Raw genomic sequence first — 100445 nt, 5'->3', positions numbered from 1 at the left:
TGAATGTTATAACCACATTATACAAGGAGGTATATTTATAGTAGCACATGCATGGATGCCATTGGTTATATTATTTGTACTTCATATCGTTGGGATAATTATAGCAGGAAGAGAATACAAAAACAGGACAGGCCATATACTTGGTGTTATAGGTAATGCATTGGGATGGATACCTGTATTGGGATGGATATTTCATTTAGCTATAGGGATAATACTATTAGTTGAGGGATTGAGTAACAGATAATTAGGTTGTTGTGATGAATATAAACCAAAATATGTTGTGAAAATCATACAATAAATTCTATTTCAAAATGCAGTATATTATGACAATCTTTCTTTATAATAAGAAAGTATGAATTGTGTACTGCATTGAATTGTTATAGAGATTTTAAAGCAGATAAAATCGTAGAAAGGGCAAAATATAAATAAAAGGATTATTATGAAAATATGGAGAATATTCTGGATACATTTCGGACTAGTATACCTATAATAGCAATTTTAGCAAGTGCGTGGATGTTTACTCAAACTAACTTCCATAATATCATGTTTGGACTTGGGGGAATAATACTTTTTAACATCTCAACTTATTTTTGCATAGTTTAATATTAGTGAAAGTTAGTTCAGTGAAACTTATTAAACTTTATAAATATTATTAAATTAAGTTGAGAGGGGATAATTTATGAAAAAGCTTAGTGATGTGGAAACAGGTAAATTTGTAAGAGTGGATAGTATAAGATCTAAAGGACTGCTGAGAGAAAGAATGCTTGCAATAGGACTTACAAATGGTTCTGAAGTAGAAGTGGTACGCAGAGGTCCATCTGGGGACCCTACTGTATATAACATTAGAGGAGCAATGATTGCACTAAGGGAAGATGAGGCCTGTCTAATAAATGTATCAATGTTTTCAGGGGGAAGATAATGGGGCTTACTTATCGATCAACTGGATTTGATGCTTTAACTGAAATGTATTCAGTAGATAAAAAGGACAAGCAACATGTTTTTGCACTGGCTGGGAATCCCAATACTGGCAAGAGTACTGTTTTTAATGCTTTAACTGGATTAAAACAACATACTGGAAATTGGCCAGGAAAGACAGTAACTAATGCAAGGGGAGAGTTTAGTATAGATGGTACACATCATATACTGGTAGATTTGCCTGGTACCTATTCTCTCTTTTCTTCATCTGTAGAAGAAGAAATAGCTCGGGATTTTATTTGTTTTGGAAACTCCGATGCAGTTATTGTTGTTACTGATGCTACATGTCTTGAGAGAAATTTGAATTTAGTATATCAAGTTATGGAACTGACTGACAAGGTTATTTTATGTGTAAATCTTATAGATGAAGCAAATAGAAAGAAAATTACAATATATAGAGATAAACTTGAAAAGGAACTTGGCATTCCTGTAGTGTTTACAGCAGCTAGAAATGGAATAGGAATAGATAAATTAAAAAATACGATAAGTAGAGTAATATCTGGAGAAATTAAGCCATGTCCACAAAAAGTTGTTTACCAGGATTATATAGAAAAAATGGTCAATGAACTTCAGCCTATAGTAAGTGAAAAAATAGAAAAGCTGGATCCAAGGTGGATTTCACTTAGATTACTGGATGGGGACAGTGGCATTACAGATACAATACTTAATAAGATTGAGAAACAAGGTCTACAAATACTTATAAATTCAGCAGACATGATTAAATCCAATTATACAAAAAAACAGATAAGAGAGGATATTACCTTCAAAATATATGAAAAAGCGGAACAAGTTAAGGATAAATGTATATATATTGGTAAAAGTAAAGTTAATAGAGATAGAGTAATTGACGACTATATAACATCACGGGTTTTTGGAATTCCAATTATGATAGGTATACTTGCAGTTGTATTATGGATAACTATTTCAGGTGCAAATGTGCCTTCTGACATGTTGTCAAATGTACTATTTAAATTTCAGGATGTGCTCACGGCTTGGTGCACGCAATTAGGTGTCCCAAAATGGTTCTACGGACTTTTTGTACTTGGACTTTACAGAACCATGGCATGGGTGATTTCTGTAATGCTGCCTCCTATGGCTATATTTTTTCCATTATTTACATTACTTGAAGATCTGGGGTATTTACCAAGAGTTGCATTAAACCTTGACCATTTGTTCAAAAAAGCTTGTGCTCATGGAAAGCAGTGCCTCAGTATGTGCATGGGTCTTGGATGTAATTCCGCAGGTGTTATTGGATGTAGAATTATTGAATCACCGAGGGAAAGACTAATAGCTATATTGACAAACAATTTTATGCCATGTAATGGAAGATTTCCTACACTGATTGCCATTTCTTCAGTATTTTTAATTGCAGGATCAAAATCAGGTGCTGCAAATCTTCTGCCTGCACTTTCTGTAACGGGAATAGTAGTTCTTGGGGTTGTCATAACGTTATTAGTTTCCCATTTATTATCCAAGACAATTCTAAAAGGGTATCCATCAAGTTTTACTCTTGAGCTTCCACCATATAGAAGACCTCAGATAGCTAGAGTAATATATACATCCATTATTGACAGGACAATATTTGTACTTGCAAGGGCAGTTGTTGTTGCAGCCCCTGCAGGTGTAATTACATGGATACTTGCCAATACTTATATTGGTAACTTAAGTATTATAGGACACGCTGCAGCTTTTCTTCAACCTTTTGCAAATCTACTTGGACTTGATGGATATATACTTATGGCATTTATACTTGGAATACCGGCAAATGAAATAGTGCTGCCGATTCTCATTATGTCGTATCTTTCCATAGGTTCTATGACTGATTTTCAAAGTATAGATTCTCTTAGACGGATACTTGTTTCCCATGGCTGGACATATCTCACTGCATTGAATGTACTATTGTTTTGTCTACTGCACTGGCCTTGTGCTACAACACTTTTGACAATAAAAAAGGAAACTGGAAGTATCAAATGGATGGCACTATCTGCTGCACTTCCTACGTGTATAGCAATTATAGTATGCTTTATAACTACGTCATTTGCCAAGCTTACGGGACTGTATTAAAATTAAAAATAACTTCAGGTAATAATTAATTTATCTGAGGTTATTTTTTATTTACTATTTAAAAAATATAGATTAGCTTGTAAATAAAAATCAATGTATTGATATATTGTCAGTTTGCATTTATAATAATATTGTAAACTAAAATTCAACAAATAGTTGACAAATATATTTAATGTAGGGAGATAAAGTTATGAATGAATTATGGAATGATATATTAAAAATAGGACAGAGTATTCTTCAGGGTGGAAATATTACATATGAGGATGCCTTGATGCTTGGGGATGCAAATGACAGCGATACAATTTTACTGTGCAGCTTTGCAAACAAGATAAGAGAAAAATACAATGGAAACAATGTGGATTTATGTTCAGTTATAAATGCAAAGTCAGGAAATTGTTCTGAAGACTGTGCATTTTGTGCACAATCATCACGTCATCATACGACGGCAAAATGTTATCCTATGATAGATGAAGATGAAATTGTAGAAACTGCAATCAGACGTGAAAAGGCAGGGGCAAAGCACTGTGATATATGTACAAGTGGTCTGGGATATACGGGGCAGGAAAAGAATTTTAAAATCATAATAAATGCATTCAAGAGAATGAAAAAAGAAACAAACCTTAAATTATGTGCATGCCTTGGTACTCTTACCATGGATGCAGCTGAGCAGCTTAAATATGCAGGAGTTGAAAGATATAATCACAACCTTGAAACTGCAAGAAGTTTTTTCACAAATATTGTATCCACCCATGGTTATGACGAAAGAATTCAAACTATAAGATATGCAAAAAAAGTAGGTATGGAAGTATGCTCGGGTATGATAATAGGCATGGGAGAAAGTATGGACCAGCGTATTGAACATGGATTCTTATTAAAAGAGTTTGATGTAGATGCAGTTCCAATAAATATACTGAACCCTGTAAAGGGAACAAGGCTTGAAGGTTTAAAGCCCCTTAGCCCTATGGAGATAATTAAGACATTTGCAATAATGAGATTTATTATGCCGGATAAAAATTTGAGGTTTGCGGGAGGAAGAGAGAAAAATCTAAAGAGTTTACAGTCCCTTGGCTTTATATCAGGTATAAATGGAATGTTGATAGGTGATTATCTCACTACAGATGGGCAGGGAGTAAATAAAGATTTTGACATGCTTAAAGATCTTAATCTGCAGTATTGATATAAATGAATTAATCAAACTATTTGAAAATTTGTATTGACATAATTAAAAGAATATGATAATTTATATTTACAATAGATTTGATAATAAATGAGTCGTATAACCGGCGGAAGTGGATATAACCACAGGGAGTACGATTTTTAAAAGCCGACCGCCTGGGCAAACAAAAAGTCCAGACAGTCGGTCTTTTTGTTTAAAATATTATAAATTGTAGTTGAATTGTGTTACTTGTACAAATAAAACTACACAATTTTAGTATAACTTTCATAATGCTATGCAAAATAGTAAAAATATTTTTAAAAGGAGAAATATTATGAAAAACCAATGGAATAATTTTAGTGATGGTGCATGGACAGAAAATATTGATGTGAGAAATTTTATACAGAAAAACTACAAGCCTTATGGTGGTGATGAAAGCTTTTTAACATCTCCTACTCTTAAAACTAAAAACATATGGGAAAAATCGGAAAAACTGATTTTACAAGAAATTAAAAAAGGCGGAGTTTTAGATGTAGATACTAAAACAGTATCTGGTGTTGACAACTTTAAACCTGGATATATAGATAAAGAAAATGAGGTAGTATTCGGGCTTCAAACTGATGCTCCACTTAAGAGAATGGTCAATCCTTTCGGGGGAATAAGAATGGCTCAAGAGGCACTTGAAGACTATGGATATAAAGTAGATGATGAAATGCATGATATATTTACAAAATATAGAAAGACACATAATGAAGCTGTATTTGATGCATACACGGAAGAAATGAAAGCGGCAAGACATGTTGGATTATTAACTGGACTTCCTGATGCCTATGGCAGGGGAAGAATAATAGGTGATTTTAGAAGAATAGCTCTATACGGTATAGATTATTTAATAGAAATGAAGAAAAGTGATTTAAAGGCCTTAAAAGGTGATATGGATGAAACTTTAATAAGAAGGAGAGAAGAAGTAGCAGAGCAGGTCAAGGCACTTAAAAAGATAAAGAACATGGCATCACGTTATGGAATAGATATATCAGATCCTGCGGCGAATGCAAAAGAAGCTGTACAGTTTACTTATTTTGGATATCTTGCAGGAATAAAGGAGAATAATGGTGCAGCAATGTCACTTGGAAGAGTTTCAACGTTTTTGGATATCTATATAGACAGGGATTTAAAAGCGGGAATAATAAGTGAGCAGGGTGCACAGGAGCTAATAGACCAGTTTGTAATTAAACTAAGGCTTGAAAGACATCTTAGAACACCTGAATACAATGAACTATTTGCAGGAGATCCTAATTGGGTTACTGAATCCATAGGTGGTATGGGAATCGACGGCAGGACATTGGTTACTAAAAATTCTTATAGATTTTTAAATACACTTATAAATCTGGGGCCTGCTCCAGAACCAAATATGACTGTATTATGGTCTGAAAATCTTCCAGAACCATTTAAAAAGTACTGCAGCAGAATATCTATAGAAACAGATGCAGTTCAGTATGAAAATGATGATGTGATGAGACCTATATATGGAGATGACTATGCTATAGCATGCTGTGTATCAGCTATGGCAGTAGGAAAACAGATGCAGTTTTTCGGAGCCAGGTGCAATCTTGCTAAGTCTCTTCTCTATGCTATAAATGGAGGAGTTGACGAGAAAAAATTCCAAAAAATAGTACCGCATATAGATAAAATGGATGATGAAATACTTGACTATGACAAAGTTAAAAAGAGTTATTTTAAAGTTATGGAATATGTAGCAAAACTTTATGTTAATACCCTTAACTTGATTCACTATATGCATGACAAATATGCTTATGAAGCTGCACTTATGGCACTCCATGACACAGAAGTTCATAGATTTCTTGCTTGCGGTATAGCAGGACTTTCTGTTGCAGCAGATTCATTAAGTGCAATAAAATATGCCAGTGTAAAACCAATAAGAAATGAACAGGGTATTGCTGTAGACTTTGAAGTTGAAGGAGATTTTCCTAAATACGGTAATGATGATGACAGGGTAGATGACATAGCAGTTGAAATTGTAAATAAATTTATAAGTGAACTTAGAAAGACAGAAGCATACAGAAATGCGGAACATACTTTGTCGGCTCTTACTATAACTTCCAATGTAATGTATGGTAAAAAGACTGGAACTACACCGGATGGAAGAAAATCTGGAGAACCACTTGCTCCAGGAGCCAACCCAATGCATGGAAGAGATAAAGAAGGGGCACTTGCATCTTTGAATTCTGTAGCCAAAATACCATATAGATCCGTATGTCAGGATGGTGTTTCAAATACATTCTCAATTGTTCCTGATGCTCTTGGAAAAGATGAGAACAACAGGGTTGACAATCTTGTTTCAATCCTAGATGGATATTTTTCAAAAGGTGCACATCATCTGAATGTAAATGTAATGAACAGGAAAACACTTTTAGATGCAGTAGACAATCCAGAGAAGTACCCTACACTGACTATAAGAGTTTCAGGATATGCGGTTCACTTTGTAAAGCTGAATAGGGAACAACAGATGGAAGTAATACACAGAACTTTCCATGAGAGGGTTTAGTTTATGGGCAGGATTCATTCTATAGAAACCATGGGACTGGTTGATGGACCTGGAATAAGGGTAGTTGTATTTTTCCAGGGCTGCAGACTTAGGTGTGCTTTTTGTCATAATCCTGATACATGGAAACTGGATGCCGGAGAGGACATTAGTGCAGAGCAGCTTCTTGAAAAAGTTGAAAGATACAGAGTCTATTTTGAAAAGTCAGGAGGGGGAGTTACCTGTTCTGGAGGTGACCCTCTAATGCAGCCTGAATTCTTAATTGAATTTTTAAAACTATGCAGGGAAAATGGAATAAATACCATAGTTGATACATCTGGGTTTGGAAAAGGAAATTATAAGGAAATTTTAAAATATACGGATCTTGTAATGCTTGATATAAAACATATTGATGATGCTGGATATAAAGAACTTACAGGTGGAAATATTCAGGAGTTTTATGATTTCCTAAAGGAAGTTAATAATTCAAATGCAAAATTGTGGATAAGGCACGTAATGGTTCCAGGTGTAACTGACAATTATGAATGCATGGATAAAATAGTCCATATAATAGAAAACTCTGTTAAATCAAATAAACTGGAGAAATTTGAAATTTTACCATATCATACTATGGGAGTAAACAAATATGAAAAATTAGGTGTGGAATACAGGTTTAAAGGTGTCAAGCCAATGGATAAGAAAAGAGCCCTGGAATTTCAAAAATATGTTGTAGAAAAAATCAATAAAAATAAAAGTATCACAATTTAAACAACTTTAATAGTATGTTAGAGGACAGATATTTTTAATCTGTCGATTAATCCTTTGTTTTTATATTACATAAAAACAAAGGAGGTGATAATTTGAAAGTATCAATTCCAGTTGACTTGAAACAATGTGTATATTTAGGACATGGTCATAGTGGAAAAGTTTATTTAATGCCGGATGGCAAAATTATAAAAATATTTAAAAGCTCACACAGCTGTAAAGCTGAATTTGATATATTAAAATCAGTAGAAGGAAGCCCATATTTCCCAAGAGTATACAAGCTTGGAACACATTATATAATCAGGGAATATGTAGGTGGAACCAATGTTTATGATTATATAAAAAAACATGGGATAAAAAGATCTTTTGTTATAAATATAGCAGATTTATTTGACCATATGAAAATGCTTGGATTTAAAAAATTGGAAATTAGATTTCCACATCTATTTGTACAAAAAGATGGTACATTGATGTTGATAGATCCAAGGAAAAGTTATGAAGAAGATATTCCATACCCAAAAGCATTTCTAAGAAAGCTGAAAAGTATGGGTCTTCTTGAAAAATTCATGAAAATACTAAAAAAAGAAAGACCAGATTTACACTGGGATTATAAATAAAAATAAACCTGCATAATCCAATAATTATGCAGGTTTTGCTTAATTGGAACCATATCTTTTAACAGTATCAATTCCTATGGAAGCCTGATAGGAACTTCTAACATAAGGACCGGATGCTGCAAATTTGAATCCTTTTTTTAATGCTATAGTCTTATATTTCTTAAAAATTTCCGGAGTTATATATTCTTTGACAGGCAGATGCCGTTTGGACGGCCTTAGGTATTGACCTATAGTGAGAATATCACAATTCACTTTTATAAGATCATCCATAACTTCAACAACCTGTTCTTCACTTTCCCCCAGTCCCACCATTATACCGCATTTAGTGTATATGCTGTTATCCATGGATTTTACTTGATGTAGAAGTTCAATTGATCTCTTGTATACTGCCATTGGCCTTACTTTGCTGTAAAGACACGAAACAGTTTCAATATTGTGGTTTATTATATCAGGTTTGCATTCAACTATTTTTTTTAGTGCACTCCAGTTTCCCTTTAAATCCGGTATTAAGAGTTCTACAGTTGAATTTGGATTGTATTTTCGAAGCTGTTTTACAGTTTTAACAAAATGCTCTGCACCTCCATCTTCCAAATCATCTCTTGTAACTGAGGTTACAACTATGTGCCTAAGACCTAATTTTTTACTTGCCAGTGCTACATTTTCAGGTTCATTTTCATCCAGGGCAGAGGGTATTCCTTTGGTAACAGCACAAAATCTGCAATTTCTTGTACATGTTCCTCCCATAATCATGAAAGTTGCAGTTCCACTCTTGAAGCATTTACCTATATTAGGGCATATGGCACTTTCGCAGACAGTATGAAGAGAAAGATTTTGAAATATTTTTTCCATTTTATCAAGTACATCAGAGTCAGGAGCTTTCATTTTCAACCACTCAGGCCTTGTATTCAATGTACTCACTTCCCTTCCAATCTTTTATTGTGCTTTTATCAATCAGCTCTGTACTGAAAACATCTTTAAAACTTTCTTTAATATTTGATACAATTCCATTATAGTCTGGATTACGTATGAAATCCTCCAGAGAACATATACCGAATTCACTTATACCGCAGGGAGTTATCAATTTGAAATGATCTTTATTTACACATATATTGAGGGCAAAGCCGTGCTTTGTTATCCACTTTCTTATTCCTACACCTATTGCTGCAATTTTTTGATTCCCTACCCATACTCCAGTATATTTTGGCTTTATTCCAGCTTTTACTCCATAATATCTTACTGTATTCATAACTACTGTTTCCAGCTGCCTCAAATACCAGTGAGCATCTTTCTGAAACTTGCCAAGATTCAATATGGGGTAGGCAACAAGTTGCCCTGGACCGTGATAGGTAATATTCCCACCTCTTGAAGATTTATATAGTTCAATTCCAAATCTATTTAAAGCTTTCCTAGAAACAAGTAAATTATCAATTCCACCACTTTTACCAATTGTAATTACTGGTTTGTGCTGAAGCAGTAATAAAATTCCATCCATATTATTTTGTACTACGAATTTAAAGGCTCTATTCTGTAATTCCAAACCATCTTTGTAGCCTATTAAATTTTTAAATTCTGTTACATAACATGTCCTCATATAAACACCTTCTTTACTTATTTAAAACAAGCATAAATCACGCCAATATCAAAACATTTACATAAAGAGGATTATACATATGCAAGATTAAATCAAAGTGCAATTATGGGAAAAAATAATACCAAAATGGGAAATTTTATTATTAATTCCCATTTTGATATTATTTCTAAAATCTATTTAAGACAATTTTGAGGCATGATATTTTCCATGTATTTAATAAGTTTATTTCTTAATTTATCTTTTTTTAATGCATAGTGTATATTTGCCTGTAAAAATCCGAATTTATCTCCTGCATCAAATCTCTGACCTTCAAAGGAATATGCATGTATTTCCTCATGCTTTGACAATTCCCTCAGTGCATCTGTCAATTGTATTTCACCACTTTTGTCAGGTTTGGTGTTTTCTATTATATTAAATATCTCCGGTGTAATTATATATCGTCCAAGAATAGCTATATTAGAAGGAGCTTTTTCAATACTTGGTTTTTCTATAAGGTCTTCAATTTTGTATACCCTGTCTTCAATTTTACTGCCGCTTATGATCCCATACTTGGATACAGCATCTTTTTCTACGTGCTGTACTCCAAGTATAGAAGAATTGTACTTGTCATGGCATTTCATAAGTTGTTTTAAGCAGGGAGTTGTGGAGTCTACTATGTCATCTCCAAGCATAACAGCAAAGGGACTCTTATCTATAAAACTTTTGGCAAGACCTATGGCATGTCCTAGACCTTTAGGCTCTTTTTGTCTTATATAGTATATATCAGCCATGTTTGAAATATCTCTGACAATTTTTAAAAGATCATTTTTGCCCTTGTTTTTTAATTCATTTTCCAATTCCATGGATTTGTCGAAATGATCCTCAATAGATCTTTTATTTCTACCGGTTATTATCAATATTTCTTCAATTCCAGAAGCAACAGCTTCCTCAACTATATACTGAATGGTTGGTTTATCCACAATCGGAAGCATTTCCTTAGGTTGCGATTTTGTAGCAGGTAAAAATCTCGTTCCCAGTCCTGCAGCCGGAATTATAGCTTTTTTTATACTCATAATTATTCAATCCTTTCTAGGTTTAATAATTTATTTTTTTTGGTTATATCAATCAATATTTTTATCAGATATATAAACAATATTATATTCAAAAGTGAAATACCATCAGACAGCATACTATGGGAATTTGAGTTCATAATACCTGATTTTCCAAACAGAATATAATAGATATTCCCATAGATTGTAATACTGTATCCTAGAAACAATACAAAGAATCGTTTATCTTTTAAATATACATAGCTTAAAATTGCCAGTACCAAAGCAGGAAATAAATATCTTTCATGCATGCCTGTTGAAAATGTGAAGACTCCTGAAATTTGAACTAGAGCTGCAGCAAATGCAAATTCTCTATTTTTATTTTTAATGTATATATACAGTGATAACAAAGTTATAGCTGTGATTGCAATAATTCCCCATGTGCCATAACTGAAAATGAAGAATGTATTTGAACTTTGTTCATAATTTGCCCCTATAAGACTATAGAAATTAAAACCATTCACAGATGCATATGGATACTCAGATATGGTTTTTGAATACAGTTTGAAGATCCATAGTATGCTTTGTCCGCTGGAAAATGGTAATATGACAACTACAGCAGCTGCAATAGCGGAAATTAAGCACTTTATAAATAATCCTATGTTCCGTCTTCTTATGATCTCGAAAAGTAAAACAGGTAAAAATATTATCCCTTGAGGTTTCATAAGTACTGATAGGGTGAATATCACAGACGAAAAAACAGCTTTTCCTTCACATATTAAAAATACTGAAATTACTATTAGTAGTGCAAAGAAAGAATCTACCTGTCCCCATAGAGTTGAATCTATAAAAACTGCCGGATTGAATATATAAAATACACTTAATAATAAGCCTGATTCCACGGAAATGTATTTTTTGGCCAATCTATATATTAAATAAGCTGTTCCTATATCGGCTATTATGGATGGAAGTTTTAAAAGTATGGAGTAATATAAACTCAATCCACTTATACTTGTAAGTTTGCCTATTAAAAACAATATATATATGTATAGAGGAGGATAGTCACTTGAATTGGCACTTGAATAAAAATTTGCAAAATTCTTAGCTGCACTTGATGCCCAGTTATTGAACAGCATCATGTCTCCACTGTAACCTTCCATTACTGTTGAAAGAGATATTCTTATCAATGCTCCTATGCATAGCAGTAGAGCAATTGATAATTTCTTATTTGTAAGACTGAAGTTCAATTTCTTATTGATAAATAATCGATACATTATTATAAAGAGTATTAAAAATAATACAAAATACAGAGTAAGGACCGGTGCATATTTATTATTTGTATTTCCAAAACCTCTATTCATGTTTCTTTGTGTACCATTATGCAGCTGTGTATTATTATGTTGTTGAGGACTCTTAGTTGGAAAGCTGGTATTTTTATTTGAAAAATTTGATCTATGCCCCTTTGCTCTCATATTATTTTTATCCTGGTTGGCAGGCATATTTTGATTAACTGCCATTTTGTTTGTATTTGTACTGGATTTGTAATTGGATATACTGTATATGCAAGTGAATAAAGATATCAGTAGTATTAAAATTAATCCTATTTGAACAATATGTTCTTTGAAAAATGCCTTTCGCATATTTTGTGCTCCTTCCATTAATTGAGTATAGATATATTTTCACTAAAGAAACTTAAAATATCCTTAAAAAGTTCTGTAAATTTTGTTAATATAATTTTAACTACACTGATGATGCATTATGGTATATTAAATATAAATACAGCATTATATTTAAATAGATTTATTATCTATGGTATATAATATATATTGGAGAGAAGTGATAATATAAATGAATATAGATGGCAAAAACATAATATTAACTGGTGCATCTTCTGGAATAGGGAGGGAACTGCTTGAAAAACTTCAACGATATGATGTCAGGATAATAGCAGTAGCTAGAAATGTGGATACAATAGATAGCTATGGAGAAAAGGTAATCCCATTTTCCTGTGATATATCAAAAAGTGAAAAAGTAGATGAGTTATTTGAATTTGCACTTCACAAACTTGGAAAAGTTGATATTTTTATAGCCAATGCAGGCTTTGCATATTGTGAAGAAATAATAGAGCCGGACTGGGAGCATAACAAGAGAATATACGACACGGATGTATTGTCCCCAATATATTCTGCACAGAAGATGAAAGCAATTAATGGCAAGAAAGAATATTTTATGGTAATAACCTGTTCAGCCGTACATAATGTGGCGTTGCCTGGTTATACACTGTATTGTTCAGCTAAATCAGCTATTCATCAATTTGCAAGGACCTACAGGTATGAGATGAAAAATAGAGGAAAACTTGCACTGGCTTATCCTGTAGCTACCAACACTAAATTTTTTAGAAAGGCTGGAGGGAAAAACGCACCAATGCCATGGCCTGTACAGTCTCCTTCAAAAGTTGCAGATAAGATAATAAAAGGCATAGAAAAGGATAAGGATTCCATATATCCATCTGTTTTTTATAGTATTTCTGAAGTGCTAAATAGAATATTTCCTCTTGTTTATTGCATATACGAAAATATACAGGCAGATAAATTTGAAAAGTGGCTGAAAAACAGTAGATGAGATTAACATAATTTTGCATAAAAACTATAACAACTGACATAATATCAGTTGTTATAGGGAAATCAGCAGCTACTTTATAAATTCAATTAGACCTTTTCCAAGCTTGGAAATACGAGCAAGTGAGTATACATCATAGCCTTTGTCATCTAATAATTTACGTCCTGGCTGGAATGATTTTTCTATAACTATACCTATTCCAGCTACTTTTGCTCCAATTTCTTCTACAAGTCTGCAAGCTCCAGATGCAGCTTCGCCATTTGCAAGGAAATCATCTACAATTAATATGTTGTCTTTAGATGTTATGTATTTTTTTGATAAAGTCAGAGTATAATCTATCTCTTTTGTAAATGAATGTATAGTTGTTTGATAAAAGTCATCATTTAAAATCTTTGATGTATTTTTCTTCAATGTAACCATAGGTATGTTCATCTGAAGTGCAGTCATAACTGCAGGAGCTATTCCAGAACTTTCAATAGTAAATACCTTTGTAATATTTTTATCTTTAAAATAATTTTTAAAATTAGTTCCTATATCATACATCAAATTTGGATCTACCTGATGATTTAAAAATGAGTCCACTTTTAAAATATTTTCATCTATTGCATGTCCATATTTTAAAATTTTATTACGTAATGTTTCCAAGACTAAAAGCACCTACCTCAATTTTTATAATAATTTAATAGTTAATCGACAAAATACGAGTTATTATATATCAAAAGTATAACATTTTTTATTATAAAGGTATAGAATAAATTTTGCACAAAAACAAAACCGGATGAATACACCCGGTTTTGTTTTTAAAACTGTTAATAACATAAAAAGCTATCTATCTGTTTTAGATCCATTCCAAAATATGCCCATCTGCCTCTATACCACCTGTAACCTGATATGGAGTTTCTCCCTATATTAATCAACCATGCCCAGAATCCAGGGCCTCTTTTTGGCCAAATATACACATATTTGAATCTACATGGTTTTAGAGAAGAACCATCTATTGATTTAGCTTGTTGACCAGGCCCCCCCTGCTTGGGTGGACGCTTTGCGGGTGCTTTGGATGGAGGAGGCCCAGGAGGCATGCCGGAACCTGATATTCCACCTTGAGGTGGCCGCCCTGTGGGCCTGCCATAAATTCCACCGGGCTGTCTTGGCATAAATACGGGCACTGGAATAAACTGAATATAAGGTACAGTATATTCCGGTTCATATTTGTCATATCTAAAATCGTACATTTCATAACTCCTATTCCTTGCTTCTATTTATTAATATGTAAGTTTTATATGTATAGTTACAATAAAATTTAAGTTTCCCATAAAACAATATTTAAAATATTTAAGTATTAGTATACAATATTAGTATATAAATTAGTTTGTTTTTGAATACAATTTGGAGGTGTAGAATTATGAGTAAAAGTTTTCATGAAGCATTGGAAAGCAGACGTAGTATATATGCTATAGGAAAGGAAAAAGTAGTTTCTCATGATAAAATACTGAAATTGGTCAACAGGGCGGTAAAAAATTCTCCTTCAGCATTTAATTCTCAAAGCTCCAGGGTGGTTGTACTTTTGGATGAATATCACGATAAATTATGGGATATTACAAAAGCTGAGCTTAAAAAGATAGTTCCTGCAGAAAGTTTTTCTGGAACAGAAGAAAAGATAAATTCTTTTAAAAATGGATATGGAACTATCTTATATTTTGAAGATCAGGATGTTGTAAAAAATCTTCAGAAGCAATTTGCAACATACAAGAACAATTTCCCTATCTGGTCCCAGCAGGCTTCAGGAATTCTTCAATATATAATATGGACTTCCCTTGAAGTTGAAGGGCTTGGAGCTTCAGTACAGCATTATAATCCTCTAATAGACAATGAAGTAAGAAAAACATATGACATACCTGAAGATTGGCAACTTATTGCACAGATGCCTTTTGGAAATATAATTTCTCCAGCGGACAAAAAGGATTTTTTACCACTGGAAGATAGGATAAAAGTGTTCAAATAAAATATGAGTGTATTACAAGGTGCTTTCTAGCATTAGAGAGTGCCTTTTTTAATTTAGTGTGTTAAAATATATTTAAATATATTTATAATACTTTAGGAGGCATTTTATGCATAACGTAAACTTTCGGACCAGTTTTGAAGTAGAAAATGCAAAATTGGCACTAAATTCAATTTCTATTTATAGAAATTTGCTTAAGGACAAGGTAATAGGCAGTTTGTATGTACTTCTTGACTATGTAACTGGAGAAAAGGTGGATTTGGATAATACAGCTGATTTGTACAATGATTTCTTTTTTAAGCTGGCACAGAGCGGATCAAATTCCCTGGAAAATTATATAGTAAATAAAATTGTATTTGATGAAAATCCTTTTTCAATCAAACAACAGTTCAACAAACCATATGAAGGACAAAAGGACATAGAAAATGCTGTAAAAAATGATCTTAAGAACCTTCAAATAGTAGCTAGATTTAAAGGCAGGATTATAAAAGATGGACTTTCAAAATCTCTTGAAGACAGCAATTATAAATTTGTCGTCAATGCATTTCCAGAATGGGATACAGAGAAAACTCTAAAGTCTGATGAGGTTGTTGAATACATAAAGGCAATAAAGGAAAAATTTTACAACAGCGATAACTGGGACAAATGTGTTGATGACCTTAAGAATTTCCACGGAAACTATGGATGTGGAGAATTTGCCAAATATAGAGCTTTTGCTTGGGATCATATTGATGGAAAGGGACAGTTTAAGGGCATAAGCAATCCGGATCCAATCCAACTTTCACAATTGATAGGTTACAAAGATGAAAGATCCGTAGTTATAGAAAATACCCTTCAGTTTTTAAAGGGATTTAGTTCCAACAATGTACTGCTTCATGGGGACAGGGGTACAGGTAAATCATCAACAGTAAAAGCCATACTTAACAAGTACTATGCAGAGGGACTTAGAATGATAGAACTTCCTAAAGCTTATATTGTAGATTTCCCAGAGATAATAAGGAATCTTAAAAATAGATCTCAAAAATTTATAGTATTTATAGACGATCTTGTATTTGGAGATAATGAAGAGAGTTATACTACGCTTAAGTCAGTACTTGAAGGTGGTCTTGAAAGCAGATCAAGTAATATCCTGATATATGCTACCTCAAATAGAAGACATCTTGTAAAAGAATACTTTAGTGACAGGGAACAAGATAGTGATGAATTGCATGTATCAGATAGTAAACAGGAGAAACTTTCTCTTGCAGACAGATTTGGTATAAATGTACTATTTTCATCTCCTGACAAAAAGGAGTATCTTGAAATTGTAGATGGACTTGCAAATAGAAGAAAAATAGATATAGATAAAGAGATACTACATAGAGAGGCCAATAAATGGGAAATGTGGTATAATGGAAGATCTGCAAGGACTGCAGTACAGTTTATTGACTGGCTTGAGGGACACAAGCTTGTTGGCGATGAACTCACATTAGATAAAGAATAGAAAAGGGGAGTATTTTATGATATCTGATATTATGAAAGATTATGTATCCAAAAGTTCTATAATAAGAGCCATGTTTGAAGAGGGAAAGAAAATGGCTTCCATATATGGAGAAGAAAACGTATTTGATTATAGTCTTGGAAATCCAAATGTAGAACCGCCTGAAAATATAAAAAATTCAATAGTGGAAATATTAAACAGTGAATCTCCTAATTTAGTTCATGGATATATGAGTAATTCCGGTTATGATGACGTAAGGACTAAAATTGCACAGAATATAAATCAAAAGTACAGTCTTAAATTGACAGAACATAATCTTATAATGGCCTGTGGAGCTGCAGGAGGACTAAATATTATTTTAAAGACACTTTTGAATCCAGGTGATGAGGTTGTTACATTTGCACCATTTTTTGGGGAATATGAAAACTATGCACACAATTTCAATGGGAAACTTGTAGTTGTACCTTCAAATACAGATACTTTTGAACCTGATTTAAATCAGTTGGAAGCCAAGATAAACAGCAAGACAAAGGCAGTAATAATAAATTCTCCTAATAATCCTACAGGAATTGTATATTCAGAAAAACTTATTAAAAATTTATCTGAGCTTCTTGATAAAAAACAGCATGAATTTAATACCAGCATATATTTGATTTCAGATGAACCTTACAGAGAGATAGTATATGATGGAGTAAAAGTTCCATATATTCTAAATTACTATAGAAATTCAATTGTTGGATATTCCTATAGTAAATCACTTTCACTTCCAGGCGAGAGAATAGGATATGTAGTATGCAGCAGTGAAGCAGATGATTTTGACAATATAATGCAGGCTCTTAATGTGGCAAATAGAATATTGGGATTTGTAAATGCACCTTCATTGTTTCAAAGGGTAATTGCAAAATGTCTTGATGCAGAAGTAGATGTGAATATATATAAGAAAAACAGGGATCTTTTATATGGACATCTTACTAAAATAGGTTTTTCATGTGTTAAGCCACAGGGAGCTTTTTACTTGTTTCCAAAATCTTTAATTCAAGACGATGTGGAATTTGCAAAAGAAGCCAAGAAATTTAATCTCCTCATAGTTCCAGGATCTGCATTTAAATGCCCAGGTCATTTTAGATTGTCCTATTGTATTTCCTATGATAAAATAGAGAAATCATTGGAAAGCTTTGACAAATTGGCAAGGAAGTTTATTTAACAAAATAACTGCAATTAGAAATAGTACTCATTTTAAGGGTACTATTTTTTTATATTTAAATGAAGTATTTTTAATACCTCAATCGTTATATTATATGTAGAGACAAAAAGGTGGTGGTGGTTATTCAACAACAGCAGTTTACAAATTACATAAAACAATATGAACGATTAATCATTACTATTTGTATGTCATTTACCAAAAATTATTTTGAATCTGAAGATTTGGCACAACAGACATTCTTAGCTGCATATAAAAATTATAAAAAATTTGATGGGAAAAATTTCAAAGCATGGATTACCACAATTGCAGTTAACAAATGCAAAGACTATATAAAAAGTCATGCAAGAAAAACAGAAAGATTGTCACATGAAGAATGTCAATTGTTGGAGAGCAGGGATAGTTCTACAGAGGACATAGTTTTACAAAAGCATGACAAAGAGAGAATATATAATTTATTTCAAAAATTAAAAGAGCCCTATAAAACTGTAGCTATAAACTATTTTTATAAAGATATTAAACTGTCCGATATGGCTAAAAGTACAGGACGAAAATTAAAGACACTGCAAACACAGTTGTATAGATCCAAAAAATTGCTCAAAGCTTTATGGGAGGAGGAATTTAAGTGAGAATTGTATTGTTTGATGAAAATGGTCACTTGACTAAAAATGCACTGGAAGAATTTAAAAAAGGAAATTTGCAGGATACTGAACTGATAAAAATATCAGAACATGTTTCCCAATGTGAAAAATGTGCAGATGCAATGGCCGATAGTTTTACCGATACCGAACTTGCGGAAGCTCCTCTTGGTTTTGAAGAGGAAGTAAAAAACAGGATATCAGACAAGAAAAAAGTCAACATTCAGTTTGTCTTATACTCAATCAGAGTTTCAATTGCTGCATGTATAGCTCTTGTCTTTGTGTTCTCCAATACACTGAATGTTATTGCAAATACAAAAGTAAAAACAGTTGATATAGTTTCACCTAATTTAAGTATTGTAAACTCAATAAATAAAAGTCTAGATGATTTTTCACAAAAAATAATTAGTATGGAGGTTTTTAATAGTGAAAACAAAGAAAAGTAAATTTGCAACGATCATATTTTCATTTTTACCTGGAGCAGGTCATATGTTTATGGGATTTATGAAGATGGGAATATCATTTATGTCAGCATTCTTTTTTATAATATTTCTATCAACATGGCTTAAAATAGGTCCGCTTCTATTTGTTTTGCCCCTTATATGGTTTTATTCTTTCTTTGATTGTATAAACAAGAGATATATGCCAGATGAGGAATTTCAAAAATTGGAGGACAAATACCTTTTCTCAATTGACAACTTTACAAAATTTGATAAAGACATGTTTAAAAAGAGAAGATTGGTTATAGGAATATTGGTTATACTTCTTGGAATATATTTAATATGGAATAATGTTAGCAATATGCTATATGGATATATTGACAGTAAAATATATAATATTATAAATAATTTGGCACAAATTGCTCCTCAGATAATTATAGGTGTCATAATAATAATTGTAGGTATTAAGCTTATTGCAGGTAAGAAAAGGGAGGATAAGATGAATGATTAAAGGACGTACAGTTGGTACTCTTACTGCAGGAATAGTACTTGTCATTTATGGAATATTGTTTTTGTCCCATTTGGTATTTCCAGGCATTAAATATTCTATAATAATGTCACTTTGGCCAATTATATTTATACTTCTTGGAATAGAGATTATCGTCTCATATGTGGTAAATAGTAAAGAAAAAATGAAATATGATATAGCAGCAATAATTCTTATAATTATTCTTTTATTTTTTGCAATGGGAATGGGTGCTGCAGAAGTTATAATCAATAATTATCATCAGTTTGTAAATACATTTTAATAAAAAACTATATTCCATAATGAATTATTCACTATGGAACACAGCTTTCTTCATTGTATTAGTATGTAAATACCATTTTCCCAGATTTCAAAGCTATTTTTCTTGACCACAGCCATTTGTTTGTAGTACTGTCATCAAAATAATATATGGCACCTTTTGTTGGATCCGAACCATGAAGTGCTTCATAGGCAGCTTTTTTGGAATCTTCTGAAGCTGCTTTATTTATCCATCCATTTTCTACAGGAGTGAATTGATAGTATTTATCAGATTTTTGATATATTATATCCTTTATTGTGGATGGAAAATTCGAATTATGTATTCTGTTTATAACAACTGCTGCCACACCTACTTTGGCTGTGTATGGTTCACTCTGAGCCTCTGCATTAACCAGTCTTGCCAGTAGGTCAAGATCACTTGAACTATATGGAACTACAGGTTGGGATGAATTTAAATAGCTTGTACTATTAAAGATATGTCCTGACGGTATATTTAACACCTGACCGGGATAAATATAATTGCCTACACTGCTATTTGCTGCTTTTAATGTATCTACAGATACGTTGTATTTTTTAGATATTAGATAGAGACTGTCAGAAGCTTGTACAGTATAAATTTTGGAATCCACCTTTAATACTTGATTTGGATATATTTCAGTAGATTTAAGATTATTGCTTTTAACTAGGGAGTCTACACTATTTTTAAATAGTGTACCTATTTTAAATAGAGAATCACCTGATTTTACTTTATAACTAGCGGCATGTACTTGGGTAACACACATTGTAGAAAGGGTTGCTGCAAATAATATAGTTCTAACTTTTTTGAAATTCATTATAATATCCCCCGTATTCTATCTTTGGTAATTTAGGCTTGTCTATAGTTCACATTTTAACAATACGAGGAATTCATATCCATATTAAATGGCTGGGGGTAGTACTATAATAATCCAATAAAGTAATATTATATTTATATGAAATAAAATAATACCCGGCAGATAGTATATCCACCGAGTATCATTCCAATTGTGAATTGTGCATTGTCAATTGTGCATTGATTTAAGTACTGCATTCATGCTTCCTGTTTTATAACCTAGAATATCCAAAGTTACATAAGTAAAACCTAATTCCCTAAATTTGTTTCCTACCTTGTCCATAAGACTTAAATCAAAGAATTTAGATCTTTCCTCTGGAGCCACTTCAATTCTTGCAATTGTATCATGACATCTTACCCTAACCTGCCTAAAACCTAAATCCAGTAGAAATTGTTCTGCATCTTCTACCATTTTAAGTTTTTTGCTTGTTATTTTGTTTCCGTAGGGAAATCTTGAAGATAAGCAGGCAAATGATGGCTTGTTCCATGTTGGAAGATTCATTTCCCTGGAAAATGTTCTAATATCATCTTTGGTAAGCTTTGCTTCTTTTAAAGGACTTACAATGCCAAGTTCTTTTGCAGCTTCCATTCCAGGTCTGTAATCTCCTGTATCGTCAAGATTTGAACCATCAAGTACATAATTAATATCGTTTTCTTTTGCTATATTCCTAAGTTTAGAAAATAATTCCTTTTTACAATAATAGCATCTGTTAACTGGATTTTTAGCATATCCCTCAATATCCAGTTCTTCTGATTCTATGATTATATGTTTCACTCCCATGGACTTGGCGTATTTCCTTGCTTCATCAAGTTCTCGTTTTGGATAGGTGGAAGAAGTTGCAGTTATTGCAATTACATTGTCACCTAAAACATCATGTGCAACTTTCAAAAGAAAAGTACTGTCAACACCACCTGAAAATGCAATGGCAACACTCTGTAATTTCTTGATATTTTCCTTTAGTGTATCTAATTTTTTGTGCATGTTTTCACCTCAAAATATTATCTTTAATTATATATTGTTTATTAATTATATCATATTTTGACTATTTATTTTTTGATATTTGATTTTTAAATTTTAAATATATATCGGGATTGTCATCTACAAAATTTATAAAATTGTTGAAACATTGTATAGTCTGTTCATCTATAGTATGTTCCATCTTTTCAGTTTCTTCCAGTATATTATTTTCATTCACACCTAGTATTTTTAAAATTTTTGCTATAGTATTATGTCTATCTATTAATTTCCTTGCTATTTTTATTCCTCTGTCTTCAAGTATTATAACTCCATATTTTTCATATTTTAAAAGTTTTAATTTGGATAGCTTCTGTATCATTTTAGTAACTGAAGGAGGCTGAACATTTAGAGCCTCTGATAATTCATTTACCCTTGTAAAGTGGGATTCCATTGATAATCTGTATATCATCTCCATATAGTCCTCCATAGAGGCGGTTAAAACATTATCATCTTTTTTCATATACTCACTAAAAGTGAAGAATTTATTTTCATTCATAAAAACACCTACTCTAACTATAAATGGTAGTAAAGTATATGTTTCCATTTATTTTTATATGTTAAATACATTGACAACAACTATAGTCTAGTGTACTATATTAATAGTTCACTAGACTATTATAAAAATATGGAGGTAAAGAGATGATAGAAGTAAAAGGCGTTTCAAAAATCTATACAATGGGTAAAGAACAAGTTACGGCACTTGACAATGTAAATCTTACAATAAAAGATGGTGAATTTGTGGCAATAGTAGGACCCTCTGGATCAGGAAAATCTACTCTCATGCACCTTGTTGGTGGATTGGATACACCGACTTCAGGAAGTATTGTGGTTAACGGAAAAGATATAAGTAAATTAAAGGACAAGGATATGTCTAAATATAGAAATCAGACTATAGGATTTGTTTTTCAATCTTTTAATCTGGAAAACACCCAAACTGCTCTTGAAAATGTAATGATGCCTTTGATATTTGCAGGAACAGGAAACAGGGAAAGAAAATTAAAAGCAAACAGAGCTCTGGAAATAGTAGGGCTTCAGGATAAAATAAAGCATAAACCAAATGAAATGTCAGGTGGGCAGAGGCAGAGAGTGAGCATTGCCAGGGCACTTGTAAATGAGCCCAGTATAATTTTTGCAGATGAGCCTACGGGAAATCTGGATTCTAAAAATGGCGAACTCATAATGAATCTTTTAAGTGATCTTAACGAAAAAGGATATACCATAATTATGGTAACGCATAATATGGAAGAAGCTAAAAAGGCCAAGAGAATGATAAAAATAAGAGATGGCCAGGTACAGGAGGTATCCAGGGATGAAATTTAAAGACGGATTGAAAATTGCCTCAAGGGATCTTGGAAAGAGAAAGGGAAGAACATTTTTAACAGCTCTTGCAGTGGCAGTAGGTACTATGCTGATAGTTACTCTGGTAAGCCTGGGTACTTCCGGTGAAAAACTGATTCTGGGGGAAGTTGAAAAAAGTTCTTCATTGAAACAGGTACAGGTAGCAAATATGAAGTATTTTGATATTTACAGCGACACTGGAGGTGATACTGATGAAAGTGAGATGTTCAAAAAGATAGATGACAGGGCAATAGATAAATTTGGGAGTATATCTGGAGCGGAAATTGTCCAGGGCTTTGTAGGAGTTAATGTAGATAATGTGGAAATAGAAAATAAACATAATAAAGGTGAAACTTATATAACAGCATTGAATAATAATACAAGCTATTTTAGCAATGTAGATATTGAGTCGGTGAGAAAAAACAATAATAATGAAAATCTTGTTCCAATTATTGCAGGAAGGAACTTAAAGAGTTCAGATAAAAATGCAGTACTTGTAGGGAAAAAGTATCTTGTAAATATGGGGATAAAAGATTATAAAAGTGCCCTTGGAAAAGATATAAATATTACTGAAAGCAAGACTGAAAATCAGAATATAGTATTAAAACCACTTCGGGTTAAAGGAAAGATAGTTGGGATAATAGGCGATAAATTTGAAAAGGAAAATAAAATAGTAGCATCTTTGGACATGACATCACAAATTTTAAGTTATTATTCAATGCAGAAAGATTATTTAAAAAATGAGGGATATGATTTTGTTGTCATAAATAGTAGTAATACGGACAACATTTCACATATAGGAAATGAAGTAAGGAAAACCGGATATCTTTATGTAAGCTATCAGGATATAATTCAAAAAATAGAAAGCTCATTTAGGATAATAAAGATAATACTTGCCGTTCTCGGGTTGATAGTTCTTTTTGTAGCAGCTGTTGGTATTGTAAATACCATGATTATGGTTATATACGAGAGAACCAGATCTATAGGAATCATGAAATCCATAGGTGCAACCAGAAAAGACATACACAGTATATATATTATTCAGTCGTCCATAATTGGTTTCTTTGGAGGAATACTTGGGCTTGTATTTAGTATTGTTAATTTAAATATAATCCAGTTTGGACTTAAGATATTTCTCGAAAGCAAGAAAATAACTGAGACTATAAACTTTACAATGCCACTTTGGCTTGCGTTTGGTACACTGGTATTTTCTATTGTTATTTCTATAATTGCAGGGATATATCCATCAAGAAAAGCATCCAAGATGGATCCTATACAAGCTTTAAATTCATAAGAAGGGAATGATTTATATGAAGTTGGCAGATTGTTTAAAAATGGCATTTAGTGATCTTAATAAAAGAAAACTTCGTACGGCTCTTACGTCATTCGGCATAGCAGTAGGAGCAATGCTTGTAATATTAATGGCTGGGCTTGGACAGGGAATTCAACAAATAGGGTCTGATCAGATAAAACAGATGGATACTATGAGAATAATTAAAGTAATCCCAAAGACTACAAAAGGGAAAGATAAAATAATAGCTGAAGATATACTTGATAAGTTTAAAAAGGTAAGTGGAGTAGCAGGTGTTAGTGCTTCTATTGATACTGAAGTGGGAGAAGTAAAATTGGGAAGCAGAACAGGCAAAAAGGTAAATGTCCAGGGAAATAATCTGAAATTCAATGTTTTTATGGACGCAAAGCAAAATGAGATTAAATCTGATAAAAAAAAGGTTAAGAAATATGGATATAGACCAATAATAGCCGGAGATACAATGACACGGAAGAATATGGACTCTGTACTTGTTGGGCAGACTTATCTAAACAGGATAGGAATAAAAGATTACAAAAGTGTTGTTGGAAAAGAAATAGATGTAGTTGTTTCATTTCCTGAGATTCCAGGTGCCCCAAAGAAACAACCACTTTTAATAAAGGCTAAAATAGCTGGAGTAGTTAATAAATTATATGATAATGGAAGTAATGTAATTACTACATCAGATTCAATAGCTGCAAGAATTCAAGAATACTATATGTCCGAAACAGATTATATAAACAAAAAGGGATATACTACTGTAAATGTTGAGGCCAAAAACATGTCAGATGTAACTAAAGTGGAAAGTGCAATTAAAAAAATGGGATATGAAACACAGTCTCAGGCAGGTTATGCGGATAGAATGAATACGATGTTCACTATAATAAAGGCAATTTTAATTGCCGCAGGAGCAATAGTGCTTATTGTAGCATCCATAGGAGTTGTAAATACAATGACCATGTCAGTATATGAGAAGACAAAATCAATAGGTATAATGAAGGCACAGGGAGCTTCTAAAAAGAGTATACGTACAATGTTCACCGTGCAGTCGGGAAGCCTTGGATTTATTGGAAGCATTGCAGGTATTGCAATAGCTTTAATATTGGGTGGTATTGTAAACAAGGTAGTTGCAGCATATAAAATAGGTGGTATGGAAGCAGGAATGAAAATAGTTGACATAAGAGCTTCAGTTCTTGCATTTACAATTATATTTACAATATTGATATGTGTAATAGCAGGAATAGTTCCAGCAAGAAGGGCGGCAAAATTAAACCCGGTAGATGCATTGAGATGCGACTAGGTAGTTAACGATTTACAGTTAACAATTCATGATTCACAATTAGTTCATAAATAAATTGTGAATTGGATTTTGTGAATTGATTAAAAATTGGGTATAATAATAACTAGAGTATAATTTATATTTCGAGTTTAATGGAATCTCTCTAAATTGTAAACTGTGAATTGTACATTGTAAATGATAAAAGGGGAGTGAATTTATAATGAGTTTTTTGGAACTTGCAAAGAAACGTTGTTCGGTACGTAAATATCAAAATAAAAAGGTAGAAGATGAAAAACTTCTGAAAATTCTGGAAGCAGCTAGAATTTCACCTACAGCTGCTAATAAACAGCCTGAAAAGCTTATTGTTGTACAGGAACAAAAAAATCTTGACAAAATAAAAAAATCAGGAAATGTTTACAGTGCTCCATTGGTTATAATAGTAACTTCTGATTGTACACAATCATGGAAAAGACCATATGATAATAAAGATATGTCGAATATAGATGGAAGTATAGTGTCAACGCATATAATACTTCAGGCTGTAGAACTAGGACTTGGAACTATATGGGTTGAGCATTTTGACCCTGAAATATTGAGAAAAGAGTTCAATATACCAGAGAATATAGTTCCGGTAAGCATTATAGGTATAGGTTATGCCGATTGCAAACTTGCTTCCCCAAACAGACATGATACTGAACGCAAGTCTCTGGACGAGATTGTAGTAAAAGAAACTTTTTAATATCATATTTTTTAAAAACCCGAAACTTTGGAAGCTTCGGGTTTTTAACTCAAATTTCTCATATATTAATCAATGAGTACTATTTGAGTTGAATACTACTTTAAAATTCCCTTTTCATTATGTATAATTAAATAAAGAGCAGGGTTAAAAGAGCAAATATCAACTAAATTTGAGCCTTAATATTTGAACTTTGATATTTGAACTTTGAACTTTAATAAAGGTGGGATTACATGTCAAATAAAAATGCAATTATAGGATTTATTGGAACAGGTGTAATGGGTAATAGCATGGCATCAAATCTATTAGCTGGTGGATATAATCTGCTTGTATATAATAGAACCAGGTCAAAGGCTGATAACCTTGTGAAAAATGGTGCCAGGTGGAAGAATAGTGTTGAGGAACTTGCCAGGGAATCAGATATAGTAATTTCCATAGTTGGATATCCTAAAGATGTGGAAGAAACTTATCTTGGTGAAAATGGAGTAGTCAATAATGCAAAACGTGGAAGTACAATAATAGATATGACAACATCCAAGCCATCATTGGCAAAGAAAATATATGAGGAAGCTAAGAAGAAAGGTTTATATTCACTTGATGCTCCAGTATCAGGTGGTGATGTAGGGGCTAAAAATGGCACTCTGTCAATTATGGTAGGCGGTGACAGGAATGTATTTGAAAAAGTTAAGCCGATTTTTGAACTAATGGGAAAAAATATAGTGCTTCAGGGGCCGGCAGGTTCAGGACAGCATACCAAGATGTGTAATCAGATAGCTATAGCAGCTAATATGATGGGAGTATGTGAAGCCATGGCATATGCTAAAAAATCAGGTCTTGATCCTGAAACAGTACTCAAAAGCATAGAAGTTGGTGGAGCAAGCAGCTGGTCTTTAAGTAACCTGGCACCAAGGATGATAAAAGGGGATTTTAAACCCGGATTTTATGTCAAGCACTTTATAAAAGATATGAATATAGCTTTAGATGAGGCTAAAAATATGAATTTGGAGACTCCGGCACTTAAACTTTCCAAATCACTGTATGATGAACTTCTATCTGAAAATAAAGGTGACTGTGGAACCCAGGTGCTCTATAAATTACTGGATAAATAGTATCTGAAATTTATTGTCTGCAAGAAGGTAGTAAAGGAGGTACTAAGGTGTTAAAAAAAATTCGCAATATAAATTTGATATTTTTTACTGCTCTATTTATTTTCATAGGACAAACTGTTTACGCAGAGGGTAACTCTAGTTTATGGAATAACGGGGCTATTTCTAAAGTTAGCGATGATAAAGTATGGACTATAACTTTTAATAGACCGGTTGATATAAATGATGCAAGCAATTATATTAAAGTATATGAAACCAAAGATGATAAAAATGTAGATATTAATATTTCTGAGAAAGACAAGAATACTATTATCGTTTCTGCAAAAGATCAATATAAGAATGGACAAAATTATGTATTGGATGTGTCTGATGATCTAAAAGATATCTATGGAAATAAATTAAATAAATCTGTAAAATATAATTTTTCAATAGATAATGATAATTGTATAAACATAAATAGTTATAATGACTATTATAATATATTGAAAAATGCACTGGAGGATTATAGAAGCCAGCTTGTATTAAATATACAAGATTATGACAGTAAAAGTTATGATTTAAATGTTATAAATAATATTATGAATGATTATCCTGAATTGAGATTGGGATATGAAAGTGCTACCGGTACTATTGAATACAGTAATCCAGTTAAAATGACTATAAATTTTAAATACAGTGATACAAAGCAGAATCTCATACAGAAGAATAATGTACTCAATAAAAAAGTACAGGATATAGTAAATGGTGTTACCAATTCCAGTATGAAGGATTATCAAAAGGAACTGGCACTTCATGATTATGTTGTAAACAATGCTAAATATGACCAGAGAGATGAAAATGGAGGAATTCCTGATGATTCATATAATGCCTATGGTATTTTGATAGATGGAGTTGGAGTATGTCAGGGATATGCAGATGCAATGTACAGGCTTCTTAAAGCAGCAGGCATAGAAAACATTATGGTTATAGGGCAGGCAAATAATGGAAGCGGCTTAATTGGACATGCATGGAATATAGTAAAAATACAGGGAAAATACTACAATTTGGATTCAACATGGGATGATCCTGTTACTGACAATGGTACAAATGTACTTTCCCACTTATATTTTAATATAACAGACAAACAACTTTCAGTAGATCATAAGTGGAATGAATCAAATTATCCTAGCTGCAACAGTACCGATTATAGTTATTCTAAAATAGTAAGTTTGCAGAAAAATATAAAATCCACAATAAAATAAATAAGCATGGGATTTAATCCCATGCTTATTTATTTACTAATTGTTTTTTGACATTTGCTTTGATTTTTCAGTACAAGTATTTATTGCATCAATTACTGCATATCTGAAATTATCCTTTTCCAGTATACGTACTGCATCAATTGTAGTTCCTCCAGGGGAACATACATTGTCTTTTAATTCTCCTGGATGCAGTCCTGTCTCAAGTACCATTTTTGCAGATCCAAGCACTGCCTGTGCTGCAAATTTATATGCACTTTTTCTTGGCATGCCTTGAAGTACTGCAGCATCCGCCATTGCTTCAATAAACATGTACACATAGGCTGGAGATGAACCACTTACACCTGTTACAGCATCTATTAGTTTTTCATCAACTATTTCAGATTTACCACAACTGTTGAATATATCAACAATTTTATTTATATCATCATCATTTATAGTTTTGTTAAAACAAAGTGCTGTCATTGCTTCTTTAACTAATGCAGGAGTATTTGGCATTGCTCTTGCTATTTTTACCTCTTTTTCAAACAGAGCTTCTGTTCTCCCTATAGATATTCCTGCAGCAATTGTTGCTATTATTGTATTTTTGCGTATGTAATCTTTTATTTCAGAAATTACCTCTGGATATTTGTTTGGCTTTACAGCAAGTATGATTGTATCTGAAACTTTTGCAACTTCTATATTGTCTGTAGTTGTTTCAATTTTGTATTTGTCATGTGCTTCTTTTAGCTTGGACTCCGAAGGATTGCTTACAATGATATCTTCAGGTAGAAGAGTTTTTGAACTTACAACTCCACCTATAATAGCCTGTGACATATTTCCGCATCCGATTAAACCAAGTTTTTTGTCCATTAATCAACACTCCTTGAAAACTTATGAATTTTTATGATATAATTTTTAAAACAGGTGTATAACTCATAGACTTAATTATACATCAAAAATTAAAAAATAGGTGAAATATATATATGAATAATAGACAGCACTACTTAAAAAATGTCAAAAGAGTTGTAATAAAAGTTGGAAGTTCAACCCTCACTTACGAGAGTGGACTTTTAAATTTATATATGATAGAACATCTTGTAAGACAGATTTCCGATTTACATAACAGAGGATTGGAAGTTGTACTTGTTACATCAGCAGCGATAGGTGCAGGCATAGGAAAACTTGGACTTAAAAAGAAACCCACAAATGTTGTGGTAAGTCAGGCGGCAGCTGCAGTTGGACAGGGAATTTTAATGAATACATATGAAAAATTTTTTTCTGAATATGGAAAGACTGTGGCACAGATACTTATTACAAAAGATGATATAACTCAGGAAGAAAGAGTTACAAATGCAAAAAATACCTTTTGTGAACTTCTTGAAAGAGGTGTTATACCCATAGTCAATGAAAATGATGCAATTATAGTAGATGAGATTAAATTTGGAGACAATGATACACTGTCCGCAATGGTGTCATCCCTTATAGACGCTGATCTTTTAATTCTTCTTTCAGATATAGATGGATTGTACAATGATAATCCTAAGGATAATCCCAATGCTGTCTTGATAAACTGTGTAAGTCAAATAACAGATGAGATAGAAAGTTGTGCAGGAGGAGCTGGAAGTCAGCTTGGTACAGGAGGAATGGTAACTAAAATAAGGGCTGCTAAAATTGCCACCTCAGGTGGAGTGCCCATGGTAATTGCAAAAGGTGAAACTCCCGATATAATCAGGGATATAATATGCTTTAAAAATGTAGGAACATTATTTCTGCCAAAAACACAATAAAATGGAGGGGTATATTTGAACATAAAAGAATATGTTGTAGGAAAATCCAGGCTTGCTAAAAAAGCTTCCAAAAAGTTGTCCTATGAAAGTACTTTAGTTAAAAACAAGGCTCTTCTAAATATGAGTGAAGCTATCTTGAAAAATAGAAACTATATAATAGAGGAAAATAAAAAGGACGTGGAAAATGCCAGAAAAAAGGGTATATCACCATCATTAATCGACAGACTCATGTTAAATGATGAAAGAATAGAAGGTATGGCCAAAACTTTGAAAGATACTGCTGCACTTCCAGATCCAATAGGTGAAGTTACAAAAATGTGGAAGAGGCCAAATGGTCTTAGGATAGGAAGGACTAGGGTCCCACTTGGAGTTATAGGAATAATTTATGAGGCAAGACCTAATGTTACAGTAGATGCATCAGCTCTGTGTATAAAGTCCGGAAATGCAGTTATATTAAAAGGTGGAAGTGAAGCAATAAATTCAAATATGGCCATATACAACGTAATATCAAAAGCTGCTTCTGAGGCGGGACTTGAAGATGGATCAATACAGCTTATAGATATTACAGACAGGGAAGCTGTCAATGTAATGATGAAATTAAATGAATATATAGATGTGCTAATACCAAGAGGAGGAGCCGGACTTATAAAGAATGTAGTCAAAAACTCTACAGTACCGGTTATAGAAACGGGGCTTGGAAATTGCCATGTATATGTAGATGAAGATGCGGATTTTAAAATGGCCGAGGATATAATTATAAATGCTAAAACTCAAAGGCCTGGAGTGTGCAATGCAATGGAGACCCTTCTCGTTCACAAGGGCATAGCAGCACAATTTCTGCCGCATCTCTGTGACAAACTGAAGCATATTGGTGTTGAAATAAGAGGATGCAGCATTACACAGAAGATTGTTGATGGAATAGTTCCAGCAGTTGAAGATGATTGGGCAACTGAATATCTGGATCTAATTCTTGCAGTAAAAGTAGTATCCTCTATAGATGAAGCTATGGATCATATATATAAATATGGTACAAGACATTCTGAAGTTATTGTAACAAATAGTTATGCTAACTCTGAGAGATTCTTAAAAGAAGTGGATGCTGCAGCTGTTTATGTAAATGCATCTTCAAGATTTACCGATGGTGGACAGTTCGGTTTTGGCGGCGAAATAGGCATAAGCACCCAGAAACTTCATGCCAGGGGGCCTATGGGATTAAATGAATTGACTACGGGAAAATATATAATCTATGGCAGTGGCCAGATAAGACAATAGAATTTACATTAATTGAAAATTTACCTTGTGCAAATATATTTGTGCAGGGTTTTTTTATATAAATCTTTGTTATGGTATTGACAAAAATGTGAAATAATTATATTATTTATTTGATAGTGATATTCATTATCAAATAAATCAATGAGGTGATTAATATATGTCAAAAGTAAATATAATTTATTGGACAGGCACAGGAAATACAGAATCCATGGCTAACTTAATTGCAGAGGGCGCTAAAGAAAAAGGAGCCGATGTAAATCTTATAAATGTTTCAAGTGCAAGTGAAGCTGATGTAAAAGATGCAGATGTTGTAGCTCTTGGATCGCCAGCCATGGGTGCAGAAGTTATTGAAGAGTCTGAAATGGAACCTTTTGTTGAAAGTATATCCGGGGCTGTTTCAGGTAAAAAAATTGCCTTATTTGGTTCCTATGGATGGGGTGATGGTGAATGGATGAGAAGCTGGGTTGAACGAATGGAAGGGTATGGTGCTAATTTGGTGAATGATGGGCTTATAGTAAATGAAGCACCAGAAGGTGAATCAGAAGAAGAATGCAAAAATTTAGGTAAGGAATTGGCTTCCTGCTAAAAACATATATTGTGATATTGTTTAAGATATTATATAAAAAGCATTTACGCAGATGTAAATGCTTTTTTAAAATAAATATTTAAATTGTTAAAATAGACTTGAAACTTTATTCTGCACGAGTTATAACTATACCTCAAAATATTATTTGGAGGTATAGTTATGGATAAGGATTTTGAAGACACTGTTAAATATTTTATGGAAAGGAGAATAAGTAAAATTTTATTGAATTTGAAAAACAATGCAGAATACAATGAATTAAAAATCAGATCAAGAAATATTGAAAATAAAATTATGAATAAGTTAAATTCAGAAGAACAAAATCTATTTATAAAATATGAAGATATTTTAGATGAACAATTAGATATTGCAATGGGAAAAATATACAAAACCGGTTTTGAAGATTCTATTAAAATTATAAATGGAATTAAAAATATCAAACATATGAAGCTATAATTAGTTTGGAAGAGCTCCTTAGAGCTCTTTTAGTTTTCTCCTAGAAGAAGCCAGTTCAAACTTATATTAAGGGCTCTTGATATTCCTACTATTTCATAATCTGCAACGAATCTATTTCCAGATTCTATCCTTGATATGGAAATTCTATCAAGTTTAATATTCATAAGTTCCAGTTTTGCGGATAGATTGTCTTGAGTTAAGGGAGGATTATGGGATAATCTAGCTTGTTTGACTCTTAAACCAACTATGTTTTTATTTCCATCATACCAATATATTTTCAATATTCTTCACTCCTAAGTTTAAAATGCAATTATAATAATTGATTCTACATTGTTAAAATGCTATAATGTTGCTAAAGATGAACATAAAGGGTATATTTAGCATTTTTATGTAATAATTTGTAAAACAACTCAATATAATATACACTGATATTAAAAATACTTAATTAAATTAATTATTGTATCAGCAATAATAGCATGTGTTGTTTAAATGGTTTTCAAACTATTTTATAAATGATTTTTCAAATTGAACTTTGAATAATTGCATTAAAAGTTTGTTAGGTGAAGAGGTGAGAAATATAGAGTTATAAACTAAATATGGGGGGATATAATGAATCTTTTGAAAAATGTCAAGGTTGGAATAAGAATTGTTTTATCTTTTATAATAATGTCACTGCTAATTATCTTAGTCAGTGTTATGAGTATTTATGCGCTTACGGCAGTAAATACTAATTCAAAAAGTATGTACAATACTAATTTTAAAGGCATATACATATTATCAAATATCAAGGAAAATCTAATGCAAAGCAATACGGATTTATTAAAACTATCATATCAGAAAGACACTTCACAAGTAATCGACATCAAAAAGGATCTGGATAATACTAGAGTTAATGATGAAAAATACAGTGCACAATTTGACAAGATATCCAAGAGCCAGGCAGAAAAGAATCTATGGATAAATTATAATAAACAACTTGATGTTTATAGAAATGCTAGACAAAGTGTAATAAATTTATCACAAAGTGGCAAATATGCTGAGGCACAATCAATATTTGTTAATAGAATAAATCCTATAATAGAAGGTATGGATAAAAATATTAATAAACTCATTAATATCAGTGATAATGCTGCCAATAACTCCTATTTAAATAATTATTCGGTATATTATAAAAATAGTGTAAATATGCTCATCATCATGGCAATAGGAATATTATTGGCAATAGGAATAGGAATTTTAACCTCAAAAGACATAAATAAGTCATTAATGCAAATTGTGGAGATATCAAAAAATTTATCAGAATATGATTTTTCACACGAATATAAAATAGATAGGGAAGATGAATTTGGAAAGGCGAAAAAAGAACTTGTTAAAGCCCAGGAAAACATAAAGCAACTTGTAAAAAACATTTTAAATGATTCACAGAATATGAGTTCTGCCAGTGAGGAACTTTATTCTACAGTAGAAGAACTTACTTCAAAATTTGAGGAGATAAACAGTTCAACAGTTTCAATATCAGAGGATGTTCAGGAAAGTGGTGCTTCTTCTGAAGAAATTAGTGCCTCTATTCAGGAAGTAGATTCCAGCGTTAATGAACTTTCCCACAAGGCTGATGATGGAAATAATAAATCCCAAGCAACCAAACTTAGTGCTATTGAGATAAAAGAAAAAGTTAAAGATTCTATAGAAAAAATTAAAAATTTAAGCAATAAGAATAATGAAACAATATTGAAGGCAATAGAAGAAGGTAAAGTAGTTGAAGAAATAAAAGTCATGGCCAATACCATTGCGTCAATTGCAGAACAGACTAATCTTTTAGCATTGAATGCCGCTATAGAGGCCTCAAGAGCAGGTGAAAGTGGAAAGGGATTTCAGGTAGTGGCAGGAGAAGTTAGGAAACTTGCAGAGCAGTCACAGCAAGCAGTAAGTGGAATACAAGGTACTATTTCAAAAGTTCAGGATGCATTTGGCAATCTTTCAAGGAGCAGTAAAAATGTATTGAATTTTATCAATGATGATGTGAGTTCACAACTTCAATCTTTCAAAAATATTGGAGATAAATATTATGATGATGCTGATTTTATAAGCAGTATGTCTGAAAATATTTCTTCTATGTCACAACAGATTACAAACACCATAAGTCAGGTTAGCAAAGCAGTACAGAGTACAGCTGGAGTAGCACAGAATGCTTCACAGAATGTAGAAGTTATAAAATCCAGTATTAATGAGGCTTCCCAGGGAATGACACAGATATCAGAAACTGCACAAGGTCAGGCAGAAATGGCAGAGAATCTTAGTATAATGATTCAAAAGTTTAAAATTTGAATAGTTCGGTTAATGTTTGGGAAGATCATTTGAGTCTTCCCTTTGCAGTTACATGATCAATAGATATTTTTATTATATTTGTCTTTGAAACAGCCCTATCTATGTAAATATTGCCTTCCTTTTCAAATTTGGGAGAATACTTTTGAATAAATTCATATAAAACCTTTTTCTTTTCATCTTCATCTGATATAGAAGATGCCTGTCCAAAAGCTACAGCACTTTTATACTTGGTAGTAAATTTATTTGGAATAATCTCTGCCTTTCCAACTACACAAAAGCAAACTTTATTGTTGATTTTTATATTATCAATTTTATTTCCTTCAAACGCACAGTGAAAATATATGCTGTTATTCCAATATACATAGTTTAGGGGAATAGCATATGAGTAATTATTTTCTCCTGTAGTTGCCAAAATTCCATATTCACCACTATTCAATATATCCTTGATTTCATCATTGCCCAATTGTCTTTCCGATTTTCTCATGTTTTTAAACATATTGTAATTATCACTTCCTATATTAATCATTTTAGTATTAGAATATATTTTATCATATTTTATCTATTTTAACATTATAAAAAATTTTATATATTGTTTATAAATTGATACTTTTATTGCTGATAGATGTAGTATATTATATTATTGGAAATGCTGATATAATTATATTAAAATTAGAAAAGGAGTTTTGAATATGAAGTTAAAGATGGGTATAAGTAAACTGTTGACAGTATTTATGATATTGACTGTAGTAATATCCATAGCTGGAAATAGAGTATATGCTGATTCCTATAAAGTTGTTACATTGGGAGGAAATCTTACAAACAGTCAAAAAGAGGACATGCTTAAGTATTTTGGAGTAAGCAGGCAGGATGCAGATGTTATAGAAGTAAATATTGATGAAGAGAAAAAATATTTAAGTGATGTAGCCAGCAGCGATCAAATTGGTACAAAATCAATATCCTGTGCTTATGTAGAGCCAACTACAGGTGGAGGATTAAATGTATCTACACACAATATATCATGGGTAAGCAGCAGTATGATAAAAAATGCATTGATTACTGCAGGAGTCAAGAATGCCAATGTAAAGGCGGCAGCTCCGTTTACCGTATCAGGTACTGCAGCTCTTACAGGAATTTTAAAAGGATATGAAACCAGCAGTTCAGGCAGTAAAATTGATGAAAACAAGAAAAAAGTTGCAAATGATGAATTGATGACTACAGGAGACATTGGTGACAAAATAGGAAAAGACAAGGCGGCGGGGCTTATGAATGACATTAAGAAACAGGTTGTTCAAGATAAGCCAAAAACTGAAGCAGGAGTAAAAAAGATAGTCGAAAATGTGACAAATAACTATAATATAAATTTAAGTGACGGGGATATCAATAAGATAACTTCAGTTATGAACAAAATAAATGGTTTGAATTTGAACTTTGGAGAAATACAGGGTCAATTGAATGGTGTTACCAACCAACTAAAGGATAAGCTGTCAACTCCAGAAGCACAGGGTTTCTTTTCTAAAATAGGAAATGCTATAAAAAGCTTTTTTGCAAATATTTTTGGGTAACCGTTACTTATAAAATTTTTCCAGGTAGTTGTTACCTGGAAAAATTTTAAATTCAACTAACTACATTTATAGGATTGCCATCTATAAATGACTTTATATTTTTTCCAAGAAGTTCGATTAATCTTTGTCTTGATTCAATACATTTACAACCTATGTGAGGAGTCAATATAACGTTTTCCATGGAGAAAAGTGGACTCTTTGTGTCAAGTGGTTCTTTTTCCTGAACATCTAAAGCTGCACCTGCAATTATATTTTTGCTTAAAGCTTCTATCAAATCCGATTCTTTTATTATAGCGCCTCTTGCAGTGTTTATAATGAAAGATGAAGTTTTCATCATCTTAAGTTTGTCTATATCTATGAGATGCTTTGTATTATCAGTAAGTGGACAGTGAATTGTTACAAAATCACTTTCTTTGAGAAGCTCTTCCAAAGAAACAAATTTTACATCTTTAATAGGTTTTACACTCCTATTGTATACGAGTACATTCATTCCCAAACTCAAAGCGGTTTTTATTACACTCTGTCCTATAGCTCCTGCACCAATCACTCCAAGAGTTTTATTCTTTATTTCAAAATGAGGAACTTGAAGATCTTTTGTAAAATTATCGAAATTATTTTGTTTTATCATAGTCTGTTGAAGAGCCAGAGAAGAACTCAAGCTGAGCATAAAAGTAATAGCCAGTTGTGCTACAGCATCTGTACTGTATCCTGGAACATTGCATACTGTGATATTCTTTTTCTTTGCAGCTTCCATGTCTATATTGTTATAGCCTGTACCGGCTTCACATATGAGTTCTACTGTAGATGGAAACTTTGATATTAAATCTGACCCTAAAGGAAGTTCTTTTGTAACTACTATGTTTTGATCCTGAACCCTGTCCAAAATTTCATTTTCAGTGCTTGTATCATATCTTGTAACTTTTGTGAAACTGTCAAGATTTGAAAAGTCCATTTTGTTGTCAAAGTTCAATTTTTTAGCATTTAGAAATACTGTATTTTTCATATTATACCCCCTTGATATTAGCATTCAAATTAAGTATAACTTCTTCAAAAAATAATGTCAAAATATTTAAATATTGTATTATAATATTCATAAGGAAAAAAAGTAAGTTCAATTGAAAAAGGAGGAAAATTTATTTTGAAAAGTTTGGTTGTTTATATTTCTACAGAGCATAAAAATACTGAAAAAATTGCGAATAAAATTGCAGGAGAACTAAAAAGTGATATTGTGAACGTTGAGAATATAAAATTAGATGAACTGGATAAATATGATTTAATAGGATTTGGTTCAGGTATATTTTATGGAAAGTTTCACAAGAGGCTTCTAAAATTAATAGATGATATGCCTGTATTTAAAGATAAGAAGGTATTTATATTCTCAACCAGCGGGCAGGGAAAAGTTGAATACAACGATTCATTAAAGAATAAATTAGTTGAGCATGGATTTGATGTTGTAGGAAGCTTTGCTTCAAAGGGTTTCGATACCTATGGACCATTTAAGTTATTTGGAGGAATAGCAAAGGGAAGACCTAACGAGGATGATTTGGAGGCAGCTGGAGTATTTGCACATAATCTGCATGACTAATGAAGAAAATTGATGGGAGGTAATAGCTTTGAAAATTGAAAACTACAAGGTTGAAACATTTGTACCCGGGGAATATGTAACAGAGTTGAGAGAGAGTTTAAATGAAATAGGAGCACTCAGTATAGGAGGAAATTATGACAATTGCATGTCTGTATCCAGAGTTATAGGATACTGGAGACCGCTAAAAGGTGCAAATCCATTTGAAGGAAAAATTGGGGAGACAAGTAGTGAAGAAGAATGTAAGGTGGAATTTTGCTGTAGAAGCAAGGTGGTTGAAAATGCCATAAAAACTATAAGAAGAGTCCATCCTTATGAAGAACCCGTTATAAATGTTTTTCCACTATCAAATCTGGTTAAATATTCAGATAATAACAGTTCACAATTGTAAATTGGCAATTGTGAACTGTGGATTGTGAATTGTGAATTGACTAAATCATGGATAAAAAATATTCATGAAATTTCAAATCTTCTGTAAGTTCTGGATGAAATGAAGTTACAAGGACGTTGTCATGCCTGGCGGCAACTACATTTTCCCTTATAGTGCACAGCCTTTTTACATTATCACCTAAATGCGTTATAAAAGGAGCCCTTATGAAAACCAGGGGTATTTTAAAATCAGATACCTCAGGAATAAGTGCATAGTCACGGAAACTGTCAATTTGACTTCCATAGGCATTTCTCCTTACAGATATGTCTATTACAGAAAGATAGCTTTTGCTGTCCTCAATTGAATTTGCCAGAAGTATCATACCTGCACATGTTCCCCATACAGGAAGCCCATTTAATATTTTTTCTCTCAATGGCTGCATCATTTTTGTGATTTCAAGCAGCTTTCCCATAGTAGTACTTTCACCACCTGGAAGTATGATGCCGTCGATTTCATCTAGTTGTCTGCAATCTTTTATTTCTACGGCATCAGTTCCAAGAGATTTTATATGGTCCATATGTTCCTTTACGCCGCCTTGAAATGACAGTACACCGATTTTCATACTACCATCCTCTTTCTGCATATTTTTCTTCTATGTCTTTTATTTCAATTCCAGACATTGCAGTTCCAATATCTTCAGAAGCTTTTTCAACTTTTTCAGCATCATTATAATAAGTGGTAGCAAGTACAATTGCTTTTGCTCTCTTTTCTGGATTTTCAGATTTAAATATTCCAGATCCAACAAATACACCTTCAGATCCGAGTTGCATCATTAATGCTGCATCTGCAGGAGTTGCAATTCCACCTGCAGCAAAATTTACTACAGGAAGTTTTCCATTTTCCCATACATATTCTATCAGATCATAAGGTGCTTGAAATTCTTTTGCAAGAGTCATAAGCTCCTCTTTTCCTGCACTTTTAACCCTTTGGATTTCATCTGACATTGTCCTCATATGAGTTACAGCCTCAACAACATTTCCTGTTCCAGCTTCGCCTTTTGTTCTTATCATTGATGCACCTTCACCAATTCTTCTAAGAGCCTCTCCAAGATTTCGTGCCCCGCATACAAAAGGTATTTTAAAATCCTTTTTATTTATGTGATAAGAATTATCCGCAGGAGTTAAAACTTCACTTTCATCTATGAAATCTACATTTAATTGCTGTAGAATTTGTGCTTCTACGAAATGTCCTATTCTTACCTTGGCCATAACAGGTATTGATACTGCATTTTGTATTTCCATTATCATTTTAGGATCGGACATTCTTGCAACGCCACCTTCTTTTCTTATATCAGAAGGTACTCTTTCAAGAGCCATAACTGCACAAGCTCCTGCTTTTTCAGCAATAATTGCCTGTTCTCTGTTTACTACATCCATTATTACGCCGCCCTTTAACATCTGGGCAAGATTTTTGTTTAATTCATATTTTGCCATAATTGTTCCTCCAATATCAATTATTATTATGTTGATGCTAATAATTGTATATGTAAAACAATTATTTGAAAAATGTACCCATACATTTATTAGTTAAAATATTATCAACTACTTCAAAAAATTATTGACAAGGCTTGTTTTAAAAGTATAGAATATAATTAAATCTTTAGTAATAGATTTTCTGTTACTTAGGATATACTAAAAATCTATGCCAAATTGTAAAGAGTATTCTGAGCAAGATGCTGATAGAACATATTTATTGTGAAAATATATTGTTATATATTTGACATTATATTTTTCTGTGAATTAGTTAAACTTTCAGCATTGCCTGGAGAGTTTAATTTTTTTATTTTAGGGAGGAAATATAAAATGGAAATAGATAAAAAGTATTTGGATCCTAATTTTAAGGATTTCATTGATGATGATAAAATATGGGAGCAGTTAAATGCAGCTAAAAATCCGGAAAAAAGTGAAATAAGGGCCATATTTGACAAGGCAAGATCAAAAGTCAGGTTGGAACCTGAAGAAACTGCAAAATTGCTTCAAATAGAAGATGAGGATCTTCTTCAAGAAATGTTTGCACTTGCAAGGCAGATAAAAGAGGAAGTATATGGAGAAAGAATAGTATTTTTTGCTCCATTATATGTAGGAAATAAATGTAGGAACAATTGTCTGTACTGCGGTTTCAGGCATGACAATAAATCAATAGACAGAAAAACTCTTACCATGGATGAACTTGGTGAAGAAGTAGAAGTACTGGAAAAATCAGGCCATAAGAGATTGATACTTGTATATGGAGAAGATGACAATTATGATGCGGATTTCATAGCCAAGACAATTAAGAAAGTATATGCCACAAAAGTTGGAAGAGGAGAAATAAGAAGAGTTAATATAAATGCAGCTCCACTGGATGTACCGGGATATAAAAAATTACATGAAGCGGGTATTGGAACATTCCAGATATTCCAGGAGACATATCACCACGATACTTATAGAAAATTGCATCCAGCAGGTGATAGAAAGGGAAATTATGCATGGAGACTCTATGGACTTGACAGGGCCATGGAAGCAGGAATAGATGACCTTGGTATTGGAGCATTGTTTGGACTATATGACTGGAAATTCGAAGTAATGGGACTTTTATATCATACAATCCATTTTGAAAAAACTTTTGATGGAGTAGGACCACATACAATATCTTTTCCACGAATAGAATCAGCCTTAGATGTACCATTTACGCTCAACCCCAAATATAAAGTTTCAGATGATGATTTTAAAAAGCTTGTGGCTATTTTAAGATTATCGGTTCCATATACGGGTATGATATTGACGGCAAGGGAGAGTACAAAAGTAAGAGAAGAAGTGCTTCCACTTGGAGTGTCACAGGTAGATGCAGGTTCAAGAATAGGAATAGGAGGCTATGCAGAGTATGACAGGGGTTTGATACCTGAAAAAGAACAGTTTCAACTTGGAGATATGAGAAGCCTCGATGAAGCTATAAGAGATGTGTGCAAACAGGGATGTATTCCGTCTTTTTGTACTGCCGATTATAGATGCGGAAGAACTGGATCTCATTTTATGAGTATAGCAAAGAAATCATTAATTCATAATTTCTGTATTCCAAATGCAATTTTTACATTCAAGGAGTATCTTTTAGATTATGCATCACCTGAGACTAAAACTGCAGGAGAGGAAGTCATTAACAAGACCATAAAAAAATTTGATGCAGCAAAGCAGAAAATTATAAAAGATAAGTTGCAGCTTATCTCAGATGGAAAAAGAGACATTTATATCTAAAGTGCATAGTTCAAAGTGCATAGTTCAAATTTGAACTATGATATTTGAACTTTGTACTTTAGATTTTGTGCAAGGATGAGGTTGTGTATGGATAAAATGGAGTTTAAAAAATTTATAGAACATAATTTGAAGGAAGTACTTGAAGCAGGAGATATAAAAGAGGCTTTTAAAATACTATGTGAGAATACAGTGGCCTATTATGAAGGAACTCAGGTGGTTTTTTCTCAAAAATTCACCAAAAGAATAGAGTATATAATTGGAGCGGGAAAAGAGACCTTTATGCCCCAGGAGAAGATAGAGTTGAATGACAAATATACTGTATTTCTCCAAAGTTTTGAAAATGTGTCTGACTATGAAAAAGATATTTTAATTTCTCTATTTAAATTATGTGTAGTCATTAAGTAAAATAAGTATAATCTATTTGGATTCAAATAGATTATACTTATTTTTATATGGATATATTAGCATCATATGGTATTTTGTGTTGTAATTATTACATAAAAATGATTATTAATTCCAATTTCGCTTATAAATTGTGAACTGAATTGGAGATTTATTAAACACTATTATCTTGGTGATCCAAATGAAATTGCACTTAAGCAGGGGAAGGTGGCAAACCAAGGAAAAGTAAAGTAAAATATCAAAGTAAAAAGTTCAAATATGGAGATTTTCGGTCCATACCGAAAATCTCCATTATTTGAACTCCATTATTTGAACTCCATTATTTGAACTCCATTATTTGAACTCTATCTAAGTCCCAGGCCTTTTCTTTTAGCTAGAACTATTTCTTCAAGTTTGTCAGCAGCCTTTTTAATGTCACCTTCAATAATTAATTTTCCTCCAGTTAGACTTTCCATGTCTTCTGTAAGTAATTTTGAAACAGTTTCACTTCCATCTATAAAAGGTGAAATTGCAAGATGAAGTGGAAGTCCAAGGGACAATCCAAAGCATCCATCTGCAAGAGCCTGTTCTTCCAACCACTGAGGAGCTGAAAGCACTAATGGAAGAGCTGGAATGTCTATATTCAAATATTCAGCTAGTTCCTTTGCTACAATTTCAAGCCTTCCTATAGCAAGGCATGGACCAAAATTTAGTACAGGAGGTATTCCAAGACTTTCACAAACTGCCCTTAAATTTGAACCTGCAAGTTTTGAAGCTTCGGGAGACATCAATCCCACATTTTCAAGCCCCCCACTTGAGCATCCTGCGGACAGTACTATAATGTCTCTTTTTATAAGTTCCTTTGCAAGTCCAACAGTAAATACATCATGACCTTTTGCAGTAAGATTTGAGCAGCCTACTATTCCTGCAACTCCCTTGATCTTGCCTGCAGCAATTAAGTCAACTAATGGTTTCCAGGTTCCTCCAAGAAATTCTTTAAGTGATCCTTCGCTTACGCCCGTTATAACATTATCAAAACCGTGATTTTCAGGTATGTTTATCTTTATTTTAGGACGTCTGTCTAAATAACTCTTTATTGATTCGTCTATTATATGATTGCTTATTTCCTTTCTTTTATCGAAGGAATACTCTACATATTCTGCATTCGATTTTTTGGCTACATCATCAACACATATCATTTTTACCATGAATTTATCTGAGACAGGCTCTATTCCTGGAAGTGTACAGTTGAATTCTGATACTATGGAATCTATGCCGCCAGTTGCAATTAGTGCTTCACTGGTAAAGTTGTTGCCTGCATGTCCTGAAAATACATCCTTGTAATGCTCTCCTCTTAATTGAAGATCCTGGCCTACACATGTGCATCCTACAAGTTTGAAACCTTTGGCTCCGGCTTTCTGTGCTTTTTTTATTACTTCAGGAGTTGTAAGAATATCTTCAAGATATGATATGATTGATTGTTGGTGACCTGTTACCATTATATTTATATAGGAAGGGTCAACTACTTTGAATCCTACTTTAGCTGGCCTTATTGAAGGTTCTCCAAGTAGAATGTCGTTCAGTAGGTTTGTAAGGGTAAGTCCATAAATTCCTGTACTTATTCCAAGATTTAAACAGTTTACCATCATGTCCTTGGCATCACTGTTCAAATTTGTAGAGGTTTTTACTATAGCATCAAATACTTCGGATTTTGCTCCTCCAGGCATTATGCCCAATTTTTGCCAGTTTTCAATTCTAGGAGCATAGCCTAATTTATTCACCAAATCCATTTTTTCAAATCTAGGTTTGTACAAATCGCTCAATACTTTATCTGCTACCAATACAGCTTTCTTATGAATATCTGCCTCTGATATTCCAAATGTATCCGCAAGTCTGTTAAGTGCAGCTTCTCCTTTGATTTTTCCATTTGATTCACCAGTAGATTTTAAATTCCTGGCAGTATTTTCAACTACATGAAGATAACATGCAGTACCTGCTGCTACAGCCCTTAAAAAATTTCTTGCAACTATTGTATCGGCAGTTGCTCCGCATATTCCTCTAGGAGATTTCTCACTTATTCTACAGGGACCATTTGCACAGAGTTTACAGCATACACCATTTTTCCCAAAGTTGCATTTATACTTCTGACTCTCTACACGATGAAGAGAAGTCTCTATATCCAATGTTTCAATGAAATCTTCCAATACCTTGTCTGCCGAATTACAAATACTACAACTTTTACAATTTTCCATTACAATACCTCCTGAAATTATACCATTACAGTATACTTTAATGGTATAAAAAGTTATTAAATTACTAATATCAATATATAAACTATATCAATATAGTATACTTTTGCTTACTAATATATACCTTTTATTAAAATTTGTCAAATATAAGTCTTATTTAAAAATAATTTGCATAAATTATGTACTATAATATATAATAACGTTTGAAGTTAGAACTTTTAGTTAATGGTACCTTCTGCATTATTTTTTAGAAGGTTTTTTTTCATAAATTGAATAACTTAGCATATATTTTGGAGGTAAAAAATGAAGCATAAAGATATAGATAATGAAGTATATGATGTAAATTCTTTAACTTCACTTGAAAAACTTGAACCAGTTAGAGTGAGACCTGGAATGTATATAGGGTCTACAGGCAGTAAAGGACTTCATCATTGCATATGGGAAATTCTAGATAATTCTATAGATGAAATTTCAAATGGGTTCGGTTCCTGTGCATCTGTTATTTTGAACGAAGATGGTAGTGCAACTGTAACTGACAATGGAAGGGGAATTCCAACAGGGGTACATCCTTTAAAGAAAAAGACAGGAGTCGAAATGGTATTTACCGAACTTCATACCGGCGGCAAATTCAACAATGATGTCTATAAAACCTCTGGAGGCCTTCACGGAGTCGGCGCAGCAGTTGTAAATGCACTTTCAAAATGGATGGAAGTAGAAGTAAAACAAAAAGGGCATATATATAAACAGAGATTTGAATATTCCTACGACGAATCGCTTGGGAAGGATATGCCGGGGACTCCTGTAACAAAACTCAATCAAATAGGAGAAACTAAAGATACAGGAACCAAAGTTACATTCATGCCGGATTCTGATGTGTTTTCCACTGTTGAATTCAAATTTGATATAATAGATGAAAGATTAAAGGAACTGGCATTTCAAAATAAAGGCGTCACATTAAAATTAATAGACAGAAGAGGACATGAGGAAATTCAGAAAGAGTATCACTCGGAAAGAGGGCTTCTGGACTTTATAGAATATTTAAATGAAAGCAAAACACCGCTCCATAAGGATCCCATACTGTTTCAGGGTGAAAGACAGGTAAATGACATAAAAATGCAGGGAGAAATATGTATTCAATTTACCGATTCAACTACTTATCATATAGCAAGCTATGTAAACAACATCCCAACTACAGAGTCGGGAACTCATGAAAGCGGATTTAAAACTGGAATGACAAGAGCATTTAAGGATTGGGGCAAAAAGCTTAACCTGGTAAAGGAAAAGGAATTTGAAGGAGACGACTTGAGAGAGGGAATGACAGCCATAGTCAAAATCAAGATAAGCAATCCTGTATTTGAAGGACAAACCAAGACAAAACTTGGAAATACAGAAGCCTATACCATGATGAATGATCTTTCCTACACAAAACTTTCAGAGTGGATAGAGGACAATAAAAAAACAGCGGCTGTCATAATAAACAATGCACTGGATTCAGCTGCAAGGAGAGAAAAAATAAAGAAGATAAATGATGCGGAAAAAAAGAAGATAGGAAAAGGAGCTGCACCTCTTGCCGGGAAAATTGCAGTGTGTACTTTGAAAAATTCTTCATACTGTGAGTTTATAGTAGTGGAGGGTGACTCTGCAGGAGGATCTGCCAAACAGGCAAGGGATAGAAGATTTCAGACTATAATGCCATCCAAGGGAAAAATCATGAATACAGAAAAACAGAAACTGGAAAATGTTTTGGGAAGCGAAGAATTGAAAATATTCAATTCAGCTGTAGGAACCGGTATACTTGATAACTATAATGAGAAAGATTTAAAATATGACAAGATAATAATAATGAGTGATGCAGACGTAGATGGTTATCATATAAGAACCTTGTGGATGACATATATATATAGATATATGAGAAAACTTATTTCAGATGGTCACCTGTATATAGCACTTCCACCTCTGTATAAAGTCTATAAAAATACTAAAAACAAGCAAATTGTTAAGTACGCATATAGTGACCAACAGCTTTTAGATGCAAAAAATGAAGTAGGCTCAGGTGCACTTATACAGAGATACAAAGGCCTTGGAGAGATGAATCCGGATCAGCTCTGGGAAACCACACTGAATCCTGAAACAAGGACACTTCAGCAGATAACTATAGAAGATGCTGCAAAAGCGGAGAAGATGGTTTCGCTTCTTATGGGAGATGTTGTAGCACCGAGAAAGAAGTACATGTATAAATACGCACAGTTTTAGATAATGCACAATTCACAATGTAAAATTCACAATGTAAAATTCACAATTAATGAAGAATTGTGAACTGTGAACTGAACAAGAAAGGACGATCAACTTTGGCTAAAAAGACGATAATTCCAAAAGATACTAACATAATAAGACTTCCTATTGAAGAAGCCATGCCTGACAATTATCTTCCATATGCTGTAGAAGTGGCAAAGGATAGAGCACTTCCTGATGTAAGAGATGGATTAAAACCTGTGCACAGAAGGATAATTTATGGCTCTTACATGTTAAAGGCATTTCCAGATAGACCTTATTATAAATCCGCCAGGATAGTAGGAGATATTTTGGGTAAATACCATCCTCATGGAGATACTTCCGTATATGATGCAATGGTAATACTGGCACAGGATTTTACAACTAGAATGCCTATAATAGACGGACATGGAAACTGGGGAAGTCAGGATGGAGATAATGCTGCAGCTATGCGTTATACCGAGGCAAGACTTACTCCTATTGCCATGGAAATGATAAAGTACATAGAAGATGATGTAGTAGATATGGTAGACAATTATTCAGGATCGGAAAAAGAACCTGAAGTTCTTCCTGTAAGGTACCCGAATCTTCTTGTAAATGGGGCATTTGGAATAGCTGTAGGACTTGCTACTAATATACCACCACATAATCTAAGGGAAGTTATAGATGCAGCAATGGCATTGATAGACGCTCCGGAATCAAATACAGATGATCTTATGAAATATGTTAAAGGGCCTGATCTTCCAACAGGTGGAATAATTATAGGCAGGGATTCACTGAAATCGGCCTATGAATCGGGAGAAGGCAGGGCAACATTAAGGGCAAGGACTTCAATAGAAAAGCTGGAAAATGGAAGGTTTGGAATAGTCATAACGGAATTTCCATATAGAAGGAGCAAGGCAAAGCTTCTCCAGACCATTTCTGAAATGACAGTTGACAAGAGGCACTCCAAAGTCCTTGATTCTATTTATGACATAAGAGATGAATCGGACAGAACCGGAATAAGAGCTGTAATTGAATTCAGAAAATCAATAGATCATAATCAAGTGGAAAAAATATTGAAATATCTGTTTAAAAAGACAGAACTTCAATGCAGTGTTTCTTTTAATATGGTAGCACTGGCAGATGGAAAACCCAATACACTTTCACTTAAGAGCATACTGGAACATTTTATAGATTATCAGAAAGAAATACTCATAAGAAGGACAAAAAAAGAACTTGAAGCTGCCAGAAAGAGATTTCATATTGTAGAAGGATTTATAAAGGCTATTGGAATAATGGACGATATTATAAAGACTATAAGAAGTTCAAAATCCAAAAAAGATGCATGTAAAAATCTTATGGATATATTTGATTTTACTAAAATTCAATCTGAAGCCATACTTGAGCTTATGTTATACAGACTTACAGGACTTGAAATAGTTGAATTTGAAAAAGAGCATAGTAAACTTTCAAGGTACATAAAAAAACGTGAACTTATACTTTCAAGCGAAAAGGAGCAGTTTAAAGTTATAAAAAGTGAATTGAAGGATATAAGAGATAAATACGGAGATGACAGAAGAACTGAAATTATAGAAGATGACAGTGAGGCTAAAATACAGGTAGATGAGATTATAATTCAAGAAGATATAGTCGTAACCATGTCCAATGAGAACTTCATAAAGAGAATATCTCAAAGAAGTTATAATAGATGCAGTAAAAATATAGAGGAGATAGAGTACAGGGAAGGGGATTACAGTAAGATTGTTATAAATTCAAATACCAAGCACACTATTATGTTTTTTACTGATAAAGGATATATGTATAAATTGAAAGGCATAGATATTCCTGAATTCAGGTGGAAGGAAAAGGGGGATAAACTTGACAATATCATAAAAGGGTTCAACAGTTCACGGGAAAAAATAGTTTCTGTTATAGATGTAGAGGATATAAATGACAATTTTGACCTTGTATTGTTTACAAGTATTAGCGGAATTAAGAAAACTTCTCTTGAAAAATTTAGAACCAATTATACAAAACTTATGGCACTTAAGTTGAAAAAAAATGAAAAACTAATAAAAGTAGAATTAGTACCAAAAGATAGAAGGAAAGGCTCTTTAAAATTAGTTACAAAATTTGGGCTGGAATTTATCCTGCCGGAATTGAAGATTGAAACACAGGATAGAAATATAGTAAGCAGTGATGTATTTACCCTTCCTGAAAATGATGAAGTCATGGACATTGATTTTTCAGAACAGGAAGTTCAAAATAATGAATTCTATATTTCCATAGATAAAAACGGCATATTGAAATCCTCGGATAATAACAGAAGGACTTTTGGTGTCAACACATCTTCTTCAAGTACCATATTGATTTTTACAAAGGACGGAAGAGTGTTTTCAATACTATCAGCAGTTGTAGAAAACATAGCAGAAGGTATTGGAATAAATAAGCTATTTGGCATATCCAGCAGGTCTGATATAATAAACATTTTTTCTATAAATGATTTCCAAACAGGAAATATATATTTTTTCACCTCAAATGCCATGATAAAGAAGAGCACCTTAAGTGAATTTCAACACATTAAAAGTGGTGAAACTGCATATAAATTCAAGGATAAAGATGATAAGATAATTGATGTGGAGTATTCAAAAGAAGAAGATATGGATATAGTGGTTTTGACGGAAAAGGGCATGGGAATTAAATTTTCCAGTGAAGATGTAAATATAACAGGTAAAATTGCATCTGGATCTGGAGCTATAAATTTAAAGGAAGATGACAAGGTAATCTATTCATTTTTAATAGATGAAGATGATGATAAATCATATATAGAGTTGACAGATAAAAATGATAGAAAATTTAATGTAATGATCAATGAGATAAAGCGTCAAAATAGAGCTGGAGTTGGAAAACCTGTTGTAGACAGTGCAGCAGACATTAAAAAAATAAATTTAAAAATAATGTAGAATAAAGTATTGTAATCCTTTAAATTTTATACTATAATGTTGTCATAGACAAGAGGCAGAGAATGAGAGAGCCGCTTTTAATATAGCTGATATAGCTATATTAAAAGCGGCTTGTTGCGTAAAAAAATCTATATTTACTATTTTATGTAATCGATTTTATAAAAAACAAGCATTCTACTGCCAAATAAAAACAATATATGGGAGATATGGGAGGAAGTTCTATGTCAAAATTAATAGCAGAATTTGTAGGTACTATGATCCTGGTTTACTTGGGTGATGGGGTATGTGCTAACTGTACCCTTACAAAGAGCAAGGGGCAAAATGGAGGATGGATGGTAATAACCGCAGGCTGGGCTTTTGCAGTTGGTATACCGGCTCTTATGTTTGGAAGTGTAAGTGGAGCTCATTTCAATCCAGCACTTACTATTGGACTTGCAGCAGCAGGAAAATTTCCAGCAGCTGAAGTACCGGGTTATATAATTGCACAGATGCTTGGAGGAATAGTTGGAGGCGCACTTGTCTGGATTACTTATCTTCCCCATTGGGAAAAGACAGAGGACAAGGCAGCCAAGCTTGGTATATTCTGTACTGCTCCAGCTATAAGAAACTTGCCATCAAACTTTTTAACAGAGTTTTTAGGAACAGCACTTTTAGTATTTGCAATATTGGGAATGGGGGCACAGCACACGGCTCTTGGAATAGGTACACTTTTCGTAGTATTTTTAATATGGTCAATAGGACTTTCACTTGGGGGGCCTACAGGATATGCAATAAACCCTGCAAGGGATCTTGCACCTAGAATTGCACATGCAATTTTACCTATTGCAGGTAAAGGAGGTTCAGACTGGTCATATTCATGGATACCTGTTTTTGGACCAATAGCAGGTGGAATATGTGGAGCACTTCTATTTAACGTAATATTTTAATATGTTGGTTGTATCCCTTTAAATGTGATGTTAAAATTAATAATAGTTATTAACCATTAAATTATAAAGAGGTATAGTAGATGAATAAGCTTAAAGAAGTACTAATAGAAAATCCAGTTATAGCTGCAATAAGAAATGATGAGGGACTGAAAAGGATAGTTTCAAGTAATGCCAACATAGTTTTTATTCTATATGGAGACATATTAAGTGTCAGGGATATATGTAGTAAACTTAAGGAAAAAGGAAAATTGGTATTTGTTCATTTGGATTTAATAGATGGGATAAGAGGCGATCAATCTTCTGTAAGATTTATAAAAGAAAATGTAAAAGCAGACGGCATAATAAGCACTAGGTCTTCAAATATAAAATATGCAAATCAGATTAATTTGTTTTCAATACAAAGAATGTTTGCAATAGACTCACTTTCACTAAAGACAGGAATAAAAAGTATTCATGATACGAATCCGACTGCAGTAGAAGTTATGCCAGGAGTAGCAAGTAAAATAATAAATGTTCTAAAAAAAGAAATAAAAGTTCCAATAATTGCAGGTGGACTTATAACAAACAAAAAGGATGTTATTGAATCATTATCTGCGGGAGCTGTAGCAGTTTCAACTACTGACAGTAGTTTGTGGAATTTATAAATTGTAATTGAAATTCTATTAAATAAAAAAATATAATTTGAAAACGTTACGTGGGAGGAGAATATAAAATGGCAAAGTATGTTATGGCTTTGGATCAAGGTACTACTAGTTCAAGATGTATAATATTCAATGAGAATGGGTTACCTGTAAGTACTTCACAGAAGGAATTTAAACAGATATATCCAGAAGGTGGATGGGTTGAACATGACCCCATGGAAATATGGGCTACACAGTTTGGAGTAGCTACGGAAACGCTTCTAAAATCAAATATAAAAGCGGAGGATATAGAAGCAATAGGTATAACAAATCAGAGGGAAACTACAATCGTATGGGATAGAAGGACTGGATTGCCGGTATACAATGCCATAGTATGGCAGTGCAGGAGAACTGCTGACTATTGTGATGAATTAAAAGCAAAAGGTGTAGATAAAATCATAAAAGAGAAGACAGGACTTGTACTTGACGCATATTTTTCAGCAACTAAAATAAAGTGGATACTTGACAACGTACCTACTGCCAGGAGAGAAGCCAACAGGGGAAATCTCATATTTGGTACTGTAGATACATGGCTCATGTGGAATTTGACAAAAGGCAAGGTTCATGTAACTGATTATACAAATGCTTCCAGGACCATGCTGTTCAATATACATGAACTTAAATGGGACAAGGAACTTTTGGAACTTTTCGATATTCCAGAATCAATGCTGCCAGAAGTAAAACCATCAAGCTGTGTATATGGACAGGCTGCTGAGAGTCTATTTGGTGTGGAAATTCCAATAGCGGGAGATGCTGGAGATCAACAGGCAGCTTTATTTGGACAAACATGTTTCAAGCCTGGGATGGCGAAGAATACTTATGGAACAGGATGTTTTCTGCTTATGAATACTGGTGATAAGGCTGTAGAATCCAAAAATGGTCTTTTAACTACAATAGCTATAGGTATAGATGGAAAAGTTGAGTATGCACTTGAAGGGAGCATATTCATAGGAGGGGCTTCAATACAGTGGCTTAGGGATGAACTTAGAATGCTCAAAACTGCCCCTGAATCTGAAAAATACTGTGATGCCGTAGAAGATACCGGTGGAGTCTATCTTGTACCTGCTTTTGTAGGACTTGGGGCACCTTATTGGGATCAATATGCAAGAGGTATAATGATTGGAATTACAAGAGGAACCAAAAAGGAGCATTTTGTAAGAGCTACAGTAGAGTCACTTGCATATCAGACTTATGATGTTCTTAAAGCAATGGAAGAGGATTCCCACATAGAGCTCAAGGCACTCAAAGTAGATGGAGGAGCTTGCGCAAACAATTTCCTTATGCAATTTCAGTCTGATATATTAAATGTACAGGTAGACAGACCTAAAGTTATAGAGACTACTGCACTTGGTGCAGCGTATCTTGCCGGTATTGCAGTAGGATATTGGCAAAATAGGGAGGATGTACGCAAGAACTGGGCAATATCCAAAAATTTTATGCCTGTAATGAAGGAAGATAAAAGAGAAAAGCTTTTAGAAGGATGGCACGATGCTGTAAAGAGATCCATGGGATGGGCAAAACAATAAAAATTATGAAAAAATCCTGCACTCGTTGTGAGCTGCAGGATTTTTCATGTAATTTATGGATTTGTAGAAAACAGTTATAATTATTATAATATTAAAAGAGAGAGAAAAATAAAGAATAAAGTTCAAAGAACAGATTTAAAAGAGCAAAGTTCAGAGAACAAAGAACAAAAAATGAAGATTTTCGTCAGAGACGAAAATCAACCAAATTTGTTCTTTGAGCTCTGATAACTGAACTCTGAACTTTGAACTCTGAACTCTGAATTCTAAAAAATGGGGGGTTTTATTTTGAAAAAAGCCATAGTATTACTTGCAGAAGGATTTGAAGATATTGAAGCTCTGACACCCGTTGATATACTAAGAAGGGGAAAGCTCAGCTGCACCATATGTTCTGTAGATGATAAAAATGAAAAAACAAGCTCAAGAGGTACTACTGTAAAAACAGATGAAATATTGAAAAATATAAACATAGATGAATATGATGCTGTTATACTTCCAGGCGGTCTTCCTGGAGCAACCAATTTGAGGGATAATGACAATGTAATAAAGTTGGTTTCAGCATTTAATAAAAATGGAAAATTAGTGGCAGCCATATGTGCAGCACCTATAGTTTTAGATAAGGCGGGAATTATAAAGAATAAAAATGTAACTTCAAACCCAAATTTCAAGGACGAACTTAAAGAAGTCAATTATAAGGAAGATTTTGTAGTCCAAGACGGCAATATTATAACAAGCAGGGGGGCAGCTACATCAATTTATTTTGCTTTTAAAATACTTGAAAATCTTTCTGATGAGGAAACTGTAGAAAGAGTAAAAAGATCTACACTGATGAATCTGGTAGACCAGTATCACGAAAAGTAGTAAGTTTAATATTATTAACAAACTGTGAACTCGATAAAATAGACATTGCAATAGTGTCCGTTTATTATACGTACAAATCATATGCAGTGTTCATTCAATAGACGGACACATACATACTACATACCCCAAACCCACTTGTACACCATAATTATTAATTTAAAAAGTTGGTGATAATATGGAATATCATACTTTAAAAAATGGAATAAAACTTATATATGAACACAGGCAGGGTGAAATAACATCACTGTGCATAGGATTCAATGCAGGGGCTCTGGAAGAACAGAATAGATTTAATTTTGGAACAGCTCATGCACTGGAACATCTTGTATCAAAGGGAACATGCTGCAGAACGGAAAATGAGATAAATGCGGAATTTGATGACATATTCGGTTTTGAAAATGCCATGACCAATTATCCATATACGATATACTACGGCACTTGTTTAAGCAGGGATATGCAAAGAGCACTGGAACTATATTCCGACATACTAATGAATCCATCTTTCCCTCAATGTGGATTCAAAGAAGAAATGGATATAATCATGGAAGAACTTAAAGAATGGCATGGAGACATGTATCAGTATTGTGAAGATATGCTTTTTAAAAACTGTTTTAGAAATAGAAGAATAAAGGAAATCATAATAGGTTCGGAAAAGGATATAAAGCTTGTAACCCTGGAGGACATAAAAAATTTTTATAAATGTTTTTATACACCGGACAATTGCGTAATAAGTTTCTCATCTTCGTTGGATTTTGAACTTGTTTGCAAGCTGGTTGAACAATATTTCGGGTCATGGAATACTGAATCCAACTGTTCAATATCATATGAAACATATGAAAAAAATATATCTGGAATATATAAAGGCAATTTAGAATCTTTTGAAGGAGCTAAAATTCAGTATGTGTTTGACATTGGCGGCTTGAGTAATGAAGAATTCAAAGCTCTCCTATTGTTCAATGATGCATTTGGACAGGGAACAAGCAGTTTACTTTTTCAGGAAATAAGGACAAAAAATGCTGCAGCATATGAGATAGGAAGTTATATAAAAAATGAGAGAGGCATAAAACTTTTGTCTATAAACATGGGAACCTCGGCGGGAAAAGTGGATAAATCCATTTGCATAATAAATACGATTATAGATAACATTACAAGTAAAATGGACTATTTCAAGGAGAAAGATATAGAAAAACTGGCAAGAAGGGTGAGGCTCAAAAGAGAACTCAAGCTTGAAAGATCCATACAGCTCTGTAAAGAACTTACTACATATGAATTGATGTATGGAGATTATAGAAAACTCTATGAAGAAACGGAAAATCTACAGGGTATTTCCCAGCAAGATATATACGATGTAATAAAGAAGGTAATAAAAGAACCATCCATACAAATTCTAAATTGAAAAGGAAGTGTTTTTTTGCAGAAGCAGTGGATGCTTAGAAGACGAAAAATAGACAGGAATATTTTAAAAAAAATCAATATAAACCCAATTCTACTTTCCGTACTTGCAAATAGGGGTATAACAAGTGAAACAGATGTGGTGGATTTTATGAATCCTTCAATAGACAAATTACATGACCCTATTTTAATGAAAGATATGGATAAGGGAACTGACATAATAATTGATGCAATACATAAAAAGAAGAAGATAGCAATATACGGCGACTATGATGCAGACGGAATAACCAGTACATTTATACTGTACAGTGCATTTTCAAGCTGTGGTGCAGATGTAAAATATCATATACCTGACAGGGTAAAGGAAGGCTATGGTATAAATGAGGCAAGTATAGAGTGCCTTCACAAGGAAGGATTTAATACCATTATAACTTGTGACAACGGCATATCAGCCATATCTCAGATTAAAAGGGCAAAGGAACTTGGCATGACCGTAGTTGTAACGGATCACCATGATGTACCATTTGAGGGTACTGATGAAATAATCCCGGATGCAGATGCAGTAATAGACCCTAAACAAAAAGAGTGCAAATATCCGTTTAAAATGCTGTGTGGAGCAGGTATAGCATTTAAATTTGTGCAGGTAGTCTATGATAAACTGGGAATTGACAAAAACAAGTCATTTGAATTTATTGAATATGCAGCTATTGGAACTATATGTGATGTAGTTGATCTTTTGGGAGAAAACAGAATAATAGCAAAATGTGGGCTTGAAATGCTGAACAGAACGCAAAATTTGGGCATACAGGCACTTGTAGATGAAAATTCTTTAAATATTGGGAGTATCACTTCATATCATGTAGGATTTGTTCTGGGACCTTGTATAAATGCTACCGGAAGATTGGACAATGCAGTACTTGCATTGAAGCTTTTTCTTTCACAGGATAAGAAAACTGCCACAAAACTTGCAAAAAAACTCAGAGAATTGAATATGGAACGTCAGAATATAACTATGAAAGGACTTGAGGAAATAGTAGACGTAGTTGAAAATTCTGATTTGAAAAAAGACAGGGTGCTTGTAGTGTATAGAGAAGGTATTCATGAGAGTGTTGCAGGAATTATAGCAGGAAGGCTGAAGGAAAAATACAATCTACCATCTATAGTACTCACAAATGGTGAATTTATGGCAAAAGGGTCTGGAAGGTCCATAGATGAATACAATATGTTCGAAGAACTATCAAAGTGCCGTGACCTGTTTGAAAATTTTGGAGGCCATCAGATGGCCGCAGGAATGTCCATTAAACATGAAAATATAGATGAACTAAGAAGAAGATTGAATCAAAATTGCACACTTACAGAAAAAGATATTATACCAAAGGTCAGAATAGATAAGGCACTACCACTTGAAAACATAAATTTTAAGATAATAAAGGATTTGAAATCTCTTGAACCTTTTGGAAAGGGAAATTCATCTCCTCTCTTTGCAGAAAGAAATATAGCTGTATTCAAGGTATATTTTATGGGAAAAGACAAGAACACCGTAAAACTTTTCTGCAGATTGAAAAATAGTATGGAAAAAATGGATGCAATTATTTTCAATGGAGGTGAGAAATTTAGAGAACTTGTATTAGATTTGAATTTCAAAACTATTTTTATGGACTTTGTATTTTCCCCATCTATTAATGAATTCAACGGAAATACAAGTATTCAACTTATTGTCAGGGATTTTAGAATGTCAAAAATTTAGTGTGGACTATGTATACAGCTGGATGTAAAATTAAACTGTAAATTGAAAATTGAAAATTGTGAACTGTGAACTGTGAATTGTGAATTGTGAATTGATATGTGGAGGGAAATAATTTTGAAGAAGATAATATTAACTGGCGGTGGTTCTGCAGGACATGTGACTCCAAATCTTGCACTTGTTCCTAAGCTTAAACAATTGGGTTATGACATAGAATATATAGGTACCAGAAATGGAATAGAGAAAAAGATAATAAAATCTGCAAATATTAAATACTTTTCCATATCCAGCGGAAAACTGCGAAGGTATTTTGATATAAAAAATTTTACTGATCCTCTTAAAGTTTTGAAAGGCGTATTTCAGGCTTTTTTTATAATGAAGAAGGAAAAACCCAATATTGTATTTTCAAAAGGAGGATTTGTGTCTGTTCCAGTGGTAATTGCGGCCCATTTAAGTAAAATACCTGTAGTAGCACATGAATCAGACATTACTCCAGGGCTTGCAAACAGGCTTTCTGCACCTTATTGTACTAAAATATGTGTTACTTTTCCAGAATCATTAAATAAGATAAAAGATAAAAAGGGGATTCTAACAGGTACCCCTATACGAAAGGAAATTCTGGATGGCAGTAAAATAATAGGAAGAAGAATATGCAATTTTAAAGAGGATAAACCAATTCTTCTAATAGTAGGTGGAAGTCTTGGCTCAAAATTTATAAACGATATAGTGAGAGAATCTTTAAATGTACTTTTGAAAGCATACAATATAGTCCATATATGTGGAAAGGGAAATTTAGATAAAACTTTGGAAAACAGGAAAGGGTACATACAATTTGAATATGTAAATGAAGAAATGCCGCATTTGATGAATGCAGCTGATATTGTAATATCGAGAGCAGGAGCTAATGCCATATTCGAACTATTGGCTCTAAAAAAGCCTAATCTGCTCATTCCACTTTCGAGAAAATCAAGCAGGGGAGATCAGATTCTAAATGCTGCATCTTTTGAAAAGAGTGGATACAGTATGGTTTTGGGAGAAGAAAGTTTAAATTCCAAATTACTTGTAGAAAAAGTAGATGAATTATACAAAAACAGGAATAATTATATAAATAATATGAAAGTTAGTAATATTGGAAATGGCGTGGACAGAATAGTGGATATTATAAAAAAATATAGTATTCAATAAAATATTATTTTGTTAAATAATATTTTATGTTATAATAGATATTGTAGTCCATTACATCTCAAATAAATCCACAATCATTAAGGTATTTGATTGAGTTTGTATTTATATGGTCAATATGTTCTTTTATGTATTTTATTGGGATTCGCTTTAAATGGATAAAACATTTTGTGAAAAAAATAATTATTCCATATTCGGAGAATGCATAATTGCAGAACATAAAATGAAATATGTTTGGAAGGTGGAGATGTTAATATGTCAAAAGTTGCAGTAATATACTGGAGCAATGGCGGAAATGTAGAAGTTTTGGCTGATTCAATCTCAAAAGGAGCAAAAAGTGCAGGAGCTGATGTAGTTATAAAACAAGTGCAGGATGCAGCAGTAAAAGATGTACAGGATGCTGATGCAGTAGCTTTTGGAAGCCCGTCAATGGACAACAACAGAATTGAGCAGCAGGAAATGGCTCCATTTATTAATGAATTCAAATTGCTTCCACCAAATAATAAAAAGACAGTATTATTTGGATCCTATGGTTGGGACAAGGGTGCTTTCTTAAAAGATTTCAAAAAACTTGTAACTGACTATGGATTTAACGTAATAGGAGAATTGGCTGTTAACGAGTCCCCTGGTGATGAAGAATTAAAAAGAGCAGAAGAATTGGGAAAATTACTTGTAAAATAAGATTGCAAAGTGTTAAAATAAATTCTAAAAATAGTGAACGATTGCATTTCAGTCGAAAAAATGTTGAACCAGTTCACTATTTTAAGGGATTTTTTGAAATAGGTTGTGTGTTAGACTAATACAGATGCCTAGTATCCCTATTACTGCTTATAATAACATTGTCTACAAACAAAAATTTTTATTAATACAGGTAAATTTATAATTTACATATTCTTATTTTTGTTGTAATATAAAGTTGTAATATAAAAGTGTGATATTAATTGAAATTTTGATTAATAGGCTTTATACGCTTTTATTATAAATTAGGTTGTTTAATAACAATATATGACCTTATATAACCTTAAAAAATAGAGGAGGAAATTTATATGTCAAGATCTAAACAATCAATGGATGGTAATACAGCCGCTGCACATGTGGCTTATGCATTTACTGAAGTAGCAGGTATCTATCCTATCACACCATCAAGTCCAATGGCTGATGTTATTGACCAATGGTCTGCTGCAGGACGTGAAAATATTTTTGGTAATCAAGTTAATGTTGTAGAAATGGAGTCTGAAGCAGGTGCTGCAGGAACTGTTCATGGTTCTCTTGCTGCTGGAGCTATCACAACAACATTTACAGCATCACAGGGTCTTCTTTTGATGATTCCTAATATGTATAAAATTGCTGCTGAACAGCTTCCTTGCGTATTTGATGTATCAGCACGTACCGTTGCTACTCAGTCACTTAATATATTCGGTGACCACAGTGATGTATATGCTTGTCGTCAGACAGGTTTCGCAATGCTTGCTGAAACAAATCCACAGGAAGTAATGGATTTAAGCCCAGTTGCACATCTTTCTGCAATTGAAGGTAAAGTTCCATTTATAAACTTCTTTGATGGATTCCGTACATCTCATGAAATTCAGAAAATAGAAAAATGGGATTATGAAGATCTTAAAGAAATGTGCAACATGGATGCGGTTAAAGCTTTCCGTGAACATGCATTAAACCCAGAACACCCAGCTATGCGTGGTTCCCACGAAAATGGAGATGTATTCTTCCAGCATCGTGAAGCAAGCAACACAACTTACGATAAATTACCAGCTGTTGTTGAAAAATACATGGCTAAGGTAAATGAAAAACTTGGTACAAACTATGACCTGTTCAATTACTATGGAGCTCCTGATGCTGACCGTGTCATCATCGCTATGGGATCTATATGTGATGTAGCTGAAGAAGTTATTGATTACTTAACAGCTAGGGGAGAAAAAATTGGAATAGTTAAAGTTCGTTTATATCGTCCATGGGTATCCAATTCACTTCTTAAAGTTTTACCTAAAACAGCTAAAAAGGTTGCAGTTCTTGACCGTACAAAAGAGCCAGGAGCACTTGGAGATCCACTATATCTTGATGTAGCTACAACTCTTCGTGAAGCAGGACTTAATGACGTAGTATTAACAGCTGGACGTTATGGACTTGGTTCTAAAGATACTCCACCTTCAAGTGTATTTGCTGTATATACTGAATTGAAGAAAGATGCTCCTAAAGCTCGTTTCACAATCGGTATAGTTGATGATGTTACAAACTTGAGTTTGCCAGAAGTTAAACCAGCTCCTATTACATCTGCACCTGGAACTGTAGAATGTAAATTCTGGGGCCTTGGCGGTGATGGTACAGTAGGTGCCAACAAGAACTCAACAAAGATCCTAGGAGACCATACAGACAAATATATTCAAGCATATTTCCAGTATGACTCCAAGAAAACTGGTGGTGTAACAATATCACATCTTAGATTTGGTGACAAGCCAATCAGAAGCCCATATTATATAAATCAGGCCGATTTTGTTGCATGTCATAATCCATCATATGTTGTTAAAGGATATAAGATGGTTCAGGACGTTAAACCAGGTGGAACATTCATGATCAACTGTCAGTGGTCAGACGACGAACTGGATTCTAAGATAACTGCTGATTCTAAGAAATACATAGCAGATAACAACATCCAGTTGTATACAATCAATGCTATTGACAAAGCAATTGAAATTGGTATGGGTAAACGTACTAATACAATTCTTCAATCTGCATTCTTTAAATTGGCAAATGTTATGCCAATTGATGATGCTGTTAAGTTTATGAAAGCTGCTGCTAAAAAATCCTATGGTAAAAAAGGCGATGCAATTGTAGAAATGAACTACAAAGCAATTGATGCCGGTGTAGATGCTGTTCATAAAATAGATGTTCCAGCTTCTTGGAAGAATCCAGCACCAGACGCTCCAGCTCCAAAACTTGAGGGACGTCCAGAAACAGTTAAGATGGTTAAAAATCTTATGAATCCTATTACACTTATGGATGGAGACAGTCTTCCTGTATCTGCATTTGAAGAAAATCCAGATGGACAGTTTGAAATTGGTGCTGCTGCATATGAAAAACGTGGTACTGCTGTAAATGTTCCAGAATGGGATCCAGATAAATGTATTCAGTGTAACAGTTGTTCATTTGTATGTTCTCATGCAACAATTCGTCCATTTATGTTAAGTGAAGCTGAAGTAGAAGCAGCTCCTTCAAACATAAAAGTTGCTGATACTAAGCCAAAGGCTGGAAAATTCAAGTTTACAATGAGCGTAACTCCTCTTGATTGTATGGGATGCGGAGAATGTATTACCGTTTGTCCTACAAAGGCTATCAAGATGGTACCTCAGGAATCACAACTAGACCAGCAGCCAGTATTTGACTACTTAGTTGCTAACGTAGGCAAGAAGCCAGGAGTACCAGCTGATACTACAGTTAAGGGTTCACAGTTCAATCAGCCACTTCTTGAGTTCTCAGGAAGCTGTGCAGGATGTGCTGAAACATCTTATGCTCGTTTGCTTACACAATTGTTTGGTGAACATATGTACATCTCAAATGCTACAGGATGTTCTTCTATCTGGGGTGGTCCTGCTGCAACAAGTCCATTTACAGTTAATAAAGATTCAAATATGGGTCCAGCTTGGGCTAACTCATTATTTGAAGATAATGCAGAACATGGATTTGGTATGTATCTTGGACAGAAGACACTTCGTGACCAAGCTATAGCTAAAATCGAGAAGATGGCTGCTTCTGACAAAGCATCTGATGAATTAAAAGCTGCTGCTAAGAAGTTTATAGAAACAAAAGATAGTACAAAAGAAAACACAGCTGCTGCTAATGCATTAGTAGCTGAACTTGAAAAAGCTGCTGCTGCAGGCTGTGATACTTCTAAAGAATTACTTGCAAGTAAACAGTACCTTGCTAAGAAGTCAGTATGGATTCTTGGTGGAGATGGATGGGCATATGATATCGGATTCGGTGGACTTGACCATGTACTTGCTTCAGGAGAAAATGTAAATGTCATGGTATTCGATACAGAAATGTACTCAAATACAGGTGGACAGGCTTCGAAGGCTTCCAACATCGGTGAAGTTTGTCAGTTCGCTGCTGCTGGTAAAGAAGTTGGAAAGAAGAGCCTTGCTGAAATAGCTATGAGCTACGGATATGTATATGTAGCACAGATTGCTCTTGGTGCAAACCCAGCTCAGACTGTTAAGACTATTTCAGAAGCAGAAGCTTACAATGGACCATCACTTATAATCGGATATGCACCTTGTGAACTTCACGGAGTTAAGGGCGGCATGAATCATTGTCAGGATGAGATGAAGAAAGCTGTAAAGGCTGGATACTGGAATCTGTTCTCCTTTAATCCTCTTCTTAAGGCTGAAGGAAAGAATCCATTCACTCTTACATCTAAACCAGGTGATGGAACTTATCAGGACTTCTTGAACAATGAAACACGTTATACTCGTTTGAAACGTGCATTCCCTGATCGTGCAGAGAAGTTGTTCGATAAATCTGAGGAATCTGCAAAAGATCGTTATGACCATTTGTTAAGATTAGTAGAACTTTATAAATAATAGTAAGGAGGAGTCTAGATTTAGACTCCTCTTTTTTTTATAAAAATTAATTAAAAACAAAAAAAGCTTTTATTATCCGTGTATTAAGGGTAAAATTAAAACATAACACAAAAAAGGAGGTCCAAAGAGACTTATGAGTAATGAAAAATTAAAAGAATATGATGAAGATAGATCAGAATGCGGCTGCGGCTGTAATAATGAACATGAACATAACCATGAAGACTCATGCGGCTGCGGCTGTGGAGAACATGAACATGAAGGCCTGGCTGTAGAAATGGAAGATGAAAACGGAAAAACAGTTACATGCCATATAGTAGACGGATTTAAATTTAAGGAAGATGAATACGCAGTAGTAGATCATCCTGAAAGTGAAAGTGTGTATTTGTTTAAAGTAGTTGGAGACGATGAAACAGCAGAACTTGTCCTTCCTAATGATGAAGAATTTGAAGAAGCATCAAAATACTATTCATCACTGGAAGACTAATAAAAAAATGAGTGCAGATATGCTGTACTCATTTTTTTATTTATTATTTCCAGTGAAGAACTTTTATACCTTTTGTATCATTGCCTTTGAAATTTATGAGATAGGGATTGCCTACAAGTTTTAAAAGAGGTGAATCTGACAGTGAATCAGAAAACATATATGAATTTTCAAAATCCACTTCAATGTTTTTGTCCTTCAAATATTCCTTGAGACGTCGTACTTTTTCCTCACCCTTGCAGTTCCTGCCTACTATTTTGCTGCGATAAACACCATTGGATTTCAAGAAAACAGTGCCTATTATCTTATCTACCTCAGGTAAATTGTACAGGGTATTTAAATAAAATTCTCCAGATGCGGATATCAAATATACCTTGAAGTTTTCTTCCTTTAATTTTTTTATCTCTTCAATTGCATCTATGTAGAATATCCTACTCAGTCTTTTTTCATAAAATTCATCTACAAAGGATTTCATGCTTTTTTCATCAATTCCATCAATAAATTTTATGAACAATTCCTTGGTCCTTTTAGCAGGTATAATTTTAATTACAAATAATAGTGCAGATAAAATACATATTGGGAAATATAAAATTATCCATGGACGCTTTTTTATCATGAATAGGTAGAATTCTAATAGAGTCTCCCTTTTGGTTATGGTAAAATCCACATCAAATATTGCAAGCTTTTCCAAATAGATCACCTTTCTTTGCAGAGTATTTTTTATCATTAATATACCTATTATATAATAACATAATCCACTATTTAAAACTAAATAGAATTCTAATATGGATAATGATAAAATAATACAGAGGTGATTGCATTGAATAAATGCCTTGATAAATTTTTTATATTAAATAATAATGTTAAAGTTTTGAAAGAATTTGAAGATAATAAAATAGAGGCGGGAAAATCTTTATATGAAGTAATAAGAATAATAGATGGAAAGCCCCTGTTCCTAAAAAGACACTTGGATCGTCTGGAAAATTCAGCCAGGGTAATCGGACTTGAATTGTGGCTTGGAAGAGAAGAAATAAAACAGAGTATACTGAAACTTATAGAAAAAAACAATGTATGCATTGGAAATATAAAACTCGTATTTAACTTCAGTGTGAAAAATAATTTTTTTGCATATTTCATAGATCATCATTATCCTGAACTTTCCGATTATGAAAATGGAGTCGATACCATACTTTATTTTGGAGAAAGGCAAAATCCGAATGCAAAGATTATAAATGCCGACTTTAGAAGGCAGACGGATATTTTAATAAAGAAGAAAAATGTGTTTGAAGCTATATTGGCAGATCGAAATGGCAATATAACTGAAGGAAGCAGATCAAATATTTTCTTCGTAAAAGGAGAAAATTTAATTACAGCACCACTTAAACAGGTATTACCTGGTACCACAAGACAGGTTATAATGGAAGCTTGCTCCAAAATGGGAATTGGTGTAAAAGAATGTAAAATTAATTACAGGGATATAGATAGATATGACGCACTATTTATATCTGGAACGTCTCCAAAGGTATTGCCTGTAAAGTCAGTAGACAATATAAAATTCAATTCATCCAAAAACAAAATTGTAATGGATGTGATGAAAGCATATGATGAAGAAATCAAGATGGATTTAAGCAATCTATAAGGAGAAAAATATGAAAAGATTATTTCAGGGGAATTCACTAAATACATGTATTAAATTTGCCTGTAAAAAACTTAATATTGAAGAAGACAAGTTGAACTATAAGGTCCTCAAGAATGAATCATTTCTATTCATGAAAAAAATAATTATAGAAGTTGAAGTTCCTGAAGACAATGAGAGGGTGTCAGGTGAAAACAATGGAAGCTCGAAAATAATGGAAGGCAAAATAATAGTTCATAATCCTGAAGAAGGTGGTACTCCTGCAGTTATACGAAAGGGAAAGAACATGAACCTTTCAGTTGACGGCAGAGAAATAGAATCAGAGTCGGAGGTATTTGAAAGCAGCAGTATAGAAGTGACTTTTCAAGAAGAAGAAGCTGCAAGGCAGTTTAATATATATCTGTCCGATGATAAAATGCAGGCCAGTGCCCGGATTGAATACATCCCTAAAATTGTGTACAAATTAAAGGACAGTGAAGAGAGTGGAATAATTGAGCTTGAATCGGAAATCACGGAAAAAATCTATCCACCAAAATATACTGAAGCTGAGATTATGGAACAGCTTTCAAAAAATAAAGTTGTATACGGAATAATAGATGAAAATTTAAAAAAACTGGCAGAAGGCAGGGAGAAGATCATAGTAGCACAGGGGAAAGCTGCTGAAGACTGCAGAAGTGATTTTGTTGAGATAAAATTTCAAACATCTTCTAATCTTGAAGAAGATAAACTGGGAAATGTGGACTTTAAAAGTATAGGAAAAGTGGATTCTGTGAATAAAGGCGACATACTTGCCATAAAACATATAGGAACTAGAGGTATATTTGGAAGTGATGTCAATGGAAAAGAGCTTAAACCTAAAGACGGGAAAAAATTAAAAATAAAAGCAGGACCGGGGTGCCTGCTAAAAGATGAAAACACTATTATTGCAGCTATGAGTGGAAAACCCCATGTCAAGGGGAATACATTCTATGTTAAACGAGTGCATGAAATAAATAGTGATGTGGACTTAAGTACTGGAAATGTATGCTTTCTAGGCGATGTAGAAGTGCATGGAAGTATAAAAGAAGGAATGTCCATAGAATGCGGCAGCAATCTTACAATTGACAGGGATGTGGAGAGGGCAAAAATAAGTGCAAGAGGAAATATTCTTGTAAGGGGAAGTATAGTGGGATCTAAAATATGTGCTGGAGGTGAAGATGTAAAAAATTTAAAATATCAGAAACATCTTGTAAAATTCAGCGAAGAACTTACAAATCTCATGAATTCCGTAAATGAAATAAAAATGTACAATTTACTTGGCCAGAAAAAGACTGATGGAGAAATTATAAAAATACTTTTGGAGAACAAATTCAAAAATATAATAATGCTCTGTATAAATATAATTTCAGAAATAAATAGTAGTTCAGGTGAAAATAAAGAAGATATATTGATAAAACTTATAAAATCAAAACTTATGGGAATAGCACCTATAAGTATAGAGAAGTATTCCGAATTGGAGGAAATAGTACAATGTTCCAATTCAAAAATAGAGGAACTTAAAAATGAACTCAGACTGCCTGTTAGATTGATATTATCCTATTGTCAGGATTCATATATAGAGAGTTCGGGAGATGTAATTGTATCAAGCAAGGGAGAGTATATTTCAAATATTATAGCAAACAGGTCCATTGAATTTACCCAGCAGGGATCTGTTGCAAGAGGAGGTACTCTTAAAGCAAAAAATGAAATAAAATGTAGAACTGTAGGAAGTGAAGCAGGGGTTACTACAAGACTTGAAGTGGAGGATAGCGGAGATATATGGGCAGATATAGCCTATCACAACACAATATTCAAAATAGGCAGAAAGGAAATATTATTGGAATCTTCCAGCAAAAATGTACATGCCTATTTAAAAAATGGTAATATAGAATTAGACAAATTTGTACTATAAATATATGTTGAGGAGGATATAAATGGAAGACAAGGAGATAAAAGTACTCATATTCAATATAAATGGAGAATATTTTGCAGCAGATATTATGGAAATAGAGAGAATAATAGGTTATGAAGACCCTACTAAAATTCCGGATTCTCCGGATTTTGTAGAAGGTGTTATCAATTATTCCGGCAACATACTTCCTGTAATATCTTTAAGTAAAAGATTCAATTTAGGTGATAGTGAAAATAGAAGCCAGGCAAAAATTATTGTAACAAAACAAGATCAAAATAAAATAGGGATCATAGTGGATATAGTATCTGAGGTAAAAGATATAAGTTCTTCTACTATAGAACCGGCTCCAGATATTGTATCAGGAATATCAAAGAGATATATAAATGGACTTATAAAGATTGATGGCAAGATAATAATATTTTTGAACATATCAAAGATATTGACCGAGGAAGAAAAACAGCTCATACAATAATAAGCGGAAGGTGCGATATATGGATATAAAGCAGATAAAAGTAGGAATTGCAGATATGAATACTGCCGTATCTCCTGATATTATTATGACAATAGGACTGGGCTCTTGTGTAGGAATTACCCTGTATGATGGAGTAAATCGTATAGGAGGACTGTCGCATATAATGCTTCCCGACAGTACTCAGTTTAGCAGTGTAAACAATGCTATGAAGTTTGCAGATCTTGCTATTCCAATGCTCATAGAAAAATTGGAGAAACTTGGTGCCAGAAAGAGAAATTTAAAGGCAAAAATAGCTGGAGGTGCATCAATGTTCAAGTTCAAGGACAAAAGCATGATAATGGATATAGGAAATAGAAATGGAAATTCCGTAAAATTAAATTTGAGTAAATACTCTATTCCCATAATATCTCAGGATTTAGGCGGGGATAAGGGAAGAACAATGATATTTGATACATCTGATGGTTCCGTAAAAATAAAAACTGTTGGAGTTGGAATTAAAGAACTTTAAATAATCGGAGTGAAATAATGTGAAAAAAATTAAAATTTTGGTAGTAGATGATTCAGCTTTGATGAGAAAGATAATTTCTGATATGATAAACGAAGAAAATGATATGGAGGTTGTTGGAATAGCACGAAATGGGCAGGACCTGATGAATAAACTTTCAAGTCAATACGCAGGTGAGAACAAACCGGATGTTATAACCTTGGATGTAGAGATGCCCAGGATGAATGGAATACATGCACTGGAAGAAATGAAAAATAAAAATATAAATATACCTACCATAGTATTGAGCAGTGTTTCCAGGGAGGGTGTAAAACTTACCATGGAATGTCTTCATGCGGGAGCCTTTGATTTTATAGCAAAGCCTTCTGGAAATATATCTAATATAAATGACGTAAAAAGTGAACTTGTCAAAAGGATAAAAATGGCATCTAGAGGCAAAAATGCAATGAAAATTTCAGAATTCAAAAGTAATCATACAATAGTAGAAAGCAGAAATATTGGTGCAATAGTCATAGGAGCATCTACCGGCGGTCCTAAAGCACTTTATTCTGTTATAACTAAATTACCTGAAAATTTGGGACTCCCAACTATGGTAGTGCAGCATATGCCAGCTGGATTTACAAAGGCATTTGCAGAAAGATTAAATACAAACTCAAATCAGAAAGTAGTGGAAGCTGAAGACAACATGGAAGTTGAACCGAATACTATATATATAGCCCCAGGAGGATTTCACATGGAAGTTTTCAAAGATAAAAGGATACATTTAAATAAGGAACCTGCCATTTGGGGCGTCAGGCCCGCAGTAGATAAATTATTTATTTCAGCTTCCGAAGTATATGGTAAAAATCTTATAAGCGTGGTTCTCACAGGTATGGGAAGGGATGGAGCGGATGGAACTTCACATATAAAGGACAAAGGAGGAATTACCATATCCCAGGATGAATCCACCTGTGTCATATACGGTATGCCAAAAGCTGCTTACTCAACAGGAAAAGTGGATATGGTTTTGAAACTGGATAAAATAACAGATGAACTGGTGAAGCTAGTGCACGGCAGTAGGAGGTAGATTTTATGATGATGGATATGGAATATTTTAAACATTGGGTACTTAAGGAATTCAATATTGACCTGTCTGCATATAAGCCAAACCAGCTTCATAGGAGAATAAACAGTCTTATGTCAAGAGTTGGAGTAGAAAGTATAGAGGAGTACATATCACTTTTAAAAGCAGACAGGGGACAGAGACAGAGATTTTTGGACTTTATAACTATAAATGTTTCCGAGTTTTTTAGAAATCCTGAAATATTTGAAGAACTCAAAAATAAATTGCAGCATGAACTTTTAAAGAACAACGGCACTCTCAAAATCTGGAGTGCAGCCTGCTCTATTGGAGCGGAACCCTATTCAGTAGGCATTTATCTTAGGGAATTGACGCCTTATAAAAGACATACTATAATTGCAACTGACCTGGATAATACTATAATTGCAAGAGCCAAACAGGGGGAATACTCAGAGCAGGAAATAAAAAATGTGAAAAGACAATATTTAGATAAATATTTTACAAAAAAAGACGATAAATATATTATAAGCTCAAAAATAAAAGAGCTTGTTACTTTTAAAAAGCACGATCTTATATTGGACAGGTATGATACTAACTTTGATCTTATAATATGTAGAAATGTAGTTATATATTTTAATCAGGATATAAAGGAAAAAATATATGAAAAATTCAGTAAATCCTTGAAAAGAGGAGGATTACTTTTTGTTGGAGCTACTGAAAGTATATATAATTATAAAAATTATGGCTTTGAAAAAGCTTCTACATTTATGTATAGGAAGTTATAAGGGGGAAATAGAATGGATACATCACAGTATATGTCCATGTTCCTGGAAGAAGGAATGGATAATCTGCAAACTTTAAATGATTCACTGCTTCAACTTGAAAAGGAACCTGATAATATAGATAAAGTAAATGAAATTTTCAGGGTAGCACATACCATAAAGGGAATGTCTGCAACCATGGGATTTAATAAAATGGCGGAATTGACCCATAAAATGGAGGATGTACTGTCTGAATTCAGAAATGGAGAACTTAAAGTAACTAAAGATGTAGTTACGGTCCTTTTTAAATGCCTTGACACACTGGAACAAATGCTTAAAAATATAGAAGATGGAGTTGATGATGATACTTCTATAGACGATATTATGGAAGAACTTGAAAAAATAGCTGACAATGCAAAAGGCGGTCAATCCGAACCAAAAGAAGAAGAAAAAACTGAAGAAGAAGACCATGGAAATAATTCTGTATCTGTAGTAGAATTAAATGAATATGATATTAATGTAATTAAACAAGCTAATGACAAGGGGTACAGTGCTTATGAAATAGTGATAGAATTAAGTGAAAATACTCTTTTAAAATCAGCCAGGGTATTTCTTATATTCAAGAGCCTTGAAGAAATTGGAGAGATCATAAAGTCTGTTCCTGGAACTGAAGATCTGGAAAATGAAAATTTTGACTTTGAAGTCCAGGTAGTAATATTGTCTACAAAAAAGTCAGATGAAGTTAAGGACATATTGATGAATATATCTGAAGTGGACAGTGTTTCAGTAAATGGCATTGATATAGACGCAGAGAAGAAAAAGAAGATCAATCAGGAAGTTGAAGTAAAGCCAAAACCTGCAGATATGTCCAAACAGGATACAGCAAAAAAAGTGGAAGAAAAAAAAGCTGAAACTACTGCAAAACCAAAGCCAAAAGTAAAAGCGGCACCAAAGAAAAATCAGAAACCGCATAAAAAAGTTCATCAATCTGTAAGGGTTGATCTTGAAAGATTGGACAAATTTATGAACATGGTGTCTGAGCTTGTAATACACAGGACAAGGCTTGAGCAGATAAGCAGCAATTACAAGTCTACTGAATTAAATGAAACACTGGAACAGGTAGCAAGGACTACTTCAGACCTTCAGGATCTGGTAATGAAGATAAGGATGCTTCCACTTGACACAGTTTTCAGCAGGTTTCCAAGGCTTATAAGAGACCTTTCAGTTGAACTTGACAAGGAAATGGAACTTGTAATCCAGGGAGCAGATACAGAACTTGACAGAACAGTAATAGATGAAATAGGAGATCCACTCCTGCATCTTATAAGAAATTCAGCGGATCACGGTATTGAGTCAAAAGAAGAAAGGCTTAAAGCTGGAAAGAATCCTGTAGGCCAGGTAAGGTTGATTGCCTATCAGGAGGGAACTCAGGCTGTTATAAAAGTAGAGGACGATGGAGCAGGTATAAATGTAGAGAGAGTCAGGGAAAAAGCTGAAAGTATAGGTATTGATACTTCAGGAATGCCTGAAAAAGACATTAAAAATCTCATATTCATGGAGGGATTCAGTACAAACAAGGAAGTAACAGACATATCAGGAAGAGGAGTTGGTATGGATGTAGTAAAGAACAAGATAGCTGCCTTGAACGGTACTGTGGATCTTGTAAGTGAAGCGGGAAAAGGTTCTTCTTTCATAATAAGGCTTCCACTTACACTTCAGATAATTCAAGCCCTGCTTGTAAAAGTTGGAGAAGAAACCATGGCCATATCTCTTGGTTATATAGACAGAGTAATAAATTACAGTGACGATATTGTAAAAATGTCAAACAACAAAGAGATTATAATATATAATGGAAATATAATACCCTTTGTAAGAGTTTATGACAGGCTGGGACTTGAAAAGTCAGATGAAAAGAAGAACTATATAGTCATAGTAAAAGTTGGAGAGAAGACAGTAGGACTTATGGTGGATTCACTTCTTGGACAGAAGGAGATCGTTATAAAACCCCTTGGGAAAACTCTTAATTCTATGAAGGAGTACATAGGAGCCACAATACTTGGAGATGGTCTTGTAACACTTATACTAGACGTCTCAGCACTTGTTTAGGAGGAATAAAATGGATTATAGTAATCTTAGTGCCATGCAGATTGATACATTGAGGGAAGTTGGAAATATAGGTACGGGAAATGCCGCAACAGCATTATCACAGCTTTTAAACAAAAAAGTGGACATGACGGTACCATCCATAAATATATTGCCTTTTAACAAGGTATTTGAAAGTGTTGGTGAAGATCAGATAGTAGTTGGAGTAATCTTGAGAATCCTTGGTGACATACCGGGAAATATACTCTTTGTATTTGATAAAAAAACAGCTCTGGACATGGTGTCCAGCTTAATCGGGCAAAAATCAGATGAACTGACTGAAATGGGAAATTCAGCTATATGTGAAATAGGGAATATAATAGGTACTTCCTATATGAATGCAATAGCTAGATTTACAGGCCTTGTTGTAACACCATCAGTTCCTGCAGTTACCTATGATATGTTGGGGGCAATATTGTCTACTACATTTATAGAATCAGGACAATTTGATGAGAATGTTCTAGATATAGAAACTCTGTTTGTAGAAGATAATTCAGAAATAAATGGACATTTTTATTATATTCCTATGCCTGGATCTCTTGAAAAGATATTAAGTAGTCTTGGTGTAGCATAACAACAGTAATGAAAATATGGAGGGAAAAAAATGGCTAAAGTATTAATTGTAGATGACGCTGCTTTTATGAGAATGATGATAAAGGATATATTGGAAAAGGGTGGATTTGAAATTGTAGGAGAGGCTAACAACGGTATAAAGGCAGTTGAACTTTTCAAAAAAGAAAAGCCTGATGTAGTTACCATGGATATAACAATGCCTGACATGGATGGTATTGAAGCTGTAAAGGCTATAAAAGAATTCGATCCTGCTGCAAAGATTATAATGTGCTCGGCTATGGGTCAGCAGACTATGGTTATGGATGCCATAAAAGCTGGAGCAAAGGACTTTATAGTAAAGCCTTTCCAGCCTGATAGAGTAATTGAGGCCGTAACTAAAGTATTGGGATAGTATAAAACTTGGAGGTGTTGCTTTTATGCAGGTTGTCATATTTAGATTGAACAAAGAGCAGTTTGCCGTAGAAACTTCAAAAGTTCAGAGTATAAACGATGCTATGAAGATAACAAGGGTTCCAAAGGCTCCTGCTCACATAAAGGGAATTATCAATTTAAGGGGAAATGTTATATCCATATTGGATATAAATCTGCTTATGGATGTTGCCAAGCAGGATAACAATGAGAATAGTGAAGAAAGTATAATAATCCTTGAAATGGAAGATGAACTGGTAGGCATAGTTGTAGACCAGGTAGATGAAGTTCTTGATCTAGATGAAAGCATTATTGAAAAGATAAGTGATGATAACAGAAAAGCATATGTACAGGGAATAATAAATTTTAAAGACAAAGTAGTGACACTAATAGATATTGACAAACTTTTTTCAAACTAGAATTTGTAAGGAATGAGGGAAAAGAATGGCAGACGTATTATCACAGAGTGAGATAGATGCCCTTTTAGCTGCCTTGTCTACTGGGGAACTTACTCCAGATGAAGTACCTGAAGAAGAAGAAAAGCAAAAGGTAAAGCCCTATGACTTTAGAAGTCCTCAGAAGTTTTCCAAGGAGCATATAAGGACTCTTGAACTTATCCATGACAACTATGCCAGGATAATTTCCAACTATCTAACTGCTCAGGTAAGAACAAATGTAAAAGTAAAGGTCGAATCCGTACAGCAGATTACATATGAGGAATTTATCCACTCTGTGCCGAATCCTACTATTTTGACCATATTCAAAATGCCGCCTTTAAGTGGTTCGGTGCTATTTGAGATAAATCCCCAATTTGTTTTTGAAATAATAGATTTGCTTCTTGGAGGAAGCGGCCAGGGAAAATTCAAGTCCAGGGAATTTACGGACATAGACAAAAACATAATAAAGGTAGTAAATGAAGGACTTATATCAAACTTGAAGCTTGCCTGGGAAGATGTAATGGAAGTAGAAACAGAAGTGGAAGGAATAGAAACAAACCCTGCATTAAATCAGACTCTGGCACCAAATGATCCGGTAGCTCTTATAACATTTTCTGTGGAAATGGGCAAGAATACTACCTTTATTAACATATGCATACCTTATTTGAGCATAGAAAAGGTACTTGACAGATTGGTAGTACAGTACTGGTTCCAGGACAACGATGAAAAAGTAGTTGGAGAGTCACGTGAAAAGCTGAGGAACAGGTTGAATATAGTTGAAATGAATCTTTCATGTGTTCTCGGCACAGTAGATGTTACTGTAGAGCAGTTTCTAAATTTAAACGCAGGGGACATACTGAATTTAAATGAGAAAACTACCGACCCGGTCAAGCTGATGGTGGAAGATCACGTATACTATTATGGAAGGCCTGGTACCATTGGCAAAAATATGGGTGTTGAGATACTAGATATAATAGATAAGGATGTGGAAGATTATGAGTAACGATAATGACAAGGGATTTCTTTCCCAGGAAGAAATAGATGCACTTTTAAACGGCGGAGAAAGTAAGGGAGAAGCTAAAGAAGAAGCAACGGAACTATCAGACGTAGAAAAGGATCTCCTGGGGGAAGTTGGAAATATATCCATGGGTTCTGCATCCACAGCACTTTCAACAATAATAAACCAACCCGTAAATATAACTACTCCAGTTGTAACAGTAACCACTTTAAATGAATTGAAAAATGATTTTAAAGTTCCAAATATTGCCCTGGAAGTAAAATATACAAGTGGAATAGTAGGAGAAAATCTACTGGTAATTGCAGTAAAGGATGCAGCTGTAATCGCGAATTTCATGATGGGCGGAGATGGAACACTGAAAGATGATGAGGCAAAAGAACTTTCTGAAATCCAGGAAAGTGCCGTATCCGAAGCAATGAACCAGATGATAGGCTCTGCTGCAACATCAATGGCCACCATGTTTATGAGGGAGGTAAATATATCACCTCCAAAATCACAGATATGGACTGACGTAACAGAACCCCTTACAGAGGCAATATCCCCAGATGAACCCATTGTAAGAGTATCCTTTTCACTTAAGATAGGAAATCTTGTAGACAGCAGTATAATGCAGATACTGCCGGTAGCTACAGCAAAGAAGATAGTTTCCATAATGATGGGGCAGGAAAAAACTGACGAATCTTCTGAAAAAGAGAAGGAAGCTAAAAAACAAGAGACACCAAAACAGGAAACTCCAAAACAAAAAGCTGCATCTGAAACAGCTGCAAGTTCTGAAACAAGTCAGGAACAAAAGCAGCAGCCTCCTATAAAAGAAAAACCTATAGAAGTTCAGCAGGCAGCCTTTCAACCACTTGAGTCTCAAGGTAATACGGAAGTCGTACCTAAAAATATAGATCTGATAATGGATGTTCCACTTCAGATTTCAGTAGTACTTGGAAGAACGAAGAAGAAGATAAAGGACATATTGAACCTGGGTACCGGTTCTCTCATAGAACTGGACAAACTGGCCGAAGAGCCTGTGGAGATACTTGTAAACGGGAAGAAGGTTGCCTATGGGGAAGTAGTCGTAATAGATGAAAACTTTGGGGTAAGAATAACAGGTATAGTAAGTAATGAAGAGAGGATAAAATCACTTCATACTTCTTAGTTCACCAGTATATTTGGAAAGGAATTTCTAAATATACTGTTTTTTAATTGAAATTATAATTAGATTAACTATTGTATTAACATACAAGATTAACTGACAATATAAATATTAATTGAATAAAATACTATAAATATTAATTGATTATAATCGATAATACTAATAGCAATATATAAAACTTTGAAATAAAAAGTTAGGGGTGTATTTTATGAAGATTAATGGAATCAACTCAAACAATATAATAAATCTTTATAGAGAAGTCAATAAAAGAAACGATTTGACAGCTAAAGCAGAAAATAGAGATTCCATTCAAATATCATCAATGGGAAAGAGTTTAAGCTCTTATATGCCGGATGACAGGATTATAGATTCTAAAGACAAGGTTGAAAGTATAAAGAAGGCGATATCAAACGGCACTTACAAGGTAGATGCCAAACTTGTAGCACAGAAAATACTGGATAATATGAAAGGTCAGGTATAGAGAAGTATGGAATTAAGTGAAATTATGTCTGATGAATATGACGTACTCAAAAAACTATATGCATCTTTAGTTGATCAAAATAGATATCTTATAAAAAGGGAAGCCTTTTCTCTTGATAAAATAGTAAAGGTTATAGAGAGCAACAGCAAGAGTGTTGCAAAGTGTGAAATCGAGAGAAGAAAGATTACGGGAAACAGATCCATGAGAGAAGTAATCAGAGAGTCAGAAGATGAAAATCTGGGAAAATTATATGAAGAAATAGTGGATATTCTCGAAAAAATACAGTTTCAAAAGGACACAAACGAGGCACTTATAAAACAATGGCTTGGATTTACTACACAGATGCTGCGGGCAATTAATCCAGGAAGGCAGCCTGCAACATACAATGCACTTGGAAGAAACAAATAAAAAGAACAAAGTTCAAAGAACAGATAACAGGGAATAAAGTTCAAAGTGCAAAGAACAAAGAACAAAAAATGAAGATTTTCGTCGCAGACGAAAATCCACCAAATTTGAAATTTTAACTTTGATGAAGCTTTGATAATTGAACTTTGAATCTTAATTGTTATTTGAACTTTGAACTCTAAACTTTAAAAAAGGAGGGGTTATTAAATGCCCGGTTTATTTTCCATATTCAATACGGCAAAGAGCGGACTTTTTTCACAGCAGACAGCAATAAACGTAACATCTCACAATATAGCAAATGCAAATACAGATGGATATTCAAGGCAGAGGGCAAATATGGTTACTACTACTCCATATACAATGCCAAGCATGAATGGGGCAGCAGGTGCAGGACAGCTTGGTACTGGAGTAACTGTTGAATCCATACAGAGGATAAGGGACAGCTTTCTAGACTATCAGTTCAGGACACAAAACAGTATAAGCGGTCAGTATTCAGCGCAGGATAAAATCTTAAGCCAGGTGGAAAATGTACTCAACGAGCCAACGGATACAAGCATATCCAGCCTTATGAGTGGATTCTTCACATCATGGCAGAGTTTATCCACATCTTCTCAAAATGCAAGCACAGTAGCCCAGCAGGCATACCAGCTTACAAATGACCTGAACAATGTGTCCTCACAGCTTACAAAAATTAAAACTGATACCAATACGGAACTTAAAAGCACCATAGGTACTGTAAATGGATATATAAAGCAGCTTAATCAGCTGAACCAGCAAATACAGAGTGTAACCATATCAGGTCAGAATCCAAATGATCTTATGGACAGTAGGGACTTGATACTGGATAAATTGAGCAATGAATTTGGAATAAGCATTACGGAGACGGACAATAACGGTATCAATGTAACTACAGCAGATAGTTCTACAAGTAAAGTTGATGGTGACAATGGAAAGGCACCTATAGGTTTAGATGGAAATCCTGTAAATATAGTACAGACGGTAAATTCTTCAGGTACCCAGGCATCCACATTTTCTTATGTATCCAGTATAGAGAAAGTAAGTGACGGGAAATATAGTGTTACCTATTATAAAAAGGGAGATACAACTACAGATGACAATAAGGTTACTTTAACTGTAAATATGACAGAGGATCAGGCAAAGGAACTTGACGAGTGCAGGGTGTTGTGGTCGGATAGTAACGGAGCTGCCTATAGTGTAGATGGCAAAAACACTATAGATGGCAATCTTGAAAATGGTAAAACAGTTGATTTTGATAAGCTGGCACTTTTCAAACCACCTGCAGGGGAACTCAAAGGGTATATGTCAGTTCAAAGTAAAGTAGATGAATATCAGGATACTTTCAATAAATTTGCAAAATCTCTTGCACTTTCCGTAAATGCAATAATAAGTCAGAGCAGTACTTTTGTAGTGGACAATCCTACAGATGGTTCAGGAGAAGGCGGCATAAACAATTTCTTTGTAAATGGAGACCAGAAGGATTCTTCAAAGTATTCTGTAACTGATGAAAACAATATAACAGCAGCTAATATAACTTTGAATGTAGCCATACTAAATGATCCATCCAAAATAAAGGTAGCCAGCAGATATGATTCAAATGGCGATGCAGTAGGCTCTACTACAGACGGAAACAGGGCTCTTGCTGTAGCACAACTTGCCAACAGCCTTATGAATATTTCAGGAGTAAACATAACTAGTGATGATGGTACTTCTACCAGAGATGACAGAAGCGACCTTGTTAAAAGTATTTTCACTTCAAACAGTGATCTTGGCAATGTATATTCCATTGGAAATGCTGTAGGTGGTTCTACAGTTGACAATTACTATGATGACCTGGTAAATAAAATTGGAAGTGACGAGCAGGAATCAAAGAACATGGTAACTTATGAAACTACACAACTTTCCAATTTCAGTCAGTCAAGAGAATCTGTTTCAGGTGTATCAATGGATGAAGAGATGACAAACCTCATTCAGTTCCAGCACTGCTATCAGGCGAATGCCAAGATGATATCTACGGTAGATGAACTTTTGGATGTTGTAATAAACGGACTTAAGAGATAAATAACAAAGTTCAAAGAACAGAGAACAGAGATAAAGAACAAAGTGCAGAGAACAAAGAACAAAAAATGAAGATTTTCGTCATAGACGAAAATCTACCAAATTTGTTATGTGATATTTGATATTTGAACTTTGACGAAGTTTTAGTAATTGAACTCTGAACTTTGATAATTGAACTTTGAAAAAGTGGGGGGATAAATAGTGAGAATAACAAACAAGTCCATATCCAATAATTTTCTTGTGGATATGCAGAGAAATTTACAGAATCTAAGCAAAGTTCAGCAGCAGGTGTCTTCCATGAAGAACTTTTCGAAGCCTTCAGATGATCCGCTGAATGTTGAAAGATCCATGCAGATGCAGACTTCATTGAATGCGACAAACCAGTATTATTCAAATATAACTTCTTCACTAAGTTGGATGGAGACTACAGATACTACACTGGGACAGCTTGGAACAGTTCTTACCAATGTAAGAAGTGATCTTGTAAAGGCAGGAGATGCAGGATATACCCAGGATGAAAGAGACAAGGTAAATGATGAAGTAAAACAGTATGTAGCACAGTTCGCACAGATTTTAAATACAAATTTGGGAGGAGAGTACATATTCGGTGGTACGCAGGGACTTTCAAAACCAGTTACAACTACAACTGATGAAGACGGAAATGTATCCATTGAATATGCAGATGCCAAGGGCAATGTGGTAGACTCCATTCCTGAAGTTGTTTCAAGCGGATTTGATATATCCAATTGGAGTAACCAAACTATAAAATTTACTATGGAAAATCCAGAAGATCCATCTAATCCTACAGAAGTTAATGTAAATACTTTGGACACATCAGATGGGAAGGAAACTGTAGATGACGTAGTGAAGGATTTAAATAATAAAATCCAGCAGTCTGATCTTAAAGACAGTGTAAGTGTAGTTAAAACCAATGATGGCAATATAAAATTCCTGGCAGTAAACAGCAGTGATGATATAAAGGTATCTACAAGTATAACTGATATGGCAAAAGTAAATGGAAATCAGCTTTCCAATGTGGACATGGCAAACATAGGAGCAGACAAGACTATAGAAGTTTCCCAGGGAGTAGTGCTTGACTACAATGCTACTGCATCAAGTGTTATGCAGTATGGAGAAAACAACAACAATGCCATTAATGATGATACTGTAAAGGCACTTATGAATAGAATTCAACATCATCTTGCAGGACAGGTACTTGATACAACCACAGAAGTTCCAGCTACTACAGAAGGTGCTGAAAAGGTAGTTGATTCAGATGGAACAGCGCATTATTACGCATGGAAAACCGATGAGGATGCTGCAACACAGGAACTTACAAATCAGGATCTTACTGACATTGATGCAGCCTCAAAAGGATTACTTAAAGTACGTTCCCAGATAGGTGCAAAGGAAAAGAGAATGGAGGCACTTCAGGATCAGAATCAATCATCAAAATTGAATATTCAAGAGACTCTCTCACAAACCGAGGATATAGATTTGACACAAAAGACTATAGAATATTCTACAATGATTACAGTATATCAGGCCTGTCTCCAAACGGCAGCAAAAGTAATGCAACCTACACTTATGAATTACCTGAGTTAAAGGAGTAAATTATGGAGTTAAAAACAAAATACCATGGAGTTCTCAATTATGAAGAAAAAGATGTAATAATTTTTAAAAAGGGAATTCCTGGTTTTGATAAATTAGAGAAATTTATTTTAGTACCTGCAGAGGAGAACAGTCTTTTTGGTATACTTCAATCAATTGAAGATACAGATATAGGCATTGTAGTAGCTTCACCATTCAATGCATGTAAAAACTATGAATTTGATATAGATGATGACAAGATGTCTGAACTGAATATAAAGGATAACAAGGATGTACTTGTAGTAAATACAGTAACCCTGAATTCAAAACTTGAAAATATAACAATTAACTTGAAAGCTCCCATAGTTATAAATACAAATGACAAGATTGGGGAACAATTAATACTGGATAATGTAGATTATCCAATAAAATACCCACTGTTTAAGGGGGAAGTTTAATTGTTGGTAATAAGCAGGAAAAAAGGAGAATCACTTCTCATAGGTGATGATATAGAGATAACAGTTTCAAGAATTGAAGACGGTACGGTAAAGTTATCCATATCTGCACCTAAAAGTGTAAAGATACTTAGAAAAGAACTTTACAAAGAAGTGGAAATGGAAAATAAAAATGCTCTTGCAAGGGATATGAGCGTATTAAAGAAATTTAAAAAATAGAATAGTGTAAATTATAAAAGAGGTGTTTAGCATGGAAGTTATGGGTATGAGTCAAGGAGGACGACAGCCTTTGGAATTAAATGCATCTATTGAAACTGCTAAAGTTTCAGGGGATATATCCTCAACAAATAATATTAATGTGGATCAGAAGGCATTACAAAACAGAGATGGAAAAAATACAACGGCTAAAAGTACAAAAGATGCTGTGGATCATGCAAATAAAATACTGGATGATACACAGACACATCTTAAATTTGAGATATATGGAAAATTCAATGACGTAGTAGTACAGGTAGTAGATGATGACACAAACAAGGTAGTGCGTGAAGTACCTCCAAAAAAATTAATAGACATGGTGGAAAAATTTTGTGAACTGTCCGGTTTTTTTATGGACAAGAAAGCTTGATTGGGGGAATTTATTATGGAATTCAGATTAAATAAGATAGACCCTGATGTAAGACAGAGAATAAAAGAAACTACAAGTGCAGGAAAAGTTCACAATAAAACTGGAATAGTCATAAACAAAGACTACAAGGACAGAGGCAAGGACAAACATGGAGATTTTGAAAAAGAACTAAGCAAATATAAAGGCAAAAATAAAAAGCGTATTTTTGTAGAGGCTAGTAAAGTGGAAGAAGTAAAAGTAAATGCCTTCAAGGGAGAAGGAGAAACTATTTCAAAAGACGATAAAAGAGGAAATATACTGGACGTTAAGAAATGATTCACAATTCACAATTGCGAATTGAAAAAAGGAGGCCTAATATATGTATGCAGCCAATGGTTATAGCACATATAGGAACAACAGTGTAAATTATGCATCAAAGGATCAGCTGCTCTTAATGCTGGTAGATGGTGCAGTTAGATTTGCCAAGATAGGAAGACAGGCAATACTTGATAAAGATATAAACAAAGCACACGAAAATATAGTAAAGGCTGAAAATATATTTTATGAACTCATAGCAACACTTGATGTGTCCAAAGCAGGAAATTGGGGACAATCCCTTATGAGTGTATATGACTTTATAGTGAGAAGACTTACAGATGCCAATATGAACAAAGATGCAGCTATAATGGATGAAGTAATGCCACTAATAGAAAATGTGAAAGATACCTGGGAACAGGCATACAAGGTTTCAAAGAAATAATTCACAGTTAAGAATTAACAATTGTGAATTGAAAAAAGGGAGGTATAAACATGGCAGATAGTACAAGCAGCATGCCAGTAGGTACAACCGGTGCCGGTGGTGGAAACATGCTTAGAATTACGGGACTTAACACAGGTCTTGATGTAGATGCAATGGTAAAGAAGATGCTTACAGCAGATCAGACCAAGGTGGATAATGCAAAGAAGCAACAGCAGCTTATTCAGTGGAGGCAGGAAGCATATCAGAGCATAATAAAGGATGTAAAAGATCTTCAGAATGCCTATTTTGATGTTACAAACAGTTCTAATTATCTATTATCTTCAAATAGTTACAATAATATGACGGCAGCAAGTTCAGATGCTACTATAGCTAGTGCAAAGGCATCAGCAACGTCAGTTGCAGGGACATATAAGATAAAAGTAGATCAGCTGGCACAGGCAGCCACTATTTCTGGAAATCAATATTTAGTAAGTGATGTATCTGGATGGAAAGGTGGAAGTATAACTTTTAATAGTACTCCTATAACTTTAGATGATTCATCGACTTCGGCATCAGAGTTGGTAGATAAAATTAATAGTAGTATAAAATCCTCAGATTTGAGTGGAAAAGTAACAGCTTCTTTGGTAACATCTGATGGAAAAGATTATATAAAATTTACTTCAACATCAGAAAACACTATATCAATGTCTTCGTCAGATATAGACGATATAGGAGAAAAGTCTAAAAATTTAATATCAGCGTCTTCCAATTCAAATACTAAATTGACTGAATTAGGAATTGATGCTAATACTTATTCTTTAACTTTAAATGGTTCATCTTTTGATATTACTGTAACTGATTCATCTACTATTCAGGATCTTGTAGATTCTATAAAAAATGGAACAGATGGTAAAGTCACTGCAAGATTTAATGAGCTTACAGGACAATTCTCTATTCAGACAGCAGCTACAGGAAGCAGTGCAGCACTTTCTGTTACTGGTGATACCGGTATCTTAAATAAACTAGGATTAGAGACAGGTAAAACCGCAACTGGTACTGATGCAAAAGTTAGCATAAAAGAACCAGGTTCCAGCGAATATATTGATACTACACAGAGTTCAAATAATTTTACTATAAATGGAGTCAGCTACAGTATTACTGAAGAAACCACTGATCCTGTCAGTATATCAGTAACTCAGGATACTTCAAAAGTACATGATCTTATTACAAATTTCATAGACAAATACAATAATCTAATTGGAGAAATACAGGACAAACTTTCTGAGAAAAAAGATTATGATTATTCACCTCTTACAGATTCACAGAAAAGCAGTATGAGTGATACGGATATAACAAACTGGGAGACTAAAGCCAAGGAAGGCATACTCAGAAATGATGACAATTTGGAACAATTGCTGAATGATCTTACTAGTGCATTTAGTAGTCCCGTTCTAGGCAGCAATAATAAAAATGTTTCTACGTTATATTTTGGGAATATAGGCTCAAATTCCATAGGAATAGATACATCAGACGATGTTACTCAGGGAGGAAAGCTTAGCATAGTTGATGATGCTAAATTTACAGATGCACTTACCAATCATGCAGATGAAATAATGAAACTTTTTACAACAACCTCTGATAGTAAAAATTCAACTGATAAATTTAATCAATCGGGGATTTTTCAGAGAATAAGCAATATAATTACGAGTAATGTAGGGGTAATAGGAAGTACTTATAACAGTGGCACACTTACTAAATATGCCAATCTTCAAGATGACTATAGTATTTCAGGTGGTGGTGGTACAGGAACACTTCCCGATCAGATATATCAGCAGCAGCTTCTTATAAGTACATTAACTGACAGAATGAATGATGACCAAACTAAGTACTATAACCAGTTTACACAATTGGAAACTGCAATGGAAACATTAAATGCACAACAATCGACTCTTTCAATGTACCTTAGTTAAGGAGTTTTAAATGAGTAGAACTGTTGAAGAAATATTATTAGATTACAAGAAGTGTACTGAGTATATTATAGAACTTCTTAAAAAAGAAAAATTTGATTTTCTTAAAGATGAAATGGAGAAAAGACAGTGCATTTTAAATGAACTAATCTTGGAGATTAACAAAAAATCTCAAACTAAGAAAATTTATGAGAAAATGCATATAAGAGAAATTGAAGAGCAAGCACAGGAACTTATGAAAAATAAGGCACTATTGATAAAGAAAAAGCTTAAAAATATATCTGTAAACAAGACTGCCAGCAGTGCCTATGGCAATATAGGAAGTTCAGCTAAGATATTCAGTAAAAAAATATAAAAAATATATAAAGTGTAATGTCATATATTCGATATACTTAATATAAGTTATTAATAAATAATAACTAAAAATAAAAAATAAATTTATAAAATAGGTGTAAAGTTTAAATAAAGATAGGCGATAAATTAAATGTAATTAGCTTAAAGCTTAATTATAAATAAAAATATGGACAAGGATGTCCAATACAAAACTCAAGGAGGAACAAACTTATGATAATAAATCACAATCTTATGGCAAACAATGCATTAAGAAATATGAACGTCAATTCAAATAATGCATCAAAGGCAATGGAAAAACTTTCTTCAGGTCTTAGAATAAACAGAGCTGGAGACGATGCAGCAGGACTAGCAATATCAGAAAAAATGAGAGGACAGATAAATGGTTTGAATCAGGCATCAAGTAATGCACAGGATTCAATATCACTTATACAGACTGCTGAAGGTGCATTAAACGAAACTCACAGCATACTTCAGAGAATGAGAACACTTGCTGTTCAATCATCAAATGATACAAATACTACAACTGATAGAAGTGCTATTCAAGATGAAGTTAACCAATTAACAGATGAAATAGATAGAATAGCTAATACTACAGAATTTAACACTCAAAAATTATTAGATGGAAGTAAAGTAGGTCTTGTTGATGCTAAAGATGCAGATGCTTCGGTACAATTAAATACTTCTGCAAATATATCACTTGCATCAAATTTCTCAACTACATCTGCAACAGGAATTGCTGATAGTTTTACAGTTACAATTACGAGAACACAAGGAACGGCAGGAGCTACATTTGCTTCAACAGATTATGATGTTGCTTTAGTTGGTGGATCAGAGCCTTCATTAGGAGCATTAGCAGATGGTTCATTAACTTATGATACTAAAGCTATAAACTTGGAAGGTGATGGATTAAGTGCTTTAGCATCAGGCGAAAGTATTACTATTTCCGTAAAAGGTAAAGTCGATCAGGAAACAGATGTAAAAAAAGCATTGAGTATGCAGATCGGTGCAAATAGTGGACAAAATATGCTTATAGGAATTAATTCAATGAAAGCTACAGATATTGGTGTAAGAAATACTTCTGGCAAAGCTTTGGATATTTCTACAGCCTCAAAAGCTACTGGAGCAATTACACAAATTAATAATGCTATAGAGACAGTTTCAACTCAAAGATCAAAACTTGGTGCTTATCAGAATAGATTGGAACATACAATAAATAACTTAGGAACTTCATCAGAAAACTTGACTTCTGCTGAATCAAGAATAAGAGATGTTGATATGGCATCAGAAATGTCTGAGTACTCAAAGAATAACATTCTTTCTCAGGCTGCTCAGGCAATGCTTGCTCAAGCAAATCAGCAACCACAGCAGGTTCTTCAATTGTTAAGATAGTTTATTAAAAGGATAGGGAAACCTATCCTTTTATATTAACCAATATTATTTTTATAGAGAATTTATATTAGCTTAATTTTGTATAAAGATAATATATGATTTTACAAGGAGAAAGTGCTTATGAAAATATCGGCTTGTATGATATGTAAAAATGAAGAAAAAAATATAGAAAAGTGTATAAATAGCTATAAAAAGATAGTAGATGAAATAGTTGTTGTTGATACAGGTTCAGAAGATAATACTGTTTATTTAGCTAAAAAATTAGGGGCAAAAGTTTATGACTTTAAATGGATTGATGATTTTGCAGCAGCAAAAAATTATGCTATAGATAAGGCAATAGGTGAATGGATTATATTTCTAGATGCAGATGAGTATTTTGATAAAGATTCGTCATATAAGATAGAAAATATATTAAAATCAATAAATAATAAAGAATATGATGCTGTCGGTTGTAAATTAATAGATATAGATGATTGTGAAAAAAAAATAATAGATACATTTATGCAGATAAGAATTTTTAGAAATAATATAAATATAAGATATAAGAACAGTATACATGAAACTTTATCAAAAGAACACGGTAATTTAGAATTAATATCATATTACGATGAATTGAAAATTTATCATACAGGTTATGCTCAGAGTATAAGTAAAATTAAAGCACGAAGAAATCTAAAACTATTAAAAAGAGAAGCAAATAAACAAGTAAATAATAAAAATTTATATAGATATTTTTGCGATTGCTATTTTTCATTAGGAGACTATGAAAATGCATTAAAATATGCTGAACTTCATATGAATAGTGATATCAAATTAGTTGGCTATCAAAGTAGAATTTTAAAAGTAATAATAGATAGTATGTGGAAGTTGAAAAAACCAAAAAAAGAAATAGAGGATAAGATAAAATATGGCATAAGAACGTTTCCTAATCATCCTAATTTTTATTGTAGCTATGCATTTTTTCTAATAGATGAAAAGCGATTTGAAGAGGCATTAAATAATTTCCTGCTAACTGTAAAATATAATAGTTCATATAAAGGAATAGAGGTAAATCTAGTTACGGGAATAATATCCACTGTATATGAAAAAATAGGTTTCATATATAATTTGAAAAATTGCGAAGAAAAGGCAATAGAGTATTTCTTTAAAAGTTTAGAATTTAATAAATATAGCAAAGATACTTTTGAGTCATTATATAATTTAATTAAAAAAGAAAAAACTGAGGATATAATTTTATTTTTAAATAGTATATATGATATAAATAGTGAAAAAGATATTCATTTTATTGTGGATCAGCTGGTCAGAATAAAACCAAGAGGAGTATTGGCCTATTATACAAATATATGGTATAGAAAATTTAAAAATGAAGATATTTCTATGATATTTATGTTACTTTCAGAGAAAAAATATGAAACAGCATTTAAGTTATTTTTAAAGGCCTATTCCAATAAATATGAAAATTCAGATGCACTCTTTTCAATAATAAGTTCTATGCTCTTAAATAATGTAGATAGAATTAAGTATTTGTCAGATATGGTAAGACCATCCCTTAAAAGGATACTTAAAAATTATATAGATGAAGAAAATGTTATTTATAAAGAAGATATAGAAGATTATATTTCTATATTAAGAGAATTAATTTTACTTGATAATAGTAATGTATTAAATAAATATTTAAAATTAAGTAATAGATTTAGTATCAATATAGATAACAAAATAGGTGCGGTATTTATGAACAATCTATTATATGAGCAAGCTTTACAGTACTATAAAAGTTATAATGATTTTAATGAAAATAAAAACACTTTAATGAATATAGGATATTGTAGCTATAAATTGAGAAATTATAAAAAAGCATATATTTATATTCAAAGAGCTATTGAAATGGGATACAATGAAAATGATGCCTTTGAGATTCTAAATTGGATTAAAGTATAAAGAAGTTGAAATTAAATTCGACAAATATAATGAATTTATTTAGAGGAGTATATTAATGAAAAATAAATTATTATTGATGTTCAACGATGACATTTTTAAAAATGATAATGAATATTTATCTAAAATAGATGAACAACTTCAGATTTCAATGCAAATTCTAATAAATAAAGGATATGAAATTTCAGTAACTGGAGATAGTGAGCAGTCTATTGAATTTGCTATGAAATTTTCTAATGCTTTTTATGATGAAAATATTAGAAATATTGAAATTGGACAGGACTATTCCAAAAAGGTTGAATTGATAAATGACAGTAATTGCGTAGTATGTTTCCATAAAAATGACTTAATGTTAGTAGAAGAATATAATAAGCCGTTTATTTTTATAGATATTTGTGAGAAAAATGATGTTGAAAGTGAAGATATATTAAATAATCTTGGTAGAATTTCAGTAAAGGATTTAAATGCTGGGGAAATAGTAAAAAATGTGGCAGAAGCTCTAAAAACTGAATTAAAAGTAAATGAAAAAAATAAATCCCGATCTAATGATGAATTTGAACAGTATAAGAAACAGGTTAAGAAAACTATAGAACAACTTATAAATGAAAATAAACTAGATGAAGCTAAAAGTATAATAGATGAATATGAAGAAATAGTAAAAGATGATGTAGATATATATTCTATGGGAGCAATTATTGCTATTACTGAAAATAGATTAAGTGATGCGGAAAGTATTTTAAAGGAAGGAATTAAATTATATGATAATAATTTTGATTTGATTTACAATTTAGCTTATGTCTATGAAAAAATGTCTAGATATAGTGATTCAGCAATATACTATGGATTAGCTGAAAAGTATAACAATAGTCAGCTTATAAAAGGAAGATTAGATAGCATTTATTTAAACAACAATAGTTTATTGAAGATAAAAAAGTGTGTAAAAAATTCTCCTAAAAAAACTTTTATAATTTTATCATCATGTGGATTTACAGAAATATTACAGAGAATGCATCATATTTCAAAATCATTAGTGAAATTTGGACATGATGTGATTTATATACCTCCAAGTATAAATGTTAGTGCTAATACGAAACAAATTAAATTAAATTCAATTCTTCAATATATTATTAGTAATAAAAAAATGGTTGAAGGAGTAAAAATTTATCAACCATTAAATGTAAACTATGAAAATCAATTCTTGTATGGTAGTTATACAGAATTAGTTCAGTATTTTATTAATAATTCTAATAATGAAGTTACAATAATTGCATATATGCCATATCAAGTAAATGTAATTAAAAATCTTAATGGAAAATTTAAAGTTATATATGAGTGTGTTGATGATCATACAGATTTAAAATATGCTTTTTGGGGAAATAAAAAAGATGTAGTTTGGGAACAAGAATTAATGGATATTTCTGATGGAATAACTACAACTGCAATTTCATTATATCTTCAAAGAGTTTCTATAGAAGGAAGAAAAAAAGTATATTTATCAAGAAATGCAGTAAATGAATCCGACTTTATTATAAATGAAAATGAAAAAATTCCAGAAGACTTAAAAGATATACCAGAACCACGAATAGTTTATACAGGAGCAATTTATGATTGGTTTGATAAAGAACTTTTTTATAATGTAGTAAGATCTAATCCAGATAAGTCATTTGTAGTAATAGGATTTGGTAATAACAAAATTTTAAAAGAAAAATGTAATAATCTCTACTTGCTTGGTGCTAAAAAGCATAGTGATTTAAAAAAATACTTAAGACATTCGCAAATTGGAATTATACCATTCAAAGATGATACAGATTTAATTATAAACTGTGATCCTATAAAACAATATGAATATATAGCTTGTGGCTTACCAGTAATAACTACTTTTATGCCAGAATCAGCTATAGGTAAAATATATACATATATTGCAAATACAAAAGAAAGCTTTAATAGTGCTATTAAAAAATGTCTTGATCTAAAAATTGATCAAAATAAAATTAAAAATTTTTTAATAGAAAATTCATGGAATAATAAAGCTGCTTTGTTGTGTAATATAATTGATAAAAATGTGTATGATGAAGAAAAAAAGTATTTACTGGAAAATATAAAAGATAAATTATTTTATATTTGTAATAAATATAATTCTAATATTTTTAAAACACTTAAAGGAATATATTTAAATTTAGAAGATAATGAAGAAGCTGAGAAATGTCTTAAACAAGTGTATGAAAAAAATAAACATAAATATATTGAAAAACAATATCTTACTATATTACTTAAGAATAAAAATATAGATACTTTTATTAATGTTGTAAAAGATTCGCGGTATATAACCAAAGAATTAAAAAATGAGATTTTATATGTAAATAAATTAAATCTTAAAAAATCTTTAAATGTAATATTATATTTATGTATTCAAGATATAAAAAATGCTAGAATACAGATAAATAATATTAATAATGATTTTAAAATTATATATCAATTATATATAAAATATTTACTCGGTGAAAAATTTGAATTTAATAGAATTGAAAAAATAGAATTGAAAGTTAGAAATTTTCCATTATTTAAATTCATGAAAAAACAAGCACATATGGAACAATTAAGTAGTAATAGTGTTAACTTAAGTAAAAATCCTTTTATTAGTATTTTAATTCCAACAAGAAATTCTGCAGATGTATTAAGATATACATTAATGACGTGTATTAAACAGAATTATTATAATTATGAAATAATTATAAGTGATAATAGTTCACGTGGAAATAATGAAACAAAAAATTTAGTGAATGAGTTTAATTGTAAAAAAATTAAATATTATAGAACTCCTAAAGATTATGCAATGATAGAAAATTATGAATTTGCTTATAGTAAGGCTAATGGAGATTATATGATTTTAATTGGTTCTGATGATGGATTACTTTTACATTGTCTTGAAATTATACCCAAAATAATAAAAAAACTTAATAATCCATTATCAATAACATGGGATCCTATAGCTTATGGATGGCCAGAAGTAAAAATAAATAGCATTAAAAATGGTTTGTTTATTCCATATCCTAGTCAAAAGAGTAATATTAAATACAATTATTATGATGAATCAGTGTTAAAATCTGTGTTGAATTTTGAAGCAAGATATAGTATTTTACCTATGTTTTATTATAACTCTATTATAAAGAGAGAATTGATTGAAAAAGTCAAAAAAATTTCTAAAAAAATTTTTTGTGCTAGTCCTCCTGATGTATATACGGGTATTGTGTTTTGTTATCTTGAAAAGAAATACATACATATAAATATGCCTATGACTATAGGTGGATCATCTCAAAGAAGTATTGGTATAATGGCTCCAAATTTTATTTATAAAAAGAGTTTCAATGATATAAACTCTAAATTTGAATTAGAAAAAGAAAAGAGTATGGGTATGGATTGTAATAAATTTTTTTCACCATATTTTGCAGGAGAGGAATCTTCAGTTTTAAGAACAGGGATTTTAGCAAAACAAATATTTTTTAATGATAGTAAAGATTTTAATGTTAATATGAAAAATTTTTATAAGGCATGTTGTAAATACTTATTTAATGACGAAACATTTTTTAGAAAGAAAAAAGAATTATACGATTGTATACTCAAATTTGGAGATAAAAATATAATTAAATGGTATGAAGAAAACTATTTTTACAATAAAACTTTTAAAGGATATAATAATTACAATTTACAGCCATTAACTCCTATTTTTAGTGAAAATAGGAGATTAATAATTGATGCATCTAAATTTAATGTAAATAATGTATTTGAAGCTGCTAAATTGTATAGAAAAATTGTTGGATATTAAAATAGATTATTTTAGATTTATAAATAGTTTTTTGTATCAGCATAATTTATATAAATGCAATATATATAATTTTAAACATATGCATGATTGGATTACATTTGCTTGATCTAATAATATGTTTATAGTGGTTAAAAGAATCAAGTAATATAGAAAATAGATTTAACTAATGAATTTAAAATTTAAGGATGAAGAATATAAGTTCTATTTAAGAAATTATAAATTTTTATGAGTTGAATTAGTATTATATTTTTTAGAAAATAAATTTTGTTATTTAAATATGGGGAGATGAATGATTTGAAAGCTACAGTAAGTCCAGCATATGTCAAAGAAAGGATTCAATTAGGGAAAGTGTTGCCATTAGATACACCATATAGAATGACAATTTCACCTTCTCAAATATGTAATCTAAAATGCTTTTTTTGCACACATTCTGTTGAGAAGAGTAAAGTTTTAGAAACAGGTTTTAAATACAAAAATATGGAGTATGAATTATTTGTAAAATTAGTTGAACAGTTAAAATGTTTTCCAAAAAAAATTAAATTAATTGTCTTTTCAGGTATGGGAGAGCCACTTCTTAATAAAAAATTACCTGATATGATTAGATATTTAAAACAAAACAATGTGGTAGATAGAGTTGAAGTATATTCGAATGCCACTCTTTTAAATCATAATATTGTCCATGAATTAGTAGACTCTGGATTAGATAGTTTTAGAATTTCTTTAGAAGGATTGACAGAAAAGAAATATAAAGAGGTGTCTCAATACAATATAAATTTTGATGATTTTATAGATAATATACAATATTTTTATAATCATAGAGGTAAATGTGAAATTTATATAAAAATTATAGATGCATTATTAGAAAAAGGAGAAGAAACAACTTTTTATAACACTTTTGGTAATATATCTGATAAAATTTATATAGAACATCTAAGTGATTGTCAACCCTTAACAAATGATTGTAATGGTATAGTAGATCCTGGGAAAACGATGTATAATGAGCAAGCTAAAATATGTAAAGTTTGTCCACTTTTATTTTATTCTTTGTATGCAGATGTTGAGTGTAATATTTATCCTTGTGTAACTTTAGGATTACCATTAAAATTTTCAATAGCTAATATTAATCATGTTGGTGTTAAGGATATTTGGAATGGAGATAAAATAAAGCAACTTAGAATTCTGCATTTAAAAGGAAAAAAAGACACTATACCTGTTTGTAAAGAATGCGGTAATATGATTTGTATGTATCATAAAGAAGATGATATAGATAGTTATTCAAATAGTATAATTCAAAAGCTAAATGAATCTAATTTATAACTTAATTATATTAAAGAATTTTTAGAATATGGAAGGAAAGATATATTTTATGTATAAGATACTTCATATTACTGTACATCTTGGAGGTGGAGTGGGAAAAGTACTTTCTAATATTTGTAATCCATATGTAAATAATGAATATAAGCATTTAATTATTTTATTAGAAAAACCACTTAATTTACAGTTCGTAAAACAAGCTTTAAAAAATAATGTAAAAGTTTTAATAGAACCATCTAATAAAATAATTAAAAATGAAATAATGAAATCTGATATTGTTCAGTTAGAATGGTGGCATCATCCACTTATGTGTAAATTTTTATATGAATTTCCTCAAATACCAGTAAGATTAATTATATGGAGTCATATATCAGGTTGTTCGTATCCATTTATAAAAAGTAAATTTATGAAAAATTGTACTAGGTTTTTATTTACATCACCATATTCATTAGAAAATAATTATTTACAAGATAAAGATTCTAGAGAATTCATACGCAATAATGCAGATATAGTATATAGTTCTGGAGGATCTGATAATATTATAAAAAAACAGCAAAGTGATGATAATAATTTTAACATTGGTTATGTAGGAACATTAAATTATTGCAAATTGAATCCACAATTTATTAATTACTGTAATGAGATAAATATACCAAATTTAAAATTTATTATGGTAGGAGATACGGAAAATAAAGATAAAATTTTAAATGAAGCAAAGAAGATGAGTATTGATAAAAAATTTGAGTTTGTGGGTTATGTAAATGATGTTCAAAATCAGTTGAATAAATTCAGTGTTTTTGGATATTTATTAAATCCTAATCATTATGGAACTACAGAGAATGCTTTATTAGAAGCTATGGCAGCTGGAATACCGCCAATTGTATTGAAGCAATGTACTGAAAAATATTTAGTTAAGAATATGGAGACAGGTATTGTTGTAAATAACAAAAAAGATTATGGTAATGCAATGAGATATTTATATGAAAATACAGATAAACGTATAAAAATTGGGAATAATGCAAGAAATTATATTTTAAATAAATTCAGCATAAATAATACGATTGAGAGTTTAAATAATAATTATGATTCGGTAATGAAGAAAGACAAGAAAAAATTTTTATTTAAGAATATACTTGGTAATACACCCTCAGAATGGTTTTTATCTTGTTTAGGCAGTTATAAAAAAGTATTTGAAGAAAGCATAGAACTTATAAAAAGTAATAATAAAGAGAAAGTATTGGATAATAAATATAAAATACATAACTGTAAGCAGATACTTAAAGAAAAAAATAAAAGTTCCATTTATCATTTCCAAAGATATTTTCCAAATGATAAATTATTAAGATATTGGACTCAAATTATAGATGAATAATAGCTAATTTAATAAAAACATTAGAAAAATGTAAGGAGGATAACTATGTATGCAGTCATACTTGCAGGAGGATTTGGCACAAGGTTAAGTGAGGAGACTATGCTGAAGCCGAAACCTATGGTCGACATAGGAGGTAAACCTATAATATGGCATATTATGAATATTTATTCTCATTACGGTATAAATGATTTTATAGTATGTTGTGGATATAAAGGATATATGATTAAAGAATATTTTGCTAATTATCATATGCATATGAGTGATATTACAGTAGATCTATGTTCAGGAAATATAAAATATTACAATAGTAAGGCTGAACCTTGGAAAGTTACACTTATTGACACAGGGCTGAACACCATGACAGGTGGAAGGCTTAGAAAAATTCAAAAATACATAGGTGATGAAACTTTTATGCTTACATATGGTGATGGAGTTGGTGATGTTGATATAAATGAACTTTTAAATTTTCATAAATCACATGATAAAATAGCCACTGTTACGGCTGTACAGCCTGCTGGAAGATTTGGAGCATTGAATATTGACAATAATGGACAAGTTGATACTTTTTTAGAGAAACCAGTTGGTGATGGAGGCTGGATTAATGGAGGTTTCTTTGTATTTGAACCCGAAATATTCAACTATATAGATGATGATAATACAATTTTGGAAAAAGAACCACTTGAAAATCTTTCAAATTTGAATCAGCTTACTGCATATAAGCACAATGGATTTTGGAAACCAATGGATACTCTTAGAGATAAAATAGAACTCGATAATCTTTGGAAGTCTGGAAAAGCACCATGGAAGATATGGAGGTAAAATTATTATGATAAATGGAGTAATAGTAAAACCTTTAAGAAAAATACCAGATGATAGAGGCAGCATAATGAAAATGCAGGAATCCTGTGATGATGAATTTAAGGGATTTGGAGAGATATATTTTTCAACTATATATCCCGGAGTTGTTAAAGGATGGCATATTCATAAAAAAGCTGTACTGAATTATGCAGTAGTTAAAGGTATGATAAAATTGGTATTATTTGATGATAGGAAAAACTCAAGTACAAAAGGTGAGATTCAGGAAATATACTTGGGAGATAAAAATTATTCCCTTGTTCAAATACCATCAAATGTGTGGAATGGTTTCAAATGTGTAGGTACTGATGAAGCAATAGTTGCTGATCTTATTAATATTATACATGAAGATGATGAAATGCTAAGATTGGATCCACATGAAAATAATATAATAAAGTATGATTGGTCATTAAAGGATAGGTAGTGATTTAATGAAAAATATATTGATTGTAGGAGCATCAGGATTTTTAGGCAATGAATTGTATAAAATTTTTAAAAAGGATAGTTCATATAAAACATATGGTACTTATTCCAAAAATGAAAATTCAAATTTATTGTATTTAGATGTGACGGACATAGAAAGTATAAAAAAAGTTTTTGAAAAAATAAAGCCAAACATTATTATAATAACAGCAGCTTTGACAAATGTGGAATATTGTGAAGAAAGTAAAGAAAATGTTTATAAAATAAATGTTGAAGGAATAAAAAATATATCAAATATATCTAAACCTTATAATTGTAAAGTTATATATATATCTACTGAATATGTATTTGATGGTAAGAATGGACCTTATAGTGAAATAGATGAGGTAAATCCTATAAATTACTATGGAAAGACTAAATTGTCAGGTGAAAAAGTAATACAGACCTATATACGTAATTATATGATTGTCAGAACTACAGTTGTATATGGATGGAATTTAGAATCTAAAAATTTTATAATGCAATTAATAAAAAATCTTAATGAGAATAAAATTATGAAAGTTCCTGTTGACCAGATTAGTAGTCCTACATACTGCCCTAACTTAGCTTCAATGATTAAAGAAAGCTGTGATAATAATCTTTGCGGTGTATTTAATATAGTCGGAAAAGATGTTATGAATAGATACGAGTTCGCTGTAAAGTCAGCTGAAGTACTGAATTTAGATAAAAATTTACTAGTTCCAGTAAAAACTGAAAATTTAGGTCAAATTGCGAAAAGGCCACTTAACGCAGGACTCAAAATTGATAAAATATATAAAAAATTAAAATGCAAACCTGTGAATGTGCATGATGGACTTATAGAAATAAAAGAATTGTATGATAAATATAAATCCAATAATTGTGAGGATAATTCTTATGAATGATATTTTTAAGAATAAATATAGAGGAAAAACAGTTTTTATAACAGGGCATACAGGATTTAAAGGTTCCTGGCTTTCAACATGGCTTAAAGAACTCGGAGCTAAAGTTGTGGGATACTCCTTAGAACCTCCAACAGAACCTTCAATGTTTAAAATATGCAGTTTAAGTGAAAAAGTTACAAGTATAAATGGTGATGTAAGAGATTATTCAAGATTATCAAATATATTAAATAAATATAAACCGGATATAATCTTTCACTTGGCAGCTCAGCCTTTGGTAAGAGTGGCTTATAAATATCCCATAGACACTTATGCAACTAATGTAATGGGAACTGTTAATTTACTGGAAGCTGCAAGAAATGTAGATAGCGTACAAGCTGTTGTAGTTATAACTACAGATAAATGTTATGAAAATAAAGAGTGGGTATATGGTTATAGAGAAACTGATCCTATGGGAGGATATGATCCATATAGTTCCAGCAAGGGATGTGCTGAACTCATAGTGTCTTCTTACAGGAAAAGTTTTTATAATAATAGCTGTAAGGCTCTTGCATCTGCAAGAGCAGGTAATGTAATAGGTGGTGGAGATTGGGCAAAGGACAGATTGATACCTGATTTTATAAGAGCTGTATCAGAAGATAAGTCTGTAATTATAAGAAATCCACTTGCAACTAGACCATGGCAGTATGTTTTAGAACCACTGTCAGGTTACTTGAGACTCGGAGCATTAATGCTCGAAAATGCTAAAAAATATAGCACAAGCTGGAATTTTGGTCCTTATGAAAGTTCTGTATTGAATGTTCAGGATATTTTAAAGTTTTCTTCAAAATGCTTTGGAAAAGGCTCAATTGTAGTAGATAAATCTAGTCAGCCGCATGAAGCCAATCTTTTGAAACTTGATATAAGTAAGGCAAATACATATTTGCACTGGTATCCTGTATATAATATAAAGGAAACTGTAGGCAGTACAATGGATTGGTACAAAGAATATTATATAAATGAAAATAAAAATATGTATGATTATACTGTTGCTCAGATAGAAAAATATCAAAATAAAGCATTATCACATAACTTAAAATGGAGTGAATGAAATGGAAAAATTAAGTTTTGATGAAAAATCTTCAAGAAATGATATTATAAGCATGGTTAGAAAGTTTTGTGAGAACAAAAACTCCAAAGATAAATTTATACCGGGGGAGACATATATACCAGCATCCGGCAAAATAATTAATGAAGATGATATAGCTTCCTTAGTAAATTCTTCCTTGGATATGTGGCTTACATCTGGAAGATATGCTTCTGAATTTGAAAAGAAATTTCCTGAATTTTTAGGATCAAAATATTGTTCCCTTGTCAATTCTGGATCTTCAGCAAATTTAGTAGCCATAACTGCACTTACTTCCAGTAAACTTGGTGACAGAAGACTTAAACCAGGTGATGAAATTATAACAGTGGCGGCTGGTTTTCCAACTACAATAACACCTATAATTCAAAATAAACTCGTGCCTGTATTTGTTGATGTAAATTTATCAACCTATAATATAAAATCAGAAGACATTGAAAAAGCAGTATCTTCAAAGACCAGAGCGATATTTTTGGCACATACCCTTGGAAATCCATTTAATTTAAATAAAATTGTTGAAATTGCTGAAAAGAATAATCTATGGATTGTAGAAGATAACTGTGATGCACTTGGCTCAATGTATGATGGAAAATACACAGGAACTTTTGGACATATATCTACATATAGTTTTTATCCAGCACATCATATAACAATGGGTGAAGGTGGAGCTGTAGTTACAAAGAATTTGGAACTTCATAACATAATTCGATCTATAAGAGATTGGGGCAGAGATTGTATTTGCCCACCTGGAAAAGATAATTTTTGTGGAAATCGTTTTTCACAGCAGCATGGAGAACTTCCTTTTGGATATGATCATAAATATGTCTATTCACATTTTGGATATAACCTGAAAGTAACTGATATGCAGGCTGCATTAGGGGTATCCCAGCTAAAAAAATTGCCTGACTTTATAAAAACACGGAAAGAAAATTTCAAAAGATTATATGAAGGGTTAAATCAATTTGAAGATTATTTGATTCTTCCACAATCTGAAAAAAATAGTGATCCAAGTTGGTTCGGATTTCCTATAACACTGCGGGAAAACAATGGATTCAATAGAAATGACGTTGTAAAATTTCTTGAAAAAAATAAGATAGGAACACGTCTTTTATTTGCAGGAAACATACTCAAACAACCTCTTTTTACAGAAAATAAAATTGAATATAGAGTGGTAGATAATTTAGAAAATACAAATACTATTATGGAAAACACTTTTTGGATAGGTGTATGGCCTGGAATTGATAATCAAAGGATTGAATACATGATTAAAATTTTTGACAGGATGTTTACTCATTTTATAAAAAAACATGATGATAGCAATAAAAAAATTTGAATCAATTAAAAGATAGATATCCGGATTTTTATTCTTTACAAGATTATTTGGAATATCAAAAACATATAAATAAATCGCTTAAATCAAAGAAATTAGTAGAATATTTGATTGATAAAATTATAGATAGACAGGAAATTGAATGTATGATTCAAATGAGAGGTGATAAAGCTATTATTTTGTTCATATTTCTCTTATTGAACAAGGTATGGCTGAAAAAGGTATGCAAGATAAAAATATAATTACAGTATGGTATCTTGTAAATAGAATAGATATGATAAGGTTAAGTGCTTTTCAGAAAATGACATAAATGATGACGTAATTGAAAGAATTTACAGTATGTATGAGTATATAAAATGGAAATGGTGTATATATGGATAAAATTAAAATAAAAATAATAAAATTAGGTAAGCAAAGTCATGAATATTTATTTAAAAGATTAGAAAAATATAATAGCAAAATTTTTAAATGCGAAATATATAAAATGAATAGACCTAAGTGTGATTATGAATGGGGATATAAATTTGAAACATTGGAGAAATTATTAAGTGAAAAATCTGAAAAAAATAAATTTGATATGTGTATTGGTTTTGTAGATACTGTGATTGAAAAAAATTATTTTGGAAAAAGATTAGATAAAGATAATAATATTTATGTAATTTCATTTTATGAGATAGATTGTATTTTAAAAGATAAGCATATAGACCTTTTTAATTATATGATTACTACTATGTATCGTTATATTACTAGGTATAAATTACAAATTACAGGAAATGATTTAGTTCATGATGAAACTAGAGGTTGTATTTTTGATATGTGTGGAGATAAGCGAGATGTAGTCTATTTTTGTCAAAAGCCTATTATTTGTGATGAATGTAGAAATAAGATTAATAATCATGTACATAGTGAAAAGTATATGATTATGTTAGATAGAGAACTTGCTAGTATAAAACCAATATTATTTGACAGAATAATTAATTTCATTAAGTCTCATTCCAAAATATCACTAGTAATAGGAATAATATCAACTATTATTTTAGATTTAATATCAAGTAAAATATATGATGTTTTCTTCAACCATAAGTAAATGCCAAATCATGGGTTATAATGGATCCAATAATTAAGACAAAAAAATGCTTGCTTTTTAGTATTATAATGGTTCCTTTAGCAAGCTCACCCTGTTCGCAACGATCACCGGGGGACGTGAACAAACCATGAACGAATACAAATAAGTAGAATAATAGCAAGTTCCAGCAAACTTTTACAATGTGGAGCATCAAGGTAAAAGTTGGAACAAAATTAATGACTTAAGTAAAGCTGTTAATTTTATTTTATCGAAGTTATTTTCCATAAAATAATAAATTAGGTTCTGCTGCTAAAGTTGTTTATGCCAATATAAAACAATTTATAGACAAATGTTACGTAATATATTATACTTAATCTAATGTGAGTTATAAGGAGGAATTAAGATGAGTGCTGTTATAGATACAAAGCCTAAAATAACCAAAGATCAGATAGTAAAATCTTCTGTAGTTTCTAAAAGATTAGGACAATATAGAAGAAAAGCAAAAGAAAATCCAATATATATATCTGATAATGGTAACATTGATACAGTAATCCTATCATATGATCAGTTTGAGAGAATGTATGAAAGACTTGCTGAATTAGAGGAAAAAGAAGAAGAAAGAATTATAGGTGATAGAATTAACCAAGTTGAAAAAAATCCAGAATTATCTGCTAAATGGAAGGATATAAGACGTAATGGATAACAAAAGGTTTGAAGTAATATTTGCTGCAGGAGCAATAAAAGAATATAAAAAATTAGATAATTCTATAGTTGGAATAGTTAATAAAGCAATAGATGATCTAGAATTTAGAGCTGATGAAGTAGGAAAACCACTCAAGGGTAAAACTTATATGGTTGTAAAGAAAAGAAGTTAAGGAATGAAGGTA

At 32.5% G+C, this 100445-nt stretch carries 97 protein-coding genes and 1 riboswitch; of the genes, 80 read left to right on the top strand and 17 right to left on the bottom strand.

Translation table 11 applies throughout. The features are described 5' to 3' along the window. The 7 genes from J418_RS0107270 to J418_RS0107240 all read left to right on the top strand — a co-directional run. The coding region (locus J418_RS0107270; RefSeq protein ID WP_017895255.1) for a hypothetical protein at window positions 1–244 on the top strand (244 nt) is incomplete at its 5' end. 435 nt (window positions 245–679) lie between these two features. Beyond that, entirely contained in the window at window positions 680–919 is a 240-nt protein-coding gene (locus tag J418_RS0107265; RefSeq protein ID WP_017752580.1) for a FeoA family protein, read from the top strand. After that, complete coding sequence (feoB, locus tag J418_RS0107260) at window positions 919–3039, top strand: ferrous iron transport protein B (protein ID WP_017895254.1); 2121 nt, start codon at window positions 919–921, stop codon at window positions 3037–3039. The genes J418_RS0107265 and feoB overlap by 1 nt, the downstream gene beginning before the upstream one ends. Before the next feature lie 190 nt (window positions 3040–3229). After that, a complete protein-coding gene (bioB, locus tag J418_RS0107255) occupies window positions 3230–4216 on the top strand; it encodes a biotin synthase BioB (RefSeq protein WP_017895253.1) in 987 nt (328 codons plus the stop codon). An 89-nt stretch (window positions 4217–4305) separates the two neighbouring features. Then, window positions 4306–4384, top strand: a riboswitch (ZMP/ZTP riboswitch). 145 nt (window positions 4385–4529) lie between these two features. Further along, entirely contained in the window at window positions 4530–6761 is a 2232-nt protein-coding gene (gene pflB / locus J418_RS0107250; RefSeq protein ID WP_017895252.1) for a formate C-acetyltransferase, read from the top strand. A gap of 3 nt (window positions 6762–6764) precedes the next feature. Then, window positions 6765–7505: a pyruvate formate-lyase-activating protein gene (pflA, locus tag J418_RS0107245; RefSeq protein ID WP_017895251.1), complete on the top strand. Its 741-nt coding sequence runs from the start codon at window positions 6765–6767 to the stop codon at window positions 7503–7505. Between the two features lie 92 nt (window positions 7506–7597). Beyond that, window positions 7598–8119 carry a protein kinase family protein gene (locus J418_RS0107240; protein ID WP_017895250.1) on the top strand — a complete coding sequence of 174 codons (522 nt, stop codon included), beginning with the start codon at window positions 7598–7600 and terminating at the stop codon, window positions 8117–8119. Window positions 8120–8158: 39 nt separating this feature from the next. Here J418_RS0107240 and lipA read toward each other — a convergent pair whose 3' ends face one another. From lipA to J418_RS0107220, 4 genes are all read right to left on the bottom strand, one after another. Continuing rightward, window positions 8159–9028: a lipoyl synthase gene (lipA, locus tag J418_RS0107235; protein WP_017895249.1), complete on the bottom strand. Its 870-nt coding sequence runs from the start codon at window positions 9026–9028 to the stop codon at window positions 8159–8161. Then, complete coding sequence (gene lipB / locus J418_RS0107230; protein WP_017895248.1) at window positions 9012–9710, bottom strand: lipoyl(octanoyl) transferase LipB; 699 nt, start codon at window positions 9708–9710, stop codon at window positions 9012–9014. The genes lipA and lipB overlap by 17 nt, the downstream gene beginning before the upstream one ends. Before the next feature lie 173 nt (window positions 9711–9883). Beyond that, entirely contained in the window at window positions 9884–10762 is an 879-nt protein-coding gene (gene galU, locus J418_RS0107225) for a UTP--glucose-1-phosphate uridylyltransferase GalU (RefSeq protein ID WP_017895247.1), read from the bottom strand. Between the two features lie 2 nt (window positions 10763–10764). Next, window positions 10765–12378, bottom strand: a complete 1614-nt coding sequence (locus tag J418_RS0107220) for a glycosyltransferase 87 family protein (protein WP_017895246.1) — start codon at window positions 12376–12378, stop codon at window positions 10765–10767. Between the two features lie 208 nt (window positions 12379–12586). Between J418_RS0107220 and J418_RS0107215 the strand changes: the two genes are divergently transcribed. Continuing rightward, window positions 12587–13360 carry an SDR family NAD(P)-dependent oxidoreductase gene (locus J418_RS0107215; protein ID WP_017895245.1) on the top strand — a complete coding sequence of 258 codons (774 nt, stop codon included), beginning with the start codon at window positions 12587–12589 and terminating at the stop codon, window positions 13358–13360. 69 nt (window positions 13361–13429) lie between these two features. Here the strand turns inward: J418_RS0107215 and J418_RS0107210 are convergent, their stop codons facing one another. After that, a complete protein-coding gene (locus J418_RS0107210) occupies window positions 13430–14002 on the bottom strand; it encodes a xanthine phosphoribosyltransferase (RefSeq protein ID WP_017752591.1) in 573 nt (190 codons plus the stop codon). Window positions 14003–14166: 164 nt separating this feature from the next. Beyond that, window positions 14167–14589 carry a hypothetical protein gene (locus tag J418_RS0107205; protein ID WP_017752592.1) on the bottom strand — a complete coding sequence of 141 codons (423 nt, stop codon included), beginning with the start codon at window positions 14587–14589 and terminating at the stop codon, window positions 14167–14169. Window positions 14590–14759: 170 nt separating this feature from the next. Between J418_RS0107205 and J418_RS0107200 the strand changes: the two genes are divergently transcribed. The 7 genes from J418_RS0107200 to J418_RS0107170 all read left to right on the top strand — a co-directional run bounded on the left by J418_RS0107200 (window position 14760) and on the right by J418_RS0107170 (window position 19924). Beyond that, complete coding sequence (locus J418_RS0107200) at window positions 14760–15359, top strand: nitroreductase family protein (RefSeq protein WP_017752593.1); 600 nt, start codon at window positions 14760–14762, stop codon at window positions 15357–15359. Window positions 15360–15465: 106 nt separating this feature from the next. Next, window positions 15466–16839: an ATP-binding protein gene (locus J418_RS0107195; protein WP_017752594.1), complete on the top strand. Its 1374-nt coding sequence runs from the start codon at window positions 15466–15468 to the stop codon at window positions 16837–16839. Window positions 16840–16855: 16 nt separating this feature from the next. Further along, on the top strand, window positions 16856–18040 hold the full coding sequence (locus J418_RS0107190) for a pyridoxal phosphate-dependent aminotransferase (protein ID WP_017752595.1): 1185 nt from the start codon (window positions 16856–16858) through the stop codon (window positions 18038–18040). Between the two features lie 113 nt (window positions 18041–18153). Then, entirely contained in the window at window positions 18154–18666 is a 513-nt protein-coding gene (locus J418_RS0107185) for an RNA polymerase sigma factor (protein ID WP_026093952.1), read from the top strand. Further along, window positions 18663–19121: a hypothetical protein gene (locus tag J418_RS0107180; protein WP_017752597.1), complete on the top strand. Its 459-nt coding sequence runs from the start codon at window positions 18663–18665 to the stop codon at window positions 19119–19121. The genes J418_RS0107185 and J418_RS0107180 overlap by 4 nt, the downstream gene beginning before the upstream one ends. Further along, a complete protein-coding gene (locus J418_RS0107175; RefSeq protein ID WP_017752598.1) occupies window positions 19102–19626 on the top strand; it encodes a hypothetical protein in 525 nt (174 codons plus the stop codon). Before J418_RS0107180 ends, J418_RS0107175 begins: the two co-directional genes overlap by 20 nt. Then, a complete protein-coding gene (locus J418_RS0107170; protein ID WP_017752599.1) occupies window positions 19619–19924 on the top strand; it encodes a LiaI-LiaF-like domain-containing protein in 306 nt (101 codons plus the stop codon). Before J418_RS0107175 ends, J418_RS0107170 begins: the two co-directional genes overlap by 8 nt. A 58-nt stretch (window positions 19925–19982) precedes the next feature. Here the strand turns inward: J418_RS0107170 and J418_RS0107165 are convergent, their stop codons facing one another. From J418_RS0107165 to J418_RS0107155, 3 genes are all read right to left on the bottom strand, one after another. After that, complete coding sequence (locus J418_RS0107165) at window positions 19983–20753, bottom strand: cell wall hydrolase (RefSeq protein WP_017895244.1); 771 nt, start codon at window positions 20751–20753, stop codon at window positions 19983–19985. A 207-nt stretch (window positions 20754–20960) separates the two neighbouring features. Beyond that, the gene (larE, locus tag J418_RS0107160; RefSeq protein WP_017895243.1) at window positions 20961–21773 is read right to left on the bottom strand and encodes an ATP-dependent sacrificial sulfur transferase LarE; all 813 of its coding nucleotides are present in this window, start codon (window positions 21771–21773) and stop codon (window positions 20961–20963) included. 61 nt (window positions 21774–21834) lie between these two features. Beyond that, window positions 21835–22305, bottom strand: coding sequence for a metal-dependent transcriptional regulator (locus J418_RS0107155; protein ID WP_017895242.1), 471 nt, complete (start codon window positions 22303–22305; stop codon window positions 21835–21837). Between the two features lie 143 nt (window positions 22306–22448). On the opposite strand from J418_RS0107155, the gene J418_RS0107150 reads away from it, so the two are divergent. The 6 genes from J418_RS0107150 (at window position 22449) to J418_RS0107125 (ending at window position 28818) form a co-directional block, all read left to right on the top strand. After that, entirely contained in the window at window positions 22449–23129 is a 681-nt protein-coding gene (locus J418_RS0107150; protein WP_017752603.1) for an ABC transporter ATP-binding protein, read from the top strand. Beyond that, entirely contained in the window at window positions 23119–24441 is a 1323-nt protein-coding gene (locus tag J418_RS0107145; RefSeq protein WP_017895241.1) for an ABC transporter permease, read from the top strand. Before J418_RS0107150 ends, J418_RS0107145 begins: the two co-directional genes overlap by 11 nt. 16 nt (window positions 24442–24457) lie before the next feature. Continuing rightward, window positions 24458–25756 carry an ABC transporter permease gene (locus J418_RS0107140; protein WP_017895240.1) on the top strand — a complete coding sequence of 433 codons (1299 nt, stop codon included), beginning with the start codon at window positions 24458–24460 and terminating at the stop codon, window positions 25754–25756. Window positions 25757–25955: 199 nt separating this feature from the next. After that, window positions 25956–26474 (top strand): nitroreductase family protein, encoded by a 519-nt coding sequence (locus J418_RS0107135; protein ID WP_017752606.1) that lies wholly within the window; start codon window positions 25956–25958, stop codon window positions 26472–26474. Between the two features lie 230 nt (window positions 26475–26704). After that, window positions 26705–27580 (top strand): NAD(P)-dependent oxidoreductase, encoded by an 876-nt coding sequence (locus J418_RS0107130; RefSeq protein ID WP_017752607.1) that lies wholly within the window; start codon window positions 26705–26707, stop codon window positions 27578–27580. Window positions 27581–27627: 47 nt separating this feature from the next. Further along, window positions 27628–28818, top strand: a complete 1191-nt coding sequence (locus tag J418_RS0107125; RefSeq protein ID WP_017895239.1) for a transglutaminase domain-containing protein — start codon at window positions 27628–27630, stop codon at window positions 28816–28818. Between the two features lie 36 nt (window positions 28819–28854). Here J418_RS0107125 and proC read toward each other — a convergent pair whose 3' ends face one another. After that, on the bottom strand, window positions 28855–29667 hold the full coding sequence (proC, locus tag J418_RS0107120) for a pyrroline-5-carboxylate reductase (protein ID WP_017895238.1): 813 nt from the start codon (window positions 29665–29667) through the stop codon (window positions 28855–28857). 113 nt (window positions 29668–29780) lie between these two features. On the opposite strand from proC, the gene proB reads away from it, so the two are divergent. The 4 genes from proB (at window position 29781) to J418_RS0107100 (ending at window position 32895) form a co-directional block, all read left to right on the top strand. Continuing rightward, entirely contained in the window at window positions 29781–30584 is an 804-nt protein-coding gene (proB, locus tag J418_RS0107115) for a glutamate 5-kinase (RefSeq protein WP_017752610.1), read from the top strand. Window positions 30585–30599: 15 nt separating this feature from the next. Beyond that, entirely contained in the window at window positions 30600–31856 is a 1257-nt protein-coding gene (locus tag J418_RS0107110) for a glutamate-5-semialdehyde dehydrogenase (protein WP_017752611.1), read from the top strand. A gap of 157 nt (window positions 31857–32013) precedes the next feature. After that, window positions 32014–32442 carry a flavodoxin gene (locus J418_RS0107105; RefSeq protein WP_017895237.1) on the top strand — a complete coding sequence of 143 codons (429 nt, stop codon included), beginning with the start codon at window positions 32014–32016 and terminating at the stop codon, window positions 32440–32442. A 159-nt stretch (window positions 32443–32601) separates the two neighbouring features. Next, window positions 32602–32895, top strand: a complete 294-nt coding sequence (locus J418_RS0107100) for a DUF6809 family protein (RefSeq protein ID WP_017752613.1) — start codon at window positions 32602–32604, stop codon at window positions 32893–32895. 29 nt (window positions 32896–32924) lie between these two features. Here the strand turns inward: J418_RS0107100 and J418_RS0107095 are convergent, their stop codons facing one another. Further along, complete coding sequence (locus J418_RS0107095; RefSeq protein WP_017895236.1) at window positions 32925–33176, bottom strand: helix-turn-helix domain-containing protein; 252 nt, start codon at window positions 33174–33176, stop codon at window positions 32925–32927. A gap of 328 nt (window positions 33177–33504) precedes the next feature. Here J418_RS0107095 and J418_RS0107090 point away from each other — a divergent pair, with 328 nt between their 5' ends. After that, window positions 33505–35220 carry a methyl-accepting chemotaxis protein gene (locus J418_RS0107090; protein ID WP_017895235.1) on the top strand — a complete coding sequence of 572 codons (1716 nt, stop codon included), beginning with the start codon at window positions 33505–33507 and terminating at the stop codon, window positions 35218–35220. 25 nt (window positions 35221–35245) lie between these two features. On the opposite strand, the gene J418_RS0107085 is transcribed toward J418_RS0107090, so the two are convergent. After that, window positions 35246–35716 (bottom strand): pyridoxamine 5'-phosphate oxidase family protein, encoded by a 471-nt coding sequence (locus J418_RS0107085; protein ID WP_017752616.1) that lies wholly within the window; start codon window positions 35714–35716, stop codon window positions 35246–35248. A 193-nt stretch (window positions 35717–35909) separates the two neighbouring features. Here J418_RS0107085 and J418_RS0107080 point away from each other — a divergent pair, with 193 nt between their 5' ends. Next, entirely contained in the window at window positions 35910–36782 is an 873-nt protein-coding gene (locus tag J418_RS0107080) for a DUF1002 domain-containing protein (protein WP_017895234.1), read from the top strand. A gap of 52 nt (window positions 36783–36834) precedes the next feature. Here the strand turns inward: J418_RS0107080 and J418_RS0107075 are convergent, their stop codons facing one another. Further along, complete coding sequence (locus tag J418_RS0107075) at window positions 36835–37785, bottom strand: NAD(P)-dependent oxidoreductase (RefSeq protein WP_017895233.1); 951 nt, start codon at window positions 37783–37785, stop codon at window positions 36835–36837. A 135-nt stretch (window positions 37786–37920) separates the two neighbouring features. Between J418_RS0107075 and J418_RS0107070 the strand changes: the two genes are divergently transcribed. Next, window positions 37921–38367, top strand: a complete 447-nt coding sequence (locus tag J418_RS0107070) for a flavodoxin family protein (RefSeq protein ID WP_017752619.1) — start codon at window positions 37921–37923, stop codon at window positions 38365–38367. Between the two features lie 28 nt (window positions 38368–38395). Next, complete coding sequence (locus J418_RS0107065) at window positions 38396–38755, top strand: YqfO family protein (RefSeq protein ID WP_017752620.1); 360 nt, start codon at window positions 38396–38398, stop codon at window positions 38753–38755. A gap of 40 nt (window positions 38756–38795) precedes the next feature. On the opposite strand, the gene pdxT is transcribed toward J418_RS0107065, so the two are convergent. Then, window positions 38796–39356: a pyridoxal 5'-phosphate synthase glutaminase subunit PdxT gene (pdxT, locus tag J418_RS0107060; protein ID WP_017895232.1), complete on the bottom strand. Its 561-nt coding sequence runs from the start codon at window positions 39354–39356 to the stop codon at window positions 38796–38798. Between the two features lies 1 nt (window position 39357). Beyond that, on the bottom strand, window positions 39358–40227 hold the full coding sequence (gene pdxS, locus J418_RS0107055) for a pyridoxal 5'-phosphate synthase lyase subunit PdxS (RefSeq protein ID WP_017752622.1): 870 nt from the start codon (window positions 40225–40227) through the stop codon (window positions 39358–39360). Window positions 40228–40596: 369 nt separating this feature from the next. On the opposite strand from pdxS, the gene hydG reads away from it, so the two are divergent. Next, complete coding sequence (gene hydG, locus J418_RS0107050) at window positions 40597–42024, top strand: [FeFe] hydrogenase H-cluster radical SAM maturase HydG (protein WP_017752623.1); 1428 nt, start codon at window positions 40597–40599, stop codon at window positions 42022–42024. A gap of 87 nt (window positions 42025–42111) precedes the next feature. After that, window positions 42112–42429: a hypothetical protein gene (locus tag J418_RS0107045; protein WP_017752624.1), complete on the top strand. Its 318-nt coding sequence runs from the start codon at window positions 42112–42114 to the stop codon at window positions 42427–42429. A gap of 341 nt (window positions 42430–42770) precedes the next feature. Here J418_RS0107045 and cooS read toward each other — a convergent pair whose 3' ends face one another. After that, window positions 42771–44657, bottom strand: coding sequence for an anaerobic carbon-monoxide dehydrogenase catalytic subunit (gene cooS / locus J418_RS0107040; protein ID WP_017895231.1), 1887 nt, complete (start codon window positions 44655–44657; stop codon window positions 42771–42773). 300 nt (window positions 44658–44957) lie between these two features. Between cooS and J418_RS0107035 the strand changes: the two genes are divergently transcribed. The 12 genes from J418_RS0107035 (at window position 44958) to J418_RS0106980 (ending at window position 63254) form a co-directional block, all read left to right on the top strand. Further along, window positions 44958–46907: a DNA gyrase/topoisomerase IV subunit B gene (locus tag J418_RS0107035; RefSeq protein ID WP_017895230.1), complete on the top strand. Its 1950-nt coding sequence runs from the start codon at window positions 44958–44960 to the stop codon at window positions 46905–46907. 95 nt (window positions 46908–47002) lie between these two features. After that, window positions 47003–49870, top strand: a complete 2868-nt coding sequence (locus J418_RS0107030) for a DNA topoisomerase IV subunit A (protein WP_017895229.1) — start codon at window positions 47003–47005, stop codon at window positions 49868–49870. Window positions 49871–50091: 221 nt separating this feature from the next. Next, window positions 50092–50796 (top strand): MIP/aquaporin family protein, encoded by a 705-nt coding sequence (locus J418_RS0107025; RefSeq protein WP_017752629.1) that lies wholly within the window; start codon window positions 50092–50094, stop codon window positions 50794–50796. Window positions 50797–50876: 80 nt separating this feature from the next. Beyond that, on the top strand, window positions 50877–51440 hold the full coding sequence (locus J418_RS0107020; protein WP_017895228.1) for a glycerol-3-phosphate responsive antiterminator: 564 nt from the start codon (window positions 50877–50879) through the stop codon (window positions 51438–51440). A gap of 68 nt (window positions 51441–51508) precedes the next feature. Beyond that, a complete protein-coding gene (gene glpK / locus J418_RS0107015; protein ID WP_017752631.1) occupies window positions 51509–53002 on the top strand; it encodes a glycerol kinase GlpK in 1494 nt (497 codons plus the stop codon). Window positions 53003–53287: 285 nt separating this feature from the next. Beyond that, the gene (locus tag J418_RS0107010) at window positions 53288–53860 is read left to right on the top strand and encodes a DJ-1 family glyoxalase III (RefSeq protein WP_017895227.1); all 573 of its coding nucleotides are present in this window, start codon (window positions 53288–53290) and stop codon (window positions 53858–53860) included. 175 nt (window positions 53861–54035) lie between these two features. Continuing rightward, window positions 54036–55256, top strand: coding sequence for a M16 family metallopeptidase (locus J418_RS0107005; RefSeq protein ID WP_017895226.1), 1221 nt, complete (start codon window positions 54036–54038; stop codon window positions 55254–55256). Window positions 55257–55271: 15 nt separating this feature from the next. Beyond that, a complete protein-coding gene (gene recJ, locus J418_RS0107000; protein ID WP_017895225.1) occupies window positions 55272–56999 on the top strand; it encodes a single-stranded-DNA-specific exonuclease RecJ in 1728 nt (575 codons plus the stop codon). A 114-nt stretch (window positions 57000–57113) separates the two neighbouring features. Then, window positions 57114–58181 (top strand): undecaprenyldiphospho-muramoylpentapeptide beta-N-acetylglucosaminyltransferase, encoded by a 1068-nt coding sequence (locus J418_RS0106995; RefSeq protein ID WP_017752635.1) that lies wholly within the window; start codon window positions 57114–57116, stop codon window positions 58179–58181. Between the two features lie 252 nt (window positions 58182–58433). Further along, entirely contained in the window at window positions 58434–58859 is a 426-nt protein-coding gene (locus J418_RS0106990) for a flavodoxin (RefSeq protein ID WP_017752636.1), read from the top strand. A 365-nt stretch (window positions 58860–59224) separates the two neighbouring features. After that, window positions 59225–62770 (top strand): pyruvate:ferredoxin (flavodoxin) oxidoreductase, encoded by a 3546-nt coding sequence (gene nifJ, locus J418_RS0106985; RefSeq protein ID WP_017895224.1) that lies wholly within the window; start codon window positions 59225–59227, stop codon window positions 62768–62770. A 133-nt stretch (window positions 62771–62903) separates the two neighbouring features. Beyond that, window positions 62904–63254: a DUF1292 domain-containing protein gene (locus tag J418_RS0106980; protein WP_017752638.1), complete on the top strand. Its 351-nt coding sequence runs from the start codon at window positions 62904–62906 to the stop codon at window positions 63252–63254. A 43-nt stretch (window positions 63255–63297) separates the two neighbouring features. On the opposite strand, the gene J418_RS0106975 is transcribed toward J418_RS0106980, so the two are convergent. Next, a complete protein-coding gene (locus J418_RS0106975) occupies window positions 63298–63942 on the bottom strand; it encodes an HAD-IB family hydrolase (RefSeq protein WP_017895223.1) in 645 nt (214 codons plus the stop codon). A gap of 129 nt (window positions 63943–64071) precedes the next feature. Here J418_RS0106975 and J418_RS0106970 point away from each other — a divergent pair, with 129 nt between their 5' ends. From J418_RS0106970 to J418_RS0106790, 37 genes are all read left to right on the top strand, one after another. Beyond that, complete coding sequence (locus J418_RS0106970) at window positions 64072–64890, top strand: aminotransferase class IV (protein ID WP_017895222.1); 819 nt, start codon at window positions 64072–64074, stop codon at window positions 64888–64890. A 10-nt stretch (window positions 64891–64900) separates the two neighbouring features. Beyond that, window positions 64901–66817 carry a DUF342 domain-containing protein gene (locus J418_RS0106965; protein ID WP_017895221.1) on the top strand — a complete coding sequence of 639 codons (1917 nt, stop codon included), beginning with the start codon at window positions 64901–64903 and terminating at the stop codon, window positions 66815–66817. A gap of 22 nt (window positions 66818–66839) precedes the next feature. Next, on the top strand, window positions 66840–67289 hold the full coding sequence (locus J418_RS0106960; RefSeq protein ID WP_017752642.1) for a chemotaxis protein CheW: 450 nt from the start codon (window positions 66840–66842) through the stop codon (window positions 67287–67289). Between the two features lie 19 nt (window positions 67290–67308). Beyond that, complete coding sequence (locus tag J418_RS0106955; protein WP_017752643.1) at window positions 67309–67797, top strand: chemotaxis protein CheD; 489 nt, start codon at window positions 67309–67311, stop codon at window positions 67795–67797. A 19-nt stretch (window positions 67798–67816) separates the two neighbouring features. Then, complete coding sequence (locus tag J418_RS0106950) at window positions 67817–68860, top strand: protein-glutamate methylesterase/protein-glutamine glutaminase (protein WP_017895220.1); 1044 nt, start codon at window positions 67817–67819, stop codon at window positions 68858–68860. Between the two features lie 11 nt (window positions 68861–68871). Next, window positions 68872–69639 carry a CheR family methyltransferase gene (locus J418_RS0106945; protein WP_026093954.1) on the top strand — a complete coding sequence of 256 codons (768 nt, stop codon included), beginning with the start codon at window positions 68872–68874 and terminating at the stop codon, window positions 69637–69639. A gap of 12 nt (window positions 69640–69651) precedes the next feature. Continuing rightward, on the top strand, window positions 69652–71721 hold the full coding sequence (locus J418_RS0106940; RefSeq protein WP_017895219.1) for a chemotaxis protein CheA: 2070 nt from the start codon (window positions 69652–69654) through the stop codon (window positions 71719–71721). Window positions 71722–71731: 10 nt separating this feature from the next. Continuing rightward, entirely contained in the window at window positions 71732–72331 is a 600-nt protein-coding gene (locus J418_RS0106935; protein WP_017752647.1) for a chemotaxis protein CheC, read from the top strand. A gap of 30 nt (window positions 72332–72361) precedes the next feature. Beyond that, a complete protein-coding gene (locus tag J418_RS0106930; RefSeq protein WP_017752648.1) occupies window positions 72362–72721 on the top strand; it encodes a response regulator in 360 nt (119 codons plus the stop codon). Between the two features lie 25 nt (window positions 72722–72746). Beyond that, window positions 72747–73157: a chemotaxis protein CheW gene (locus J418_RS0106925; protein ID WP_017895218.1), complete on the top strand. Its 411-nt coding sequence runs from the start codon at window positions 72747–72749 to the stop codon at window positions 73155–73157. Window positions 73158–73182: 25 nt separating this feature from the next. Further along, window positions 73183–74178, top strand: a complete 996-nt coding sequence (gene fliM, locus J418_RS0106920; RefSeq protein WP_017752650.1) for a flagellar motor switch protein FliM — start codon at window positions 73183–73185, stop codon at window positions 74176–74178. Beyond that, window positions 74171–75340 (top strand): flagellar motor switch phosphatase FliY, encoded by a 1170-nt coding sequence (fliY, locus tag J418_RS0106915; RefSeq protein WP_017895217.1) that lies wholly within the window; start codon window positions 74171–74173, stop codon window positions 75338–75340. Before fliM ends, fliY begins: the two co-directional genes overlap by 8 nt. Before the next feature lie 205 nt (window positions 75341–75545). Continuing rightward, window positions 75546–75818: a flagellar biosynthesis anti-sigma factor FlgM gene (gene flgM, locus J418_RS0106910; RefSeq protein WP_017895216.1), complete on the top strand. Its 273-nt coding sequence runs from the start codon at window positions 75546–75548 to the stop codon at window positions 75816–75818. A gap of 6 nt (window positions 75819–75824) precedes the next feature. Continuing rightward, the gene (locus J418_RS0106905; protein WP_017895215.1) at window positions 75825–76226 is read left to right on the top strand and encodes a flagellar protein FlgN; all 402 of its coding nucleotides are present in this window, start codon (window positions 75825–75827) and stop codon (window positions 76224–76226) included. Between the two features lie 204 nt (window positions 76227–76430). After that, window positions 76431–78302, top strand: a complete 1872-nt coding sequence (gene flgK / locus J418_RS0106900) for a flagellar hook-associated protein FlgK (protein WP_017895214.1) — start codon at window positions 76431–76433, stop codon at window positions 78300–78302. A 198-nt stretch (window positions 78303–78500) separates the two neighbouring features. Further along, window positions 78501–79904 (top strand): flagellar hook-associated protein FlgL, encoded by a 1404-nt coding sequence (flgL, locus tag J418_RS0106895; protein ID WP_017895213.1) that lies wholly within the window; start codon window positions 78501–78503, stop codon window positions 79902–79904. An 11-nt stretch (window positions 79905–79915) separates the two neighbouring features. After that, entirely contained in the window at window positions 79916–80347 is a 432-nt protein-coding gene (fliW, locus tag J418_RS0106890; RefSeq protein ID WP_017895212.1) for a flagellar assembly protein FliW, read from the top strand. After that, window positions 80348–80563, top strand: a complete 216-nt coding sequence (gene csrA / locus J418_RS0106885; RefSeq protein WP_017895211.1) for a carbon storage regulator CsrA — start codon at window positions 80348–80350, stop codon at window positions 80561–80563. Window positions 80564–80594: 31 nt separating this feature from the next. Continuing rightward, window positions 80595–80969, top strand: a complete 375-nt coding sequence (locus J418_RS0106880; RefSeq protein ID WP_017895210.1) for a flagellar protein FlaG — start codon at window positions 80595–80597, stop codon at window positions 80967–80969. A gap of 15 nt (window positions 80970–80984) precedes the next feature. Then, window positions 80985–81284: a hypothetical protein gene (locus tag J418_RS0106875; RefSeq protein WP_017895209.1), complete on the top strand. Its 300-nt coding sequence runs from the start codon at window positions 80985–80987 to the stop codon at window positions 81282–81284. Between the two features lie 43 nt (window positions 81285–81327). After that, complete coding sequence (gene fliS / locus J418_RS0106870) at window positions 81328–81708, top strand: flagellar export chaperone FliS (protein ID WP_017895208.1); 381 nt, start codon at window positions 81328–81330, stop codon at window positions 81706–81708. Between the two features lie 50 nt (window positions 81709–81758). Then, entirely contained in the window at window positions 81759–83657 is a 1899-nt protein-coding gene (fliD, locus tag J418_RS0106865) for a flagellar filament capping protein FliD (RefSeq protein WP_017895207.1), read from the top strand. A 10-nt stretch (window positions 83658–83667) separates the two neighbouring features. Next, entirely contained in the window at window positions 83668–84009 is a 342-nt protein-coding gene (locus tag J418_RS0106860) for a hypothetical protein (protein WP_017895206.1), read from the top strand. A 209-nt stretch (window positions 84010–84218) separates the two neighbouring features. Continuing rightward, the gene (locus J418_RS0106855; protein WP_017895205.1) at window positions 84219–85397 is read left to right on the top strand and encodes a flagellin N-terminal helical domain-containing protein; all 1179 of its coding nucleotides are present in this window, start codon (window positions 84219–84221) and stop codon (window positions 85395–85397) included. Window positions 85398–85517: 120 nt separating this feature from the next. After that, window positions 85518–87335, top strand: coding sequence for a glycosyltransferase family 2 protein (locus J418_RS0106850; RefSeq protein WP_017895204.1), 1818 nt, complete (start codon window positions 85518–85520; stop codon window positions 87333–87335). Window positions 87336–87390: 55 nt separating this feature from the next. Next, window positions 87391–91155 carry a glycosyltransferase gene (locus J418_RS0106845; RefSeq protein ID WP_017895203.1) on the top strand — a complete coding sequence of 1255 codons (3765 nt, stop codon included), beginning with the start codon at window positions 87391–87393 and terminating at the stop codon, window positions 91153–91155. A gap of 294 nt (window positions 91156–91449) precedes the next feature. Continuing rightward, window positions 91450–92472, top strand: a complete 1023-nt coding sequence (locus tag J418_RS0106840; RefSeq protein ID WP_017895202.1) for a radical SAM/SPASM domain-containing protein — start codon at window positions 91450–91452, stop codon at window positions 92470–92472. A 49-nt stretch (window positions 92473–92521) separates the two neighbouring features. Then, window positions 92522–93841: a glycosyltransferase family 4 protein gene (locus J418_RS0106835; RefSeq protein WP_017895201.1), complete on the top strand. Its 1320-nt coding sequence runs from the start codon at window positions 92522–92524 to the stop codon at window positions 93839–93841. 45 nt (window positions 93842–93886) lie between these two features. Beyond that, the gene (gene rfbF / locus J418_RS0106830; protein ID WP_017895200.1) at window positions 93887–94660 is read left to right on the top strand and encodes a glucose-1-phosphate cytidylyltransferase; all 774 of its coding nucleotides are present in this window, start codon (window positions 93887–93889) and stop codon (window positions 94658–94660) included. Window positions 94661–94667: 7 nt separating this feature from the next. Beyond that, complete coding sequence (locus tag J418_RS0106825; protein WP_017895199.1) at window positions 94668–95120, top strand: dTDP-4-dehydrorhamnose 3,5-epimerase family protein; 453 nt, start codon at window positions 94668–94670, stop codon at window positions 95118–95120. 7 nt (window positions 95121–95127) lie between these two features. Next, window positions 95128–96042, top strand: a complete 915-nt coding sequence (locus J418_RS15540) for an SDR family oxidoreductase (protein ID WP_017895198.1) — start codon at window positions 95128–95130, stop codon at window positions 96040–96042. Next, window positions 96035–97129, top strand: a complete 1095-nt coding sequence (rfbG, locus tag J418_RS0106815) for a CDP-glucose 4,6-dehydratase (RefSeq protein WP_020381127.1) — start codon at window positions 96035–96037, stop codon at window positions 97127–97129. Before J418_RS15540 ends, rfbG begins: the two co-directional genes overlap by 8 nt. A gap of 1 nt (window position 97130) precedes the next feature. Further along, window positions 97131–98495 (top strand): lipopolysaccharide biosynthesis protein RfbH, encoded by a 1365-nt coding sequence (rfbH, locus tag J418_RS0106810; protein WP_017895196.1) that lies wholly within the window; start codon window positions 97131–97133, stop codon window positions 98493–98495. Further along, window positions 98492–98734 carry a hypothetical protein gene (locus tag J418_RS0106805; protein ID WP_017895195.1) on the top strand — a complete coding sequence of 81 codons (243 nt, stop codon included), beginning with the start codon at window positions 98492–98494 and terminating at the stop codon, window positions 98732–98734. The genes rfbH and J418_RS0106805 overlap by 4 nt, the downstream gene beginning before the upstream one ends. A 131-nt stretch (window positions 98735–98865) precedes the next feature. Beyond that, a complete protein-coding gene (locus J418_RS0106800) occupies window positions 98866–99579 on the top strand; it encodes a hypothetical protein (RefSeq protein ID WP_017895194.1) in 714 nt (237 codons plus the stop codon). A gap of 382 nt (window positions 99580–99961) precedes the next feature. Then, window positions 99962–100261, top strand: a complete 300-nt coding sequence (locus J418_RS0106795; protein ID WP_017895193.1) for a type II toxin-antitoxin system Phd/YefM family antitoxin — start codon at window positions 99962–99964, stop codon at window positions 100259–100261. Then, complete coding sequence (locus tag J418_RS0106790) at window positions 100254–100433, top strand: hypothetical protein (RefSeq protein WP_017895192.1); 180 nt, start codon at window positions 100254–100256, stop codon at window positions 100431–100433. The genes J418_RS0106795 and J418_RS0106790 overlap by 8 nt, the downstream gene beginning before the upstream one ends. Window positions 100434–100445: the final 12 nt, after the last annotated feature.

The organism is Clostridium tyrobutyricum DSM 2637 = ATCC 25755 = JCM 11008 (assembly GCF_000359585.1).
GTDB classification, from domain to species: domain Bacteria; phylum Bacillota; class Clostridia; order Clostridiales; family Clostridiaceae; genus Clostridium_B; species Clostridium_B tyrobutyricum.
This window is presented reverse-complemented; position numbering and strand designations above follow the sequence as displayed.

Coding starts and splice junctions, on each gene's coding strand:
- J418_RS0107265 (WP_017752580.1), top strand. CDS start 680: ATGAAAAAGCTTAGTGATGTGGAAACAGGTAAATTTGTAAGAGTGGAT.
- feoB (WP_017895254.1), top strand. CDS start 919: ATGGGGCTTACTTATCGATCAACTGGATTTGATGCTTTAACTGAAATG.
- bioB (WP_017895253.1), top strand. CDS start 3,230: ATGAATGAATTATGGAATGATATATTAAAAATAGGACAGAGTATTCTT.
- pflB (WP_017895252.1), top strand. CDS start 4,530: ATGAAAAACCAATGGAATAATTTTAGTGATGGTGCATGGACAGAAAAT.
- pflA (WP_017895251.1), top strand. CDS start 6,765: ATGGGCAGGATTCATTCTATAGAAACCATGGGACTGGTTGATGGACCT.
- lipB (WP_017895248.1), bottom strand. CDS start 9,710: ATGAGGACATGTTATGTAACAGAATTTAAAAATTTAATAGGCTACAAA.
- galU (WP_017895247.1), bottom strand. CDS start 10,762: ATGAGTATAAAAAAAGCTATAATTCCGGCTGCAGGACTGGGAACGAGA.
- J418_RS0107220 (WP_017895246.1), bottom strand. CDS start 12,378: ATGCGAAAGGCATTTTTCAAAGAACATATTGTTCAAATAGGATTAATT.
- J418_RS0107215 (WP_017895245.1), top strand. CDS start 12,587: ATGAATATAGATGGCAAAAACATAATATTAACTGGTGCATCTTCTGGA.
- J418_RS0107205 (WP_017752592.1), bottom strand. CDS start 14,589: ATGTACGATTTTAGATATGACAAATATGAACCGGAATATACTGTACCT.
- J418_RS0107200 (WP_017752593.1), top strand. CDS start 14,760: ATGAGTAAAAGTTTTCATGAAGCATTGGAAAGCAGACGTAGTATATAT.
- J418_RS0107195 (WP_017752594.1), top strand. CDS start 15,466: ATGCATAACGTAAACTTTCGGACCAGTTTTGAAGTAGAAAATGCAAAA.
- J418_RS0107190 (WP_017752595.1), top strand. CDS start 16,856: ATGATATCTGATATTATGAAAGATTATGTATCCAAAAGTTCTATAATA.
- J418_RS0107170 (WP_017752599.1), top strand. CDS start 19,619: ATGATTAAAGGACGTACAGTTGGTACTCTTACTGCAGGAATAGTACTT.
- J418_RS0107165 (WP_017895244.1), bottom strand. CDS start 20,753: ATGAATTTCAAAAAAGTTAGAACTATATTATTTGCAGCAACCCTTTCT.
- larE (WP_017895243.1), bottom strand. CDS start 21,773: ATGCACAAAAAATTAGATACACTAAAGGAAAATATCAAGAAATTACAG.
- J418_RS0107155 (WP_017895242.1), bottom strand. CDS start 22,305: ATGAATGAAAATAAATTCTTCACTTTTAGTGAGTATATGAAAAAAGAT.
- J418_RS0107150 (WP_017752603.1), top strand. CDS start 22,449: ATGATAGAAGTAAAAGGCGTTTCAAAAATCTATACAATGGGTAAAGAA.
- J418_RS0107145 (WP_017895241.1), top strand. CDS start 23,119: ATGAAATTTAAAGACGGATTGAAAATTGCCTCAAGGGATCTTGGAAAG.
- J418_RS0107140 (WP_017895240.1), top strand. CDS start 24,458: ATGAAGTTGGCAGATTGTTTAAAAATGGCATTTAGTGATCTTAATAAA.
- J418_RS0107135 (WP_017752606.1), top strand. CDS start 25,956: ATGAGTTTTTTGGAACTTGCAAAGAAACGTTGTTCGGTACGTAAATAT.
- J418_RS0107130 (WP_017752607.1), top strand. CDS start 26,705: ATGTCAAATAAAAATGCAATTATAGGATTTATTGGAACAGGTGTAATG.
- proC (WP_017895238.1), bottom strand. CDS start 29,667: ATGGACAAAAAACTTGGTTTAATCGGATGCGGAAATATGTCACAGGCT.
- proB (WP_017752610.1), top strand. CDS start 29,781: ATGAATAATAGACAGCACTACTTAAAAAATGTCAAAAGAGTTGTAATA.
- J418_RS0107105 (WP_017895237.1), top strand. CDS start 32,014: ATGTCAAAAGTAAATATAATTTATTGGACAGGCACAGGAAATACAGAA.
- J418_RS0107100 (WP_017752613.1), top strand. CDS start 32,602: ATGGATAAGGATTTTGAAGACACTGTTAAATATTTTATGGAAAGGAGA.
- J418_RS0107090 (WP_017895235.1), top strand. CDS start 33,505: ATGAATCTTTTGAAAAATGTCAAGGTTGGAATAAGAATTGTTTTATCT.
- J418_RS0107085 (WP_017752616.1), bottom strand. CDS start 35,716: ATGTTTAAAAACATGAGAAAATCGGAAAGACAATTGGGCAATGATGAA.
- J418_RS0107080 (WP_017895234.1), top strand. CDS start 35,910: ATGAAGTTAAAGATGGGTATAAGTAAACTGTTGACAGTATTTATGATA.
- J418_RS0107075 (WP_017895233.1), bottom strand. CDS start 37,785: ATGAAAAATACAGTATTTCTAAATGCTAAAAAATTGAACTTTGACAAC.
- pdxT (WP_017895232.1), bottom strand. CDS start 39,356: ATGAAAATCGGTGTACTGTCATTTCAAGGCGGCGTAAAGGAACATATG.
- pdxS (WP_017752622.1), bottom strand. CDS start 40,227: ATGGCAAAATATGAATTAAACAAAAATCTTGCCCAGATGTTAAAGGGC.
- hydG (WP_017752623.1), top strand. CDS start 40,597: ATGGAAATAGATAAAAAGTATTTGGATCCTAATTTTAAGGATTTCATT.
- J418_RS0107045 (WP_017752624.1), top strand. CDS start 42,112: ATGGATAAAATGGAGTTTAAAAAATTTATAGAACATAATTTGAAGGAA.
- cooS (WP_017895231.1), bottom strand. CDS start 44,657: ATGGAAAATTGTAAAAGTTGTAGTATTTGTAATTCGGCAGACAAGGTA.
- J418_RS0107035 (WP_017895230.1), top strand. CDS start 44,958: ATGAAGCATAAAGATATAGATAATGAAGTATATGATGTAAATTCTTTA.
- J418_RS0107025 (WP_017752629.1), top strand. CDS start 50,092: ATGTCAAAATTAATAGCAGAATTTGTAGGTACTATGATCCTGGTTTAC.
- J418_RS0107020 (WP_017895228.1), top strand. CDS start 50,877: ATGAATAAGCTTAAAGAAGTACTAATAGAAAATCCAGTTATAGCTGCA.
- glpK (WP_017752631.1), top strand. CDS start 51,509: ATGGCAAAGTATGTTATGGCTTTGGATCAAGGTACTACTAGTTCAAGA.
- J418_RS0107005 (WP_017895226.1), top strand. CDS start 54,036: ATGGAATATCATACTTTAAAAAATGGAATAAAACTTATATATGAACAC.
- J418_RS0106990 (WP_017752636.1), top strand. CDS start 58,434: ATGTCAAAAGTTGCAGTAATATACTGGAGCAATGGCGGAAATGTAGAA.
- nifJ (WP_017895224.1), top strand. CDS start 59,225: ATGTCAAGATCTAAACAATCAATGGATGGTAATACAGCCGCTGCACAT.
- J418_RS0106980 (WP_017752638.1), top strand. CDS start 62,904: ATGAGTAATGAAAAATTAAAAGAATATGATGAAGATAGATCAGAATGC.
- J418_RS0106965 (WP_017895221.1), top strand. CDS start 64,901: ATGAAAAGATTATTTCAGGGGAATTCACTAAATACATGTATTAAATTT.
- J418_RS0106960 (WP_017752642.1), top strand. CDS start 66,840: ATGGAAGACAAGGAGATAAAAGTACTCATATTCAATATAAATGGAGAA.
- J418_RS0106955 (WP_017752643.1), top strand. CDS start 67,309: ATGGATATAAAGCAGATAAAAGTAGGAATTGCAGATATGAATACTGCC.
- J418_RS0106945 (WP_026093954.1), top strand. CDS start 68,872: ATGGATATGGAATATTTTAAACATTGGGTACTTAAGGAATTCAATATT.
- J418_RS0106940 (WP_017895219.1), top strand. CDS start 69,652: ATGGATACATCACAGTATATGTCCATGTTCCTGGAAGAAGGAATGGAT.
- J418_RS0106935 (WP_017752647.1), top strand. CDS start 71,732: ATGGATTATAGTAATCTTAGTGCCATGCAGATTGATACATTGAGGGAA.
- J418_RS0106930 (WP_017752648.1), top strand. CDS start 72,362: ATGGCTAAAGTATTAATTGTAGATGACGCTGCTTTTATGAGAATGATG.
- J418_RS0106925 (WP_017895218.1), top strand. CDS start 72,747: ATGCAGGTTGTCATATTTAGATTGAACAAAGAGCAGTTTGCCGTAGAA.
- fliM (WP_017752650.1), top strand. CDS start 73,183: ATGGCAGACGTATTATCACAGAGTGAGATAGATGCCCTTTTAGCTGCC.
- fliY (WP_017895217.1), top strand. CDS start 74,171: ATGAGTAACGATAATGACAAGGGATTTCTTTCCCAGGAAGAAATAGAT.
- flgM (WP_017895216.1), top strand. CDS start 75,546: ATGAAGATTAATGGAATCAACTCAAACAATATAATAAATCTTTATAGA.
- J418_RS0106905 (WP_017895215.1), top strand. CDS start 75,825: ATGGAATTAAGTGAAATTATGTCTGATGAATATGACGTACTCAAAAAA.
- flgK (WP_017895214.1), top strand. CDS start 76,431: ATGCCCGGTTTATTTTCCATATTCAATACGGCAAAGAGCGGACTTTTT.
- fliW (WP_017895212.1), top strand. CDS start 79,916: ATGGAGTTAAAAACAAAATACCATGGAGTTCTCAATTATGAAGAAAAA.
- J418_RS0106880 (WP_017895210.1), top strand. CDS start 80,595: ATGGAAGTTATGGGTATGAGTCAAGGAGGACGACAGCCTTTGGAATTA.
- J418_RS0106875 (WP_017895209.1), top strand. CDS start 80,985: ATGGAATTCAGATTAAATAAGATAGACCCTGATGTAAGACAGAGAATA.
- fliS (WP_017895208.1), top strand. CDS start 81,328: ATGTATGCAGCCAATGGTTATAGCACATATAGGAACAACAGTGTAAAT.
- fliD (WP_017895207.1), top strand. CDS start 81,759: ATGGCAGATAGTACAAGCAGCATGCCAGTAGGTACAACCGGTGCCGGT.
- J418_RS0106860 (WP_017895206.1), top strand. CDS start 83,668: ATGAGTAGAACTGTTGAAGAAATATTATTAGATTACAAGAAGTGTACT.
- J418_RS0106855 (WP_017895205.1), top strand. CDS start 84,219: ATGATAATAAATCACAATCTTATGGCAAACAATGCATTAAGAAATATG.
- J418_RS0106850 (WP_017895204.1), top strand. CDS start 85,518: ATGAAAATATCGGCTTGTATGATATGTAAAAATGAAGAAAAAAATATA.
- J418_RS0106845 (WP_017895203.1), top strand. CDS start 87,391: ATGAAAAATAAATTATTATTGATGTTCAACGATGACATTTTTAAAAAT.
- J418_RS0106835 (WP_017895201.1), top strand. CDS start 92,522: ATGTATAAGATACTTCATATTACTGTACATCTTGGAGGTGGAGTGGGA.
- rfbF (WP_017895200.1), top strand. CDS start 93,887: ATGTATGCAGTCATACTTGCAGGAGGATTTGGCACAAGGTTAAGTGAG.
- J418_RS0106825 (WP_017895199.1), top strand. CDS start 94,668: ATGATAAATGGAGTAATAGTAAAACCTTTAAGAAAAATACCAGATGAT.
- J418_RS15540 (WP_017895198.1), top strand. CDS start 95,128: ATGAAAAATATATTGATTGTAGGAGCATCAGGATTTTTAGGCAATGAA.
- rfbG (WP_020381127.1), top strand. CDS start 96,035: ATGAATGATATTTTTAAGAATAAATATAGAGGAAAAACAGTTTTTATA.
- rfbH (WP_017895196.1), top strand. CDS start 97,131: ATGGAAAAATTAAGTTTTGATGAAAAATCTTCAAGAAATGATATTATA.
- J418_RS0106800 (WP_017895194.1), top strand. CDS start 98,866: ATGGATAAAATTAAAATAAAAATAATAAAATTAGGTAAGCAAAGTCAT.
- J418_RS0106795 (WP_017895193.1), top strand. CDS start 99,962: ATGAGTGCTGTTATAGATACAAAGCCTAAAATAACCAAAGATCAGATA.
- J418_RS0106790 (WP_017895192.1), top strand. CDS start 100,254: ATGGATAACAAAAGGTTTGAAGTAATATTTGCTGCAGGAGCAATAAAA.